Source organism: Minwuia sp., assembly GCF_048263705.1.
In the GTDB taxonomy this organism is placed as follows: Bacteria; Pseudomonadota; Alphaproteobacteria; order Minwuiales; family Minwuiaceae; genus Minwuia.
The window spans coordinates 394,012-492,231 of the sequence record NZ_JBLXDV010000002.1; the positions used below are offsets into that span (position 1 = coordinate 394,012).

Annotated in this window: 98 protein-coding genes and 2 tRNA genes (1 of these 100 only partly in view); 37 read left to right on the forward strand and 63 right to left on the reverse strand. The window is 64.7% G+C overall.

All coding sequences use genetic code 11. From position 1 onward, the window contains the following. The 3 genes from ACN0X7_RS04290 to ACN0X7_RS04300 all read left to right on the forward strand — a co-directional run. Positions 1–271, forward strand: partial view of a nuclear transport factor 2 family protein gene (locus tag ACN0X7_RS04290; RefSeq protein WP_417514465.1) — the 3' portion only. Its footprint begins 152 nt before the window's first position; 271 of the gene's 423 nt are visible here — the last part of the coding sequence; the start codon falls outside the window, past its left edge; the stop codon is at positions 269–271. 39 nt (positions 272–310) lie between these two features. After that, positions 311–1,189: a glutathione-dependent disulfide-bond oxidoreductase gene (gene yghU / locus ACN0X7_RS04295; protein ID WP_417514467.1), complete on the forward strand. Its 879-nt coding sequence runs from the start codon at positions 311–313 to the stop codon at positions 1,187–1,189. A gap of 78 nt (positions 1,190–1,267) precedes the next feature. Next, positions 1,268–2,032 (forward strand): SDR family NAD(P)-dependent oxidoreductase, encoded by a 765-nt coding sequence (locus tag ACN0X7_RS04300; RefSeq protein ID WP_417514469.1) that lies wholly within the window; start codon positions 1,268–1,270, stop codon positions 2,030–2,032. A gap of 18 nt (positions 2,033–2,050) precedes the next feature. Here the strand turns inward: ACN0X7_RS04300 and ACN0X7_RS04305 are convergent, their stop codons facing one another. The 3 genes from ACN0X7_RS04305 to ACN0X7_RS04315 all read right to left on the reverse strand — a co-directional run bounded on the left by ACN0X7_RS04305 (position 2,051) and on the right by ACN0X7_RS04315 (position 4,605). After that, positions 2,051–3,529: an inorganic phosphate transporter gene (locus tag ACN0X7_RS04305; protein ID WP_417514670.1), complete on the reverse strand. Its 1,479-nt coding sequence runs from the start codon at positions 3,527–3,529 to the stop codon at positions 2,051–2,053. An 85-nt stretch (positions 3,530–3,614) separates the two neighbouring features. Continuing rightward, complete coding sequence (locus ACN0X7_RS04310; protein WP_417514471.1) at positions 3,615–4,091, reverse strand: NUDIX hydrolase; 477 nt, start codon at positions 4,089–4,091, stop codon at positions 3,615–3,617. A gap of 79 nt (positions 4,092–4,170) precedes the next feature. Further along, a complete protein-coding gene (locus ACN0X7_RS04315; RefSeq protein ID WP_417514473.1) occupies positions 4,171–4,605 on the reverse strand; it encodes a nitroreductase family deazaflavin-dependent oxidoreductase in 435 nt (144 codons plus the stop codon). A 224-nt stretch (positions 4,606–4,829) separates the two neighbouring features. On the opposite strand from ACN0X7_RS04315, the gene ACN0X7_RS04320 reads away from it, so the two are divergent. Beyond that, positions 4,830–5,819, forward strand: a complete 990-nt coding sequence (locus ACN0X7_RS04320) for an aldo/keto reductase (RefSeq protein WP_417514475.1) — start codon at positions 4,830–4,832, stop codon at positions 5,817–5,819. Positions 5,820–5,866: 47 nt separating this feature from the next. Here the strand turns inward: ACN0X7_RS04320 and ACN0X7_RS04325 are convergent, their stop codons facing one another. Both ACN0X7_RS04325 and ACN0X7_RS04330 read right to left on the reverse strand, forming a co-directional pair. Continuing rightward, positions 5,867–6,805, reverse strand: coding sequence for a hypothetical protein (locus ACN0X7_RS04325; RefSeq protein ID WP_417514477.1), 939 nt, complete (start codon positions 6,803–6,805; stop codon positions 5,867–5,869). Between the two features lie 242 nt (positions 6,806–7,047). Next, on the reverse strand, positions 7,048–8,484 hold the full coding sequence (locus ACN0X7_RS04330; protein ID WP_417514479.1) for a PLP-dependent aminotransferase family protein: 1,437 nt from the start codon (positions 8,482–8,484) through the stop codon (positions 7,048–7,050). A gap of 68 nt (positions 8,485–8,552) precedes the next feature. Here ACN0X7_RS04330 and ACN0X7_RS04335 point away from each other — a divergent pair, with 68 nt between their 5' ends. Then, a complete protein-coding gene (locus ACN0X7_RS04335) occupies positions 8,553–9,275 on the forward strand; it encodes a pyridoxamine 5'-phosphate oxidase family protein (RefSeq protein ID WP_417514481.1) in 723 nt (240 codons plus the stop codon). Positions 9,276–10,202: 927 nt separating this feature from the next. Here ACN0X7_RS04335 and ACN0X7_RS04340 read toward each other — a convergent pair. Together ACN0X7_RS04340 and ACN0X7_RS04345 are read right to left on the reverse strand one after the other, a co-directional pair. Then, complete coding sequence (locus tag ACN0X7_RS04340; protein ID WP_417514483.1) at positions 10,203–10,832, reverse strand: glutathione S-transferase family protein; 630 nt, start codon at positions 10,830–10,832, stop codon at positions 10,203–10,205. 158 nt (positions 10,833–10,990) lie between these two features. Beyond that, entirely contained in the window at positions 10,991–12,970 is a 1,980-nt protein-coding gene (locus ACN0X7_RS04345) for a methylmalonyl-CoA mutase family protein (protein WP_417514485.1), read from the reverse strand. 223 nt (positions 12,971–13,193) lie between these two features. On the opposite strand from ACN0X7_RS04345, the gene ccrA reads away from it, so the two are divergent. Further along, positions 13,194–14,489, forward strand: a complete 1,296-nt coding sequence (ccrA, locus tag ACN0X7_RS04350) for a crotonyl-CoA carboxylase/reductase (RefSeq protein ID WP_417514487.1) — start codon at positions 13,194–13,196, stop codon at positions 14,487–14,489. 106 nt (positions 14,490–14,595) lie between these two features. Here the strand turns inward: ccrA and ACN0X7_RS04355 are convergent, their stop codons facing one another. Continuing rightward, entirely contained in the window at positions 14,596–15,084 is a 489-nt protein-coding gene (locus ACN0X7_RS04355) for a DUF2244 domain-containing protein (RefSeq protein WP_417514489.1), read from the reverse strand. 66 nt (positions 15,085–15,150) lie between these two features. Between ACN0X7_RS04355 and ACN0X7_RS04360 the strand changes: the two genes are divergently transcribed. From ACN0X7_RS04360 to ACN0X7_RS04370, 3 genes are all read left to right on the forward strand, one after another. Continuing rightward, complete coding sequence (locus ACN0X7_RS04360) at positions 15,151–15,570, forward strand: hypothetical protein (RefSeq protein ID WP_417514491.1); 420 nt, start codon at positions 15,151–15,153, stop codon at positions 15,568–15,570. Then, complete coding sequence (locus tag ACN0X7_RS04365; RefSeq protein WP_417514493.1) at positions 15,509–16,894, forward strand: FAD-binding oxidoreductase; 1,386 nt, start codon at positions 15,509–15,511, stop codon at positions 16,892–16,894. Before ACN0X7_RS04360 ends, ACN0X7_RS04365 begins: the two co-directional genes overlap by 62 nt. A 111-nt stretch (positions 16,895–17,005) precedes the next feature. Continuing rightward, on the forward strand, positions 17,006–17,584 hold the full coding sequence (locus ACN0X7_RS04370) for a UbiX family flavin prenyltransferase (RefSeq protein WP_417514495.1): 579 nt from the start codon (positions 17,006–17,008) through the stop codon (positions 17,582–17,584). Positions 17,585–17,590: 6 nt separating this feature from the next. On the opposite strand, the gene ACN0X7_RS04375 is transcribed toward ACN0X7_RS04370, so the two are convergent. Beyond that, positions 17,591–18,385, reverse strand: a complete 795-nt coding sequence (locus ACN0X7_RS04375; protein WP_417514497.1) for a M23 family metallopeptidase — start codon at positions 18,383–18,385, stop codon at positions 17,591–17,593. Beyond that, on the reverse strand, positions 18,382–19,791 hold the full coding sequence (gene xseA / locus ACN0X7_RS04380; protein ID WP_417514499.1) for an exodeoxyribonuclease VII large subunit: 1,410 nt from the start codon (positions 19,789–19,791) through the stop codon (positions 18,382–18,384). The genes ACN0X7_RS04375 and xseA overlap by 4 nt, the downstream gene beginning before the upstream one ends. 205 nt (positions 19,792–19,996) lie before the next feature. On the opposite strand from xseA, the gene ACN0X7_RS04385 reads away from it, so the two are divergent. After that, the gene (locus tag ACN0X7_RS04385; RefSeq protein WP_417514501.1) at positions 19,997–20,560 is read left to right on the forward strand and encodes a PAS domain-containing protein; all 564 of its coding nucleotides are present in this window, start codon (positions 19,997–19,999) and stop codon (positions 20,558–20,560) included. Positions 20,561–20,569: 9 nt separating this feature from the next. Here the strand turns inward: ACN0X7_RS04385 and ACN0X7_RS04390 are convergent, their stop codons facing one another. The 7 genes from ACN0X7_RS04390 to irrA form a co-directional block, all read right to left on the reverse strand. Beyond that, the gene (locus tag ACN0X7_RS04390; RefSeq protein WP_417514503.1) at positions 20,570–21,946 is read right to left on the reverse strand and encodes a TRAP transporter large permease; all 1,377 of its coding nucleotides are present in this window, start codon (positions 21,944–21,946) and stop codon (positions 20,570–20,572) included. 1 nt (position 21,947) lies between these two features. Next, complete coding sequence (locus ACN0X7_RS04395; RefSeq protein ID WP_417514505.1) at positions 21,948–22,625, reverse strand: TRAP transporter small permease; 678 nt, start codon at positions 22,623–22,625, stop codon at positions 21,948–21,950. 127 nt (positions 22,626–22,752) lie between these two features. Further along, positions 22,753–23,754 (reverse strand): DctP family TRAP transporter solute-binding subunit, encoded by a 1,002-nt coding sequence (locus tag ACN0X7_RS04400; RefSeq protein WP_417514507.1) that lies wholly within the window; start codon positions 23,752–23,754, stop codon positions 22,753–22,755. Between the two features lie 81 nt (positions 23,755–23,835). Then, positions 23,836–24,432 (reverse strand): DUF3501 family protein, encoded by a 597-nt coding sequence (locus ACN0X7_RS04405; RefSeq protein ID WP_417514509.1) that lies wholly within the window; start codon positions 24,430–24,432, stop codon positions 23,836–23,838. 53 nt (positions 24,433–24,485) lie between these two features. Further along, positions 24,486–25,838: a heterodisulfide reductase-related iron-sulfur binding cluster gene (locus ACN0X7_RS04410; RefSeq protein ID WP_417514511.1), complete on the reverse strand. Its 1,353-nt coding sequence runs from the start codon at positions 25,836–25,838 to the stop codon at positions 24,486–24,488. 92 nt (positions 25,839–25,930) lie between these two features. After that, on the reverse strand, positions 25,931–26,347 hold the full coding sequence (locus ACN0X7_RS04415; protein WP_417514513.1) for a rubrerythrin family protein: 417 nt from the start codon (positions 26,345–26,347) through the stop codon (positions 25,931–25,933). A gap of 146 nt (positions 26,348–26,493) precedes the next feature. Next, positions 26,494–26,907: an iron response transcriptional regulator IrrA gene (gene irrA / locus ACN0X7_RS04420; protein ID WP_417514515.1), complete on the reverse strand. Its 414-nt coding sequence runs from the start codon at positions 26,905–26,907 to the stop codon at positions 26,494–26,496. Between the two features lie 187 nt (positions 26,908–27,094). Here irrA and fabA point away from each other — a divergent pair, with 187 nt between their 5' ends. From fabA to ACN0X7_RS04435, 3 genes are read left to right on the forward strand one after another with little or no spacing between them, the layout of a single operon-like run. After that, the gene (gene fabA / locus ACN0X7_RS04425; protein ID WP_417514517.1) at positions 27,095–27,610 is read left to right on the forward strand and encodes a bifunctional 3-hydroxydecanoyl-ACP dehydratase/trans-2-decenoyl-ACP isomerase; all 516 of its coding nucleotides are present in this window, start codon (positions 27,095–27,097) and stop codon (positions 27,608–27,610) included. 10 nt (positions 27,611–27,620) lie between these two features. Beyond that, complete coding sequence (gene fabB, locus ACN0X7_RS04430; protein WP_417514519.1) at positions 27,621–28,841, forward strand: beta-ketoacyl-ACP synthase I; 1,221 nt, start codon at positions 27,621–27,623, stop codon at positions 28,839–28,841. A gap of 4 nt (positions 28,842–28,845) precedes the next feature. Beyond that, positions 28,846–29,649, forward strand: a complete 804-nt coding sequence (locus ACN0X7_RS04435) for an enoyl-ACP reductase FabI (protein WP_417514521.1) — start codon at positions 28,846–28,848, stop codon at positions 29,647–29,649. A gap of 3 nt (positions 29,650–29,652) precedes the next feature. Here ACN0X7_RS04435 and nth read toward each other — a convergent pair whose 3' ends face one another. The 9 genes from nth to ACN0X7_RS04480 all read right to left on the reverse strand — a co-directional run bounded on the left by nth (position 29,653) and on the right by ACN0X7_RS04480 (position 36,156). Then, the gene (gene nth, locus ACN0X7_RS04440; protein WP_417514523.1) at positions 29,653–30,291 is read right to left on the reverse strand and encodes an endonuclease III; all 639 of its coding nucleotides are present in this window, start codon (positions 30,289–30,291) and stop codon (positions 29,653–29,655) included. 24 nt (positions 30,292–30,315) lie between these two features. After that, positions 30,316–30,789 carry an SRPBCC family protein gene (locus ACN0X7_RS04445; protein ID WP_417514525.1) on the reverse strand — a complete coding sequence of 158 codons (474 nt, stop codon included), beginning with the start codon at positions 30,787–30,789 and terminating at the stop codon, positions 30,316–30,318. Further along, positions 30,782–31,111, reverse strand: coding sequence for an ArsR/SmtB family transcription factor (locus ACN0X7_RS04450; RefSeq protein WP_417514528.1), 330 nt, complete (start codon positions 31,109–31,111; stop codon positions 30,782–30,784). Before ACN0X7_RS04450 ends, ACN0X7_RS04445 begins: the two co-directional genes overlap by 8 nt. 60 nt (positions 31,112–31,171) lie before the next feature. After that, on the reverse strand, positions 31,172–31,861 hold the full coding sequence (locus ACN0X7_RS04455) for an NnrU family protein (RefSeq protein WP_417514530.1): 690 nt from the start codon (positions 31,859–31,861) through the stop codon (positions 31,172–31,174). Positions 31,862–31,868: 7 nt separating this feature from the next. Beyond that, a complete protein-coding gene (locus ACN0X7_RS04460; RefSeq protein WP_417514532.1) occupies positions 31,869–32,894 on the reverse strand; it encodes an SEL1-like repeat protein in 1,026 nt (341 codons plus the stop codon). Between the two features lie 5 nt (positions 32,895–32,899). Further along, positions 32,900–33,154 (reverse strand): hypothetical protein, encoded by a 255-nt coding sequence (locus ACN0X7_RS04465; RefSeq protein WP_417514672.1) that lies wholly within the window; start codon positions 33,152–33,154, stop codon positions 32,900–32,902. Between the two features lie 119 nt (positions 33,155–33,273). Beyond that, positions 33,274–34,059: an alpha/beta fold hydrolase gene (locus ACN0X7_RS04470; RefSeq protein ID WP_417514534.1), complete on the reverse strand. Its 786-nt coding sequence runs from the start codon at positions 34,057–34,059 to the stop codon at positions 33,274–33,276. Between the two features lie 9 nt (positions 34,060–34,068). Continuing rightward, complete coding sequence (locus ACN0X7_RS04475) at positions 34,069–35,652, reverse strand: benzoate-CoA ligase family protein (protein WP_417514536.1); 1,584 nt, start codon at positions 35,650–35,652, stop codon at positions 34,069–34,071. A 24-nt stretch (positions 35,653–35,676) separates the two neighbouring features. Further along, the gene (locus ACN0X7_RS04480) at positions 35,677–36,156 is read right to left on the reverse strand and encodes a flavodoxin domain-containing protein (RefSeq protein ID WP_417514538.1); all 480 of its coding nucleotides are present in this window, start codon (positions 36,154–36,156) and stop codon (positions 35,677–35,679) included. Positions 36,157–36,245: 89 nt separating this feature from the next. Between ACN0X7_RS04480 and ACN0X7_RS04485 the strand changes: the two genes are divergently transcribed. Continuing rightward, on the forward strand, positions 36,246–37,130 hold the full coding sequence (locus ACN0X7_RS04485) for a helix-turn-helix transcriptional regulator (protein WP_417514540.1): 885 nt from the start codon (positions 36,246–36,248) through the stop codon (positions 37,128–37,130). 310 nt (positions 37,131–37,440) lie between these two features. Next, positions 37,441–37,980 (forward strand): tetratricopeptide repeat protein, encoded by a 540-nt coding sequence (locus tag ACN0X7_RS04490; RefSeq protein ID WP_417514542.1) that lies wholly within the window; start codon positions 37,441–37,443, stop codon positions 37,978–37,980. 106 nt (positions 37,981–38,086) lie between these two features. Here the strand turns inward: ACN0X7_RS04490 and ACN0X7_RS04495 are convergent, their stop codons facing one another. Next, positions 38,087–39,649, reverse strand: a complete 1,563-nt coding sequence (locus tag ACN0X7_RS04495; RefSeq protein WP_417514544.1) for an ATP-binding protein — start codon at positions 39,647–39,649, stop codon at positions 38,087–38,089. 194 nt (positions 39,650–39,843) lie between these two features. On the opposite strand from ACN0X7_RS04495, the gene otnK reads away from it, so the two are divergent. From otnK to ACN0X7_RS04520, 5 genes are all read left to right on the forward strand, one after another. Then, positions 39,844–41,130, forward strand: a complete 1,287-nt coding sequence (otnK, locus tag ACN0X7_RS04500) for a 3-oxo-tetronate kinase (protein ID WP_417514546.1) — start codon at positions 39,844–39,846, stop codon at positions 41,128–41,130. 143 nt (positions 41,131–41,273) lie between these two features. Continuing rightward, complete coding sequence (locus ACN0X7_RS04505) at positions 41,274–41,963, forward strand: RraA family protein (RefSeq protein WP_417514548.1); 690 nt, start codon at positions 41,274–41,276, stop codon at positions 41,961–41,963. 79 nt (positions 41,964–42,042) lie between these two features. Then, positions 42,043–43,128: an Ldh family oxidoreductase gene (locus ACN0X7_RS04510; protein ID WP_417514674.1), complete on the forward strand. Its 1,086-nt coding sequence runs from the start codon at positions 42,043–42,045 to the stop codon at positions 43,126–43,128. Positions 43,129–43,175: 47 nt separating this feature from the next. After that, positions 43,176–44,501, forward strand: coding sequence for a mechanosensitive ion channel family protein (locus ACN0X7_RS04515; RefSeq protein ID WP_417514550.1), 1,326 nt, complete (start codon positions 43,176–43,178; stop codon positions 44,499–44,501). Then, on the forward strand, positions 44,498–45,703 hold the full coding sequence (locus tag ACN0X7_RS04520) for an MFS transporter (protein ID WP_417514552.1): 1,206 nt from the start codon (positions 44,498–44,500) through the stop codon (positions 45,701–45,703). Before ACN0X7_RS04515 ends, ACN0X7_RS04520 begins: the two co-directional genes overlap by 4 nt. Here the strand turns inward: ACN0X7_RS04520 and cysK are convergent. From cysK to coaBC, 4 genes are read right to left on the reverse strand one after another with little or no spacing between them, the layout of a single operon-like run. After that, positions 45,670–46,635, reverse strand: coding sequence for a cysteine synthase A (cysK, locus tag ACN0X7_RS04525; protein ID WP_417514554.1), 966 nt, complete (start codon positions 46,633–46,635; stop codon positions 45,670–45,672). The genes ACN0X7_RS04520 and cysK overlap by 34 nt on opposite strands. Before the next feature lie 30 nt (positions 46,636–46,665). After that, entirely contained in the window at positions 46,666–47,118 is a 453-nt protein-coding gene (locus ACN0X7_RS04530; RefSeq protein WP_417514556.1) for an RrF2 family transcriptional regulator, read from the reverse strand. After that, on the reverse strand, positions 47,115–47,567 hold the full coding sequence (gene dut / locus ACN0X7_RS04535; protein WP_417514558.1) for a dUTP diphosphatase: 453 nt from the start codon (positions 47,565–47,567) through the stop codon (positions 47,115–47,117). Before dut ends, ACN0X7_RS04530 begins: the two co-directional genes overlap by 4 nt. Beyond that, the gene (coaBC, locus tag ACN0X7_RS04540) at positions 47,564–48,793 is read right to left on the reverse strand and encodes a bifunctional phosphopantothenoylcysteine decarboxylase/phosphopantothenate--cysteine ligase CoaBC (RefSeq protein WP_417514560.1); all 1,230 of its coding nucleotides are present in this window, start codon (positions 48,791–48,793) and stop codon (positions 47,564–47,566) included. Before coaBC ends, dut begins: the two co-directional genes overlap by 4 nt. Before the next feature lie 261 nt (positions 48,794–49,054). Here coaBC and sdhC point away from each other — a divergent pair, with 261 nt between their 5' ends. The 9 genes from sdhC (at position 49,055) to ACN0X7_RS04585 (ending at position 57,746) form a co-directional block, all read left to right on the forward strand. Then, positions 49,055–49,447: a succinate dehydrogenase, cytochrome b556 subunit gene (sdhC, locus tag ACN0X7_RS04545; RefSeq protein ID WP_417514562.1), complete on the forward strand. Its 393-nt coding sequence runs from the start codon at positions 49,055–49,057 to the stop codon at positions 49,445–49,447. A 4-nt stretch (positions 49,448–49,451) separates the two neighbouring features. Continuing rightward, on the forward strand, positions 49,452–49,841 hold the full coding sequence (gene sdhD / locus ACN0X7_RS04550; protein ID WP_417514564.1) for a succinate dehydrogenase, hydrophobic membrane anchor protein: 390 nt from the start codon (positions 49,452–49,454) through the stop codon (positions 49,839–49,841). A 6-nt stretch (positions 49,842–49,847) separates the two neighbouring features. After that, positions 49,848–51,641 (forward strand): succinate dehydrogenase flavoprotein subunit, encoded by a 1,794-nt coding sequence (gene sdhA, locus ACN0X7_RS04555; RefSeq protein WP_417514566.1) that lies wholly within the window; start codon positions 49,848–49,850, stop codon positions 51,639–51,641. Between the two features lie 24 nt (positions 51,642–51,665). Continuing rightward, on the forward strand, positions 51,666–52,451 hold the full coding sequence (locus ACN0X7_RS04560) for a succinate dehydrogenase iron-sulfur subunit (protein WP_417514568.1): 786 nt from the start codon (positions 51,666–51,668) through the stop codon (positions 52,449–52,451). Positions 52,452–52,611: 160 nt separating this feature from the next. After that, on the forward strand, positions 52,612–53,685 hold the full coding sequence (locus tag ACN0X7_RS04565) for an NAD(P)H-dependent flavin oxidoreductase (protein ID WP_417514570.1): 1,074 nt from the start codon (positions 52,612–52,614) through the stop codon (positions 53,683–53,685). Positions 53,686–53,753: 68 nt separating this feature from the next. After that, the gene (locus tag ACN0X7_RS04570) at positions 53,754–54,605 is read left to right on the forward strand and encodes a prephenate dehydratase (protein WP_417514572.1); all 852 of its coding nucleotides are present in this window, start codon (positions 53,754–53,756) and stop codon (positions 54,603–54,605) included. A gap of 21 nt (positions 54,606–54,626) precedes the next feature. Next, entirely contained in the window at positions 54,627–55,175 is a 549-nt protein-coding gene (locus ACN0X7_RS04575) for a PAS domain-containing protein (protein ID WP_417514574.1), read from the forward strand. Positions 55,176–55,264: 89 nt separating this feature from the next. Beyond that, entirely contained in the window at positions 55,265–57,160 is a 1,896-nt protein-coding gene (locus ACN0X7_RS04580; RefSeq protein WP_417514576.1) for a propionyl-CoA synthetase, read from the forward strand. Between the two features lie 7 nt (positions 57,161–57,167). Further along, the gene (locus ACN0X7_RS04585; RefSeq protein WP_417514578.1) at positions 57,168–57,746 is read left to right on the forward strand and encodes a histidine phosphatase family protein; all 579 of its coding nucleotides are present in this window, start codon (positions 57,168–57,170) and stop codon (positions 57,744–57,746) included. 11 nt (positions 57,747–57,757) lie between these two features. On the opposite strand, the gene ACN0X7_RS04590 is transcribed toward ACN0X7_RS04585, so the two are convergent. The 14 genes from ACN0X7_RS04590 to ACN0X7_RS04655 all read right to left on the reverse strand — a co-directional run bounded on the left by ACN0X7_RS04590 (position 57,758) and on the right by ACN0X7_RS04655 (position 69,996). Then, complete coding sequence (locus tag ACN0X7_RS04590; RefSeq protein ID WP_417514580.1) at positions 57,758–58,240, reverse strand: RNA pyrophosphohydrolase; 483 nt, start codon at positions 58,238–58,240, stop codon at positions 57,758–57,760. Then, the gene (locus ACN0X7_RS04595) at positions 58,237–59,673 is read right to left on the reverse strand and encodes a divergent polysaccharide deacetylase family protein (protein ID WP_417514582.1); all 1,437 of its coding nucleotides are present in this window, start codon (positions 59,671–59,673) and stop codon (positions 58,237–58,239) included. The genes ACN0X7_RS04590 and ACN0X7_RS04595 overlap by 4 nt, the downstream gene beginning before the upstream one ends. A gap of 14 nt (positions 59,674–59,687) precedes the next feature. Further along, complete coding sequence (locus ACN0X7_RS04600; RefSeq protein ID WP_417514584.1) at positions 59,688–60,989, reverse strand: S41 family peptidase; 1,302 nt, start codon at positions 60,987–60,989, stop codon at positions 59,688–59,690. Between the two features lie 17 nt (positions 60,990–61,006). Next, positions 61,007–62,161 carry a murein hydrolase activator EnvC family protein gene (locus ACN0X7_RS04605; protein ID WP_417514586.1) on the reverse strand — a complete coding sequence of 385 codons (1,155 nt, stop codon included), beginning with the start codon at positions 62,159–62,161 and terminating at the stop codon, positions 61,007–61,009. Further along, the gene (gpmI, locus tag ACN0X7_RS04610) at positions 62,154–63,719 is read right to left on the reverse strand and encodes a 2,3-bisphosphoglycerate-independent phosphoglycerate mutase (protein ID WP_417514588.1); all 1,566 of its coding nucleotides are present in this window, start codon (positions 63,717–63,719) and stop codon (positions 62,154–62,156) included. Before gpmI ends, ACN0X7_RS04605 begins: the two co-directional genes overlap by 8 nt. Positions 63,720–63,786: 67 nt before the next feature. After that, positions 63,787–64,248, reverse strand: coding sequence for a 23S rRNA (pseudouridine(1915)-N(3))-methyltransferase RlmH (locus ACN0X7_RS04615; RefSeq protein WP_417514590.1), 462 nt, complete (start codon positions 64,246–64,248; stop codon positions 63,787–63,789). Further along, on the reverse strand, positions 64,249–64,659 hold the full coding sequence (gene rsfS / locus ACN0X7_RS04620) for a ribosome silencing factor (RefSeq protein ID WP_417514592.1): 411 nt from the start codon (positions 64,657–64,659) through the stop codon (positions 64,249–64,251). Next, positions 64,637–65,254 carry a nicotinate-nucleotide adenylyltransferase gene (locus ACN0X7_RS04625; protein WP_417514594.1) on the reverse strand — a complete coding sequence of 206 codons (618 nt, stop codon included), beginning with the start codon at positions 65,252–65,254 and terminating at the stop codon, positions 64,637–64,639. The genes rsfS and ACN0X7_RS04625 overlap by 23 nt, the downstream gene beginning before the upstream one ends. Position 65,255: 1 nt before the next feature. Next, a complete protein-coding gene (locus ACN0X7_RS04630) occupies positions 65,256–66,545 on the reverse strand; it encodes a glutamate-5-semialdehyde dehydrogenase (protein WP_417514596.1) in 1,290 nt (429 codons plus the stop codon). Beyond that, positions 66,542–67,693, reverse strand: coding sequence for a glutamate 5-kinase (gene proB / locus ACN0X7_RS04635; protein ID WP_417514598.1), 1,152 nt, complete (start codon positions 67,691–67,693; stop codon positions 66,542–66,544). The genes ACN0X7_RS04630 and proB overlap by 4 nt, the downstream gene beginning before the upstream one ends. After that, positions 67,681–68,715, reverse strand: coding sequence for a GTPase ObgE (gene obgE, locus ACN0X7_RS04640; RefSeq protein ID WP_417514600.1), 1,035 nt, complete (start codon positions 68,713–68,715; stop codon positions 67,681–67,683). The genes proB and obgE overlap by 13 nt, the downstream gene beginning before the upstream one ends. 114 nt (positions 68,716–68,829) lie before the next feature. Further along, a complete protein-coding gene (gene rpmA, locus ACN0X7_RS04645; protein WP_417514602.1) occupies positions 68,830–69,093 on the reverse strand; it encodes a 50S ribosomal protein L27 in 264 nt (87 codons plus the stop codon). A 24-nt stretch (positions 69,094–69,117) separates the two neighbouring features. After that, positions 69,118–69,426, reverse strand: coding sequence for a 50S ribosomal protein L21 (rplU, locus tag ACN0X7_RS04650; protein ID WP_417514604.1), 309 nt, complete (start codon positions 69,424–69,426; stop codon positions 69,118–69,120). 111 nt (positions 69,427–69,537) lie between these two features. Then, positions 69,538–69,996, reverse strand: coding sequence for an acyl-CoA thioesterase (locus ACN0X7_RS04655; protein WP_417514606.1), 459 nt, complete (start codon positions 69,994–69,996; stop codon positions 69,538–69,540). 60 nt (positions 69,997–70,056) lie between these two features. Here ACN0X7_RS04655 and ACN0X7_RS04660 point away from each other — a divergent pair, with 60 nt between their 5' ends. From ACN0X7_RS04660 to ACN0X7_RS04670, 3 genes are all read left to right on the forward strand, one after another. Next, entirely contained in the window at positions 70,057–71,439 is a 1,383-nt protein-coding gene (locus tag ACN0X7_RS04660) for a dicarboxylate/amino acid:cation symporter (protein ID WP_417514608.1), read from the forward strand. 82 nt (positions 71,440–71,521) lie between these two features. Next, positions 71,522–71,785: a Rho termination factor N-terminal domain-containing protein gene (locus ACN0X7_RS04665; RefSeq protein WP_417514610.1), complete on the forward strand. Its 264-nt coding sequence runs from the start codon at positions 71,522–71,524 to the stop codon at positions 71,783–71,785. A 109-nt stretch (positions 71,786–71,894) separates the two neighbouring features. After that, positions 71,895–71,984 (forward strand) — tRNA-Ser (locus ACN0X7_RS04670). Positions 71,985–72,487: 503 nt separating this feature from the next. Here ACN0X7_RS04670 and ACN0X7_RS04675 read toward each other — a convergent pair. From ACN0X7_RS04675 to ACN0X7_RS04690, 4 genes are read right to left on the reverse strand one after another with little or no spacing between them, the layout of a single operon-like run. Further along, positions 72,488–73,459: a quinone oxidoreductase family protein gene (locus ACN0X7_RS04675; RefSeq protein WP_417514612.1), complete on the reverse strand. Its 972-nt coding sequence runs from the start codon at positions 73,457–73,459 to the stop codon at positions 72,488–72,490. 32 nt (positions 73,460–73,491) lie between these two features. Then, positions 73,492–74,268 (reverse strand): SDR family oxidoreductase, encoded by a 777-nt coding sequence (locus tag ACN0X7_RS04680; protein ID WP_417514614.1) that lies wholly within the window; start codon positions 74,266–74,268, stop codon positions 73,492–73,494. Positions 74,269–74,304: 36 nt separating this feature from the next. Next, entirely contained in the window at positions 74,305–75,144 is an 840-nt protein-coding gene (locus tag ACN0X7_RS04685; RefSeq protein WP_417514616.1) for a TauD/TfdA dioxygenase family protein, read from the reverse strand. Further along, positions 75,141–76,076 (reverse strand): TauD/TfdA dioxygenase family protein, encoded by a 936-nt coding sequence (locus ACN0X7_RS04690; RefSeq protein WP_417514618.1) that lies wholly within the window; start codon positions 76,074–76,076, stop codon positions 75,141–75,143. Before ACN0X7_RS04690 ends, ACN0X7_RS04685 begins: the two co-directional genes overlap by 4 nt. A gap of 81 nt (positions 76,077–76,157) precedes the next feature. Here ACN0X7_RS04690 and ACN0X7_RS04695 point away from each other — a divergent pair, with 81 nt between their 5' ends. Continuing rightward, positions 76,158–76,973, forward strand: coding sequence for an IclR family transcriptional regulator domain-containing protein (locus ACN0X7_RS04695; protein WP_417514620.1), 816 nt, complete (start codon positions 76,158–76,160; stop codon positions 76,971–76,973). Positions 76,974–77,064: 91 nt separating this feature from the next. Here ACN0X7_RS04695 and ACN0X7_RS04700 read toward each other — a convergent pair whose 3' ends face one another. From ACN0X7_RS04700 to ACN0X7_RS04720, 5 genes are all read right to left on the reverse strand, one after another. Continuing rightward, a complete protein-coding gene (locus ACN0X7_RS04700; protein ID WP_417514622.1) occupies positions 77,065–78,711 on the reverse strand; it encodes a hydantoinase B/oxoprolinase family protein in 1,647 nt (548 codons plus the stop codon). 63 nt (positions 78,712–78,774) lie between these two features. Continuing rightward, the gene (locus tag ACN0X7_RS04705) at positions 78,775–83,118 is read right to left on the reverse strand and encodes a translocation/assembly module TamB domain-containing protein (RefSeq protein WP_417514624.1); all 4,344 of its coding nucleotides are present in this window, start codon (positions 83,116–83,118) and stop codon (positions 78,775–78,777) included. Beyond that, positions 83,118–84,893 (reverse strand): autotransporter assembly complex protein TamA, encoded by a 1,776-nt coding sequence (locus ACN0X7_RS04710; protein ID WP_417514626.1) that lies wholly within the window; start codon positions 84,891–84,893, stop codon positions 83,118–83,120. Before ACN0X7_RS04710 ends, ACN0X7_RS04705 begins: the two co-directional genes overlap by 1 nt. A 211-nt stretch (positions 84,894–85,104) precedes the next feature. Then, positions 85,105–85,572 (reverse strand): flavodoxin family protein, encoded by a 468-nt coding sequence (locus tag ACN0X7_RS04715; RefSeq protein ID WP_417514628.1) that lies wholly within the window; start codon positions 85,570–85,572, stop codon positions 85,105–85,107. Positions 85,573–85,605: 33 nt separating this feature from the next. After that, positions 85,606–86,178, reverse strand: a complete 573-nt coding sequence (locus ACN0X7_RS04720; RefSeq protein WP_417514630.1) for a PAS domain-containing protein — start codon at positions 86,176–86,178, stop codon at positions 85,606–85,608. Between the two features lie 111 nt (positions 86,179–86,289). Between ACN0X7_RS04720 and ACN0X7_RS04725 the strand changes: the two genes are divergently transcribed. The 3 genes from ACN0X7_RS04725 to ACN0X7_RS04735 are packed head-to-tail and all read left to right on the forward strand — an operon-like array spanning position 86,290 to position 89,457. Further along, positions 86,290–86,763: a MarR family winged helix-turn-helix transcriptional regulator gene (locus ACN0X7_RS04725; RefSeq protein WP_417514632.1), complete on the forward strand. Its 474-nt coding sequence runs from the start codon at positions 86,290–86,292 to the stop codon at positions 86,761–86,763. Further along, complete coding sequence (locus ACN0X7_RS04730) at positions 86,720–89,047, forward strand: ATP-binding protein (RefSeq protein WP_417514634.1); 2,328 nt, start codon at positions 86,720–86,722, stop codon at positions 89,045–89,047. Before ACN0X7_RS04725 ends, ACN0X7_RS04730 begins: the two co-directional genes overlap by 44 nt. 38 nt (positions 89,048–89,085) lie before the next feature. Then, a complete protein-coding gene (locus ACN0X7_RS04735) occupies positions 89,086–89,457 on the forward strand; it encodes a response regulator (RefSeq protein ID WP_417514636.1) in 372 nt (123 codons plus the stop codon). A 6-nt stretch (positions 89,458–89,463) separates the two neighbouring features. On the opposite strand, the gene ACN0X7_RS04740 is transcribed toward ACN0X7_RS04735, so the two are convergent. The 9 genes from ACN0X7_RS04740 to ACN0X7_RS04780 form a co-directional block, all read right to left on the reverse strand. Beyond that, the gene (locus ACN0X7_RS04740) at positions 89,464–90,207 is read right to left on the reverse strand and encodes a TerC family protein (protein ID WP_417514638.1); all 744 of its coding nucleotides are present in this window, start codon (positions 90,205–90,207) and stop codon (positions 89,464–89,466) included. Positions 90,208–90,260: 53 nt separating this feature from the next. Continuing rightward, positions 90,261–91,340 (reverse strand): M14 family metallopeptidase, encoded by a 1,080-nt coding sequence (locus tag ACN0X7_RS04745; protein WP_417514640.1) that lies wholly within the window; start codon positions 91,338–91,340, stop codon positions 90,261–90,263. Between the two features lie 147 nt (positions 91,341–91,487). Then, positions 91,488–91,563, reverse strand: a tRNA-Ala gene (locus tag ACN0X7_RS04750). 133 nt (positions 91,564–91,696) lie between these two features. Next, positions 91,697–92,206, reverse strand: coding sequence for a TIGR02300 family protein (locus ACN0X7_RS04755; protein ID WP_417514642.1), 510 nt, complete (start codon positions 92,204–92,206; stop codon positions 91,697–91,699). Positions 92,207–92,297: 91 nt separating this feature from the next. After that, positions 92,298–93,356, reverse strand: a complete 1,059-nt coding sequence (locus tag ACN0X7_RS04760; protein WP_417514644.1) for a sulfotransferase family protein — start codon at positions 93,354–93,356, stop codon at positions 92,298–92,300. Further along, positions 93,353–94,615, reverse strand: a complete 1,263-nt coding sequence (locus ACN0X7_RS04765; RefSeq protein WP_417514646.1) for a lipopolysaccharide biosynthesis protein — start codon at positions 94,613–94,615, stop codon at positions 93,353–93,355. The genes ACN0X7_RS04760 and ACN0X7_RS04765 overlap by 4 nt, the downstream gene beginning before the upstream one ends. A gap of 102 nt (positions 94,616–94,717) precedes the next feature. Then, positions 94,718–95,095, reverse strand: a complete 378-nt coding sequence (locus ACN0X7_RS04770) for a hypothetical protein (RefSeq protein WP_417514648.1) — start codon at positions 95,093–95,095, stop codon at positions 94,718–94,720. Between the two features lie 52 nt (positions 95,096–95,147). After that, the gene (locus ACN0X7_RS04775) at positions 95,148–95,942 is read right to left on the reverse strand and encodes an ABC transporter permease (protein ID WP_417514650.1); all 795 of its coding nucleotides are present in this window, start codon (positions 95,940–95,942) and stop codon (positions 95,148–95,150) included. Continuing rightward, positions 95,939–96,616, reverse strand: a complete 678-nt coding sequence (locus ACN0X7_RS04780) for an ABC transporter ATP-binding protein (protein WP_417514652.1) — start codon at positions 96,614–96,616, stop codon at positions 95,939–95,941. The genes ACN0X7_RS04775 and ACN0X7_RS04780 overlap by 4 nt, the downstream gene beginning before the upstream one ends. A gap of 205 nt (positions 96,617–96,821) precedes the next feature. On the opposite strand from ACN0X7_RS04780, the gene ACN0X7_RS04785 reads away from it, so the two are divergent. Next, complete coding sequence (locus tag ACN0X7_RS04785) at positions 96,822–98,033, forward strand: argininosuccinate synthase (protein ID WP_417514654.1); 1,212 nt, start codon at positions 96,822–96,824, stop codon at positions 98,031–98,033. Positions 98,034–98,220: the final 187 nt, after the last annotated feature.

Consider the following 98,220-nt stretch of genomic DNA (forward strand, 5'->3'; position numbering starts at 1 on the left):
TGAAGTCCGTGCAGCCTTCGCGCCGCAGTTCGAGGGCGCGTTCGGGGAGATGCGTTTCGAGGACGAGGACATGTTCATCGATGAGCGGGCGGGCAAGGTCATGGTCAGCTGGCACTGCGCCTTCGACACGAAGTCGGGGCGGACGGGATGGCGCGGGTTGGACCTGCTGCATTTCAACAGTGATGGCCAGATCGTCTCCAAACTGACCTACGCCAAGGCGAAGACGCTGAAATTGGCGGCCTCCGGTGGACAATCCGCAGGGTCCGCCTAGATCAGACGCAGTACCGACTTCTTCGACAGGGATGAAACGATGAGCCAGCAAGACGAATACACACCGCCCAAGGTCTGGAGATGGGATGCCGAAAGCGGCGGCCGCTTCGCCAACATCAACCGCCCGATCGCGGGCGCGACGCACGACAAGGAACTGCCGGTCGGCAAGCATCCGCATCAGCTCTATTCGCTGGCCACGCCCAACGGCGTGAAAGTGACGGTGATGTTCGAGGAACTGCTGGACAAGGGCCACTCGGACGCCGAATACGACGCGTGGCTGATCAAGATCGGCGACGGCGACCAGTTCGGTTCCGGCTTCGTCGAGGCCAACCCCAATTCCAAGATCCCGGCCCTGATGGACCATTCGACCGAGACGCCGACGCGGGTCTTCGAATCCGGTTCGATCCTGCTCTACCTGGCCGAGAAGTTCGGCGAATTCCTGCCGAAGGATCACGCGAAGCGCACCGAGGCGCTGAACTGGCTGTTCTGGCAGATGGGCAGCGCGCCCTATCTGGGTGGCGGCTTCGGCCACTTCTACGCCTACGCCCCGTTCAAGATGGAATATCCGATCAACCGCTTCACCATGGAAGTGAAGCGCCAGCTGGATGTGCTGGACCGCCGTCTGGCCGACAACGAGTATCTGGGCGGTGCCGACTACACCATCGCCGACATGGCGGTCTGGCCCTGGTACGGCGCGCTGGTGAAGGGTCTGGTCTATGACGCGGGCGAGTTCATCGAGGCGCACACCTACACGAACGTGCTGCGCTGGACCGATCAGATCGGTGCGCGCCCGGCCGTGAAACGGGGCCGCATGGTCAATCGCGTCATGGGCGATCCCGCAAGCCAGTTGCACGAGCGTCACGACGCCAGCGACTTCGAGACGAAGACCCAGGACAAGATCGGCGAAGCGGCGGACTGATCCGGTATTGACGGGCTCGGACACGGGCGAAGGTGGTATCGCCTTCGCCCGTGGCGCTTCAGGGGGAGGAGAAACATCATGAAACCGGTCTGTCTCGTAATGGGTGCCGGCGCCGGAATCGGCGGGACGGTTGCGAAGAAGTTCGCGCGGGAAGGATATCACGCCGTGCTCTGCCGCCGATCTGATGAGGCGGGGCTGGAAAAACTTGTTTCGCAGATCGAATCCGACGGTGGGTCCGCCTCGGGCTACCTGATGAATGCGGTCGAGCCGGACGTGATCGAGGACCGCATCGCGCAGATCGAGAAGGACATCGGTCCCATTGAGGTCGTGATCTTCAACCTGGGGGCGCAGATCGGCGACCGGGCGCTGGCCGACACCAGCCAGAAACAGTTCGAGCTTGGCTGGCGCATGGCGACACTCGCGCTGTTCCGCGTGGCGCAATGCGTCTGTCCGCTGATGGTCGAGCGCGGCGGCGGCACCATACTGGTCACCTCGGCGACCGCGGCCATGCGCGGCAACGCTGGCCAGCACAGCCACGCGGCGGCCATGGCCGGACGCCGGATGCTGTGCCAGTCGCTGAACGCCGAGTTCTCGCCGAAGGGCATCCACGTGGCGCAGATCATCGTCGATGGTGCAGTCGATGCGCCGGACACGCTGGGCAAGATGCTGGGTCCCGAGAAGTTCGCCGCCCTGCGCGACAGCAAGGGCAAGGAGAACGACGGCCTGATCCTGCCGGAAAAGGTCGCCGAGACCTACTGGCATCTGGCACAGCAGCACCGCTCGGCCTGGACCCACGAACTGGACCTGCGCGCCCATTCCGACCGGCCCTGGTGGAACCACTGATCGCGACCCCGACGCCCGTCAGGCGAACACCGCGTTCAGGATCAGGAAGATCACGCCCGACAGCACCGCCGCGGCGGGGACGGTGATCACCCAGGCGGCGATGATGGTCATGAAGTGGGAACGGCGGACCAGCTTGCGGCGGCGACGTTCCTCGACGGCGATGGTCTTCACCGGCCTGTCGGTTTTGGCCTTGCGCGCGCGCCGTTCGGTTTCCCATTCGCGGAAGAAGCCGACGCCGAACACGCCCCCGACCGCGATATGGGTCGAACTGACCGGCAGGCCCAGCCATGACGCCAGGATGACGGTGATCGCCGCCGACAGCGCCACGCAATAGGCGCGCATCGGGTTCAGCTTGGTGATCTGGTTGCCGACCATGCGGATCAGCTTCGGCCCGAACAGCACCAGCCCGAACGAGATGCCCAGCGCGCCGATGACCATCACCCACGTCGGGATCGCCACCTTGCCCGCGAACGCGCCGAATTCCTGCGCATGCACGATGGCGGCCAGCGGTCCGACCGCGTTCGCCACATCGTTGGCCCCGTGCGCAAAGGACAGCAGCCCCGCCGACAGCACCAGCGGCAGGCCGAACAGGGTCTTCAGCGACTTCTTCCGGTTCTCCATGCCTTTCGACTGGTGCCGGATCAGGGGTGCCGTCACGACATAGGCCAGCGCGCCGACGGCGACGCCGATCATCAGCGCGGTGGGGATGTCGATCTTCACGACGCGTTTCAGACCCTTGACCGACAGATAGGCGGCGAACGCCCCCGCCATGATGCCGACCAGCACGGGCACCCAGCGCCGGGCCGCGGCGATCATGTCGTCCTGATAGATGATCCTGTATTTGATGAAGGCGAGGAACAGCGCCGCGATCGCCCCGCCCAGCACGGGAGAGATCACCCAGCTCGCCGCGATGGCGCCCATGTTGGGCCAGTTCACCGCCGCCAGTCCCGCCGCCGCGATCCCCGCGCCCATGACGCCGCCGACGACCGAATGCGTGGTCGAGACCGGCGCCCCCACCAGGGTCGCCAGATTGACCCAGACGGCGGCCGAGATCAGCGCCGCCATCATGGCCCAGGTGAAGGTGCGTGCGTCGGCCACGCTGGCCGGATCGATGATGCCCTTGGAGATGGTCGAGACCACGTCGCCGCCCGCCAGCAAGGCCCCCGCGCTTTCGCAGATCGCGGCGATCACGATGGCACCGCCCATGGTCAGCGCCCGCGCGCCCACCGCTGGCCCCATGTTGTTGGCCACGTCGTTCGCGCCGATGTTCAGCGCCATGTAGGCCCCGACGGCAGCCGCCGCGACGACCAGCACACCGCCTTCGGCCTGCCCGAAGGTCACGGCTGCGATGGTTGCCGCGATGACGATGAAGGCAAGGGAAATGCCCGTGCCGATCAGCGGCCGCGAGACATATTGCGTCGCATACTCGACCTGGCTGATCCGGTTGAGATCCTTGTCGAGCGTCTTCCACTGCTTGGTTTCGGTATCTGAAGACAGGGTGCGGTCCGCCTGCGGTTTCTGGGATGCAGCAGAAGTGCCTAAAGATTGTTCAGCCGGAGTTCAATGGGCGTCGGACCCGGAACTATGCGAAGCCGCTCAGAATCCCGCGCAGGCCGGGTTCCTCGACCAGTTCCGCCGCACGCCGGGGGGCCATCCACGCCCGGCGCCGCTGATGGGCTTCCGGGAAGTCCTCGACCAGATCGGAAACCTCGACGGGGAACACCCGCACGTCGCAGGCGACCTCGGCCCCGCCGTTCAGCCGCTTGGTGTAGACGAATGTTCCGACGGGCTTTTCGCCGACGGCACCGGGCCGCACGCCGGCCTCTTCCCAGGCCTCGTGCACCGCCGCCTCGACCGCGTTCAGATTGTCGATCGGCCAGCCCTTGGGGATGATCCACCGTCCCGTGTCCCGGGAGGTGATCAGCAGAACCTCGCGCCCGCGCCCCGCAGCGCCGCGATAGCACAACGCCCCCACCTGGAAGCGGTTGGGACGGCGGACCAGGGGCCGCAGATAGTCCTCCCAGACCCCCCGGACGAGATTGTTTTGCGTTAAGTTCATGCGAGTCATGCACTTTTTATCGGCCATGCCGTGACGTAATGCAAGTATGGCGATCACGCCCACGCCCGGAAATCAGCGCTCAGACCGGCTCCGCAACGAACACCGGAATCAGGCGCGGCGCCTTCTTCTTGTAGTCGTTGTAGGGCGGGAAGGCTTCGGCGGCGGCCTCCCACAGACGGTCCCGCTCCGGTCCCTCGGGCACCTCGCGCACGATCATCGGCCAGATCTCGGTCGCGTCGCGCAGCGCGATCAGCGGATGGCTGCGCAGGTTGTAGACCCAGACCGGGTTCTTCTCGCGTCCGCCATAGGAGCCGACCAGCACATAGCCCTCGTCGACCTTCACGCGCATCAGCGGGATCTTGCGGATGCCGCCGGTCTTGCCGCCGATGTGGGTGATCAGCACGCAGGGCAACCCCGTCTCCATCAGGGTCGTCCCCTCGGTACCGCCGCTGCTCTCGTACAGCTCGACCTGCTTGCGGACCCAGTCCAGTGCGGGCGGAATATAGTCGGGCATCGGTGTGTCTCCCCTCAATGAATGCTGGGACAGAACCTAGCGCGTCGCTACCCTGACGCCAAATCGCGCCCCCGAGCCGCACGTGACTTGAGGCCCCTGCGTCAGCCTGAAATGTCACCCCCGCCCTGTGCGGGGCCCGCCCCCGGATAAACCGGGGGTGACAGACCGGAGCCCTGTCTGCTTCAGTGCGACCAGGTGAATCGCGCGATGGGGGAGGGACGATCATGGACAACCGCAGGCTGGGGGCGAACGGGCCGGAGGTGAGTGTGCTGGGCTACGGGGCAATGTCCTTCACCGATTTCTACGGCAAGGCCACCGACGAGGGTTCGAAGCGCATTCTGGACGCCTGCGTGGATTTCGGCATCACCCATGTGGACACCTCGAACGTCTATGGCATGGGCCGCTCGGAGACCGTGATCGGCGAGTGGCTGAAGGCGCGCGGCGGCGAGCCGCCCTTCCGCATCGCGACCAAGGTCGGCATCCAGCGCGATCCCGAACGCCGCTTCAACAACGATCCCGACCACCTGCGCGAACAGCTCGAAGGCAGCCTGAAGCGGCTCGGCGTCGACTGCATCGACCTCTATTACATCCACCGCCGCGACAAGGCGCACGAGATCGAGGATGTGACCGGCACCATGGCGGACTTCGTGCGGGAAGGGAAAGTGAAGGCCATCGGCTTTTCCGAGATCGCGCCCGCCTCGCTGCGCCGCGCCGCCGCCGTGCACCCTGTTGCCGCCGTGCAGTCGGAATATTCGCTGCAGACCCGCTCACCCGAGCTGGGGCTGGTGCAGGCCTGCGCCGAGCTGGGCACCGCGCTGGTCGCCTTCTCCCCCGTCGGCCGCGCCCTGCTGACCGACCGGCCGCACGATGCCGCCCAGGTGCAGCAGATCGACTTCATGAAGAACAACCCGCGCTTCACCGGGCCGAACCACAGCCTGAACCTGAAGAAGAACGCCGAGTTCCGCGCCCTGGCCGCCGACATGGGGGTTCCTGCGGCGTCGCTGGCCATCGCGTGGCTTTGCGCGCAAGGGCCCCACGTATTGCCCATCCCCGGCACCCGCTCGGTCGACCATCTGAAGGAATGCGTCACCGGCGCCGAAATGACCCTCTCAGCCGAAGCCCGCACCCGCATCGAAACCGTCCTCCCCCTCGGCTGGTGCCACGGCGACCGCTACACTGCCGCGCAGTGGGAAGGGCCGGAGCGGTGGTGTTGAGGGGGAGAGTTACGGCTTTTTTGTTCGTCTTCGCAATTCCTCCTCGATTATTCCAAAGCAAACAAAGAGGTGGTGGAGTTCTGCGGACCGGTTCGGTCGACCTTAAAAAAGTATTTTCTTAAGTTACTGCCGCTGCCGCACAGCCATTGATTTATTTTCGCTGATCGCGCGGTCAAGTCTGGCGCAAAAAGTGGCAGAAAATCACCGGAGAGTGGAGATTTTTCCGCGGAGTTTAGGCGCTCACAGAAGGTCCCTGCTGCCAAATCTGCGACGGCGACGAGATCCTCCAGCTGCTGATCTCCCGGATCCGATTTTGTCGTGCCAACACGGATATGACCTAGATCAAAGCTCAAATAGCCAGCCAAGATCGAAGAAAATAGTTTTGTCGCGCCACCGAGGCGAGTCTCGTTGGCGAACATCGAATCTTGATCACTAATCCAAATCAAATTTTGTCCCTTTGCCCCAAAGCCTGACACAAACAGCGATATCAGATTTGATACTATGACCATTTTCTGAAGTACTTTTGGTGACCAGATTCGGTACTCGGAAAAAAATCGGTTATCCAAATCGATCGGAATTTCATTGACGATGTAGTCAAAATTTTTCTGAATTCCGATTGTTATCAAAAATCCGCTGGTTTGATCCAATAACTCAAAAAATGGAGTCAACGCCAGAGATTTTTGAATATCAGATAGATTTTTATGAGACATTCTGCGACCATCGGACAAGTATCGACGACGCCATATTTGGCGGCCTGATTCCCATTCTTTCCAGTCATCGCTACCCATAACCAAAACAGAAATAGAGAAATGAGAATCCTTTTTTCCCTCCCCACTATAGTCAGAGAAAATTAATAGATATTCTGAACTTCGAATATCAGGGAAATTTTCTGGGTTTTCGTTGACCTTTCTCGACATTATCTTGGAAATTGCTTTTAAAAATGAATTAGATTCGATAACAGGATCGCTCCAACCCGATCTTATCATACTTCAAACTCCGTAGCAGATTATCCGAATGCTTAATTTCTTGACTACTGATATACTTGAATCCCGAAAGATATCAGAAATTGGAAATGTTTGATTGATAAGAGTTATAGCCTTACCTATTTTGCGCCAATTTTTTTGGGAGCCCCTCCATTACAAGCTACAGAAATTTTGATGCCGACGAGTTGGCGTAACTCGCCGTGGTGTCGGCGTGCTTGATCGCGTCGTTACCGATTTTCCAATCATCATCCACATCTCTCCCCCAACTTTTCCGCCCCCTCCCGCAAATCTTCCATCGCATGCCCTGAGAACCCCAGGATGAATCCGTCTGTCGGGTCGGGGATCAGGCGGGCTTCGGAGAGGAGGCCGGCGTGGATGGTGGCGGCGCGGCGGACGGCGTCGCCCATGCCGGGCGGGTGGCCGGGGCGCAGGCGGGCGACCAGGTGCAGGCCCTGTTCGGGGACCTGCACGTCCAGCGCACCGCCGCTGTGGGCGTTCAGCGTGTCCACCACCAGGTCGCGGGCGGCGCGGTAGCGGGCACGCATGCGGCGGACGTGGGCCGACAGGTGGCCATTGCCGATCAGGTCGGCGATGGCGCCTTCCAGCAGGCTGGGCGGAAAGCGGTCCAGCGCCTCGCGGTCGGCCAGCACGCGTTCCACCAGCACCGGCGGCAGCACGACATAGCCCAGCCGCAGCCCCGGAAACAGCACCTTGGAGAAGGTGCCGCAATAGATCACGCGCTGCGATCCGTCGATCCCGGCCAGCGCGGTCAGGGGCGCACCGCCATAGCGGTATTCGCTGTCATAATCGTCCTCGATGATCCAGGCATCGGCGGCCCGCGCCCAGTCGAGCAGTTCGATCCGCCGCTGCATCCGCATCACCACCCCCATGGGAAACTGGTGCGAGGGCGTGACATAGGCGACGCGGGCGCGGGGCGCGCGGGCCTGCCCCTCGGCCACCACCAGCCCCTCGGCATCCACCGGCACGGGCACCAGCACCGCCCCCGCCGCCGTCAGCGCGCGCTTGGCGGCGTGATAGCCGGGGTCCTCCACCCAGGCCGCATCGCCCGGCGACAGGATCGAGCGCAGGCAGAGCCGGATGCCGTGCTGGGTGCCGCTGGTGATCATGATGTTGCCCGGATCGCAGCGCACCCCGCGCGCGACGGCCAGATGCTCGGCGATGCGGGTGCGCAGTTCCAGGCTGCCGCGCGGTTCGCCATAGCCCAGATGGCCGGGGTCGATGTGGCTCAGCCGCCGCGTGATCGCCCGGCGCAACTGTCCCTGCAGCACGTCGTCCACTGTGGTCCGGCCCAGCACGAAGACGCCGCGCGGGCGCTCGATCTCGGGCACCGTGGCGGCGGCCGGACCGGCGCCCGTATCCGGCATCCGCGCCGCGACGAAGGTGCCGGAGCCAACGCGTGATTCCGCCAGCTCGTCCGCCAGCAGCATCTCGTAGGCGACCACTACCGCGTTGCGCCGGATGCCGAGCTGTTCGGCCAGCGCCCGGCTGGGCGGCAGGCGCGCGCCCGGCGTCAGCCGTCCCGACAGGATCGCCTCCCGCAGGGCCTGATGCACGCGCGACGGCTGCGGCCCGCTGGTCCCGTCCAGGGTCAGCGGCAGGTCTACGGGCGCACTTTCGGCTCCGCCCGCTGTCCGTGAATTGGTCGAAATCTTTGCGCTCAATTGGACCTCCCGGCAACCAGTTCCGACAGGCATAGTCCCCCCACAGCCTGCAGACAAGGAGCAAACCCATGGCCGACACGCACACCCCGTCCTATCCCGTCGATCAGGTGAACAAGGTCAAGCGCATGCACGAACGCGGCACCTACGACCATGAAAGCGTTCACGCGATCCTGGATTCCGCCAGCATGTGCCACGTGTCCTATGTGATCGACGGCCAGCCCTTCTGCACGCCGACCCTGTTCTGGCGCGAGGGCACGAAACTGTACTGGCACGGCAGCAGCGCCAGCCGCATGCTGCGCAACCAGAAGGAAGGCGAGCCGGTCTGCCTGACGGTGACGCATCTGGACTCCTTCATCCTGGCGCGGTCGGGCATGCACCATTCCGCCGACTACCGCTCGGTCATGGCGTTCGGGCACGCGAAGGTCATCACCGACACCGACGAGAAGCATCAGGCACTGGTGTCCATGGTCGACCGGCTTTTCCCCAACCGCACGGCGGGCCTGCGGGAGATCAACAGCCAGGAATTCAAGGCCACCACCGTGATCGGCATGGAGATCGAGAAAGCCTCGGCCAAGGTCCGCGCGGGCGGCGTCGCCGACGACGAGGAAGACTACGCCCTGCCGATCTATGCCGAGCGCCTGCCCGTGCATGTGACCATCGGCAAGGCCGAACCCTGCCCGCGCCTGATCGACGGCGTGGAACGGTCGGAAGAACTGCAGAACATCTACCCCGAAGGCCGCCGCCTGGATGAGGCCCTGACTGAGGCCTACAAGACGACCTATCCGGCGTGAGGTGAGACGCCGGCGCCTCGCAGCGTCACATTGGGCACGCCAACACGCCCTCCGCACAGCCACGGTCCGATCAAATCCAGCCGCCGCCAGGGCAGCCCCGCATCGGGGTGCGGGATAAACTTCGATCAAGCCTGTCCCCGGCCTGACCGGGGATCCCGCTGCGCGTGGTGGTTTGTTGAGAAGTCGCCACGCACTCTCCCCTGTTCCGGGACTTGATCCCGGAACCCAGTGCTGAGTCCGTCCAGGCACGGTCCGATCAAGTCCAGCCGCCGCCTGGGCAGCCCCGCATCGGGGTGCGGGGTAAACTCTGATCAAGCCTGTCCCCGGCCTGACCGGGGATCCCGCTGCGCGTGTTGGTCTGGGATGAATGCATCCACATACTCTCCCGCGTTCCGGGACTCGATCCCGGAACCCAGCGGACGGCGAAACCTGTCACCGCTCGTGCCGATGCAGACGCTGCACTGGGCAGCGGGATCAAGTCCCGCTGCGCGTGATGGTTTGTGGAGAGGTCATCATACACTCTCCCCTGTTCCGGGACTCGATCCCGGAACCCAGTACAGAGTCCGCCACAGGCACGGTCCGATCAAGTCCAGCCGCCGCCTGGGCAGCCCCGCATCGGGGTGCGGGGTAAACTCTGATCAAGCCTGTCCCCGGCCTGAGCGGGGATCCCGCTGCGCGTGGTAGTCAGTCAGGAACACATCCGCACACTCTCCCGCGTTCCGGGACTCGATCCCGGAACCCAGCGGATGGTGGAACCTGTCGCGGTTCGGGCCCATGCAAACGCTGCGCTGGGCAGCCCCGCATCGGGGTGCGGGGTAAACTTTGATCAAGCCTGTCCCCGGCCTGACCGGGGATCCCGCTGCGGGTGGTGGCTTTATTCAAGGCCCGTCACACTCTCCCCCGTTCCGAGGCTCGATCCTGAACGGCTTACAGGCTCGCGCTCGGGCGGTCCTTCATCTTCGTGTACCAGGCGTTCAGCGCGGGCTTGCTCTCGTCGATGCGCACCTTGATCATCCGGGCGAAGTCGCACAGCACGAAGCAGGTGATGTCGGCATAGGAGAACTGGTCCGCAGCCACCCAGTCGCGGCCTTGCATGCGCTCATCCATCATCTCCAGGAAGCGGCCCGCGCGGGCGAGGCCGCGTTCGGCCAGCGCCGGAATCTGCTCGTAATTGTCGGGACCGGGCAACGCGCGGCCCTTCATGTGCGGGTTGCCGTTGCGCAGCGCCTCGGCGATGGCCGCGCCGCCCTGGCTCTCGGCGATGGCCGCCCATTGCAGGATCTCCGCCTTCTCCAGCGGCGTGCGCCCCATCAGCGGCGGATTCGGATGCGCTTCCTCCAGCCAGGTCGCAATCGCAAGGTTCTCGGTCAGCGCCACGCCCTCGTCGGTGACCAGCACCGGTATGGTCGCGCGCGGATTGATCTTCAGAAATTCCGGCTTCAGTTGCTCTCCCTTGGCGATGGAGACCTCGGTCGTCGGAATGTTGATCTCCTTCTCGGCGATGAACATACGCGCACGGCGCGGGCTGGGCGCGGTGGAACAGTCGTAGAAATGCATCGGTGGTATCCTCCCCAGGATCAGTGATGTTGCAAGTGTAACGGCACGCACGGTTTCCGCACAGACCCTCGGGTCAAGCCCGAGGGATTCATATCAAGGCGGCGAAGTCCCCGGACTTGATCCGAGGACCTGTGTCGTGACGTCGATGGCAGACTTCCCTACGCCGCCTCGGCGCTCCGGTCCACGATCCTGGCGATGTCGGCCATGATGGCGGCGAGGTCGAAGTCCTTGGGCGTGTAGATCGCGGCGACGCCGGCGGCCCGCAGGGCTTCGGCGTCTTCGGGCGGGATGATGCCGCCGACGACGACGGGCACGTCGCTTAAGCCCTCGGCGCGCAGGCCGTCCAGCACGTCGCGGGCGAGCGCGGCGTGAGAACCGGAGAGGATCGACAGGCCGACCAGATGCACGGCCTCTTCCAGTGCGGCATTGACGATCTGCTTCGGCGTCAGGCGGATGCCTTCATAGACCACTTCCATACCCGCGTCGCGCGCGGCCACCGCGATCTGCTCGGCCCCGTTGGAATGACCGTCCAGGCCGGGCTTGCCGACCAGGATCTTGATACGGCGGCCGATGCGCGCCGAGACTTCCTCCACCTTGAAGCGCACGTCCGCCAGTCCGTCGGCGGCGACACCCGCCGCCCCGCCCACGCCCGTCGGGGCGCGATATTCGCCGTAGACCAGCCGCAGGGTCTCGGCCCATTCGCCGGTGGTCACGCCCGCCTTCGCAGCGGCGACCGAGGCTTCCATGATGTTGCGGTCTTCGGCGGCGGCCCTGGCGAGATCGTCCAGCGCCGCCTTCACCGCAGCGTCATCGCGGGAGTCGCGCCAGGCGTTCAGCCGCGCGATCTGTTCGGATTCGGCGGCGTCATCGACCTTCATGATGGCATCGGCGCTGTCGGCCAGCGGCGACGGCGCGCTCTCGGTGAAGCAGTTCACGCCGATGACCTTCAGGTCGCCGGACATGATCGACTGCACCCGGCGCGCGTTGCTTTCAACCAGCGCCTCCTTCATGTAGCCGCTCTCGACGGCGGCCACGGCCCCGCCCAGCTTGCCGATCAGCGCCAGTTCCTCGCGGGCACCCTTCTTCAGTGCCTCGACCTTGGCCGCGACCACCGGCGAGCCGTCGAACAGGTCGCCATATTCCAGCAGGTCGGTTTCGTGCGCCACGATCTGCTGCAGCCTGAGCGACCATTGCTGGTCCCATGGGCGCGGCAGGCCCAGCGCCTCGTTCCAGGCCGGCAGCTGCACGGCGCGGGCGCGGGCGTTCTTGGACAACACGACCGCCAGCATCTCCAGCAGGATGCGGTAGACGTTATTTTCCGGTTGGGGTTCGGTCAGGCCGAGCGAGTTGACCTGCACACCATAACGGAAGCGACGGTTCTTCGGATCCTCGACGCCATAGCGTTCCAGCAGCAGTTCGTCCCACAGATCGACGAACGCGCGCATCTTGCACATTTCCTCAATGAAGCGGATGCCGGCGTTGACGAAGAAACTGATGCGTCCCGCGACCTGACCGAACATGTCCGCCGGGGTCTCGCCGCGCGCCTTCGTGGTGTCCAGCACGGCGGTCGCGGTGGCCAGCGCGAAGGCCAGTTCCTGCTGCGGCGTCGCCCCGGCTTCCTGCAGGTGATAGCTGCAGATGTTGGTCGGGTTCCATTTCGGCATCTCGGTCACGGTGAAACCGATCACGTCCGAGATGAGCTTCAGGCTGGGCGCGGGCGGAAAGATGTAGGTGCCGCGCGACAGATATTCCTTGATGATGTCGTTCTGGACCGTGCCCATCAGTTTCGCCCGGTCGGCACCCTGCTCCTCGGCCACGGCGACATAGAGCGCCAGCAGCCACGGCGCGGTCGCGTTGATGGTCATGGAGGTGTTCATCTGCTCCAGCGGAATGCCGTCGAACAGGGTACGCATGTCGCCGATGTGACCGATCGGGACCCCCACCTTGCCGACTTCGCCGCGGGCCAGCGCATGGTCGCTGTCATAGCCGGTCTGGGTCGGCAGATCGAAGGCGACCGAAAGGCCGGTCTGGCCGCGGCTCAGGTTGGTCCGGTAGAGTTCGTTCGAAGCTGCCGCAGAGGAATGCCCGGAATAGGTCCGGATCAACCAGGGGCGATCTTTGGCAGGAACATCAGTCATTTCACATCTTCCAAAATTTAACCTTCGAACGAACGAAAATTTCGTCTTGCATGTTGCGGCGGAAATATCATACCTATCGCCGCACTGCAAAACGATCTTTTGCCGCTATGCAGCATAAAACTGATATAGACGGGACTGACGTTATGGGAAAGCCCGTGCATGTTGCGCGGCGGACACTACGACGAATACACCAAAGACCAAACACTTTGAGGAGTGAAGTTTGATGGCGGAAGTTCAGGCGGTCGAGAGCGCGCCCACCGATCTGATGGATGGCGAGAAGAAGGATCTCTACGAGGTCGGCGAGATCCCGCCGCTCGGGCATGTACCGAGACAGATGTATGCGTGGGCGATCCGCAAGGAACGCGAGGGCACACCGGACAAGGCCATGCAGGTCGAGGTCGTGGAAACCCCGGAACTGGACAGCCACGACGTGCTGGTTCTCGTGATGGCAGCGGGCGTGAACTACAACGGTGTCTGGGCCTCGCTCGGCACGCCGGTCTCGATGTTCGACGTCCACAAGCAGCCCTATCACATCGCCGGGTCGGACGCGTCGGGCGTCGTCTACGCCGTCGGCAGCCAGGTCAAGCGCTGGAAGGTCGGCGACGAGGTCGTCGTGCATTGCAACCAGGACGACGGCGACGACGAGGAATGCAACGGCGGCGATCCGATGTTCTCCAACTCCCAGCGCATCTGGGGTTACGAGACGCCGGACGGATCCTTCGCGCAGTTCGCCCGCGTGCAGGACCGCCAGCTGATGCCGCGCCCGCGCCACCTGACCTGGGAAGAGAGCGCCTGCTACACGCTGACCCTCGCCACGTCCTACCGGATGCTGTTCGGCCACCGCCCGCACATCCTGCGTCCGGGCGACAATGTTCTGATCTGGGGTGCATCGGGGGGCATCGGCTCCATGGCCGTGCAGCTCTGCGCGACGGCCGGGGCCAACGCGATCGGCATCATCTCCGACGAATCCAAGCGCGAGTTCGTCATGTCGCTGGGTGCCAAGGCGGTCATCAACCGCAATGACTTCGACTGCTGGGGTCAGATGCCGACGGTGAACACCGACGAATACGCCGCCTGGACCAAGGAAGTCCGCAAGTTCGGCAAGGCCATCTGGGACATCACCGGCAAGGGCAACGATGTCGACTTCGTGTTCGAGCATCCCGGCGAGGCGACCTTCCCGGTCAGCTGCATCGTGGTGAAGCGCGGCGGCATGGTGGTCTTCTGCGCCGGCACCACGGGCTACAACCTGACCATGGACGCCCGCTATGTCTGGATGCGCCAGAAGCGCATTCAGGGCAGCCACTTCGCCAACCTGAAGCAGGCGACGCAGGCGAACCAGCTGGTCATCGAACGCCGCATCGACCCGGTCATGTCAGAGGTGTTTTCCTGGGACGATATCCCGAAGGCGCACATGAAGATGATGGCCAACCAGCATCTGCCCGGCAACATGGCCGTTCTTGTATCGTCGAAGCTGCCCGGTCTGCGCACCATCGAGGACGCGATCGAAGCGGGGAACTAAAAGAAACCGCGCCGTGTGGGATGGATTGGTCGGCACACGGCGCGGCTCCGCATGGCAGTGCGCGGCGCTGCGCGGGATGGATCGGTCGATCCCTGGTCGGCGGGGCCTATCCCCGTCCCGGCGCGGCGGCGGCGCGCGACAGCTGCAGCGCGTCGTCCAGCGACCGGCGCAGCGTGACCAGATCCTCCGGCGTCATGAAGGCGCCGATGCGGATGCGCCGGTCATGGCTGCCGACATAGAGCTTCTCTACGCCCCGGGCGTCCGTTTCCATGTCCACACGCGACCAGTACGACGGGAAGTGCCACATCTGCTCCCGACCGCTGGTGTCGCGCCGCATGACCGTCAGGTCACCGCCGTCGATCAGCACACGTTCCCGGACGCGTCCGGTCCGGTAGTTGACGCGGAAGGCCGCCCAGACAAGCAGCACGTCCAGACCCAGGAACCCGATGACGGGCCACGCCCCGTTCAGGGCGAAGGCAAGCCCGGTGACGAAGCTGATGCCGCCGATCAGGGCCATGACGATCAGGAACCCGCGCGGCCCCAGCGACCGGTGCGGCAGCAAAACGAAATCATACTCGGGCGACTGTTCGTTCATGACGACAGAATATAACCTGCTGCGACGGGGTGCGCGCTACAATCCGCCGCGTTGCAGGAGATTGTGATGAGCCTTGAAGACCAGTTCGATCCGCTGCCCGTCATCGACGCGCATCATCATATCTGGGATCTGGCGGGCGATCTCCGGTACCCGTGGCTGAGCAGCAACAAGCACAGTTATCAGGGCGACAACACCGCGATCCGGCGCACCTATCTGCCCGCTGAATACCGCCGCGATTCAGCATTGCACAATGTGGTGGCGACCGTCTTCGTCGAGGCCGAGGCACATCGCAGCCAGCAGGTCGCCGAAACCGAATGGGTCAGTGCGCAAGCCGGGATGACACGTCAGGCCCCCGCAATTGCGGAACCGGACGCCCCGGCATATGGTGCGAGACAACAAGAGCAACCTCCTGGAGGAACGTCTGATGGGTTTGCCCGCCGAGAAGGTGAATGGCGTCGTTGCCGAGCTGGCAGAACTGCTGGGTGATCGCTGCACGACCGCGAATGCGGTTCGCGAACATCACGGCCATGACGAGAGCTACCATCATCCATCGCTGCCGGATGCGGTCTGTTTCGCGCACTCGACCGAAGAAGTCTCCGAGATCGTGAAGATCTGCGGACGTCACGAAGTCCCGATCATTCCCTACGGTGTCGGCACCTCGCTGGAAGGCCACATCATCCCCGAGAACGGCGGCGTGACCGTCGACCTGTCGCAGATGAACGAGGTGCTGGAGGTCAACGAGGAAGATCTGGACTGCATCGTCCAGCCCGGCGTCACCCGCAAGCAGCTCAATGAATACCTGCGCGCGACCGGCCTGTTCTTTCCCATAGATCCCGGTGCAGACGCCTCCATCGGCGGCATGACCGCGACACGGGCCAGCGGCACCAACGCCGTGCGCTACGGCACCATGCGCGAGAACGTGCTGGCGCTGACGGTCGTGATGGCCGACGGGCGGATCATCAAGACCAACCGCCGGGCGCGGAAATCGTCCGCAGGGTACGATCTGACACGGCTCATGGTGGGGTCAGAGGGCACGCTGGGCATCATCACAGAGGTCACGCTGCGCCTGTACGGCATCCCCGAGGCGATCAGTTCGGCCGTCGTGTCCTTCGAGGATCTGGAAGGCGCGGTGAACACCACCATCCTGACCATCCAGTCCGGGATTCCGGTCGCGCGGATCGAGCTTCTGGATGAAGTGCAGATGGCGGCCTGCAACCGCTATTCCGATCTGGACTATCCCGACAAGCCGACCCTGTTCCTGGAATTCCACGGCACCGAAGCCAGCGTGAAGGAACAGGCCGAAAGCGTTGGCGCGATCTGCGAGGAATATGGCGGTTCCGGGTTCCAGTGGACGACGAAGGCCGAGGACCGCAACAAGCTGTGGCAGGCCCGCCACGACGCCGCCTATGCCGCCAAGGCGCTGAAGACCAACGGCTCGATCTGGGCCACCGACGTCTGCGTGCCGATTTCCCGGCTGGCCGAATGCATTCTGGAGACCAAGAAGGATGTGGTCGCCAACGACCTGACCGCGCCCATCGTCGGGCATGTCGGCGACGGCAACTTCCATCTGGCCTTCGTCTTCGCCGAGGGCGACAACGAGGGCATGAAGAAGGCCGAGGAAGTCAACGACCGCATGGTGATGCGGGCGCTGGCCATGGGCGGCACCTGCACCGGGGAACACGGTGTCGGCACGGGCAAGATGAAATTCCTGCTGGCCGAGCACGGGGATGCGGTCTCCGTCATGCGCGAGATCAAGAAAGCGCTGGATCCGCAGAACATCTTCAACCCGGGCAAGATCTTTTCGGTTTGATGACCCGCGAGGGTGTCATGCCGGGCGCGTCCCGGCGTCCGGGCCAACTGTCAATCCGGCGGCGAAGCCGCTCCGGACCCCGGCACGGGGCCGGGGTGACAGCGTGAGATCATGACCAGCCCCCGCCTCATCATCGGCATGTCCGGCGCCAGCGGCGCCGCCTATGGCATCCGCCTGCTGGAAGTCCTGCGCGACACGCCCGTCGAAACGCATCTGGTGATGAGCCGGGCGGCGGCCATGACCATTGCCTACGAGACGGATCATACCGCCGAGGCTGTCCGCGCGCTGGCGGATGTGAACTACCCCATCGGTGACGTCGGCGCGGCGATCGCCAGCGGATCGTACCGGACCACAGGGATGGTGATCGCGCCCTGTTCGATCAAGACGCTATCCGAGGTCGCGACCTGCAACACGGGCAACCTGTTGAGCCGCGCCGCCGATGTGGTGCTGAAGGAACGGCGGCGTCTGGTGCTGCTGGTCCGTGAAACGCCGCTGCACACCGGCCACCTGCGCATGATGACCCAGGCATCCGAAAGCGGGGCCGTGATCATGCCGCCCGTGCCCGCGTTCTATTCGAAACCCGAGACCCTGGCCGACATGGTGGATCACACGGTCGGACGGGTGCTGGACCTGTTCGACATAGAAAACGACCTGGTCAGCCGCTGGCGCGACGATCCGACGGAAACCTGAGGGCGGTCAGGACTCCGGCATCGGCCCGACCAGCAGTTGCGGGTCCAGCCGTTCCCCGAACCAGTTGATGCGCCAGTCCAGATGCGGCCCGGTCACACGCCCCGTCGCACCGATCTCAGCGATCTTCTCGCCCTGAATCACCTTCTGGCCGACCTCGACCGTCAGCTCCGACAGGTGGATGAAGGTGCTGGTGACACCGTGCCCGTGATCCAGGATCAGCGTACCGCCCGTGAAATAGAGCCCCGTCCGCGCGAACCTGACGATCCCGTCGGCGGGTGCCACGACCGGGGTGCCGGTCGGCCCGGCCACATCAACGCCGAAATGGGGGCGGCGCGGCTTGCCGTTCAGGATGCGCTGGCTGCCGTAGACACCGGAGATCGGTCCGATGCTGGGCCAGATCCAGTCCTGGGCGAACCACGTCTCCGGCGTATCGAACGCCCGGGCCTTCGCGATATCGGCGTTCTCCGCGCGGATGCGAGCCAGCGTTTCCGGTGCGGGCGTGACCATCTTCGACGGCAGACCGTCGATTCTCTGGGTGACGTAGTCACGCCGGGCGACACTGATGACCTGGGTGTCGCCGCCGACCGTCAATGTGACCGTCTCGGCGTGATCGCGACCGAAGCCGAAGACGAAAACGCCATCGGGCGAGACCCGCACCGGCTTGCCGTCGACCGTCACTTCCAGCCCGGCTGCGTCGCGGCCGATCATCATGCCGCCCTGAATGGCATTGCCGGAAAGTTCGTAGCCGATGGCGGGCAGGGAAAAGCAGACGAGAACGGCGATCAGAATGCTGCGGATCAAAACAGGTCTCCTTGCTGTGGCTTCGGCGCGGGCGCCTTTCGGGGTCTGCGCGCAGATGAAACGCCGCCTGCGACCACCGGTTCCCGGCCATCGGCGAACTCGATCTCCAGCATGGCACCGGCCTTCACGTCGGCTGAGCGGGTGACCGGCGCGCCGTCGGCATCGCGAACCACCGCATATCCCCGTTGCAGGGTCGCCTTGTAGGAGAAGCCCTCCAGCAGGCGCGCGGTCGATTCCAGCTTTTGCCCCCGGTCAGCAATTGTCCGTTTGAGCTCGCGCTGCAGCGTGAGGGTCGCACGCTGCACGCGCTGCTGCCCGTCCCTGACCGGCTGCTGGAGCACGGACGGTCTCAGCCCGCCGGCGACCTGCGCCAGACGCTGGCGGCCACGACCCGCATTCAGCTTCAGCGCGCGCGACAGCGCATCGCCCAGGTCGTCCAGGCGCTGGCCATGCTGTTGCAGCAGGCGGCGGGGGTCGGTGAGGCCCCGCGCCAGTCCGGACAGCGTGTTGCGGCGCTCGATATGCATCCGCCGCAGCGCGATGGTGCTGCGGCGTGACAGATCGCCGACCTGCAGCGCCAGGTCGCCGCGCACGGGCACCGCCATCTCGGCAGCGGCTGTCGGCGTCGGCGCGCGCCGGTCCGAGGCGTGATCGATCAGGGTCGTATCGGTCTCATGGCCGACCGCGGAAATCAGCGGAATGTCGCTCTCGGCGGCGGCGCGGACCACCACCTCTTCATTGAAGGCCCAGAGGTCCTCGATCGAGCCGCCGCCCCGCGCCACGATCAGCAGGTCCGGACGGTTCGCCGTCATGGCGTTGAAGCCGCGGATCGCGGCGGCGACCTGTTCGGCGGCCCCTTCACCCTGAACGATCACCGGCCAGACAAGGACATGGCGCGGGAACCGGTCGGTCAGGCGGTGCAGGATATCGCGGATTACGGCCCCGGTCGGGCTGGTCACGACACCGATCCGCTGCGGCAGGAACGGGATCGGACGCTTGCGTTCCGGCGCGAACAGACCCTCGGCCATCAGCGCCTTCCGGCGCTGTTCCAGCAGCGCCATCAGCGCGCCCTCGCCCGCCGGTTCCATCCGGTCGACGACGATCTGGTACTTGGAGCGCGCGGGATAGCTGGTCACGCGGCCCGTGCAGAGCACCTCAAGACCGTCTTCGGGTCTGAAATTCAGCTTTGCCGCCTGCCCTTTCCAGACGATGCCGTCGATGACCGCCTTGTCGTCCTTGAGGCCGAAATACAGATGCCCCGACGCGGCACGCTTGAAGCCTGAAATCTCGCCGCGCAGCGTCACGTGGCCGAACACATCCTCCAGCGTGCGCTTCAGCTTCTGCGACAGCTCGCTGACGGAATACTCGGCGATATTGGAGCGCGATTCGGCAGGATTCTCTGACATGCCCTGAACCTATCGCGTTCGCCGGAGCGATTGAACCGCAATCATTCGGGGACGATGGCACCCACAAACCTTCGAAAGCGCCCGGGAAGTTGCATAACATCTTGAACCGCAACTGATAAATCGCATCGCATCCATTGTGGACGGTTGCGGACGGCGGCGGATCGGGCCTAGTTTTCAAGACTGAGTTTCGCCCGGAGGTCGTCTATTGGCACGCGCACGATCGGACCTGACATGCATCGAACATCCCGAGTTGCAGAAGCTCGCGGACTTCTGGTTTTCGGTTCGTGGCGACCGCCTGGCACCCCCGGTTTCGGAGATATCGCCCGACCGGTTCCAGTCGCTGCTGCCGGCGATCTGGATGTGCGATGTCGTCGAGGACGATCCGGACGGCCGCTTCCGCTATCGGCTGGCGGGCGATCACATCCGGACCGCACACGGCGGCGGACTGAAGGGCCGGACGCTGGAACAGATCACCGACGAGGCTGCCCGCGAACGGGTCGTCGGCTATTTCGCGATGGCGGTGGACCGACCGGCCATCATCCACATCGTCGGCCAGGTCTTTGCCGAAAGTCCCAACCCCGCCAAGGGCGAGCGGCTGATCCTGCCGTTCTTTTCGGAAACAGAGGACCGTGTCGTGCGGCTTCTGGGAGCCACGCTTCATTCCTGGGAGTATGAGCGGGAGCGGTCGACCACCGCCATCCCGACCCGGCAGGTCCGCACGTTCCTGCCGCTCGACGGGTCCGAACCCTGGTCCGAGGACTGGCTGTAGAAACTCCGGCTACTTGGTGATGATCTCCGGCCCCATCACCGCATTGGGCAGGACCGTCGAGATCCACGGGACATAGGTCACCAGGATCAGAAAGACGAACAGCACGGCCAGAAACGGCAGGGCCGCCTTCACCACGGCCATCATCGGCATGCCCGCAACACCGGAGGTCACGAACAGGTTCAGGCCGACCGGCGGCGTGATCATGCCGATCTCCATGTTCACGACCATGATGATGCCCAGATGGATCGGATCGATCCCCAGTTCGATGGCGATCGGAAACACCAGCGGGGCCACGATCACCAGCAGGCCAGACGGTTCCATGAACTGCCCGCCGATCAGCAGGATCACGTTGACGACGATCAGGAACATCACCGGCCCGAGCCCCGCCGCCAGCATGGCTTCGGTGATCTGCTGCGGGATTTGTTCGTCGGTCAGCACATGCTTCAGGATCAGCGCGTTGGCGATCACGAACAGCAGCGTGACGGTCAGCTTCCCCGCGTCGAACAGGGTCCTTCGGGTGTCGGCATGCACGAGCGCCGTGATCAGCGCCGAGGGCCTGTGAAACAGGGACCGGTTCTTCTCACCTTCCGGTGTGGCCAGCGGCCCCATGTCCCGATAGACGAAGGTCGCGATCACCCAGGCGTAGACGGCGGCGACCGCCGCAGCCTCGGTCGGCGTGAAGATACCGCCGTAGATCCCGCCCAGAATGATGACGATCAGCAGCAGGCCCCAGACCGCATCGCGTGCGGACTCGAAGATCTCGCCCCAGCCGGCCCAGTCGCCTTTCGGCAGGTTCTTCCACTTGGCAATGCCGTAGATGGCGAACATCAGCATCAGACCGGCCAGCAGCCCCGGCAGCACGCCGGCCAGGAACATGCGCCCGACCGACACCTCGACCGCGGCGGCATAGACCACCATCACGATCGAGGGCGGGATGAGAATGCCCAGCGTACCGGCGTTGCAGATCACACCGGCGGCGAACTCCTTGGAATAGCCGACCTGGCGCATGCCCGCGATCACGATGGTGCCGATGGCCACGACGGTGGCCGGAGACGATCCCGACAGCGCCGCGAACATCATGCATGCGAAGACGCCCGCGATGGCGAGCCCGCCCGGAAAATGTCCGACACAGGCGATCGAGAAGCGGATGATCCGCCGGGCCACGCCGCCCGTGGACATGAAGGAGGACGCCAGGATGAAGAACGGGATCGCCAGCAGCGTGTAGTGGCCCTCGAACGCCGAGAACAGGGTCTGCGCGATGGATGCCAGCGACGAGTCGGAATAGATCAGCAGGAAGCCGATCGACGACAGGCCGAGGGCCACCGCGATCGGAACGCCGACCAGCAGCAGGCTGATGATGGCGATGAAAAGGAGGGCGACTTCCATGTCAGACCTCCTTCAGCTTCACGGCCGCTTCCTCGACGGCCTCCTCGGCCTCGTGGGAGGCGATCAGCCTGTCGGCCCGGCCCCGCATCACCCAGATCCCGGTCTGTATGAACCGGTAGAGCAGCAGCGCCATGGAAAGCGGCAGCACCAGATAGGGGATCATGCGGGGGATCTTCTCGTAGCGTTCGCCCTGGTTGAACGCGCTCTCCATCCAGGCCAGGGGTTGCCAGCCGAACAGGTCGGGCATCGGCGTATTCTCGGTCTCGTACCAGCTCTTGTCGCGGAACTTCTCCTCGAACCCGAGCGGCAGCCAGCGGCCCTCGGTGGCGGGCAGACCGGCGAAGTTGGCCCAGTAGTCCCACGACCCCTTCAGCAGCAGGAAGGCGTAGAAGATGCAGCACAGCGCGGCAAAGAGGCCAAGCGCCTTGCGGCCGGGCGACGAAAGCAGGTTGAGAACGGCATCCACACCCAGATGGGCCTTGATCTTCACCGCGTAGGAGGCTCCCAGCAGGACCAGCCAGGCGAACATGAAGACGGTCATCTCCAGCGCCCAGAGAATGCCTGTCTCGAAGACATAACGCGCGATCACGTTGGCAAAGGTCAGAAGCGTCATCAGGCCCAGGATGACGGCGATCAGACGCTCTTCCAGGCCATCCAGAAATGTCTTGCGCTGTTCCACGACGATCCCCCTCAGACCCTCAGGAAAAAGGGCGGCGCGAGGATTGTCATCCGCCACGCCGCCCCGGCATCAGATAAGCAACATGCAGTCGCCGGACCGACAGAGCGGCCCGGGACAACCGTGCTGCCTACATCATGTTTGCCTTCTGGGCCGCGGCGATATTTTCCGCGCCGACATCATCCTTGAACTTCTCCCAGACCGGCTTCATGGCGGCCACCCAGGCCGCACGCTGTTCGGCGTTCAGCTGACGGACGGTACCGCCGGCATCGATGATGGACTGTTTGGCGGCGGCGTTGACAGCGGTCGATTCACTGTTCCGGGTCGCCGTGACCTCGGCGACGATCGACAGGAACTGGTCACGTACGTCGGCGTCCAGGCTGTCCAGCCAGTCGACGCTGGTGACCAGCAGATAGTCGATGATGCCGTGGTTGGTCTCGGTAATACCGTCCTGAACCTCGAAGAACTTCTTGCCGTAGATGTTGGACCAGGTGTTTTCCTGACCGTCCACCACGCCCTGCTGAAGCGCGCCATAGACCTCGGAAAAGGCCATTTTCTGCGGCGTGCCGCCGATGGCTTCCATCTGTGCGACCAGCACGTCCGACGGCTGGACGCGGAATTTCAGACCGTTGGCATCCGAAGGCAGCAGCAGCGGCCTGTTGGCTGACATCTGCTTCATGCCGTTGTGCCAGTAGGCCAGCCCCTGCAGACCGCGGCGCTGCATGCTGTCCAGAAGGTTCTGACCGGCTTCGCCGTTCTGGAACGCCTCGACCGCATCGATATCGCTGAACATGAACGGCAGATCGAAGATGCGGAACTGCTTGGTGAAGGCCTCGAATTTCGACAGGGACGGCGCGGCAAGCTGCACATCGCCCTGCAGCATCGCTTCCAGGACCTTGTTGTCGTCATACAGGGTCGAATTCGGGAAGACCTCCATGCAGGCCTTGCCGTTCATCTCCTTGTTAACGCGCTCGGCCAGCAGCGTGGCCGCGATGCCCTTCGGATGCTTGTCGGTGTTGGTGACGTGGCTGAACTTGATGACGATCTCGCCATCCTGGCATTCGTCGGCCTGGGCGGCACCTGCCGCAAAAACCAGAGCGAACGCAGCCGCAGCGGTTGCAAGAATACGCATAGTCAGACTCCCTAGAAAGGTTTTTTGCTTGCAACCCTTCTAAGCGAGAGTGCCGTTCAGCGCAATCTGGCTATTGCGGTCTCAGGCAAGGTCTCCGGCCAGCGATTTCTTCTGGTCCGCGGTCAGGATCGCGATGTGATTGTAGCTGGGATGCGTGATCCGAAGCTGCACTTCGGCGGTGCCGTCCTTCAGCGCCTTGATCTGCCCGTCGGAAAGTTCGAACAGGAAGAAGTGCACCGACGAGGCCTTGCCGTCGGCTGTCGTGCGGTCGAGATCGTCCTCGGCTTCGCCGGCGACCTCCTCGCCGTCGATCACCAGTTTGACCGTCTCTTCGATCCCGCCCAGAGTTGCCAGTTCGCGGGCCCGGCGCACCGGATCGGCGATCTGAAGCATCATGGTCGCGGTCAGATTGCGCCCATTCGGCACCAGCGACGCGTAGGCTTCCAGTTCGTCGGCCAACTGCGCCTCGCCCCCGCCCTCGACCCGCAGCATCTCCTGGATCTGCCACCACATGGTGAAATAGCTCTCGAAGAAGAATGACGCGAACGGACCGACATCGATTCGCCGGTCCTTCTTGTGGGTGCGCAGTTCGGCCTGCTTCTCGGCGCGCTGACCTTCGAATACCTCATTGGACACGATGTCGTCGGCGGTCAGGCTGAATTTCTGTTCGATCAGCATCACGATACTCCTGATGTTGTTGGTCGTTACGGCGTGCCGACAAGGGATCGGGCTCAGATCAGCCCGCACGCCCTGGCGAACAGTTCCACCGGATGGTGCGTCTGTTTCGGCGGGGCCTTGAAGGTCTCGGCGTTTTCCTCGTGCACCATCTCCATGCCCTGGAGAATATGCTGTCCGGCCAGCGGGCATTCGGATGCAACGTAGGCCTTGTCTTCCCTGCCGGCCGCGCGGAACGCGTTCTTCCCGACCTTCAGGGCGGTCTCGAAATTCTCTTTCTTGATGCCCCAGCTGCCGCCGTGACCCGAGCAGCGCTCGATCACCTTGATGTCGCTGTCGGGGATCAGACGCAGCATCTCGGCGGCCTTCTGGCCGATGTTCTGCGCCCGCGCGTGACAGGCCAGATGCAGGCTCACGCCACCGTCGAGCGGCTTCGGCTCGGCGGCGAGACCTTCGTTCTTCGCGATCTCGACGATATATTCGGTGATGTCGCGGGTCGCTTCGGCAAGGCGCTGAATCTCGGGATCGTCCGGCAGGATCAGCGGCCACTCGAATTTCAGCATCAGCGCACACGAGGGCACCAGCGCCACCACGTCATAGCCCTTGTCGATCCAGGGCTTCATCGCGGAAGCAACCTTCTTCGCACGACGCGCGACATCGTCGAGGTCGCCCTGCTCCAGCTGAGGCATGCCGCAGCATTCCGGATAGTCGACCGCCGTCTCGACGCCGTTGGCGGCAAGGATGGCCTGGGCCGCGCGACCGATGTCGGGATTGTTGTAGTTCACGAAACAGGTGGCATAGAAAACCGCCTTGCGGCCCGCCGCCGGCGCAGCCGTGTTCACTTCGGGTCCGTGCGCGGCGTGCGCGGCGAAGCTCTTGCCGTGATACTTCGGCAGGTCCGCATTGCGATCGATGCCCGCAATGTCTTCCAGGATCGGCCGAGTCAGCTTGTTGTCGGTCTTCGAGGCCCAGTTCGCCGCGGGCGCGACCATGCCGATCAGCTTGCCGTTGCGATCCGTCTTCGCGAGCTGGCGATCCCAGAAGCCGGTGTCGCCCGCCTTGTGCTCGGCCGCACGGTAGCGCAGCATCAGATGCGGGAAATCCAGCATGAATTCGTGCGGCGGCGTGTAGGGACACGTCGACATGAAACACATGTCGCACAGGGTGCAGGCATCCACGACCGGCTTGAATCCCTCGGACGAAACCGTATCCAGTTCGCCCGACTCGCTCTCGTCGATCAGGTCGAAAAGGCGGGGAAAGCTGTCGCACAGGTTGAAGCAGAGCCGACAGCCGTGACAGATGTCGAAGACACGCCGCAGCTCTTCGTCAATGGCGTCCGCATTGTAGAAATCCGGATTCTGCCAGTCGATCGGCAGACGTTCCGGTGCTGCAAGGCCACCCTCGCTCATGCTTCGCTCCTGAAAATCAGCAAAGAATCAAGTATCGACAGAGAGCCGGGCGGCAGCCTGAGCCGCCGCCCGGTCCCGATCGGATCGTCAGATCAGCCCAGGGAATCCAGGGCCTTCTGGAAACGGCCGGCATGGCTTTTCTCGGCCTTCGCCAGCGTTTCGAACCAGTCGGCGATCTCGTCGAAGCCTTCTTCGCGTGCGGTCTTCGCCATCCCCGGATACATGTCGGTGTATTCGTGGGTTTCGCCGGCGACGGCGGCCTTCAGATTCTGTTCGGTGGAACCGATCGGTTCACCGGTCGCCGGATCGCCGACTTCTTCCAGGAACTTCAGATGGCCGTGGGCATGACCGGTCTCGCCTTCCGCGGTCGAGCGGAACACGGCGGAAACGTCGTTGTAGCCCTCGACATCCGCCTTCTGGGCGAAATAGAGATAACGGCGGTTCGCCTGCGATTCACCGGCAAATGCTTCCTTGAGGCTTTCCTCGGTCTTGGTGCCCTTGAGCGACATGTGACTTCTCCTCCTGTCAAAGAATATCCTCGCGCACGCCGCACGTGCGCATGCATTCAGACGTAGTAAAAAGACGGCATCAAGTCAATAGTTTAGAATAATTCCAAACTATTGAGAACGACTCGCGAAAAGGGGAAGCGGGCGTGTCAGTCGTCGGTCAGGCGAATGATCACTTCGGCGCTCGATACGCGCATGCCCTCCGGTGCGGCGGGCAGGTCACCCAGGCGGATGGCGTCGCCCGGAATGTCCGTCAGCTGGCCGGTCCGGTCGTGGAAGAAGTGGTGATGCTGGCTGACGTTCGTATCGAAATACGACCGGCCCGGATCCACGACCACCTCGCGGATCAGACCTGCGCGCGTGAACTGGTGCAGGCAGTTGTACACCGTCGCAAGCGATACCGTCACACCGTGCCTGAGCGCCTCGTCATAGAGTTGCTCGGCGGTGATGTGCCGGTCGCCCTTGCCGTACAGCAGTTCGGCCAGGGCAACACGCTGACGCGTCGGGCGCAGCTTGGCGGCCCGGAGACGTTCTGACAGATCTGACGTTTCAATGCTGGACATGATGCCTATATAGCCCCGCACAGGGGCAAACAGAAGCCCCGGCGCGCCAATATTGCCGTTTTGTGCTCGGAAACCCTTGTAATATCGGGTTTTGTGCCAGCGGCGATACGTCTATAGTCGCGCGCCAGAAATGCAAATAATCACCTCCAGCCGCGCCCGGCTGGCAAGATCGGACTGGGGCAAATCCTTGAGCGAACGTCAATCGAAATTCAGCTACGAAGAACTGCTTGAGTGCGCCCACGGCAGGATGTTTGGCGAAGGCAACGCGCGCCTGCCGCTGCCGCCGATGCTGATGTTCGACCGGATCACCGAGATCAACGAGACGGGCGGCACCTACGGCAAGGGTGAGATCATCGCCGAAATGGATGTGAAGCCCGATCTCTGGTTCTTCGACTGCCATTTCGAGAACGATCCCGTCATGCCCGGCTGTCTGGGCCTCGATGCGCTCTGGCAGTCGGTCGGGTTCTTTCTGGGCTGGCTCGGGTTGCCCGGCAAGGGCCGCGCGCTGGGCGTCGGTGAAGTGAAGTTCGCCGGTGAGGTTCTCACCACGACCAAGCTGATCACCTATCACCTGTCGATCAAGCGGACGATCGCGCGGCGGCTCGTTCTGGGCATCGCCGACGGCGTGGTGAAGGGCGACGGCGAGGAGATCTACACCGCCAAGGACCTGCGTGTCGGTCTGTTCGGCGCGGCGCAGTCTTGAGGTTGATCTGATGAAACGTGTGGTGGTGACCGGACTGGGTGTTGTTTCCTCCATCGGCAACAACGCAGAAGAAGTTCTCGCGAGTCTGAAGGCGGCGAAATCGGGCATCGAATATGCCCCCGAGTACGCCGAGATCGGCATGCGGAGCCAGGTTCACGGTTCGATCAAGCTCGACCCGGCCGAGCACATCGACAAGCGCATCATGCGCTTCATGGGACCGGGCGCTGCCTACAACTACATCGCCATGCGCGAGGCCATCGAGGATTCGGGCCTGGACGAGAGCGATGTTTCAAACCCGCGCACCGGCATCATTGCCGGATCGGGCGGACCGTCGACTTCCAACCAGGTGCTGGCCGTGGACACCGCGCGCGAGAAGAGCGTGAAGCGCATCGGCCCGTTCATGGTGCCACGCTGCATGTCGTCGACCAATTCGGCCAACCTTTCGACCGCCTTCAAGATCAAGGGCATGAGCTATTCGATCTCGTCGGCCTGTTCGACCAGTGCGCACTGCATCGGCAACGCCTATGAAAGCATTCAGCTCGGCAAGCAGGACGTCATGTTCGCGGGCGGCGGGGAAGAACTGCACTGGACCCTGTCGATGCTGTTCGACGCGATGGGCGCCATGTCGACGAAGTTCAACGACACGCCTGAAAAGGCCTCGCGTGCCTACGACCGCGACCGCGACGGGTTCGTGATCTCGGGCGGCGGCGGCATGCTGGTTCTCGAAGAACTCGAACGCGCGAAAGCACGCGGCGCAAAGATCTACGGCGAGATCGTCGGTTACGGCGCGACGTCCGACGGCGTCGACATGGTCGCGCCTTCGGGAGAAGGCGCGAAGCGCTGCATGGATCTGGCGCGCGCGACCATCGGCGACACGAAGGTCGATTATGTGAACGCCCACGGCACCGCGACACCTGTCGGCGACATCATCGAACTGAACGCGATCCGCGAAGCCTTCGGCGAGCATCTGCCGAAGGTGAGTTCGACCAAGAGCCTGACGGGCCACAGCCAGGGGGCCGCCGGCGTGCAGGAGTCGATTTACTCCCTGCTGATGCTGCACCATGATTTCCTCACCCCGTCGGTGAACGTCGACAATCCGGACGAAGGGGTCGGCGATTTCCCGCTGGTTCTGGAGCGGGTGGACAATGCGGGCCTGAACTGCGTCATGTCGAACAGCTTCGGCTTCGGCGGCACCAACGCCAGCCTGATCTTCAAGAAGCTGGTGGACTGATCCGATGAACACAGAAGGCATTCTTGCAGGCCGCCGCGGTCTGATCATGGGGGTCGCCAACGACCATTCGATCGCCTGGGCCATCGCCAAGGCATGCCACGATGCGGGCGCGACGCTGGGCTTCACCTATCAGGGCGATGCAATGCTGAAGCGGGTGAAGCCGCTGGCGGATTCGCTCGGGTCCGACTTCCTGGAACCCTGCGACGTCGCCGCCGACGGCGATCAGGCGCGGGTGTTCGAGCGGGTCGGCAACGAATGGGATCGCCTCGACTTCGTGCTGCATGCCATCGCCTTCTCCGACAAGAACGAACTGAAGGGCCGCTACGTCGATACGACGGCGGCCAACTTCGAGCGGACGATGGCCATCAGCTGCTATTCCTTCACAGAGACGGCGCGCTGCGCGGCACCGCTGATGAAGGACGGCGGCAGCCTGCTGACCCTCAGCTTCTCGGGCGCCGAGCGCTGGATGCCCAGCTACAACGTCATGGGCGTCGCCAAGGCCGCGCTTGAAACCAGCGTACAGTATCTGGCCGTCGATCTGGGCAACGACAACATCCGGGTCAACGCGATCTCGGCCGGCCCGATGCGCACGGTGTCCGGCGCAGCCGTCGGCGATGCGCGCTACGTCTTCGGCTATGCCCGCGACCATGCCCCGCTGATGCGCGCGATCACGCACGAGGATGTCGGCGGTGCCGGCGTCTACTTCCTGTCGGACCTGTCATCGGGCGTGACGGGCGAGGTGCACCATGTCGATGCGGGCTTCAATGTCATCGGCATGATGAATCCGCACCAGCTCGACAAGGACTGAGGCCTATTCGGCGACGGTCTTGCCCTTGAAGCGGCAGACATCGCTGACGATGCAGGCCGGACAGTCGGGCTTGCGCGCCTTGCAGACATAACGCCCGTGCAGGATCAGCCAGTGATGCGCGTGCAGCAGGTAGGCGGGCGGAATCCGTTTCAGCAGCTTCTTCTCGACTTCCAGCGGGGTCTTGCCCTTCGCCAGACCGGTCCGGTTCGATACCCGGAACAGGTGCGTATCGACCGCGATCGTGGGCTGCCCGAAAAAGATGTTGAGCACGACGTTGGCCGTCTTGCGCCCGACCCCGGCCAGCGCCTCCAGTGACTCACGGTCGTCGGGCACCTGTCCGTCGTGGTTCTCCAGCAACTGCTCGCTGAGACGGATGACGTTCTTCGCCTTGTTCTTGTAGAGACCGATCGTCTTGATGTACGCACGCACCCGATCCTCGCCCAGCGCGAGCATCTTCTCCGGCGTGTCGGCCACCGCGAACAGCGGCCCCGTCGCCTTGTTGACCCCGACGTCGGTCGCCTGCGCCGACAGCACCACGGCGACAAGCAGCGTGTAGGCATTGGAATAGTTCAGTTCGCCAACGGGTTCGGGGTTCGCGGCCTGAAGCCGGGCGAAGAAAATCTCGCGTTCTGCCTTGTTCATGGCGCCATATGGCAGGCTGATCGCTCAGTTTTCAACCACATTGACCGCAAGCTTGCGCAGGCTGCTTTCCCAGCCTTCACCATGCGAGACCGCATTGTCGGCCTCGGGCAGACGTTCATGCGTCAGGATCAGTTCCGTACCATCGCCGTCGACCGCGAAATCGAAGCTGACGGTCGTCTCCACCCCGCTGGCGTCGGCCATCAGCCAGAGCCAGGTCATGACGATGCGGCGGCCCTCGGCGATTTCCAGAAACCGCCCCTTCAGCGGAAATTCCCGCCCGTCGTCGGCGATCATCACCAGCGCATAGGCACCGCCTTCGCGAAATTCGAACGTGTCCAGCCGCGTGCTTGTGCCCTCCGGCCCGAACCAGTCGGCCAGCCGGGCCGGGTCCGAAAACGCGCGCCAGACCTGAGAGAGCGGAGCGTCGAACCGACGGACGATGCGGCACCGCCAGGCGTCGCCTTCCGCGCTGATGTCGGGTGCGGCGGTATCAGCCATCCTGTCCGGCCTTCTCGGTCGCCAGCATGCTGTCCAGCCGGTCGAGACCGGCATTCCAGAACCGCGTCTGCTGCGCGATCCAGGCGTGAGCGCTTTCGGCACCGTCGGGATTCAGGCGGCACCGTTTGGTGCGGCCGTCGCGCCGGCGTGTCACCAGTCCCGCCTGTTCCAGCACATTGAGATGCTTGGTGATCGCCGGCATCGACATATCGAAGGGCGCGGCCAGTTCCGAGACGGTGGCCTCTCCCTGCCCCAGCCGCACGAGAATCGCGCGCCGGGTGCGATCGGAGAGCGCACCGAAGACGCGATCCAGGGTCTGCACTTGATTAACCATTCGGTTAAGATAGTAACCTGACCGCAAACTGCAAGCCGCCTCAAACGGTCAGGGCAGCGGCGGCACACCCATGATCGTGCTGTGGGCCATGAGGATCAGGACGAAAGCCGCGACACCGATGGCCAGACGCCACCATTTGAGTTCGGCAATCGACAAGCGGTTGCGTCCCTGAAGGATCGCCAGGAAGGGGATGATCGAGGTGACCGCCTCGAAGCGGTTCCACTCGCTGCCCAGACGCCTGCTGGTCTTATGGTCGATCAGCACGGTGCCGACCGCCGCCAGCAATCCGAGTCCACCGAAGAAGACTATGGCCCGCATTTCGCCCCGCACCAGCAGATGCGCGCTCGACCACAGCACGACCGATACCAGAAACGGATGCCGGGTGATTCTGAGGAACCCGGTTGCAGGGTCGCCGCCGCGCTTGACCTTGCCGCCGACCGAGGCCGGATTGGCGCCGATCAGGCCGCCAATACCCAGCACCAGCGCGACAAACATGATCAGGGCCGACACGTACTGAATCTTGCCCGCATGATACCAGACGAACCCGCCGCTCGGCGACGCGTTGAACGCCGCGATCATCCAGATCAGCGCGGCCAGCGACACGATCGAGAACAGACCAAGATAGGCGCGTTCGCCGACCGCCTGCACGACGGGGCCGCGCAGGGCGCTGGCCGGTACGATGTGAATCAGCAGAAACGCCAGCGTCGCGATGACGAGATGGCTGAATTCCCCGGTCATGCTTCAATCACTCCTGTTTCGGCGTTTGATCCTGCTCCAGATAGGTCTCGATGCGCTGTCGCGCCAGAGGATGCCCTGATCGTTCCGCCGCTTCCAGCCAGAAAATACCGGCCTCCAGATCCTTTTCCGTACCGCGTCCGGTCGCCAGGTGATTGCCCAGCATGTACTGCGCGTCGGGGTGCCCCTGTTCGGCGGCACGCGCGTACCAGGCCACGGCAACCGTTTCGCTGGCGGCACCGCCGATCCCGCGCGCACGCCAGACGCCAAGCTGGAACTGCGCCTCGGAAAGCCCGGTCTGGGCCGCCTCGGTCATCAGATCGACCGCCTTTTCCTCGCTTTTCGGAACCAGTCCGCCTTTCAGGTGCATCTGGCCCAGTGCCATCTTGGCCTGCGGCAGATCCTGCTTGGCCGCACGGTTCAGCCAGATCATGGCCTGCCCCGGATCAGGCTGACCGTAGAAGTCCGTCAGATACAGCACGGCCAGATGGTACTGACCCAGGGCGTTCCCGCTGGTCGCGGCCTTGCGGAACAGCTTCTCCGCCTTCTCCGGAGATTTCTCGCCGCCGACGCCTTCGAACATGTAGACGCCAAGCGCCGCCTGCGCGGGCGGATATCCCTGCGCTGCCGCAAGCTGGAACATCGAACGTGCGCGTTTCGCGTCCGGCGTCGCGATGCCGAAACCGTTCGCCATGATCGTGCCCAGCCGGAACTGCGCCTTCGGCACCCCCGCATCGGCCCCCATGGCCAGCGCCTGAAGGGCGATCTCGAAGTCCCGTGCGTCGCCCTGCATGTCCATCAGCAGGACGCCGAGTTCCGCCGCAGCCTCGGCAGAGCCGCCTTCCATGGCCTTTTCGAACCAGTACCGCGCCTGCGCCGGGTCATGGTCGGCGTGCGTTTCCTGCAGATAGTGATAGCCGAGTCGGAGCTGGGCGCGCGTGTCGCCGTTCTGTGCCTGGCTCCAGACCTCGGGCGGCGTTTCGGCGGCCAGCGGGGGCGGAGCCGACACCATCAGGCCGGCCAGCAGCCCGGCCACCAGCGTCAGTCGTCGGAGATTGCCGCGCGTCCAGCGCGTGTCAGACGGCAGACCAGCCAGTCCGGTTTGATGGGATTGTCGAACCATGGTTCGGCCCAGCCTTTCTCGATACAGGCGCGGACGGTGCGCGCTGATACGGCCTGTCCCTCGGCGTCGAACAGCGGCAGCTTCCCGCCGGGCTGCGTCAGGCCCCGTTTCAGGTAAGTCATCTGGGCCGCCGTCGGCACCCCCGATGATGTTTCTGCTTCCCCACCTCGCATCACGACGCGGAAGCTAGAGCTTTCGGACGCACGATTGAAGCGAAATCTGGAAACACGCCGACCTCGGGCCCGCCCCGAAACGCGACGGGATGGAACCGTTGATCGCGTCGCGTCCCCGCCTATTCGACCATCCGGGAAAACCGGCTGATCGCGGACAGCATGGCATCGGGCTGGTCGCGATGGGGCGCATGACCGCAGGCCGGAAGAACCAGCGTTTCATGCGGGCCGGAAACTCCGGCGGCGATGCCCTCCACCTGGGCCAGCGTGCCGTATTCGTCGTCGCTTCCCTGCACGATCAGGATCGGCACATCGATCCCGGGCAGAAACGTCTCGAGATTCCAGTCGGCAAAACCCGGACTAAGCCAGGCTTCCGACCATCCGCGAAAGGCGCAGTCGGTATTGGTGCCGTGATAGCGCGCCAGCGCCTCCCGCAGCTTGCCGGTATCGAATGCCGACCGTGCCTGATTGATCGCGGCGGCATTGATCGGCTCGCCGAATATGTGCGCCGCGATGGTGACCAGCCCGCGCAGTTCCGCCCGCGGACCCGAGCCCGCATAGATCAGCGCGATGGATCCGCCGTCGGAATGGCCGACCAGAACATGCGCCCCGATCCCCAGCGCCGCCAGCAGTTCCGGCAGCACGTCGCGCGCTTCGTCGTGCATGTAGGTGACCGGCCTCGGCAGGGCGCAGGGCGATGAGCCGCCATAACCGTACCGGCTGTAGGCGAGCACACGCCGTCCCAGCCTCTCGGCCAGGCGCTCGGGGAAATCGCGCCAGAGCGCCACGCATCCGAGTCCCTCATGCAGCAGCACATAGACCGGCAGCTCCGCATCGACCGCCGCCGGTCCATACCAGCGGTACTCGACGGTGCCACCCGCCAGATCAACGGACTGGATATCGCGCACCCGCCTGTCTCAGCTTCTCAGCTTGAAGCGCTGGGTCTTGCCCGTCGCCGTCTTCGGCAATTCATCCACGAACTGAATCCAGCGCGGATATTTGTACGGGGCGAGCCGCTCTTTCACGAAGGTCTTCAGTTCCGCCTCCAGATCGGCATCCCCCGAGTGGCCGTCCGCCAGCAGCACGAACGCCTCGGGCTTGATCAGTTCATCCTCGTCGGCACGGCCGACGATCGCGGCCTCGATCACCGCCGGATGCGCGGCCAGCGCCGATTCCACCTCGAACGGCGAGACCCAGATGCCCCCGACCTTCAGCATGTCATCGGACCGGCCCTGATAGACGTAGTAGCCTTCGTCATCGACCAGATACTTGTCGCCGGTGCGGGTCCAGGGTCCGTGGAACGTGTCCAGGCTCTTCTCGCGGTTGTTCCAGTAGGCAATGGCCGATGACGGACCGGACACCCACAGGTCGCCAATCTCTCCGTCCTTCACCGGCTCGCCGGATTCATCCGTCAGCTTCATTTCATAGCCGGGGACGGGTTTGCCCGTGGTGCCGTATTTCACGTCGTCGGGCCGGTTGGACAGGAAGATGTGCAGCATCTCGGTCGATCCGATGCCGTCGACGATGGGCACGCCGAACCGTTCGTTCCAGCGGTCGCCGACGTCACGGGGCAGGGCTTCCCCCGCCGATACGCAGACCCGCAGCGCCGCATCGTGGCTGACCGGCTTCACTTGCGGGTCCGCCAGCATGGCTGCGAACAGGGTCGGCACGCCGAAGAACAGGCTGGGGTCGTGGTCGGTGAAGCGTTGCATGATCGCTGCGGGCGTGGGCCGCTCCGCCATCAGAATGGCTGTCGATCCGGCATACAGCGGAAAGGTCATGCCGTTGCCCAGCCCGTAGGCGAAGAACAGCTTCGCGGCGGAGAACACCCGATCCTCACCGGTCATGCCCAGCACCTGATGCCCGACGAGGACCGCCGTGTTGACCATGTCGGAGTGGATGTGGATCGCCCCCTTGGGCCGCCCGGTCGAGCCGGAGCTGTAAAGCCAGAAACAGGGTTCGTCGGCAACGGTATCTGCCGTGGCCAGCTTGGCATCGGCCTGCGCCATCATGGCGGAAAGATGCGGGTGAGTTCCTGTATCCGCTCCCGAGACGATGACGTCGGGCCGCTGCGCCATGGCGGACATGGCTTCTTCCAGGGTGGGCAGCAGGGCATCCGACACGAACAGGGCGCGGGCGCGCGAATCCTGCAGCATGTAGCTGTAGTCGGAAGGCGTCAGCAGCGTGTTGACCGGCACGGGCACGATCCCCGCCTTGATCGCGCCGAAGAACAGGGCCGGGAAATCGATGGTATCCAGCATCACCATCATGATGCGGTCTTCGGGGCGAAGCCCCATGTCCAGCAGGGCATTGCCCGCCCGGGCGACCCGTTCGGCCAGTTCCGCGAATGTCACCTGTTCGCGATCGTCGATGAACGCGATCCGGTCTCCGCGTCCTTCGGCGATGTTGCGGTCGATGAAGTCCGAGGCGGCGTTGTAGCTGCGCGGCACGCGCACCGCCGGCGGAGTGCTGCTCCAGTCGACTTCCGAAAACTGTGTCATTCCGTTCCCCCCAACGACCGCGATTCAGGCCGCCTGCTGATCGCTTTCCAGCAGACCGAGCCAGCCCTTGACCCATTCGACGCCGGTGTCTTCCGGCATTTCGGTGCCGCTTGCGTCATGTGCATGACGTTCGCCGATCTGACGGGCACCCAGTTCCTTCAGCACTTTCTCGAAACGCTCGCCGCCATGATTGAACGTGTCCGCATAGGTAGCGTCGCCCAGCCCGAAAATGCCGAAGCGCACACCGCTCAGATCGGGCCGCTCTTCCGTCAGCGCCTCGAAGAAATCCAGCGCATTGTCCGGCACCTCGCCCTGACCGTATGTTGACGTCACGATCAGATAAACCGGATCACGGTCGTCGAAGGCGGTGGCGTCCAGATCATCCATCAGCCGGATATCGACGTCATGGTCCCCCGCCTCCTCGATGGCGGCCTGCATGTCCTCGGCAACCATTTCCGCCGTGCCGGTCATGGTCCCGACAAGGATCACAATAGAATCGGACACAGGTTACCTCCGGTTTGCTGAGACATTCCGGCTATCCAGATAGGGCATTCGCAGCTTGGACGCCAGAAAAAATGCAGTATACTGCATAAATGACCGTCACTTCGACATCCGAACCCCCCATCGAAACGGCAGCATCGTTCCTCGGGCAGGTCGGCGACCGCGTCCGCGCGGCCCGCGCGCGACACGGCATGACGCGCAAGGATCTCGCGCGGCATTCCGGCGTTTCCGAACGGCATCTCGCCCAGTTGGAATCCGGCAAGGGCAACATCTCGATCGTGCTTCTCCGGCAGGTCGCGGCGGCACTGTCGACATCTCCGGGGGACCTGCTGGACGACGCGCGGGATCTCGTACCGGAAAAACGCATGCTCTCGGTCATGCTGGATCAACTGGACGCCGCACAGGTCCGCGAGGCCCGGCAACTGATCGAGGAACGCTTCATCCGCGACACCCGCCGCCACGACAGGGTCGCCCTGATCGGATTGCGCGGGGCGGGCAAGTCCACCGTGGGACACGCCCTGGCGGCACAGACCGGTCGGCCCTTCATTGAACTGGCCGACGACATCGAACGGTTGGGCGGCCTGGAACTGAACGAGATCTTCGAGTTTGCCGGCCAGGCCGGTTTCAGGCGTCTCGAACGCGATGCGCTGCGGCACAGGTTGGACAGCGATCAGACGTTTGTGATGGCGACGGGCGGCGGCATCGTCTCCGATCCGGCAACATTTCAGCTGCTGCTGGGCGGATGCTACACGATCTGGCTGAAGGCGGATCCGGACACGCACATGTCCCGCGTGATCGCGCAGGGAGATCAGCGCCCGATGGCCGGCAACCGCCAGGCCATGCAGGATCTGAAACGCATTCTGGAAAGCCGCGCGCCGCTCTATTCGCAGGCGGATCTGACAATCGACACGTCGGATCGCACGCCGCAATCCATTGTCGAGGAGATCCGGCAGCACTGGCGGCGCGCCGGTTCGTGAGCCCGCGCGGCGCGCGCTTCTGAAATCCAGAGTTGAACGGGCCCGGCCCGAACTGTCGCAATTTGCGACAAATGGCCTATTTCGGCTTCGGATTGGAACAATTCGCGAGGAATCCTGTTACGACGACGGACGGCAGGCGGGCAAAACCTGCCGAAAACCGACCCCGGGCTATCCGCAAGAACCGCGCAGGAGGCCGAGCTGTTGCATTTGGGATACAAATCTGTGCCTCGCACACCATATCCGCAACAGTGGCCCGGTGATTGCTAATGAGGCCCCAGGAGTTTGACGATCCTGCACGGATCGTTTGTGCGTGAACCTGAAGAAACAGAAACTGGCGAAAGCCGGGGAGTATGAGACCATGATCAAGGCCGTAAGAACCACGTTGATTTCCATCGCCGCCCTGTCCGTTTTCGGTCTGGGCGTGGCGAATGCCGACATCAAGCAGGGCGACAAGCTGTATGCCGAGGGCAACTACAAGGACGCCCTGCAGCAGTATGTGGACGCCGGTGGCGAAGGTGATGTCGAAGCGACGTTCCGCGCCGCGCAGATGTTCGAGAAGGGTGAAGGCACCGGTGAGCCCCGCTACGAGAAGGCCGTGGCCTGGTATCAGGTGGCTGCACGGGCCGGCCACCTTGGCGCGCTGCATCAGCTGTCCGACATGTTTGCAGAGGGCCGCGGCGTTGACGCCGACAAGGTTCAGGCGTGGACGCTGCTGAACATCGCTGCGAACCGCGGCGATGCCGAGGCCGCCAAGAAGCGCGATGCGCTGGCCGCCGATCTGCGCCCCGGACAGCTTGCCGCCGGTGAACGCCGCACGCAGAAGCTCGCGCCGAAATACCAGGGTTCCTGAACGAACCTGACAGGCCGGGGCCTCCCGCTCCGGTCATGAACGCATGCCAGACCTCCCGGAGCGATCCGGGGGGTCTGTCTGTGTTTGCGCCACAGGGAACGCCGGGTCAAAAGTCCATCGGTCGGGCCGGCAGATCGTATCCGCGACCGTCTGCCGGTGAGGCCTCCGGTACCGCAGAGGCTTCCCCGGAATCACGCTGCGGAACGCCGACCACACAATCCTGAGGCAATATGACGGTGACGGAGACTCCGTTACCGGGCACGGTGTCGATCCGGATCGAGCCGCCATGCATGGCCGCCAGTTCACGTGCCATGGTCAGGCCGAGTCCAATCCCCTTCGCGTTCGCGAAGGCCGGATCGGCAACGCCCTCGAAGGGTTGCAGAATACGTTTCAGTTCGTGTCGTGGAATGCCGACACCGTCGTCCGAAATGATGATGCGTAGCTGATCCCGATCCATCACGGTCGAGACACGGGCGGTGCTGCCCGGTCCGGCGTGCCGTACGGCGTTGCTGACCAGATTGCCGATGATCTGTCGAAAGGCACGGCGATCGAAGGCGAGCAGCGGCCAGTCCGCCGTCTCGTCGATCCAGAGGCTGACACCGTCCTCTTCCGCCTCGGGCGCGAACAGTCCGATCGCCCGCCTGATTTCCACCAGGCTGTCGACGGTCTCGCGCTGCAGGATCTTCTTGCCGGCATCCAGTTCCGCCATGCCGATCATGTTCTCGATGATGTTCATCAGCTGCTCGGCACTGACATGAATGCTGGCGCTGTACTCGCGATACTTGCGGTTGTTGATCGGCCCGAAGATCTCCGCATTCATCATCTCGGAAAAGCCGACGATGGCGTTCATCGGTGTTCTGAGTTCATGGCTGACATTCGCCATGATCCGCGATTTCGTTTCAGCAGCATGTTCGGCGACGGCACGCGCGCGGGACAGCTGACGATTGCGCTGATCGGCAAGGTCAAGGGTACGACGGAGCCGCTGCATCAGGGCGAGCAGGAGCAGCGCGACCGCCACCAGACCGATGACCAGAAGCGCTGCCGGAATCAGGATTCCGTTTTCCCGATTGATCAGGTCGCTGAACGAGGGCAGCAGGGGCGGCAGGCCGATGGAGATCACCTGAACACCGCGGATATCGCCAACCTTCCAGTCGGTCCGCGGTGAATCGGGATGCGCGTTGTGGCACGAGACGCACCCCTTCCCCATCGAGACGGGTTGCGCGAGGCTGAGCACCGAGCGACCCGACCCCTGATCTTCTCGCATCTGAACGAACCGGTCGGCGCGCTTGTCCACCAGAATGTCCAGCGCCTCGATCTCGAAGCTGTTGCGCGGACCGCCGTCATCGCGGGTCCTGAAGGGATAATTGCTGTAGAATCTGAAGCTGCCCGGCTTGATGGTGTCATTCATCCAGACACCCAGCTCGATGGTCATGGTCGCCGGCGGCGGGATCGCGCCCTCGATCTGATGGTAGTTGGCCGATATCGGCGTTTCACTCTTCCTGGCACCGCCGACGACGACCGCCGTGTAATAGTCGCGCACGACCGTCAGCATGGCGGAATAGGACCGCGCACTTTCCAGCGTCGTTCGATATCTGAGATCGTCCAGCACCAGGAACGCCAGCACGGCGGACATCGCCAGGCCGCACGCCAGGAACAGGCCCGCCGTCACCGCGGGCCTCCGCGTGATCCTGTTCGCCAAACGGGCAAACCGGTTCGGCGTCCTGCTGTTTTCCACTGTGGCCTCGACGTCCCTCATGCGCGCGTATCATCAGCCTGACTCGTTAAATTTGCGTATGCCCCTTCACATGATCCGGTTTCGCGGCGAAGCTTGCTCCAGGCGACGGAACCGGCAGGGAGAAACGTGTGACCGGGACACTGAAACGACCGCTGCTGGGGGCCATCGCCGACGACATGACCGGCGCCACGGACCTGGCCCTGATGCTGGCCAAAGGCGGGATGAAGGTGGTGCAGGTCATCGGACCGGACGCGGTATCGCGCGCGCCGCACGACACCGATGCCATCGTGGTCGCCATGAAATCCCGCACCAACCCGCCCGAGGAAGCCGTCGCCATGTCCCTCCAGGCCGCCGCGGCGCTGAAGGAAAGAGGCAGCCGGCAGATCCTGTTCAAATACTGCTCGACCTTCGATTCGACCGATCAGGGCAACATCGGGCCGGTCGCGGATGCGTTGCTCGATCACCTGGACACGCCCGTCGCCGTCGCCTGTCCGGCCTTCCCCGCAGCAGGCCGCACGATCTATCACGGCCACCTGTTCGTGAACGGCCGGTTACTGTCAGAATCGGGCATGCAGCATCATCCCCTGACCCCGATGACGGATCCTGATCTCGTGCGTGTGCTTTCCCGGCAGAGCCGCAACGCGGTCGGCCTGATCCCGCTGGAGGTCGTCGCGCGGGGGACGGACGCCATACGGGAAGGCCTCGCAACCCTCGCCGCGCAGGGAAAGCGGCTGGTCATTGTCGATGCGGTCTCGGATGCGGACCTGCGCACGATCGGTCACGCACTGAACGATGCGCGACTGATCACGGGCGGATCCGGGATTGCGCTCGGCCTGCCCGACAACTTCCGCGATGCCTCGGGCGGTGGTGCCGATTCGCCCGCGCCGCCGCCGGCCGTATCCGGGCCCGCGGCCATCTTGTCCGGCAGCTGTTCGCAGGCCACCAACCAGCAGGTCGATCGCGCCCGCAAGGCGGGCCTTCCGGCTTTCCGGGTCCGGCCCGAGGACATCTCCTCGGCGGACGAGACCGTTGCCCGACTGATGGACTGGGTCGCCGGTCAGCCGCCGGAGACACCGATCCTGATCCACGCCACCGATACGCCGGAAAATGTGCAGGCGTCGCAGGTGGCGCTGGGGCGCGATGCCGCCGGCGCACTGGTCGAGCAGGTCATGGGAAAGGCCGCCGTCGCGCTGGTCGGGCGGGGTTTCAGGCGGCTGATCGTGGCCGGCGGCGAGACCTCCGGTGCCGTCATCGCGGCGCTGTCGGTGCGGGCCCTGCGCATCGGGCCGGAGATCGCGCCCGGTGTGCCATGGACCACCACCATCGGCGATCCGGAACTGGCGCTGGCGCTCAAGTCAGGCAATTTCGGCGGGCCTGATTTCTTTGCCGACGCGCTGGCGATGCTGGACGAATAGGCCGCTTTCGATGTCGGCAACGCAACCGGTGCAGACACTTGCTGGAATGCCGGCGCAACGGGCCGATGCGATTGAAGGATTTCATCCGCAGAGGTTCCGCACTAGGCTGACCGCGACCATCACCATCTGCCGGATTCCCTGCCATGATCGATGACCCGCCGCTGATCAAGCTGAAGCGAACGACCCAACGACCGACGAAGGCTCAACTGACCGCCCTGCGCGGCACGCCGACCGGCTTCGTCGTGGACGCGATGGACGGACGCGGCGCGCTGGCGCACACGATCAAGCCGGTGATCCCGGATCAGTCTGACTTCTGTGGCGTGGCGGTCACCTGCCATGCCGGTCCGGCCGACAATCTGGCTGTGCTTGCGGCACTGCCGAAGCTGCATCCCGACGATGTGCTGGTCTGTGGCACGGACGCGTTCATGGAAACCGCCGTGGTCGGCGATCTGGTGCTGCAGATGGCGAAGAACCGGGGTGCGGTCGCGCTGGTGACGGATGGCTGCGTGCGCGACACACCCGGCATCCGGGACGTCGGACTGCCGTGCTTTGCCGCAGGTGTGACACCGAATTCCCCTGCCAAGAACGGGCCGGGGACCGTCAACATGACGGTCAGCCTGGGCAGCGTGCCCATCGCCGCAGGTGATATTCTGGTCGGAGATGTCGATGGCGTCGTGGTCGTACCTTTCGCGATGATCGACCAGGTGATCGCACGGCTGGAGGACGTCCGGGCCAAGGAGGCCGAGATGCTGTCGGCGGTGAACGGCGGCATGGGCGTGCCGGGCCACATTGACGACCTTTACGACAGCGGTCGTGTCGAAGAGATCGACTGACCGCCACACCGGCCATTTGGGAGAACATCCGTTGAGCAGGGTAAGAGAAGACGGCGACAGGGTTTTCGTGCCCGTGGACATGATGATTTCACTCGGCACCGCGATTTTCGAAGCGGCCGGCTCCGCGCCGGAGGAGGCGAAGACCATCATCACCCGTCTGGCCGGGGCCAATCTGCGCGGCCATGACAGTCACGGCGTGATCCGCATCCCGCGTTATGTCCAATGGGCGGCGGACGGCATTCAGGTGCCGAACCAGAAACTGAAGGTCCTGTCCGATCAGCCGGGACTGGCCATCGTCGACGGTCAGTACGGGTTCGGGCAGACCATCGGGGAACAGGCGGTCGATATCGGCATCGCCAAGGCCCGGCAGCAGGGCGTGGCCATGGTGGCGCTGCGCAATTCCGGTCACATCGGGCGGATCGGCGACTGGGCCGAGCGCGCGGCGGATGCGGGCCTTGTATCGGTGCATATGGTCAATGTGCGCGGCTCGCTGCTGGTCGCCCCTTTCGGCGGCATCAGCCGGCGCAGCAGCACCAATCCGTTCTGCATTGGCGCGCCGGTGGCGGGACAGCCGCACCTGGTGCTGGATTTCGCGACCTCGCTGGTGGCAGAGGGCAAGGCGCTGGTCGCACTGAAGGGCGGCAAGCCGCTGCCCGGCGGCGCGATCGTCGACGGCGACGGTACCATCACGTCTGACCCCCGGCCCCTGTACGGTCCAAGTGGCGACAGCATCTATCCCGATCCTTCCCAGGGCCCTGGTGCCCTGCGCTCCTTCGGCGATCACAAGGGGTTCGGCATGAACTTCATGATGGAGATCATGGCCGGTGCCCTGACCGGCTCCGGCACCGCAGGCAAGCTGGACGAGCCGGAGCGGCGGCGGTTCTGCAACGGCATGTTGTCGATCTACATCGATCTGCAGGCCTTGGACGGTACGCCGCGTGAGATGAGCGACAGCTTCGCCAGCGAGGTGCTCGACTATGTCGCCTTCGTGAAATCCGCGACACCGACCGAACCGGGGGGCGAAGTCCTGATACCGGGCGAGCCTGAGCGGCGCCTGATGGCCGAGCGGACGCAAAGCGGATTGCCGCTGGCCAGGCAGGCGTGGGAAGATATCCTGACCACGGCGAAGGCCAAGGGCGTCGAGCCGCAATCCCATGTGCATTGACCACAACCCGACAAGGCCGTGACGTGGAAGAAAATCAGGAAACAGAAGTGGACCTCGATATCGATCAGACGCTTGAGTGGCTGAACGAAAAGGCCGACCTCGCGGGAGATGCGCTGTCGAGCGCCGGGCTCTACTATGAGGCCCTGATCATCGTCGCCGGTGTGCTGGTGGCCTGGGGCCTTTCGAGCCTGATCCGGAACCGCCTGCCTGTGTTCGCCAAGGAACCGCCGGCGTCGGAACGGTTCGACGTGCGGGGCGCGCTGTACCGTGCCGGCACGCTTGTTTTTCCGATCATGTGCGTGCTGGTGTTCGGTGCCGCCACCATCCTGTCCGACCGGCTGCTGGGCGAGAACTGGCTGGTCCGGATCGCGCAGGGCGTGTCGGTCGTCCAGTTGATCTACCGCTTCGGCACGCACCTGCTGCACAGCGAGACCGCCCGCTCCCTGCTGACGTGGATCGGCCTGCCGATCGCGCTGCTTTACGTGTTCGGCTGGCTGGACGACGTGACCACACAACTGGATTCGGTGGGTTTCGAATTCGGCAACATCCAGTTCTCGGCCTACACCATCGCCCGGACCATCGTGTTCGGCGCCGTGCTGTTCTGGCTGGGCCGTGTGTCGAACACGACGGGACAGCGGGTCATCCGCAAGCAGCAGAAGCTGGACACCTCGACCAAGGAAGTCATCGCGAAGCTGTTCCAGATCGCCCTGTTCGTGCTGATCTTCGTGCTGCTGCTTCAGGTCATGGGCATCGACGTCACGACGCTGGTGGTCTTCGGCGGCGCGATCGGTGTCGGCCTCGGCTTCGGGCTGCAGCAGATCGCCGCGAACTTCATCTCCGGCATCATCATCCTGCTCGACCGGTCGATCACGATCGACGATTACATCGAACTGGAGGACGGGCGGGCCGGCACCCTGCGCGAACTGAACATGCGCTTCGCCATCCTGCAGACCTTCGACGGCAAGGACATCATGGTGCCGAACGAGCAGTTCATCACCACCGCCTTCACCAACTGGACCCACCACAACAAGAAGCAGCGCTACGCGATCAACTTCGATGTCGCCTACGAGACCGATCTGGAGGCCATGTTCCCGATCATCCGCGACATCGTGGCCAGTCACCCGCGCGTGCTGTCGGGTGACGATCTGCCCCTGTCGGAACGGCCGGATGCTGAGATCCAGGCATTCGCCGACAGCGGCATCACCATCCTGGTGGAATTCTGGATGGAAGGCATCGACGACGGCGACAACCGCGTCGGCGCGGACCTGCTGATGATGATCTGGACGGCGCTGAAGGAGAACGGCATCACCATTCCCTTCCCGCAGCGCGAGGTTCGCGTTCTGGGCGACCAGGGCTTTCCAGAGAAGAAATGACCATCCGCCGCGCCATCATCTTCCTGGCGCTGGGCGAGACCATTGTCTGGGCGGGCATGTACTACCTTTTCCCGGCGCTGCTGCTGCGGTGGGAAGCCGCCGAGGGCTGGTCCAAGACGACCCTGACCGCCGCCTTTGCCGGTGCGGTCATCGTTTCGGGGCTTGTCGCGCCTTTCATGGGACGGCTGATTGATCGCGGCATCGGCCCACAGGTGATGACCGGCGCGGCCCTGTTCGGTGCCGTGCTGCTCGCGCTGCTGCCGCTGGCAGGATCGATCTGGACCTTCGCCCTGATCTGGCTGTTCATCGGTGTGGCGATGGGCGCGACCCTCTACGAACCCTGCTTTGCGATGATCACACGCACCCGCGGACTTCAGGCGCGGCGGGCGATCACGCTGGTCACCCTGGTCGCGGGTCTGGCGGGCACACTTTCGTTTCCGCTGAACCACCTGGTGGCCGAAGCGATGGGCTGGCGCGCCGCCACGCTCACCTTCGCCGGGCTGATCGCGTTCGTCGGCGCGCCGCTGCTGTGGTTCGGCGCGTCGCACCTTGAGCGCGGCTTCACCGCCACCCGTACGGTACAGCCCGAAGACGCCGCGCAGGACCGGGGCGCCCTGCACGCCGCCCTGCGCTCGCCCGTCTTCTGGGGGCTGGCGACAGGCTTTGCGCTGCTGGGCGTCAACCACGGGGTCATCATCGGCCACCTGCTGCCGATTTTGAACGACAGGGGTGTCGCCGCGGAAACCGCGGTACTCGCCGCATCAATGATCGGCCCGATGCAGGTCGCCGGACGGCTGGCCATGATGGCCGCCGAGCGGCACGTCAGCAGCCACACGATCACGATCGCCTGCTTCGTCGCGGTCGCCGCCGCCGCCGCAAGCCTGTACGCAGCCGCGTTCGCGCCGACCCTGATCGTGGCCTTCGTCATCCTGCAGGGGGCCGGATATGGCGTGGTCAGCATCATGCGCCCGGTTGCCCTGCGCGAAATGATGGGCGAGCGCAGCTTCGGCGCGATCAGCGGCGCGATGGCCGTCCCCTACCTGATCTCGGCCGCCCTCGCGCCCTTCATGGGATCGCTGCTGTGGACCGTCGGCGGATACGACCTCGTGCTCTACTGCGTCCTCGGGCTCTGTCTGATCGGCTTCCTGGCGTACAGGATGGCCGTCGTCTACAGCCCCTCGAACAACGCCGTCGACAGGTAGCGCTCGGCGAAGCTCGGCAGGATCACCACGATGGTCTTGCCCACCATGCTCGGCCTTTCAGCCACCTCGATGGCGGCGGCGACGGCGGCACCGGACGAGATCCCGACCGGGATTCCTTCCATGCGGGCCAGCTTGCGCGCCATCTCGAAGGCGGTTTCATTGCCGATGGTAAGCACCTCGTCCACAACCGAGCGGTCCAGATTGTCCGGCACGAAACCGGCACCGATGCCCTGGATCTTGTGCGGCCCCGGATCACCGCCCGACAGGATCGGGCTGTCCTCGGGCTCGACGGCAACCATGTGCACATCGGGCTTGCGCTCCTTCAGAACCCGCCCGATGCCGGTGATCGTGCCGCCCGTGCCGACGCCGGAGATCACGACATCGACCTTGCCGTCGGTGTCCGCCCAGATTTCCTCGGCGGTCGTCTTCACATGGATCTCGGGGTTGGCCGGGTTCGAGAACTGTTGCGGCATCACCGCGTCGGGCGTGTCTTCCAGCAGTTCCTTCGCCCGCGCGATCGCGCCCGGCATGCCCTTGGCCGGCGGAGTCAGTTCCAGCTCGGCACCCAGCAGGCGCAGCATCTTGCGCCGCTCCATCGACATGCTTTCCGGCATCACCAGGGTCAGCGGATACCCTTTCGCCGCCGCCACGAAGGCCAGCGCGATGCCCGTGTTGCCCGACGTCGGCTCGATGATCTTCCCGCCGGGCTTCAGGGTCCCGTCGGCTTCCATGGCCTCGATCATGGCGACGCCGATACGATCCTTCACGGACGCCAGCGGATTGAAGAACTCCAGCTTCGCCAGTATCTCCGCGCCGTCGGCCACGCCCTCGGCGACCCGGTTCAGCCGCACCAGCGGCGTCGATCCGATCGTATCGGCGATGGTGTCGTAGATTCTGCCGCGTGGCGGTGTGAAACGCTCGTTGTTCGACATGGTATCCTCCCTCGGAAGCAGGATGTCCTGCTAGATTGTAAAGTCGCGCGCCCTCGCGGCGGCCTTGGCCACGCCGGCCGTCTCGGCACGGCGACACAGATCCTCCAGCGTGATCTGGGTCAGCCGTTCCATGATCTCAAGCTGTATCTCGTGCCACAGCGGCCTGACCACATGCAGGCCCAGGTCCGATCCGCCCTCGTCCACCTCGTCGTCTATGGCAATGACGGAGACGATATCGGCGACACTGATGCGGCGGCGCTCGCGCGCCAGGGTGTAGCCGCCACGCGGCCCCCGCACGCCTTTCAGGATTCCCGCCCGCACCAGTTGCTGCATCGCCTGTTCCAGATAGCGCGGCGGGATGTTCTGCCGGGCCGTGATGTCCTTGGACTGCACCGGGTCGGGCCGCGCGTTGTAGGCCACGTCCAGCACCGCATCCAGCGCGTACATGGTCTTCTTCGGCAACCGCAGGACGTCATCGTTCATGCTCGACCTCCCGTCGATCCGAAGCCGCCGCCCGCCCGGACGGTCTCATCCAGATGATCCGTCTCGATCCAGTCCAGGCGTGAGACCGGGGCGAGCACGAGCTGGGCCACGCGATCGCCACGCCGGATATCGAAGGGGGTGTCGGACAGATTGATCAGCACCACCCTAACCTCGCCCCGATAGTCGCTGTCGATGGTGCCCGGACTGTTCAGCACGGTCACGCCGTGCTTCAGCGCCAGCCCGGAGCGCGGACGTACCTGGGCCTCGTAGCCGTCCGGCAGCGCAATCGACAGTCCGGTCGGCACCAGCGCCCGCGCGTTCGGCACGAGCGACAGGGGCCGTTCAACCGCAGCCCGCAGGTCCATGCCCGCCGCGCCCGCGCTCTCATAGGCGGGCAGCGGCAGGTCCGCGCCATGCGGCAGGCGCCGGACTGTCACGCTGATGCTCATTCGCCGCCATGCCCGAAATACCAGGCGACGCGCTCGGCCAGCCGCTCGGCGACCTCGGTTTTCGCCATCGGCGGCCAGCTCTCGGGTTCGGCGGCGGAAATCAGGGTCACGGCATTGCGGTCGCCCCCGAAGGTGCCGGTGGCGGGACTGACGTCATTGGCGACGATCCAGTCGCAACTCTTCTTCGCGCGCTTGGCCGTCGCATACTCGACGACGTTCTGTGTCTCCGCCGCAAAGCCGATCACCAGTCGGGGGCGCTGTTGCGCGTGCCCCGACAGGCCGGCCAGGATGTCCGGGTTCTCGGCCAGTTTCAGGTCGGGCAGCGCCTGTCCGGCCTGCTTCTTCAGCTTCTGGCCGGCGGCATCGACGCGCCAGTCGGCGACCGCCGCAGCGCAGATCGCGATGTCCGCAGGCAACGCCGATTCGCAGGCATCGCGCATCTGCAGCGCGGTTTCGACCCGGACGACATCCACGCCGACGGGATCCGCGAGCGCTGTCGGGCCGCTGACCAGCGTCACGCGCGCGCCGAGACTTCTGAGCGCCGCCGCGATGGCATGCCCCTGCTTTCCCGACGACCGGTTGGCGATGTAGCGCACGGGATCGATCGGTTCGTGGGTCGGTCCGCTGGTCACCAGCGCGTGCAGGCCCTTCAGGGGGCCCTGGCCGAAGTGCCGTTCCAGCGCGGCCACGATCTCCATCGGCTCTGCCATGCGGCCCGGTCCGAACTCGCCGCAGGCCATGCTGCCCTCGTTCGGCCCGACGACCGAAACGCCGTCGGCCTGGAGTTGCGCCAGATTCCGCTGCGTCGCCGGATGCAGCCACATGCGCACGTTCATGGCGGGCGCGATCATCACCGGCTTGTCCGTCGCCATCAGCACCGTGGTCGCCAGTTCGTCGGCCATGCCGGACACCATCCGGGCCATCAGATTCGCCGTCGCGGGCGCGACCACCACAATGTCCGCCTGCCGCGAAAGCTGGATATGTCCCATCTCGGCTTCGTCCGTCAGGTCGAAGAGTTCGGTGAAGACCTTCTCTTCCGACAGGGCCGAGAGCGCCAGCGGGGTGACGAATTCAGCGGCGGCGCGGGTCATCACCGGGCACACGCTGGCACCCCGCTCCCGCAGCCGGCGGATCAGGTCAGGCACCTTCACGGCAGCGATCCCGCCGCCGACCACCAGCAGGACGCGCTTTCCGGCCAGAGCCGCTGAGACAGTTTCGTCGCCCATGATGAATTACCTTAAAATACGCCGTGCCCGTGTGGTTAGCCTAGTATTCACATGTTCCGGCAGCAATCGCGAAATATCAGTCGAATCCGGGTCTTCGGCGATGTGATGATGCGCAAAGCCGGTGTCGCACGCGTTGACAGCGATCCACGCAGGTTTACAATCCGCCGCGTGATCGCAACGTCCATTTTGTCGGGAATGGCCGGTCACTGATGGGGGATCACGTCCGCGCGCGCCGATAGCCGGACCATACAGGGGGACGTCATGGCGAACAATAATCGCCCACTGTCACCGCATATCCAAGTTTACGACATGATGCAGATCACGGCATTGATGTCGATCTTGCACCGCATAACCGGGGTCGTCCTTGCGGGCGGCCTGCTTCTGGTTCTCTGGTGGCTGGTCGCGCTGGCCAGCGGACCGGAATATTACAACACGGTCATGGGCTACGCGGGAAGCTGGATCGGACGTCTTGTGATGCTCGGCTTCACCTGGGCCCTGTTCTATCATCTGTGCAACGGGCTGCGGCATCTGTACTGGGATGCCGGCTGGGGCTTCGAGATCCCGTCCGTCTACCGTACCGGCTACATGGTACTGATCGGCTCGGTCGTTCTGACCGTAGGAGCCTGGGTCATCGCCTATTCGGTAGGAGCGTGAGGCCATGAAATTTTCGCAACTCAATACGCCGCTGAAGAACGTGCGCGGCCTTGGTTCCGCCAAGGACGGCACCGAGCACTGGTGGATGCAGCGTGTCACCGCGATCGCCCTGGTGCCCCTGGTCTTCGCCTTCGCGGTGCTGATCATCCGGCTGACCGGCGCAGACTACAACACCGCCGCCGGGATCGTGGGCAACCCCATCGTGACGGGCGTGCTGGTGCTGCTGATCGTCACCGTGTTCTGGCACCTGAAGCTGGGCATGCAGGTGGTGATCGAAGATTATGTGCACGGATCGGCTTCCAAGCTGTTCCTGATGTTTGCCAACACGTTTGGCTGCTGGATTGGCGGACTGATCTGTGTCCTCGCCGTCCTCAAAATCGCCTTTGGAGGGTAACCCTCAATGACCGAAGCTTATCCCTATACTGAGCACAAGTTCGATGTGGTCGTGGTCGGCGCCGGCGGCGCGGGCCTGCGCGCCGCCATGGGCTGTGCCGAGGCCGGGCTGAACACCGCCTGCGTGACCAAGGTCTTTCCGACGCGGTCGCACACCGTTGCCGCACAGGGCGGCATCTCCGCCTCGCTGGGCAACATGGGCCCGGACAACTGGCGCTGGCACATGTACGACACCGTCAAGGGGTCGGACTGGCTGGGCGACCAGGATGCCATCGAATATCTGGTCCGCGACGCGGTCGACGCCGTGCTGGAACTGGAGCACTTCGGTGTGCCCTTCAGCCGGACCGAGGAAGGCAAGATCTATCAGCGCGCCTTCGGCGGCATGACCACCAACTTCGGCGAAGGCGCGGCCGCCCAGCGGACCTGTGCCGCGGCCGACCGGACCGGTCACGCCATGCTGCACACGCTGTACGGCCAGTCGCTGAAGAACGACACGCACTTCTTCATCGAATATTTTGCCATCGACCTGATCATGGACGATGACGGGGCCTGCCAGGGCGTGCTCTGCTGGGATCTGTCGGACGGCTCGCTGCACCTGTTCCGGGCGCAGATGACGATCCTCGCGACCGGCGGCTATGGCCGTGCCTACTTCTCGGCCACGTCGGCCCATACCTGCACCGGCGACGGTGGCGGCATGGTGCTGCGTGCCGGCCTGCCGCTGCAGGACCTGGAGTTCGTGCAGTTCCATCCGACCGGCATCTACGGCGCGGGCTGCCTGATCACCGAGGGCGTGCGTGGCGAGGGCGGCTATCTGGTCAATTCCGAGGGCGAGCGTTTCATGGAACGCTACGCACCCTCGGCCAAGGATCTGGCCAGCCGCGACGTCGTCAGCCGGTCCATGACCATGGAAATCCGCGAGGGTCGCGGTGTCGGCAAGAACGGCGATCACATCTACCTGCACCTGGACCATCTGGACCCGGCGATCATCGCCGAGCGCCTGCCGGGCATCTCCGAAAGCGCGCACATCTTCGCCGGTGTGGACGTGAACAAGGAACCGATCCCGGTGCTGCCGACCGTGCATTACAACATGGGCGGCATCCAGACGAACTTCCGGGGCGAGGTGCTGACGCTGAAGAACGGCGATCCGGACGCGGTGGTCCCGGGCCTGATGGCCGCGGGCGAGGCCGCCTGCGTGTCGGTGCACGGTGCCAACCGGCTGGGTTCCAACTCGCTGATCGACCTGGTGGTGTTCGGGCGCTCGTGCTCCAAGCACTGCGGCGACATCCTGGAAGCGGGTGCCACCCTGCGCGAGACCAATCAGGCGTCGCTCGAAAAGGCCCTGGACCGCTTCGACAAGATCCGGCACGCCAACGGCGATACCTCGACCGCCGAGATCCGCGACAAGATGCAGTCGGTCATGCAGAACAACTGCGCGGTGTTCCGCACCTCGGAGGTTCTGTCGGAAGGCAAGGAACTGATCGATCAGGTCTACGCCTCGATGCCCAGCCAGAAGGTCACGGACCGTTCGATGGTCTGGAACTCGGATCTGGTGGAAAGCCTGGAACTGGACAATCTGATCCGCCAGGCGGTCGTGACCATGCATTCGGCAGAGAACCGCAAGGAAAGCCGCGGCGCGCACGCGCACGAGGACTTCCCCGATCGCAACGATGACGAGTGGATGAAGCACACGCTGGCGTGGATCGACGAGGCGGGCAAGGTCGATATCGACTACCGCCCGGTCCACACCTACACGCTGTCGAACGACATCGAGTACATCGAGCCCAAGGCTCGCGTGTACTGATTGGCTGAATGAGAGGACAAACCAATGGTTGAATTCAATCTGCCGGCCAATTCGCGGATCAAGAACAACGGCAAGAGCTGGCCGAAGGCCGGTGACGGCAGCAACGTCAGGAAGTTCAAGATCTATCGTTACGATCCCGACTCGGGCGAAAACCCGCGTGTGGATACCTACGAGGTCGACATGGACAGCTGCGGTCCGATGATCCTGGACGCGCTGATCAAGATCAAGAACGAGGTCGATCCGACGCTGACCTTCCGCCGGTCCTGCCGCGAAGGCATCTGCGGATCGTGTGCGATGAACATCGACGGCACCAACACCCTCGCCTGCACCAAGGGCGTGGCCGAGGTGAAGGGCGATGTGAAGGTCTACCCGCTGCCCCACCTGGAGGTGATCAAGGATCTGGTCGGCGACCTGACCCACTTCTACGCGCAGTACGCGTCGATCGAACCGTGGATGCAGACCAAGACGCCCGCGCCGCCGGATCGGGAACGCCTGCAGGACCGCGAGGACCGCACCAAGATCGACGGGCTGTACGAATGTATCCTGTGTGCCTGCTGCTCGACGTCGTGCCCCAGCTACTGGTGGAACGGCGACCGCTATCTTGGACCGGCCATCCTGCTGCAGGCCTATCGCTGGGTGATCGACAGCCGCGACGAGGGCACGGGCGACCGCCTCGACAAGCTGGAAGATCCGTTCAAGCTCTATCGCTGCCACACCATCATGAACTGCGCGCGCACCTGTCCCAAGGGCCTGAATCCGGGCCGTGCGATCGCCGAACTCAAGAAGATGATGATCGAGCGCAAACTCTGACGAAACAGACCGCCCACTTGAAAATGGACAAGGCAGCCGGGTGGGCGGCACCGCGCATCAGAGCGAGGCACCGAAACCCGCATGATCGCCTCGCGCGATGACAAAGTACGAGGGCCGCGCCATATTTCTGGTGCGGCCTTTTCTTATCCGGAGCGTGCTCATGTTCACCGATACCCGCATCACCGACCTGTTCGGAATCGACCTGCCCCTGATCCAGGCCCCGATGGCGGGTGCCCAGGGATCGGCCATGGCCATCGCGGCGTCGGAAGCGGGCGGCCTGGGTTCCCTGCCCTGCGCCATGCTGGATACCGACAAGATGCGCGCCGAGATGGGCGTGATCCGCCAGCAGACATCCAGGCCGGTGAACATGAACTTCTTCTGCCACACGCCGCCGGAACCCGATCCGGCGGCACAGCAGAAATGGCGCGCGCGGCTGCGTGACTACTACATCGAACACGGTCTCGACCCGGATGCCGAGACGCCCGCCGTGAACCGTGCGCCCTTCGATGCGGCTGCCTGTGAGATCGTCGAGGACGTGAAACCGGAGGTCGTCAGCTTTCATTTCGGCCTGCCCGATGCCGCACTGCTGGCACGCGTGAAGGCCACGGGTGCGAAGGTGATCAGTTCGGCCACCACGGCAGCCGAGGCGCGCTGGCTGGCCGAACGCGGCATCGACGCCGTCATCGCGCAGGGTGCGGAGGCCGGCGGTCATCGCGGCATCTTCCTGGGCACCGACATCACCCGGCAGCCCGGCACGATGGCACTGGTGCCCCAGGTCGTCGATGCGGTCGACGTGCCCGTGATCGCCGCGGGCGGCATCACGGACGCGCGGGGGATCGCAGCCGCCTTCCTGCTGGGCGCGTCCGCCGTGCAGGTCGGCACCGCCTTCCTGTTCACGCCGGAAGCGACAATCAGCGATCTGCATCGCGCGGCGCTGGCCGAGGCCAGCGACGACGGCACGGCGCTGACCAACCTGTTCTCCGGACGCCCGGCAAGGGGGCTGATCAATCGGGTGATGGCAGAAGTCGGCCCGATGTCGTCGGACGCCGCCCCGTTCCCGACAGCCGGCGGCGCGCTTGCCCCGCTGAAGCAGGCTGCCGAGGCGCAGGGCAAGGCGGATTTCTCGTCGCTCTGGTCGGGTCAGGCGGCGGCGCTGGGACGCCGGATGGACACCGGCACACTGGTGACGACGCTGATGCGGGAAGCACGCGAAAGACTGTCTTCGGCAGGTTGACGCTTGAAATGGTCCGGGTTTTCTGACCAATTCCCGCCTGTCTGAAATCAACCGGAAACTCGAAGACCATGACCCCGCAGCTTTCACCGAAGACCGTCGCCTTCCAGGGCGTCCCCGGCGCCTATTCGAACCTGGCCTGCCGGGAAGTCTTTCCGGACGCGGATGCCATGGCCTGCCTGACGTTCCAGGCCGCGTTCGAGGCCGTCCGGTCCGGCAAGGCCGACGTCGGCATGATTCCGATCGAGAACACGCTGGGCGGCCGCGTCGCCGGCATTCATTCGCTGCTGCCCGATTCCGGCCTGTTCATCGTGGGCGAGCACTTCCAGAAGGTCGAGCACATGCTGCTGGCCCCGAAGGGTGCCACGCTGGAAGGGCTCAAGCGGATCTACAGTCACGAGCAGGCTTTGGCCCAGTGCAAGGTGCTGATCGAGAACCTCGGGCTGGAAGCCATTGCGCACGCCGACACGGCAGGTGCGGCGCAGGAAATCGCCGAACGTGGCGATGTGGAGGAGGCCGCCGTCGCCTCCAGCCTCGCCGCCGAGACCTACGATCTTGAAATCCTGCGCAGCCGGATCGAGGACAAGATCGGCAACACGACACGGTTCGTGATCATGGCACGGCAGCGCATGGACCCGCCGCCCAGCGAGAAATCCATCATGAGCCTGATGTTCAACGTCCGCAGCGTTCCCGGATCGCTTTACAAGGCACTGGGCGGATTTGCGACGAACGGGGTCAACGTCGTGAAGCTGGAGAGCTACATCACCGACATGAGCTTCACGAAGGCACAGTTCTACGCCGAGATCGAAGGCCATCCGGGCACGCTGGCGGTTGACCGCGCGCTGGACGAGGTCCGGTTCTTCTCGACCAACGTGAAGGAACTCGGCGTCTATCCGGCGCATCCGTTCCGCAGCGCGAACTGAACAGGGCGGAGGCGGCGCGGCGTGGAAGACGTCTTCGAGAGCGATGGGGCGAGGAAGCTGTTCAGCTACTGGAAGGGGTTGAGCAACGGCGGGTCATTGCCCCTTCGGAAAGATTTCGATCCTGTCGATATCCCGGAGTTCCTGCGTTTCATCACCATGATCAAGCCCGAAGCCGACGGTGACTTCACGGTCGCCCTGTTCGGGACCGGACTGCTGCAGTCCATCGGGCACGAGATCACCGGCAAGAGCGTCTTCGACGAATCCATCGGGTTCGATCACAACGTCATCCGTTTCGTGCTCAACGACATCGTCGCGAACGGGACATGTTTCATCACGCTCAGGGACTGTGACCTGTCGGATGGCAGCACATGGCGCGTGCATGGCCTGACCCTGCCGCTGGCCGACGAAAGCGGAAAGATCGTCCGCATCGCGACGGCCTTCATTCCGGTCACAACCGACGGGCGCATCCTGCCGAACTACGACCGCAACGACGAAGTCGATACACGGATCCTGAAGGTACACCGCTACGAGATCGCGACCGACACGCTGACGCTGGTGCCCTACCCCTGAGCTGTTCCGCGTATTCAGCGCTTAAGGCCGGAAGCGCAATGTGATACCCAGTCAGCAACAGACGAAACTGAAGACGTGGGGCGGGAAACATGGGTGCTTACGACAGGGTCTACGACGGCTGGAAGAGTGATCCGGAAGGATTCTGGGCCGAGGCGGCGAAGGCCATCGACTGGTACAAACCCTACGATCGGGTCTTCGACGGCAGCAACGATCCGTTCGTGAAGTGGTTTCCGGGCGGCGAGCTGAACACCTGCTACAACTGCCTCGACCGGCACGTGGAGAACGGGCGCGGCGATCAGACCGCCATCGTCTATGACAGCCCCATGACCGGCCAGGTGAAGAAGTTCACCTATGCCGAACTGACCGATCTGGTCGCGCATTTCGCCGGCGCGCTGAAGGCGCAGGGCGTGAACAAGGGCGACCGGGTCATCATCTACATGCCGATGATCCCCGAGACGGCGATCGCCATGCTGGCCTGCGCGCGGATCGGTGCGCCGCATTCGGTGGTCTTCGGCGGCTTCGCACCGAACGAGCTCGCCACGCGGATCGACGATGCCAAACCGAAACTGATCGTCACGGCGACCTGCGGGCTGGAGCCGGGCCGCGTCATCGAATACATGCCGCTGATTCACAAGGCCATCGATCTGTCGGATCACAAGCCTTCCGGCGTCATCGTCCATCCGCGCCCCGAGGTCCCCGACTGGGAACGCCGCGACAGTGACGTGCTCTGGTCCGATGCGCTGGCCGGGGCCGAACCTGCCGCTTGCGTGCCGGTGAAGTCCACCGACCCGCTCTACGTCCTCTATACCTCTGGCACCACCGGGCAGCCGAAGGGCGTCGTCCGCGACAATGGCGGTCACGCCGTGGCGCTGAGCTGGACCATGAAGAACCTCTACGACATCGATCCGGGGCAGACCTTCTGGGCGGCGTCGGATGTCGGCTGGGTCGTCGGACACAGTTACATCGTCTACGCGCCGCTGCTGCACGGGGCCACGTCAATCCTGTTCGAAGGCAAGCCCGTGGGCACGCCGGATCCCGGCACCTTCTGGCGGGTGATCGCGGACCATGACGTCGAGGTCCTGTTCACTGCGCCAACCGCATTCCGCGCGATCAAGCAGCAGGATCCGGAAGGCACGTTCATCACCAAGTACGACCTGTCGAAGTTCCGCATCCTGTTCCTGGCGGGCGAACGTGCCGATCCCACCACCATCCAGTGGGCGGAGGAGCAACTGAAGGTGCCGGTGATCGACCACTGGTGGCAGACCGAGACCGGCTGGCCCATGGCGATCAACCCGATGGGCATCGAGCCCATGCCGGTCAAGTACGGCAGCCCGACCCGCCCCGTCCCCGGCTATGACATCCGCATTCTGGACGAGGGCAACCAGGAGGTCCCGCGCGGCCAGATGGGGGCGATTTCGGTGAAGCTGCCCCTGCCGCCGGGTTCGCTGCCGACGCTGTGGAACGCCGACCAGCGCTTCATCGATGCCTACCTGACCGACTATCCCGGCTACTACAAGACCGGCGACGCGGGTTACATGGACGAGGATGGCTATCTCTACATCATGTCGCGCACCGACGACGTCATCAACGTCGCGGGCCATCGTCTGTCGACCGGCGCGATGGAAGAGGTCCTGTCGCAGCATCCCGATGTCGCCGAATGCGCGGTCTTCGGTATCGCCGACGATCTGAAGGGCCAGTTGCCGCTGGGTCTGATCGTGCTGAAGGCCGGTGTCAGCCGCGATGTGAAGGAGATCGAGAGCGAGTGCGTCCAGATGGTGCGCCAGCAGATCGGCGCGGTGGCCGCCTTCCGGCTGGTCACGGCGGTCAAGCGCCTGCCGAAGACAAGGTCCGGCAAGGTCTTGCGCGGCACCATGCAGAAGATCGCGGACGGCGAGGATTTCAAGGCCCCCGCCACCATCGACGACCCGGCAATTCTGGACGAGATCACGGAATCGCTGCGCGCACTGGGTTATCCGAAGGGCTGATCCCGGTATGGTATCGGCCCTTCGCAGGACAGCAGGTGTTCTCGCGGCATGTCTGCTGGCACTGACGCTGACCCAGAACGTCCGGGCAGACGCATCGGGCTGGCAGGCGGCGAAAGCCGATGATGCGGTTCTGATCATGCGGCACGCGCTGGCGCCGGGCACCGGCGACCCCGCCGCGTTCCGGATCGGCGATTGCAGCACGCAGCGGAACCTCAGTCAGGCCGGGCGCGACCAGGCACGCGCCATCGGTGCGGCGTTTCGGGATCGCGGAATCACCTTCGACCGGGTGCTGACCAGCGCATGGTGCCGCTGTGAGGAGACGGCGCAGCTTCTGGAGGCGGGACCGGTGGAGGTGCTGCCCGCACTGAATTCCTTCTTTGGTGCGCGTGAGCGGGAGGCGGCCCAGACCCGGGCCCTACAGGGTTTCATCGCCGGCCTGGAGCCGGGAGAACGGGTCCTGATGGTGACCCATCAGGTCAACATCAGCGCGCTGACCGGTGAGTTCACCCGGTCCGGCGAGGTGCTGGTGCTTCGACCGGAAGACAGCGGGATCGCAGTGTCGGGACGCATTCTGATCGCTCCCTGAGACCGGCTCCGTCAGTTCAACCGCCTGTCGTCCGGGAAGTAGGGCGCAAACTCGGCAACGACCCGGGTGTAGGAGTCCCGTTTGAACGCAATGGCCATGTCGACCACTTGCGACAGCGGTGACCAGCGCCAGGCATCGAATTCGGGGTGTGCCGTCTGGATATCGATGTCACTGTCCTGACCGGTGAAGCGGAGCAGAAACCATTTCTGCGTCTGCCCGCGATAGCGCCCCTTCCAGACCTTCCCGACCAGATCCGGCGGCAGGTCGTAGTTGATCCATACTGTCGATTCCGCCACGATCTCGGCCTTCGATGTGCCGACCTCTTCCTCAAGCTCGCGCAATGCCGCCTCGGACGGGGTCTCGCCCTCGTCGATACCGCCCTGAGGCATCTGCCATGCCTCGACGCGCTGGTCGATACGGCGTCCGACGAACACCTGCCAGTCGGCGTTCACCAGCATGATGCCCGCGCAGGGCCGATAGGGCAGATCGTTCATTCCGCCGTCCCCCCGACCTGCACGACAGCGGTCACAGGAGCCAGTTCGAAGCCGCGCTTCCGCATCTCCGGGATCCACACCCGCAGCCGCTCGATCGTCACCGGATAGGCTGAAGCGAACCCGACAGCACTGCCGCGCGACAGCGCAAGCTGTTCAAGCTGGGCCAGCCGCCGGTCGATCGGTTCACGCGCGGCCTGCTGATCAATGAAGCGGTCATTCGTGACCGCAGGCAGTCCCAGTTCGAGCGCCAGCTTGCCCGCAATGGAAACCGGCGTGACGCGCGGATCCACATAGGCCAGGCCGCGTGCACCGATGGCCTCCAGCACGGGCCGCATGTCCTTGTCGGACACGGTGATGCGCGATCCCATGAAGCTGGTCAGCCCGACATAGCCCGTCGCCCGGGACAGAACCCAGCTCAACCGGTCCAGATTGACCGCGGGCGTGTTCGTGGTCATCAACGCCTTGTCGCCGGGGTCATTCAGTTCGACATTGCGCGGCTCCATGGGCACCTGAAGCAGCACCTCATGCCCGGCTGCGCGCGCGGCGGGCACCCATTCGCGAAGACGTTTGGAATAGGGCGTGAAAGCCAGTGTGATCTCGCCCGGCAGATCCTGGATCGCCGACAGGGTGGGCGCTTCGGCCAGCCCCAGTTCCGTGATGACGATGGCGATCAGGCGCGAATCCGCATCCCGCGTGAAAGGCCGGCCATAGACCCGCCAGGGTTCCCGGCCATCCGCACCGCGCACCGGCAGGGGGCCATACGGCCCCTGCGCCGTCAGTTCGGGCAAGGGTGCAGGCGAGAGCGGCTGGCGGTCCTGGCTGTCGGTGAGGACCGGTGCCGGCTTCGGCGCCGCCGGCACGACAGGCGGGGCGGTTTCCCGGGGTTCGTCCGCGGTTCGCGCGGGTTCCGGCGGTTCGTCGTGCGCCGGTTCCGGGGCACCGTGTTCTGTCGATGTCTCGCCATCATGCGAAGGTGTGGCGGCGGTATCCTGATCATCCGCAGGACCCGGATCCCCGTGTGCGGGCTCGGTGGGTGCAGGGCCAGTGCGACCTGGTTCCTGTGCCGGCGCCTCGGGCTTCGACGGCACCGGGCTGGCCGGAACGGGATCGGCGGGCTTTTCCGCCTGCTTCGCGTGATCGCCGTGATCCGGTTCCGCGCGGGTTTCCGCCTCCGAGGCCTTGTCAGCGCCATCGGTCTTCGATTCAGCATGACCCGCCGCAGCATCCGGTTCCGCGAGGGGTGCAGGCACCGTCTCCGCCGGATCGGCCGGAACCGGTTCGGTCGTCTGCTGCGTTTGCGCAGACGGCGCGCCGTCATCCGACTGATCCGTCCACAACAGCCAGCCGGCAACACCGCCGTACAGCAGCAGCAGCAGCGGCGCGACGATCAGCAGCGCCGTCTGGGCCGCCGGTGTCCTGCCGCGCGCTGCCATGCCGTTCTCCGGTCCTAGTTCTGGGTCGCCCGCGACAGCGAGATGGCCTTCACGGCGTCCAGCGCACGCTGCAACTGATAGTCCTTCGACGGGGCGTTCGCGCCCTCTTCCTCGGCCCCGTCAGCCTGCCCGGCACCGAGGTCTTCATCGTCGGTATCATTGTCCAGGCGGTTCCGCAGATCGGCTTCGGAACGCAGGTTCGGTGTGTCCAGAAGCTCCAGCTTCGCCTGCGGCACCTCGATATCGGGTTCGATACCGGTGGCCTGGATGGAGGTGCCGGACGGCGTGTAGTACCGCGCCGTCGTCAGCTTCAGCCGGTTGCCGCCCTGCAGCTGGATGATCGACTGGACCGACCCCTTGCCGAAGGTGCGCGTGCCCATCAGGATCGCGCGCTTGTGGTCCTTCAGGGCACCGGCGACGATCTCCGACGCGCTGGCCGATCCGCCATTGATCAGCACGACGACGGGCAGGCCCTCGGCGATGTCGCCGTCCTTTGCCGTATAGCGCTCGATATCCACGTTGCCGCGCGCGCGCGTCGAGACGATCTCGCCGCGATTCAGGAACGCGTCGGACACGCTGATCGCCTGGTCCAGCAGACCGCCGGGGTTGTTGCGCATGTCCAGCACGACCCCCTGAATGTCTTCCCCGATCTCCGCGCGCAGATCGTCCATCGCCCTGCGCAGACCGGACGTCGTCTGCTCGTTGAAGCTGGTGATGCGGATATAGGCGACCTTGTCCTCGGCGCGCGACCGGACGGACTGAACCTTGATGACCGCACGGGTGATGGTCACGTCGAACGGTTCGGCCTCGCCTTCCCGGATCACGGTGAGCACGATGTCGGTTCCGACCAGTCCGCGCATCTTCTTCACCGCTTCGGTCAGGTTCAGTCCCAGCACCGGTTCGGAATCGATATGGCTGATCAGGTCGCCCGGCTGCATGCCCGCCTCGGCGGCGGGCGTGTCATCGATAGGCGTCACCACCTTCACGAAGCCGCTTTCCATGGTGACCTCGATGCCCAGGCCGCCGAACTCGCCCCGGATGTCGACTTCCATCTGCTTCACGCGTTCAGGACTGAGGAAATTGGAGTGCGGATCGAGCGACTGCAGCATGCCATTGATGCCGGCCTCGATCAGTTCCTTGTCGTCGACTTCCTCGACATAGTTAGACCGTATCTTCGCCAGGGCATCACCGAACAGTTCCAGCAGCCGGTAGACCTCACGGTCGTCCTGCGCCCGCGCGGGCGCACAGGCCGCGATGCTGCCAACCCCGATGAAAACGGCCGTCATCGTCACGGCGAGAAAGCTTTTTCTGATCATTATCCGCTCGTCGTCCCTTACTTTTTCGCCAGCCATGGACCGGGGTTGATCGGTGATCCGTCCCGGCGCAGTTCCAGATAGAGTTCCGGCCGGCCCGCACTGTTCCCGTTCGACATCAACCCGACAGGTTCACCCGCCAGCAGCCATTGTCCCACTACCACGTCGATGCCAGAAAGTCCGGCAACAAGCAAATGATAGCCTTCGCCAAAATCGAGGATCAGCAGTTCGCCATAGGACCGGAACGGTCCGGCGAACCGGACGATCGCATCGTGCGGCGCAGTAACCAGCGCACCCGGGCGCGTGCTGAGCACCATACCGCTGCCATCGTTAACGCCGCGTTGTTCGCCAAATCGTGACCGGATGCGCCCCTCGGCGGGCAGGGCAAGTCTGCCGCGCATGCTGGCAAACCGCACCGGGGTCGCCGCCGCCGCCGGGGCCGCGACCGGCTCGATCTCGTCCAGTTTCCGCATCAGCGCGGTCAGGGTCTCGACCTGCTTCGCCAGGTCGACCGCCCGCGCACCGGCCTTGCGCGCCCTGCTCTCGACCTGGCCGGCCAGTTGCTTCTTGCGATCCATCAGGACGGCCAGTTCTGCGCGCCGTTCACGCTGTGCTGTCAGGCCCGCGACCGTTTCGGCACGCAGGTCCGCGAGGCGCATCTGGCTGCCGGACAGTTCTGACATCTCGGCACGCAGCGCAGTCGCACGTTTTTCAAGGCCGGGCTTGAGGCCCGCGAGCGCGCTGGCGGCCAGACGCGCATCGGCCGCATCGCCGGGCCGCGCGATGATCGCCAGCGGCGGCACACGGGAAATCCCCGCCAGCGCCGAAAAGACCTGGGCCATCTCGTCGCGGCGCGCGGACAGGGAATGCTGCAGTTCCGCGATCCGCACTTCCAGGGCGGCGGCGCGGCGGTCAAGATCGTCCAGCGCGGCCTCGCCCGCGCGGACGGCGGCCGCCCGTTCTTTCATGTCCCGCGACAGTTCGGTGATCTCGGCACGCAGGGCCTCGGCATCCGACCGAAGTTTCCGTGCCTCCGCTTCAACCCTGGCCTTCTCGCTGCGGACGCTGTCGATGTCCTTCGCGGGCGTCTCGTCCGCCTGCGCGATCGCCAGGCCGAACGTGAAGATCAGCAGCAGGGCACCGCACAGGCCATGGACTGTTGTCCGGTCAGGCAATCGCGCGCGCCGCCTCGCCTTTCCGGGGTGCTTCCGACAGCAGCACCCGCCCGGTCATCGCCGCCGGCTGCGGCAACCCCATCAGCGCCAGCACCGTCGGCGCGATATCGGCCAGCCGTCCCGGTACGAGGGAGATATCGCCGACGTCGCCCACCAGGGTCAGCGGGACCGGATTCGTTGTGTGCGCGGTGTGGGGCTGACCCGTTTCCGGGTCCAGCATCTGTTCCAGATTGCCGTGATCGGCGGTCACCAGCATCGCACCGCCTGCGGCCTCGACGGCTGCCGCCAGCCGTCCCAGACAGGTGTCGATGGTCTCGACCGCACGGATCGCCGCCTCCAGCACGCCGGTGTGCCCCACCATGTCGGGATTGGCGAAATTGACCACGATCAGGTCCGTCTGCCCGGCCTTGATCGTCTCCACCAGCCGGTCCGTGACCTCGCCTGCAGACATCTCCGGCTGCAGGTCGTAGGTCGCGACATCGGGCGACGGGATCAGGATGCGCTCCTCGCCCTCGAACTGCGTCTCCTGCCCGCCGTTCAGGAAGAAGGTCACATGCGCGTATTTCTCGGTCTCGGCGATCCGCAACTGCCGAAGTCCGGCTGCCGCCACGACATCGCCCAGCGTGTCGGCCAGTTTCTCCGCCGGAAACAGGGCGCCGAGAAAGTCATTCAGCGCGTCGGAGTATTCGACCATGCCTAGCGCCTGTGCGAAGCGCGGCACGCGCGTGCGGTCGAATCCGTCAAAATGCGGATCCAGCAGCGCCGTCAGAATCTCACGCGCCCGGTCCGCCCGGAAGTTGGCCATCAGCAGACCGTCGCCGTCGCGCATCCCGTCATAGCCGGCGATCCGGCGCGGCCTGACGAACTCGTCAGTTTCGTCCGAAGCGTAGGCGTCCGCAAGCGCCGCCTGCGCGTCCTCGAAGTCCGCGACATCCGCATCCACCATCGCGTCATAGGCCAGTTGGACCCGGTCCCAGCGCTTGTCGCGATCCATCGCCCAGTATCTGCCCATGATGGTCGCCACGCGCGCGCCTTCGGGCAGGTCATGTTCGAAGGCCGACAGAAACTCCGCAGCCGATTCGGGGGGTGTGTCGCGGCCGTCCAGCATGGCGTGGATCAGAACCTCTACATTCCGCTCGGTCAGTGCCCTGGCCAGCGCCACCATGTGGTCCTGATGCGCGTGCACACCGCCCGGCGAGAGCAGTCCCATCAGATGCACGCGCCCCGTGGCGTCGGCCAGCGCGTCCAGGCCCGGCAACCTCGCCAGTTCACCGCTTTTGATGGCGTCATCGATGCGGGGCAGATCCTGCATGACGACGCGGCCCGCGCCGATGTTCATGTGTCCGACCTCGGAATTGCCCATCTGTCCGTCCGGCAGCCCCACCGCCAGCCCCGACGTTTCGATCAGCGTCTGGGGACAGGTCTGCGACAGGCGGGTCCAGTTGGGTGCCGTCGCCAGCCGGATGGCGTTGGATTCACGGGATTCACGGTGGCCCCAGCCGTCCAGAATGCACAGGACGACGGGTTTCAGCTTCTTGATTTCAGGCGTATCGGTCATGGCGGAACATATAGACCACCGGGATCGGGATTTTGAGTGTCTTCTGCGTGACGCCCGACCGTTTCATTCAGTCACGGTGGTAGGGGTGTCCGCTGAGGATGGCCGACGCCCTGTAAAGCTGCTCGGCCAGCATGGCCCGGACCAGCAGGTGCGGCCATGTCAGCCGCCCGAAACTGAGTTTCAGGCGGGCAAGTGCGCGGGTCTCGTCGTCCAGGCCGTCCGCGCCGCCGATCAGGAAGACGACATGGCGGTCGCCGGCATCGGCAAAGGCCTGCAGGCGGCCGGCCAGGTCACGGCTGTCGATATGTCTGCCGGTTTCGTCGAGCGCCACAACCACATCGGCACCGGCTGCGCGTTCGCGCAGCAGCACGTTCTCGCGCAGCTTGCGTTCCGCGTCGGAGCCCCCGCGCCGGTCTTCGAGTTCGACCAGTTCGCAGGGCCAGTTCAGACGTTTGACGTAGGTGTCGAACAGATCCCGCTCCGGCCCGCGACCGAAGCGCCCGATGCTGCAGATCGTGACGCGCAGCACCTATTCGGCGGCGATGTCGGCAGACGGTTCGGGACCGGAAAGTTCCGCGGCCCACATCTTTTCGAGATTGTAGAAATCCCGCACTTCGGGGCGAAACAGATGCACGATCACATCCCCCGCGTCGACCAGCACCCAGTCGCAGGATGTCGCGCCCTCGACCTTGGGTGGCGGGAATCCGGCGGTCTTGATCTTCTCGACCAGATGGCCTGCGATGGCGGAAACATGACGCGAAGAGCGCCCGCTGGCGATCAGCATGTGATCGGCGATGTCGGTCTTGCCTGCCAGATCGATTTGCACGATCTGCTCGGCCTTGTCATCGTCCAGCGATGCCGACACCACGTTGAGGAGTTCCTCGACGATATGGTCGGCCTTGTCCTGACTGACTATTTCAGTCCTCCATTGTCGGCGCATCAGAAACCGGCCAGGGCGTCGCGCCAAGCGACCTGATCGTGGTGGCAGAGAGTGGATGACGCTTCATCCGGAAGTACCCCCATGCGGGGGGTGCCGCCTCGGCCAGCGCCCTGCCATCGGCCTGCTGCCAGAAAAACCGGCGGAAACGACTCGCCGCACGTTGCCCCAGCACCGTCAGAGAATACGGCTCCCGGTCGAAGACGGCAACGGGTACGGTCCCCATCAGTTGCTCCCAGTGCTTCCAGCGCGGCAACTGGTCCAGATTGTCAGCCCCCATCAACCACACGAACCGGTGGTGAGGAAAGCGTTGTGTCAGCCGTGTCAACGTATCGGCCGTATAGGTTGTTCCCAGGCGGGTCTCGATATCGCTCACCCGGATCCGGGGATGCCGGGCCACCTTTTCGGCATGGGCGCGGCGATCGTCGAGGGATGCCATGCCCGACGCCGGTTTCAGCGGATTCTGCGGCGATACCAGCCACCAGACCTGATCCAGCCCCAGCATCCGCAGGGCGTTCAGTGACAAATGCCGATGCCCGTCATGTGCCGGATTGAAGGACCCGCCCAGAAGTCCGATGCGCAGGCCGCGTCGCAGCATCTCAGGGTCGCGTCTGTCCCGTGCCGCGCACGACATACTTGAAGCTGCACAACTGTTCGACGCCGACAGGGCCGCGCGCGTGCATCTTGCCCGTGGCGATGCCGATCTCGGCCCCCATGCCGAACTCGCCGCCATCCGCGAACTGCGTCGACGCGTTGTGGACGACGATCGCCGAGTTCACCCGGTTCAGGAATGAGGCGGCCGCCGCGTCGTCATCGGTGACGATGGCATCCGTATGCTCGGAGCCGTGGGCGCGGATGTGCGCGATGGCGGCGTCCAGACCTTCCACCATCCCGGCGCTGATGACCGGGGCCAGATACTCCGTGTCCCAGTCCTCTTCGGTGGCGGTTTTCACCCTGGCGTCAAGGACACGGACCTGTTCGTCACCCCGCACCTCGCATCCTGACTCCAGCAGCGCCGTGATGATCGAGGCGGCATGGACGGGCGGCAGGCCGCGGTCGATCAGCAGGGTCTCCGCCGCGCCGCAGATCGATGTCCTGCGCATCTTGGCGTTGACCACGATCTCGCGCGCCATCTCGGGATCTGCCGCAGCATGGACGTAGACATGGCAGCGGCCTTCCAGATGCGCGAACACCGGCATGCGGGCCTCGGCCTGCACGCGTGCGACCAGCGACTTGCCACCGCGCGGAACGATGACATCGATGTATTCGGGTGCGGCCAGCATCTCGCCCACCGCCGCACGGTCGGTCGTCGGGACAAGCTGGATCGCGGCTTCTGGCAGGCCGGCGGCCTTCAGTCCCCCGGTCATTGCGGCATGCAGGGCCACGTTCGAATGAAAGGCCTCCCGCCCGCCGCGCAGGATCACGGCGTTACCGGCTTTCAGGCACAGACCCCCGGCGTCCGCCGTCACGTTCGGGCGGCTTTCGTAGATCACGCCGACCACGCCCAGCGGTGTACGGATGCGCGCGATCTTCAGGCCATTGGGCCTGTCCCATTCGGTCAGGACAGCGCCGACGGGATCGTCAAGCGCAGCAATATCTTCCAGGCCTTTCGCGATGCCTTCCAGCCGCTCCCGGTCCAGTCTCGCCCGGTCGATCAGCGGTGCCGCCAGCCCGGCGTCGGTCGCGATCTCGATGTCGCGTGCGTTTGCGGCAAGAATTTCATCGGCCTGCGCCCGAACCGCAGCGGCACCGGCCCGCAGCGCGGCGTTCTTCTGATCCGCGCCCGTGGTGGCAAGAACGGCGGCGGCCGATCGGGCTGCCTTGCCCATACCGGCAATAAGTTCCGCCAGATCACCGCCCTGCCGGAACTCGGCTTCGACCACGCTCATGTCGGCTGCTCCTCTTCCATCCGCTCCAGCACCATGTCGTCGCGATGGATCATCTCATCGCGGCCACGGTAGCCCAGCAGAGCCTCGATTTCATCGCTCTTGTGTCCGGCAATGCGGCGCGCGTTGACCGACGAATAGGCGGACAGGCCGCGCGCCAGTACCTTGCCCGATCCATCGCGCACCCAGACCGCATCGCCCCGGTCGAAGTCCCCTTCGATACCGCGCACCCCGGCAGGCAACAGGCTGCGCCCACGCCGCAGCGCACGCACCGCCCCCTCGTCTATCGTCAGGCTGCCGTTGGGTTTCAACGCACTGGCGATCCATTGCTTGCGGGCCGTACGCGGCGTCGCCTGTGCCCTGAACCAGGTGCAGCGCGCACCATCGGCGATACGGCCGAGCGGGTTCAGCACCCGGCCATCGGCAATGACCATGTTGCAGCCCGCGCCGACCGCGATCTGCGCCGCCTGCAGCTTGGTCGTCATGCCGCCCACACCCATGCCGCTGCGGCTGACGCCCGCCATGGCCATGATCCGGTCATCCAGGTGCCCGATCTCGGGCATGAACTCGGCGTCGGGTTCGGACGTCGGGTCCGCGGTGTACAGGCCGTCGACATCGGACAGCAGCACCAGGCAGTCGGCGGAAATCATCTGGGCCACACGTGCCGCCAGCCGGTCGTTGTCGCCATAGCGGATCTCGGCAGTCGCCACGGTGTCGTTCTCGTTGATCACCGGCACGGCACCCAGATGAAACAGCGTATCCAGCGTGGTGCGGGCGTTCAGGTACTGCCGCCGGTTCTCGGTGGCATCCAGCGTCACCAGAATCTGGCCGCAGATCAGGCCGTGGGCTGCCAGCGCCTCCTGCCATGCATGCGCCAGCGCAATCTGCCCGACGGCGGCCGAAGCCTGCTTGTCCTCAAGCCGCTGCCGACTGAGGATCCCGAGCCGGCGTCGGCCCAGCGCGATGGCGCCGGAGGACACGATGGCCACATCCTGCCCGCGACCGCGGGCCTGCGCGACATCCGCGGCCAGCGCGGTCAGCCAGTCCCGGCGCAGCGCCCCCGTGTCGTGATCGACCAGCAGGGCCGACCCGATCTTGATGACGATACGTTTGGCTGACGTCAGACGATGTGTGCCTGTCAGGGACGCCACGGCTCCGCCTCCGTCCCTTCGGACTCGGCCTCCACCACTGGCCGGATTTCCTTCGCGGTCGCGCGCAGCAGTTCGCGGACGCCATCGCCCGTCACCCCCGACAGCACCATCACACGACGGCCCGACTCATTGGCCAGCGCGAGACGTTTCCCGTCCAGTTCGCCCGCGTCGATCGCATCGGACTTGTTCAACACCACGATCTCGGGCTTCTCGACCAGTTCACCGCCGTAGGCATCCAGTTCATCGCGCACCGTGCGATAGGCTTCGGACGGGTCTTCCGCCGTACCGTCCACCAGATGGATCAGCACGCGGCAGCGTTCGACATGGCCGAGAAACCGTGTTCCCAGACCGATGCCGTCGCTCGCGCCCTCGATCAGGCCCGGAATGTCGGCGATCACGAAGCGATTGTCATCGACATCGACGATGCCCAGGTTCGGGTGCAGCGTGGTGAAGGGATAGGCGGCGATCTTGGGGTTGGCGCGGCTGACGGCGGACAGAAACGTCGATTTCCCGGCATTCGGCAGACCCACAAGCCCGGCATCGGCGATCAGCTTCAGCCGCAGGGTCACCCGCAGTTCCTCGTTCGGCCATCCCGGATCCGCGCGGCGCGGCGCACGATTGGTCGACGATTTGAAGTGAGCGTTGCCCTTGCCGCCCTCGCCGCCTTTCAGCAGCACGACCCGCTGACCCGGCTCGGTCAGGTCGGCGATCAGTTCCTCGCCTTCCTCGTCCAGGATCTGGGTTCCCACCGGTACCTTGAAGACTGCATCCTGACCGTTGGCACCCGTGCGGTTGCTGCCCTCGCCGGGCCGGCCGTTGCCCGCGCGGATATGCTGGCGAAAACGATAGTCGATCAGCGTGTTCAGTCCCTCGACGGCCTCGGCGATGACGTCGCCGCCCTTGCCGCCGTCACCGCCGTTGGGTCCGCCGAACTCGATATATTTCTCGCGCCGGAACGACAGGCAGCCCGGACCGCCCTTGCCGCTTTGCAGATAGACGCGCGTCTGGTCGAGGAACTTCATCGGCGAGGCTCCCCGGACTGTCTCAAAGATTTCTGATACCGGCTTTTATCGTCTGGTGCCGGGCCAGTGAAGGCGGGCACCATTGCGGCCCGCCCCGTCATCGCTGGGCGCGCCCTACTCGGCTGCCTGCGGCTGCACGATGTTGATCGTGTTCTTGCGGCCACCCTTGGAGAACAGCACCTGGCCTTCGACCATCGCGAAGATCGTGTGGTCCTTGCCCATGCCCACACCCGTTCCAGGATGCCACTTGGTGCCGCGCTGGCGCAGGATGATGTTGCCGGGAATGACCTGCTCGCCACCGAACTTCTTCACGCCAAGACGACGTCCTGCGGAATCGCGACCGTTGCGGGAGGAACCGCCTGCCTTTTTATGAGCCATTTCTTAAGTCTCCGCTTTTCCGGTTCAGCCGGTGATGCTGGTTACGCGTACAACCGTCAGGTTCTGACGGTGACCCTGCGTACGGCGATAGCCCTGCCGACGCTTCTTCTTGAAGACGATGATCTTCTCGCCGCGGGTCTGGTCCATGACCTCGGCCTCGACCTTGGCACCATCGACCAGCGGGGTGCCGACCTTCAGGTCCGCGCCATCGCCCAGGGCCAGAACATCGAAGGCAACCGAATCGCCGGGTTCACCTGCCAGGGTTTCCACCTGCAACACGTCGCCCTCGGCAACGCGATACTGTTTTCCACCGGTCTTGATCACTGCGTGCATCGTTCTTCTACGTCCGATTTTCGAGTAGCCCCGGCCCAGATCGCGGAGAACTGGCGCGGGCACAAATCCATACAGCCGCCAGGCACGAGGCCCGTCGGGAGAAAGCGGCTTTTAGCCCTCACCCCCGGACGTGTCAACACCCGGCGGACCGCTCAATTCGGCCAGCAGCGCGGCTTTTTCCCCCGCCGGCGGGGGTGTCGACCTTCCCCCCTCGGCGTGGACCAGCACCGTCCGGCCGCGCGCGACGCATTCAGACCCGTGAAAGATGCCGGAAATCACCGAATAACTGGTGTTTCCGACCGCCACGACGCGCGTGCCGACATCCAGTTCCGCCGGGAAGTTCAGTTCCTTCAGATAGTCGATCTCGACCCGGGCCACGACCCACGGATTGGCGATCGAGGCATCCGCCGACATCTGCGTGATCAGGGTCACCCGCCCGACCTCGATGAACTGGGCGAACACCGTGTTGTTGATATGCCCGTTCGCATCGGTGTCGCAGAACCGCGTCACGGCCTTCACCCAGCGCCAGTAGCTGGCGCGGTCGGTGGGGTCGGGGTTGATCTGGGTCATGGCAGGCCTTCGCGAACTGGGGTTGATCTGGACGGGGCCAATATGAAGGGATGCGCATCAATGACAAGTTCCACCGGGGTTCCCGGTCCAGAGGACGTGCCCTCACGCTCTCTGCCGCCGCTGCGCCGCCATCTGTTCTCGCTGATCAGGCAGCGCCTGTGGCTGCAGGTCCTGATCGCCATGTTCCTGGGGGTCGGGTTCGGCACCCTGATCGGCCCCACGGCAGACCTCATTCCCGGCGAGATCTCGGTCCTGATCGGCAACTGGGTCGCCCTGCCGGGCCGGCTGTTCCTGCTGGCGATCCAGTTCGTCGTCGTGCCGCTGGTCGTTGCCTCGGTGATTCGGGGCATCGCCGCCGGCGGCACCGGATCCAGCCTGGGCCGGATCGGCGGACGCGCCATCGGCTTCTTCCTGATCACCACGCTGCTGGGTGTCGCCATCGGCGTGGCCGTCGCCCTGCTGATCCAGCCCGGAGCCTTCGTGGATCAGGGCACGGTCGGCGAGGCGCTGATGGGAGCCGGCGCGGCGACCGGCGGCGCACCGCCCGCCCCGCCCCGTATCGACCAGATACCAGACATGATCGTCGGCCTGTTCCCGACGGATCCCCTCAGCACCTTCGTCAGCGGCAACATGCTGCAGATCGTCATCGCCGCCGCCATCCTGGGCATCGCGCTGGTGATGACGCCCCTCGAACAGCGTACACCGCTGCTGGAGCTGCTGGCATCGGTTCAGGCGGTCTGCATGGTCATCGTCGGATGGGTGCTCAGGTTCGCGCCGCTGGCCGTGTTCGGCCTGCTGGCCAACATCACCTCGCGCATCGGGCTGTCGGCGCTGGTCGGCACGGGCATGTATGTGGTCACGGTCGTGCTCGGCCTCTTGCTGCTTCTCGCGGCCTATCTGCTCGCCGTGTGGCTGCGGACCCGGCGCGGGCCGGTCGGCTTCCTGCGCGACATCCGCGAGGTGATGCTGCTGGCGTTCTCGACCTCCAGTTCGGCGGCCGTCATGCCGGTGACGCTGACGACCGTCGAGAACAAGCTGAATGTCCGCAGCGAGATCGCGCGGTTCGTGGTGCCGCTCGGCACCACCATCAACATGGCCGGCACGGCCCTGTATCAGGGTGTGGCAACCATCTTTCTGGCCCAGATCTTCGGCGTTGACCTGGGCATCGGCGGAATCGTGCTGGTGGTGGTCATGGCGACCGGCGCGGCCATCGGGTCACCCGGCACGCCTGGTGTCGGCATCGTCATTCTGGCCACCATCCTGACCAGCGTCGGGATCCCGTCCGCCGGGGTCGCCATCATCCTGGGCGTGGACCGGCTGCTGGACATGTGCCGCACGGTTGTGAACGTGACCGGTGACATCGTGGCCTGCCTGATCGTCGATCGCATGACCGCGCCCGAGGAGGCCGGCACAATCACGGAAACCGTGACCCCGCCGGCGTGAAACGCGCGGGTTTGTCCGCTTGAACCGCAGCCGTTCGGGCGCATCTCGGAGTCACGTCAGCCAGCAATGAAAGGAGGCAGACATGGCCCGCGATCATGGCCCCAGCATCAAGGACGACGAGACCTATCAGGCGCTGCGCGACGAGGGTGCCAGCAAGGAGAAGGCGGCGCGCATCGCCAATGCACAGGCCGACGACAGCCGGGCACCCTCCGCCAGGGGCGGCAGTCGTCCGCCCTACGAGGAATGGACGAAGGACGAGCTCTACGACCGCGCCCGGGAAATCGGCATCGAGGGCCGGTCGGACATGAACAAGGACGAACTCATCGACGCCCTGCGCCATCACTGACGGTCCGCGCCTGCCCCGCAGACCAAAACCATTGCGGGGCTCAGCACCATGGGCTAGTAATCCCGCCGCTGGCCCGGCCAGTGACCACGATGTCGATGACATGCGCTGCGGAGAGGTGCCGGAGTGGTCGAACGGGGCGGTCTCGAAAACCGTTGTACTGGCAACAGTACCGAGGGTTCGAATCCCTCCCTCTCCGCCAGCATCGTTTCGCGAAGCGATAACGATGAGAACATGTTCTGAGGCGTACCCAACGCGGCAGGGGTTTGCATAGCAAACGCCCGAGAGCGTTCAGGGTTCGAACTATCTCCCTCCCGCTCCGCCACGATTTTTTGTCTCACGCTCAGTTCGCTTCGCTCACTCGCTCCGACGGGGCGGCGAACGATCGCCGGGCCGCAGTCGCGGCCTGGTGGCGCTGAGTTCGAACTATCTCTCTCCCGCTCCGCCAGAGCCTTTTCGCACAGCGAAACGGCTGAAATCTGCTCCGACTTCGGTGTTGCGGCGGTCGTTTCGCAGAAACGACGAGAGCAGCCGGGTTCGAACCACCCCCGTCTTCGCCATTAAACTATTGCGTGCAAAAGTCAATTTTCGCGTCGCCAGCGGGTCGCGGTTTGGGTCCAACCCTCACGGCTGGTCCATTTGCGGACATCCTGCAAACGGATGCGCATTCGTCGCGGATTGAAACAGCCTGAGACGGCCCAGAACTCAAGGCACCAGAACGGTCGATCCAACAGTCTTGCGGCCCTCCAGGGCGCGGTGCGCCTCGGCGGCGTCGGCGAGGGGGAAGGTCTGGCCGGGTTCGCTGACGATCTTGCCGGCCAGCACCAGATCGAACAGTTCTGACGCCATCTCCAGCATCTTCTCTCTCGGCGTCGCGTAATGGACCATCGCCGGGCGGGTGACCCAGATCGAGCCCTTGGCGGCCAGCAGGGCCGTGTCGATCACCACCGGGCCAGACGAGGTGCCGTTGCTGATCAGTGCGCCGCGCGGCTGCAGGCAGTCGAGTGAGTCCATCAGCGTGTCCTTGCCGACGGAGTCGTAGACCACCGGCACACCCTTGCCGTCTGTGATCTCCTTCACCCGCTCCGGGATGCTTTCGCGCGCGGTGACGATGACGTGCGCGCAACCGTTGGCGCGGGCGGCCTCGGCCTTCTGGTCGGTGCTGACGGTGCCGATCATGGTCACGGCCAGCGCCTTCGCCCACTGGCAGGCGATCAGGCCGACGCCACCGGCGGCCGCGTGGTAGAGGATCGTCTCGCCGCCCTGCAGCGGGTAGACCTGACGGAACAGGTACTGCGCCGTCATGCCCTTCATCATCAGGGTCGCCGCCGTACTGTCCGAGACGCCGTCGGGCAGCGGGATCAGCACGTTCGCGGGCATGATCCGGACATCGGAGTAGGCGCCCTGCGGCCCCAGCAGGTAACCCACGCGGTCACCGGGGCTGACTTCGGTGACATTCTCACCGACGGCCTCGACCACGCCCACGGCGTCCGACCCCAGGCCGTTGGGCAGCTTCAGCGGATATCGCCCGGTCCGGAAATAGATGTCGATGAAGTTCACGGCCACATGGCTGTGGCGCACCCGCACCTTGCCGGGGCCGGGCTCGCCCACCTCGACTTCCTCCAGCCGGAGCACTTCCGGGCCGCCGGTCTCGGAAAAACGGATCGCCTTTACCATATCGGTAGTTCCTTGCTTTCGGATGTGCGGCTTCAGAAGCCCCAGGACACGCCGCCATCGACGGTAAGCGCCGATCCGACCACATAGTCGCCCGCGCGGCTGGCGAGATAGACGGCGGCGGCGGCCATATCCAGCGGCTGCCCGACACGCTGGGCCGGGATGTGCGATGTCCACCCGTCCGGATTGTCGCGTGCGGCCTGGTTCATGTCTGTCGGGAAGGCGCCCGGATTGATGGTGGAGACCACGATGTGATCCTGGATCAGGCGCATCGCCATGCGCTTGGCGAGATGGGACACGCCGGCCTTGCTGGCGTGATAGGAGTAGCTCTCGTTCAGCGGATTGACGAAGAAGCCATCGACCGACGACACCATGATGACCTTCGAGAGATTGTCGGGTCGAGCATTCACCTTCAGCGCCTCGTAGAGCGCCTGGGTCAGGAAGAACGGTGTCTTGACGTTCAGGTCCATCACCTTGTCCCAGCCATTCTCCGGAAACTCGGCGAAGGGTGCCCCCCAGGCCGCGCCCGCATTGTGCACCAGAATGTCGAGGCTGCTTTCCTTCGCCAGATAGGCCTCGGCCAGTTGCCGCGAACCGTCCGCACCGGAAGCGTTCACCGCCAGCGCATGGCATTCGCCGAAGCCTGACAGTTCCCCTGCCGCCGCCTCGGCCTGCTCCGGCTTGCGGCCGGAGACATAGACCTTCGCGCCCTGTTCCAGAAAGCCCTGCGCGATCATGCGCCCGATGCCGCGCGTGCCGCCGGTGACCAGCGCCGTCCGGCCGGCCAGTGAGAATGCGTCCTTCATGATCATTGTGCAGTTCCCCAATTTCCTGTGATTCGATGTCGTTCAGGCGCGATAATAAGGCCGGTCGCCGCAGACCGTGACCCGCTGCCCGTAGCGGCGTTCCCCCTGGTAGTCGAACAGGGCCCGGTGCTGGGTCGCGCGGTTGTCCCAGAAGGCGATGGAGTTGGGCCGCCAGCGGAAACGGCACTGGAACTCCGGCGTCTCGATGTGGCGGTAGAGCATCTCCAGCACCGCATCGCTGTCCGGGCCGGGCAACTGCCGGATGCGGGTGGTGAAGCCCCGGTTGACATACAGCGCCTTGCGGCCGGTCACCGGGTGGGTGCGCACCACCGGATGCTCGCTGCTGGGCAGGGTCATGTTGGCGCGGTCGTTCTGCTTCAGGCGGTACCCGTGGGCCTTGGCGCTGTCGTGGAAGGCGGTCATGCCTTCGATCATCTGACGGACCGGCTCGGAAAGCTGCTCATAGGCCTCGTACATGCTGGCGAACATGGTGTCGCCGCCGCCATCGGGCGGCACCACCGACATGTGCAGGATCGAGCCCATCGGCGGCTCGGCGTCGCTGGAGACGTCCGTGTGCCAGACCTCGCCCGCCACATGCTTCGAGTTCTCGTCCGCCGCGACCACCAGGATTTCCGGGTGATCGGGCAGGTCCTGGGGCGCGTTGGGGTGAACGTGCAGTTCGCCGAAACGCCGCCCGAAGGCCTTGTGCTGCTCGATCGTCAGTTCCTGATCGCGGAAGAAGATCACCAGATGCGCCATCAGCGCGGCGTGCACCTCCTCGAACTGCTGCTCGCTGATCTCCCGCGACAGGTCGATGCCGGAAATCTCCGCGCCGATCACCGGCGTCAGTTTCGTCACTTCGATGGTCTGGTACCGGCTCATGTCAACGGTCCTCCCTTCAGGGTGGCGCGCAGCATCTTCCGCGGCGCGTCGCCGTAGTCGCTGACGGCGTAGTGCTGGGTCAGCAGATTGTCCCAGAGCGCCACCGTGCCCGGCCGCCATTTCAGCCGGACCTGAAGCTCGGGATGCTGGGGTTGCGCCTTCAGGTAATCGAGCAGGGCACCCGACGAAGCGAAGTCCTGCCCGAACCGGACGCTCTCGAAATCGAAGTAGTTGGCGAAGTGGGTCGTGAAGGGCTGGTTCACGAACAGGCACTTCTCACCCGTCTCCGGATGGGTCACGACGACCGGATGCTCGACCGCGGGCAGGCGGTCCGCAAACTCGTGTCGTTTCTCCCGCGGCATCTGCGCGCCGAAATACTGTTCCAGGCTGTGCTTGGCGTAGAGACCGTCGATCCGCTCCTTCACCGCGTCGGGCAGCCGTTCCCAGGCCATCGCCATGTTCGCCCACAGCGTGTCACCGCCGGTCGGGGGACACAGCTCGCAGGCCAGCACCGCGCCGCGCGCCGGGGTGGCGGTGTAGGTCGTGTCGTTGTGCCAGATGTTCTCGCGGCTGACCTGCTCCACCGCGTTCGGCGTGTCGCTGGTACCCCGGTAGATGGGGAACAGCAGCGGCGCGTCGGGGTGCATCGGGCCCGTGGGGTGTGGCTCCAGCGTGCCGAACAGCTCGGCGAAGGCCTGCAGGTCGGGGGCCGAGATCGACTGCTGGCGGAAGAACAGCACCTTCCGGTCCAGCCACAGCGCGCGCAGCTCAGCCGCCAGATCGGGGTTGCGGCCAGCTTCCGCCAGATCGAGTCCGGTGATCTCGGCACCGATGGCCGGCGTGCAGGTCTCGACCGTGTAGGTGGCCTTCCGGGACAGGCGGGTCCGCGGAGGCGTGCCCGCTGTCGGTTTCTGATGCAGATCGGTTTTCATGCCGCGCACCCTGACCGCGCCCGTCCAGGGTGTAACCGAAAATCGTCGCGAATTTCACTGAATGGAATTAAGCTGCATCGCATGACCAGCCGCTACGGCAATATCGTGAAGGACGGACGCCCGGATACGCCGCCGCGCGAAGTGCTGCTGCGGGGCCTCACGATTCTGGAGAGCCTGAACCACAGGGCCGTCAGCACGGTCGAACAGCTTTCGGCGTCGACTGGCCTGCCGAAGCCCACCGTGGTGCGGATGCTGAACACACTCGTCTCGGCCGGATATGTGCAGCGCCTGCCATATCGCCGTGGCTATGTGCTGGACGAAAGCGTCCTGACATTGTCCTCGGGCTATCGCAGCCACGACCTGATCGTGCAGATCGCCAGGCCGCTGATGTCAGCCTTCACGGCGCGCAGCCGCTGGCCACTCAGCCTGGCGACGCTGGAGCGGACCACGATGCGGGTCCGAGCCGGCACGCTGCAGGAAAGCCCCTATGCCACCGAGACCGACATGAGCCGCCTGACCCGGCGACTTCCCATGTTGTCCTCGGCACTGGGTCTCGCCTATCTCGCCTTCTGTCCGGAGGATGAACGCCAGACCCTCGTCACTCAGCTGTCCTCGATGAGGAACCGCTCAGAGGATCACATGGCCGCCATCCGGTCGCTGCCCGCGACCGTCGCCCGGATTCGCACGGCGGGCTACGCCGCCAGTCCGCCGGAAACCGACAACGCCGCCATCGGGCTCGCCGTGCCGGTGATGCAGGAAGACAAGGTGCTTGCCTGCCTGTCGCTGCGCTACTTCGCCCGCGCCATGACCGAGGCGGAAGCCGCCCGCCGCCACCTCGAAGCCCTGCGCACAACCGCTGAGGCCATCGCGGACTCGACAAGACCGGAACGTCGATGAAAATGTCGACCAACCCCTTCCGCGCCGCATGGTCGCGATCACAACTTCCCGGATACCGCCCGGGCAAACGACGCCACGAGGGCGTGACGCGTCAGGCGGCGCTGCGGGCAAGATCCTTCCGGCGGAGCGCGTCGGTGCGGTCGGCCTTGTCGCCATAGCCTGCACCGCCGCCGGTCTGTACCACCAGCCGGTCCCCTTTCAGCAGATCCATGTGCACCTTCGACGTCAGTTCGATCCGCTGATCGCCCCGCAGGACGAAAGCCGCCGCCTTGCCGCCGGGCTCGCCGCCGAACAGGCCCTCGGGCGCGATGGTGAAACGGTCGCCGTAGGCGGCGAAGGTGACGCCGTCGGCGACGATCTCGTAGATGCGCTGGAAGCCCAGACCGCCACGATGCGCGCCATCGCCGCCGGAGCCTTCGACCAGGCTGTAGTCCATGACCCGGAAGAACGGATAGGACATGTCCTGCGCCTCGACAGGGATGTTGCCGCAGTTCGACAGCGGGCTGTCCACCGCGTCGCAGCCGTCGCTGTGCGGGCCGGCGCCATAGCCGCCGCCGAAGATTTCCAGATAGATGTTGTAGCCGGTCGGCCCGATGTGACTGAGGCAACAGGCGTAGGTCGTGTCGAAGCCGCTGGCGATCACCCGGTCCGGCACCGCCTGGGCCAGCGCCTTCATCACCGCATTGAACACGCGGTAGCTGGGCAGCAGGCGCGCGCGCACCGGTGCCGGATAGCGCGGATTCAGGATCGAGCCTTCCGGCGCATCGATGCTGACCGCCCGCGCGCAGCCCGAATTGAACGGCAGGTCCGCCGCGGTCAGCGCCGACTTGATCACGGACAGGGTCGCCCCCACGGTCGCTGCGAACGGGTTGTTCATGTTGGTCTTCACCTGATCGCAGGTGCCGTCGAAGGTGACCGTCAGGTCCGATCCGCTTACCGTGACCTGCGCGGCGATCTTCAGCGGACCGTTGCCCTGCCCGTCATCGTCCAGCCAGTCCTCGCCGCAGTAGGTGCCGTCGGGCACCGCCGATAATGCCGCGCGCATACGGCGCTCGGCATAGTTCAGCATCTCCTCCATCGCCGCCTCGACCCGCGCCGCGCCGTGCCGGGTACAGAGATCGCGCACCCGCTCGATCCCGATCTGGTTGGCGGCGAACTGGGCCTCGAAATCGCCGATGGTGTGATCGGGCATGCGGATGTTGGCGCGGACGAAACGCTGGAACGGTCCGTCGTTGCGCCAGTCGCGTTCGAGGTTCCATTTGGTCGGCGGGAAGACGATGCCTTCCTGATGCACGTCCGTGGCGTCGGGGTTCAGACCGGGCGCGCCGCCGCCCAGATCGATGTGATGCGCGACCGTGGCCGCGAAGCCGAGCAGACGGCCCTCGATGAAGATCGGACTGAAAAGGAAGACGTCGGGCAGATGCTGCCCGCCCTGATAGGGATCGTTGGTGATGTAGAAATCGCCTTCCACCAGCGTCTCGGGCGGATAGGCCTCGGCGCATGGGCCGAACGTGTGGGCGATGGACCCCAGCTGCAGCGGGATCAGTTCGGACTGTGCGACCACATTGCCCTTCGCGTCCAGAATGGCCGACGAACAGTCCTCGGCCTCCCGCACGATGGTGGAGTGGGCCGACCGGATCAGCTTCACGCCCATCTCGTGCGCGGCGGCGATCAGGGCCTGGGTGACGATCGCCTGATCGACGGCATTCAGGTTCGGGGCGGCGGCGGTATCGGGCATGGTGTCATCCTCCGGTGGACGCCGTCATTGTGGCGCGCACGGCGGCGGTCACGCAAGCGGTCGTCAGTACTTCTTTTCCCAGGTGATGCCGGTCGAGGTGCCCCCGTCCTGGCCGACCTCGGTATCGACCTTCACGTTCGGCAGCAGGTCGATCTCGACCACGACCGATCCGGCATCGGAATCGACCGATTTCTTGGCACCGACGTAGACCCCGTCGCGGACGTAGCGCCCGACCGAAACCGCCCCGGCGGAATCCGCGGTATCGCCTTCCTCGAAGCGGAGCACATCCAGTCCGATGGCATCGCGGATCTTGTCAGTGGTCCCGGGCTTGCCGTTGGTCAGGGTGCGGATGCCCTGAGCCAGATTGACGGCCTCCAGCGGCGACAGCGACTGTTTCGACTTGTCGAACATCAGGCGCGGCAGGACTTCCTCCTGCGGCAGTTCCGGTTCCGAGGTGAAGGCGATGTCGGGCTGCTGCGGGTTACCCGAGACGATGATCCGGCCGGTCAGATCCGCCGTTTCGCGCACCAGTTCGATCCGGAACTCCGGCTGCAGATCCTCGGTCAGCTTCAGCGATCCCTCATCCAGCCGGAAGTTCCGGCCCAGCAGGGAAAGACTGCCGCGTATGGCATTGAAATTGGTGCGGATGACCGGGTCTTCCGCATCCCCCTTCACCGAGACCGTCCCGCGCCATTCGGATTCCAGGCCGCGGCCACGCAGGAAGAAACGGCCCGGTGACGTCACCTCGATGTCCAGGTTGACGCGCACGGGCGAGGCGGCCTTTTCCTTCTTCTCTTCCTCGGGCTTCTTGTCGCGTTCCAGTTCGATGGCGACGACGCTGGGCGGCAGGTCGGGCGATGCGAGATAGATCTCGACCTCTTCCAGCGTCTCCCGCACCATCACGTTGACCACTTCGCCGTCCCAGGTGACATGTGTGCTGCCGCTCATGATCGCGCGGGCCTCGTCACGGCGGAACGCGAGCAGGCGGTTGACGTCGATCCGGATGTCGGCGGACGTGTCGTCCCCCAGCAGAACCATGTCGCCGCGACCGTTCACCGAGCCGCCCGCAGGGTCGTTGGCGCTCAACGAGAACCGGCCCGTGCCGGTATCGTCGAACGTCACGTCGGCATTGATCTGCCGCAACTGGGTGCCGCTGAGCAGGTTCTCGTAACGCGCGTTGGTGATCTTCACCTGCCCCTTCAGGCGCGGCCTGGCCCAGGTGCCGTCGACCGAAACATCGATCCGAGCCGGTCCGGCGGCCAGATGATCCGAACTCGGCAGCAGCGCGAGGATCCGGCGCAGGTCGCCGGACCAGCGCACCTCACCCGACACGTCGCCGTTGGTCGGCACTTCCGGCAGTGCGGAACCGCGCGGAAACGGCAGGTCGCCTGCCAGTTTCGCGACAAGCGGCTGTTCGAACGGTCCCGAGACCTGCGCATCGATCAGTGCCTGTCCCGCACGCCAGGCACCCGTGACCTGAATGTTGAACGGCGTATCGGACGGCAGTTCGGGCACCCGCAGACCGGACACGGTGATGTCGAGCCCGCCCTTGTCGCCGCTGGCGGCGGTGTCCATCCGGATGGCGGCGTTGGCCTGCCCTTCGATACCTGCCACGCCCCCGATCGCGGCCAGCGGGCCAAGCGGCAGGTCGGTGATCTTCAGGTCGGCATCGACCCGCGTCGGGCCGTAGGTCGCGTCGCCGGTGATGCGCCCGCCGAAGCTGGACGTCAGGTCCAGACCAGAGACCCTGATGGTGTCGCCCGGCATGGTCAGCACGAAGGGCGACTGAGACGAAATCGTCCCCTGTTCGGCCTCAAGCTCCAGCGACCGGAAGGCGATGGACAGCGCTTCGGGATTGTTCAGGTCGACGGCGAGCCGGGTTCGGAGAACCGCTTTCTGAGGCTCGGTGGCCGTCACTTCGATGGCCGCTTCCGGCGCGTTGATGTCACCGGACAGCGCGATCTCGGCCCGCTCGATGCCGGCACCTTCCGCACTGATGCCCGTCAGCCTGATGTCCCCGCCCAGACCCGGCGCCTTCGCAAGCAGATCGGTCAGCAGAAGATTCGCATCGACGCTCCGGATGTTCGCGCTGTCTGCACGGATGTCACTGCCCGACAGGTTGACGCGCGCAGTCATCGACGACCCCCGCGGCACCACATCGACGGTGCCCCGCAGCGTGCCCGAGAGCGGCACACCGGCAAGCTCGCTGAAGTCCGAGAGCTGTGCGGCGGCGATGGCCAGATTGCTGCTCACCGCCGTGCTGGCCAGGTTCACCGCCGCCTTGCCTTTGACCGACGCCGAGCGGTAGCGCATGTCGGTGTCCGACACGATGATCCGGTTCGCGGCCAGATCGGCACGCACGCGGGTCGCCAGCCGGAAGGGTGCCCCCATGACCCCGGCCTGTGCATTCAGTCGGACGGTCGGCGACCCTGTCAGATCGGATGCCGTGTAGTCGATACGCGGTGAACTGATGCCGATGTCGCCGACCTTCAGACTGGCCGCCGTCAACTGCCCTTCGGTAACCAGCTGATCCACCGTACCGGTCAGGGTACCGTCCAGCTTCACATCACGCAGCCCGGCGAGCGCGGGTGGCACCAGGGACTCCGGCAACCGGGTCATCAGGATCGAATAGGTGCCATCGACCGTCTCATCCTTCATGCTGGCGGTCACATCGCCGTCCAGGCCGCCCGCGGCGTGGATGTTCAGGTCGGCGCGCATGGCCTCGCCTTCCAGACCGGCCTTGCCGGCGACCGTCAGCGTCTCCCCGACCAGCGAACGCAACGAGTCTTCCTGCCACGCCAGATTTTCAAGCTGCAGGTGCACGATCGCTTCGCCGCCGGCTTCCGAGAAATCCGTCATCTCGATACCCAGGGCACCCTGGCCACTGTTCAGCAGGCCGGCGAGCTGCGGCACGTTGGCCAGTTCCGGCACCTGGACACGAATCCGGCCGTCGGCCTGCATGGTCGTCAGATCGACCGCGACACTGCCGCCGCCCTGGGCAATGGCGCTTTCGATGCGCAGATCGTCAAGTTCAACCCGCTTTTCGTCGGCAGCAAACCGGGTCTGGACGACTGCCTGTCTGCCCAGCATGGCGTCCAGTTGGGCGTCGGCGGTGCTTGCCTGCCGGATCGTCGTCCTGAGGGTGCCGGTCGCGCTCTCCAGATCGGTCACCGCCTCGATCGCCAGGTCGACCTGCGCTGCCGCGAACTCGGCGAACGCCGGCTGCGCGGCGACCACGTTCAGCCTGGCCGATATCTCGTCCATCGGTCCCTGGATATCCGTCGACAGGGTTACCGTGTCGAACGACGCGCCGGACAGGTAGGCGTCGAGCCCATCGTGATGATGCAGCACGGCGTTGCCCTGTGCCAGCACCGTCCGACCATCCAGATCGACCTCGCCCGTGAAGCCGGCGGACAGGTACTCGGCCTGCACATCCAGACGTTCCACGCGCAGATACTCGGTGGTCGGCAGGCGCAGTTGGGCGACGAGTTCCAGACTTCGCCCAATGGCCTGCGCGGGTTCCGCCGCCACGCCGCCGCGCAGGTTCGTCAGCGTGTTGATCTTCACCAGCGTACCGTTCTCGCCGCCGAGCGACAGCGCGATGTCGCCAACCAGGTCGGCCACGCCGTCGATATTCAGGTCCAGCTCCAGCACGGCATCATCCAGTGGCCCGCCGCCCTTCAGACTCAGGGTCGCGCGATTGCCCGCAGGCACGCCAAGCGGTTCGGCGAGCGCTTCGACAACCGGCACGTTCGCCGAAATGTCGACCCGCAACCGGTTCGCCCGCGCATCCGCATCCAGCCTGGCACGTATGTGGCTGTCATCCAGATCCAGCGGAACCACATTCAGGTTCAGCGTCTGGTTCGCGTCATCGACCGACATCTCGCCATCGATGCTGAAGCGGGTCCGCTGGGGCATCAGACCTTCGGCGAGGATCAGTTCATCCACCCGCAAGGCGCTCAACCGGATGTCCACCGGCAGCGCGGGAAACTGGATCCGGTCAGGCAGGACGAAAGGTTCGCTGTCGACCTCGACAGGACCTTCAGAAACCGGCGCACGCAGGACCTCTATCTGTTTCACGGATACGGCGTCGATCCGTGCCAGACCTTCAAGCAGCGCCGTCGGCGCGATGTCCAGCGCGATGTCCTCGGCACGCAGCCACACCCCCTGCGTGTCGGCGAGCGTCAGGGAGTCCAGCCGCAGCACGCCGTCCGCATCGCGTTCGAAACCACCGGTCTCGATATCCATGTCCGGGGAACTGACGGTTTCGACCACCTCGCCCAGCGCCGCGGTCCAGACATCACCGCCCGCGATATAGACGAACCAGAACGCCGCGCCCGCGACGATCAGCACCGGCAGCATCAGGAGGGCCAGCCCCCAGAGTATGATTTTCCTGGCGCGGCGCATCAGAACGACTGTCCCAGGCTGATGTAGAATTCAAAGATGTTGTCGCCGTTCCGGCGATCCAGCGGGAAGGCCAGATCGAAGCGGATCGGCCCGACGGGGCTGTAGTAGCGGAAGCCGCCGCCGACGCCGACGTTCAGTTTCTCGGCAAAGCTGGGGAAGGGTTCCTCCTCGACCAGTCCGGTGTCCGCGAACGCGACCACGCCGAAGGATTCGCCCAGCCGCAGACGGAACTCAATGCTGTTCTCGTTCAGGAACCGGCCACCGGTCAGGTCATTGGCATTGTTGGTCGGTGAGATCGACTGGAACTCATAACCGCGCACCGACGCACCGCCACCCGCGAACAGGCGTTGGTTGACCGGTATGTCGTCCAGATTGCGCGACGGGATCGACGTGACCTGCGTGCGCATGGCCAGCACCAGGCGATTCTCGCCGATCAGCGGAAAATAGACCGATCCGCCGCCGCCGATCACGCCGAACTGGATGAACTCACCGTTGTTGAGACCGACGTACGGACCGGCGTTCAATACGAAACGGTATCCGCGCGTCGCATCCAGCGGATCATTCGTGCGGTCGCGCTTCACGTACAGCGGCAGCCCGAGCAGGTAGGCGGTATCATCGGAGAAATCGGTCTCGACCAGCGAGGCGCTGGCTTCGATCGAACCGCCGATGGTCCAGCCCGCACCGCGTTTCTGATCCAGCCCCTTGCGGACGGTGGCGGATTCTTCCTCGAAGGCGTCATCGTCCAGCCGCCGGAGTGTCAGGCTTTCGCTGGATGTCCAGCGCGCGGACGGCGAACGCGGCCGTGTGATGCCGAATGTCAGCTTTTGTTCGTCCAGCGACGCATCGGCTTCGGCGCGAAAATCCTCGGCCTCGCCGAACAGGTTCCGGTGCCGCCAGAACAGCCGCACCCCCGGTCCCTGGTCCGTGTCGTAGCGCAGGCTGCCGCCGACCGAGCGCTGCTTGCCGTTCTCGACCTTCAGGGCGAGATCACGCTTCGAGCCGTCCGGCTCGCTGCCCGCCGTTTCCGCGGGTCTGATGGAAACCGTATCGAAGAGGCCGGTGCTCTTCAGCGAGGACTGGAATTCATCCACCTTCTTCTGATTGTACGTCTCCCCCTCCTTCCAGGGAATCAGACCTCGGATGTAGTCGGGTTCGAGGCTGCTCTCGGGATCGATGTCCAGATTGCCGAACGTCACGAACGGGCCGGAATTGAAGGTCGACGTCACATCCAGCGTCGCATCGTCCTTCTGCGCGACGGCCTTCCGATCGACAAAATCCGCATCGGGAAACCCGTTGCGCTGCAGATAGACGACCACGGCGGCCTCCGCCTCGACGATGGCCTCACCTCTGGCCGGTGTGCCGGCTTCCAGTTTGGACGCAGCGACCAGCGCCGCCTGCTCGGGCTTGTTCTCACCCTCTTCGACCAGATCGATGCGCACCTCGCCGATGCGATAGAGCGGCCCGGTCTCGACATCGAAGATGACGCGCTGCCTGTCGGCCCCATCGGGCACGACGCGGGCTTCGACGGTGGCATCGTAATAGGCCTCCGCCGTCAGCACGCGCAGAATGAGCTCGATATCCTGCTCGGCGCGCCGTTCCAGACCCGCCACGCTGGGCGCGCCGCGGTCCTGCAGCGTGAACACATTCGCCACGGCCCGGGCGATCTCCCGGATGTCGGGATCCTCGTCCAGTCCCTCGATGGTGGCGCTGTACTGAACCGGCTGCTCACCGTCCAGCGCGCTGTCGGGCCCGGTGACAGCCTCGTCCTCGAACACCGAGCACGCGCACAGCAGCGCCAGCAGTCCGGCAACGATTGCCGACCGAAGCAGCCCGTGGGTGGTGCTATCAAGGCGCGCGCTGATTCAAATTTCCTTCAAGAACTTCATGCAGATGGTTTGCCGCTGTACCAGACTTTGGCACGCGGGGCCGCCGATGCAAGCCATGTGACGGCACGTCACGGGTTGGTCACGGCGAGATGACCCTGTGTCAGAAAACGCCCGCTTCCAGGCCGGCCGCCATCAGTGTGCCCAGTTCGCGGCAGCTGTCGACAAAGGCATCGTCCCAATCTCCCCTGCAGACCAGGTGTTCCTGAACCGGCTGCCAGCGCAGTCCCGTGACGATCGTGTCGACCGCGCGGCAGGTTCCCGTGCCGTCGTGGCCTGCACGGACGTACAGCGCAAACGGAAGGCCCTGCTTCTCTTCCAGCACGGGATAATACGTGCGATCGAAGAAATCCTTCAGCGCGCCGCTCATGTAGCCGAGGTTCTCGGTCGTGCCCAGAATGATTCCGTCTGCCCTGCGCACCTGGTCGGGAGCGGCCTCGAAGGGTGTCAGCGCCTCGACGGCGACGCCGGAAATATCGGCGTGCGATGCTCCTTCGACCACGGCATCGCGCAGACGGCGCGTGTTGTCCGAAGGGATATGGGCGACGATGAGCAGCTGCTTTTCAGACATTCCAGATCGATATCGCGAAACGCCCGCCCGAATCTAGCCGGAAATCGCCAGCATCTCCACTTCCATGGGGAGTTCCGGCTGTCCGGGTATGATGGAGCGGAAACGTGCCGCACCAAGGATCATGTTCACCGCGCCGGTCTTGTCGAACAGGGGCAGCGCCGCAGCCGCAAACAGCGGTTCGGAATAGAGGTGCGGCTGGCCGGATGCCATCACCAGCACAGGCGCGGTCTCCGCGACCACCCGGCACACCAGCGGCCTGACCACCGCGCGGCCCCACGCATCGTTGGTCGCGCCGACTTCCCGTGCCGTGGGGTCTTCACGGAAGTGACTGGCCAGCCGGGTTCCCACCAGCCGGTATCGCATCGGCGCGGACGGGCAGATGTCGATCATGAACAGATGGGGCAGCGCAAAGATGAGGTCCTGGGGGCCGAAATCGCCGCGGCCCAACAGGCACTTGTGCGACCGGACGCCGGTCCAGAACTCGACCAGCCGGGACAGCATCTCCACCGTCTCGCCCGCCACGTTCCGGTCGATCAGAAGGGCGCACGCATCGGACAGAGATGTTGCCGGCGCATGTGTCACGCTTGGCATGATCGACCCGTTCATTCCGATGTTCCTTCATCTCAGTAATTAATTGCTAGTAGCAATATATTCATCGAAACATCACCGCAAGCCTTATTATTGCTATTAGCAATCATAAGGTGATAAAATGCACACATGACGCCTCAGAAATCCCGGCCGGACCGGCAGGCCATCGCCCTTGCGACCCTGATCGAGCAGACCGCGCGCAGCATCTACGACCAGCGCGGCCCCGCGCATCTTCATCCTGTCCAGTGGTCGGCCATGCGTTTCTTCGCCCGGGCAAACCGCCGTGCGCGGTCGGTCGCGGGGCTGGCGCGGTACCTCGGCGTGACGCTGGCCCCGGCGTCGCGTACTGTCAGCGCGCTGAAGAAACATGGTATGCTCACCACCGAGAAGGATCCCGACGATGCCCGGATCTCGGTGATCACCCTGACCGAGGCGGGCCGCCGGACGTTGCAGGACGATCCGATTCAGCGGCTGGCGCATGCGCTGGATCGCCTGACGGATACGCAGTTCGACACCATGGGCCAGAGCCTCGCCCAGATCGTTGCCTGGATGGCACAGGATGAAGATGAAAGCGAAACAGGCGACGATCCCGGGGACGGATGACAGCCGCGTGCTCGATACAGCGAATCGGGAAAGGCTCTTCAGCCTGTTTCAGCGCGCGGGACGCCTCGGGTCATGGCGGATCGATACCGACACGCTGCGCTGGCAGCCGATGCGCAGGATGGATCCCGACAGCCTGTCGGACAGCGCGGATGACGGATTCGACTTCGCGGCGATGGCGGAGGTCTTCGGACCGCACCAGGCCACGCACATCCGGGAAGGCCTCGAACGGCTGATCGCGACGGGCGCGCCGTTCCGCTGTCAGGCCGATGTCGTGGCTTCTGACAACAGCACGGCAAGATTCGAGATCGAGGCCGAGGCAGAACGCGGTCCGGATGGAACGGTCGCCAGCATTTTCGCGATCACCCGCGACATCACCGACGGGGCGCGCGTCACATCGCAGCCGGACGAACACACACGCCTGCTGGAGCAGGCACAGCGGATCGGCCGGATCGGGCACTGGTGGCTTGAACTTCCCGGCCACACGTTGACCTGGTCGGATGTCCTGTTCGACATCACCGGCGTACCGCGCGGCACCCTTGAATGGCAGAAGAACTTTCTGGATCTGATCGTGGCGGACCAGCGCGACAAGATCGCCGATGTCTGCGAGAGGGCGATCCGAAACAGGGAAGGCTTTCAGTTTCAGGCCGATATCGAACGGCAGGACAGACGGGCGATGGTGGTTCAGGTCATCGCCCGCCCCCGGTTCGATGATCACGGCAGCCTGACCGGATATTTCGGCACGACACAGGATGTGACCCGCCAGGCCTTCACCGAGCGCGAAAGGAAATCCAGCGATCTGCGGCTTCAGGCCGTGTTCGACGCCCTGGACAAGGCCGGGGTCGGGATCGGCGTGCAGCATGCCGACGGACGCATCCGCTCGGCCCGGCCGGCCCTGTTGAAGATCGCCGGGCTGGGTTCGGAAGACCGGGTGCTGGGCAAGCAATGGTCCGAGCTTCAGGGCGCGGATGGAACCGATATTCGGACGCACTTCGGCCCGGTCCTGCGGGAGATCCAGAAGGGCGACCGCGAGAGCGTCAACTTCGAGAACGTGAGGTGGGTGCGACCCGATGGCAGCGAGGCCATCGTCCTCATCCGTCTTGCACCGTTGCCGTCCGGCGAGCGGGCGATGATCGTCCTGGACCAGACGTCTGAATCCCGCGCGCGAAGCGAGATCGAGGCGCGTGAGTACCGGACCCGCGCGATACTGGACGCCATCGATTCCGCGGGCATCGGATACTGCATCGAAGACATGGAAGGACGTATCTACGATGTCTCGCCGGTGCTGCGGCAGATGCTGGAACTCACCGCCGGAGAGGAACTACTGAGCCGCAGATTGCGCGACCTGATCGCCATGCCCGACCACATCGCCCAGCAGGTGGACCGGGAAACCCGATCTGGCGCACACGGGCGGGAACAGCCGCTGGTCCTGCCCGAGTTCAGCCTGTCCCTGCCAAGCGGCCGCACGCTGCGCGTGCATGCCCGTTCGACCCCCCTGCCCGGCGTGGGCCGGCTGATCCTGGCCATCGACCAGACCGATCGCTGGCAGATGGAACAGCAGCAGATCGAGATCGACCGCCACCTGCAGGAAGTCCAGAAGATGGAAGCCATCGGCCAGCTTGCCGGCGGCGTCGCCCACGAAATCAACAACATGCTGCATCCGATCCGCACGTTCGCGCGTGCCGCATCCACCATGGACGATGCCGAACGTCGCGCGCATTACCTGTCGCGGATCATGGACTGCGCCGACAAGGCCTCGAAGATCGTGCGGGAGACACTCAGTTTCGCACGCGGCGATCAGGGCGGTGTAAAAGTGCTGTCCCTCAACGACCTGCTTTCCGGAGTGGTTTCCTTTTCCCGCGACCTGCAGATGTCGGGCATTGAACTGGAAGTCGACCTGCCGCCCGGGCACCTGCGGGCCAGCGTGAACGAGACCGAATTCACGCAGGTCCTGCTGAACCTGTTGCACAACGCCGCCGATGCGATGGCCGGGGAAGGCATCATCCGGCTGGCGCTGGCGTCGCGGACCGTTTCGGTGCAACAGGTCGTCGGGCTTCCGGCGGGGACCTATGCATGCATATCGGTGATCGACAACGGTCCCGGCATGCCGCCCGATATCGAGGACCGCGCCTTCGAACCCTTCTTCACGACCAAGGAACCCGGGAAAGGCACGGGACTGGGACTTTCCGTCGTGTATGGTATCATCAAGCGGTGGGGTGGCGTGATCGACCTGCACTCCACCCCCGGCAAGGGTGTTACGGCAGAAATCCTGCTGCCGCTTGCGTAGCTTCGGTTCCGTTCACTGATATCTGGGAGACGGTGCGTATGGCACGCATTCTGATTGCTGAAGACGTTCCGGAAATGCGCGAGGCGATGGAACTGGTGCTCACCGCCGAGGGGCACGCGGTCACGCTGGCCGAGGATGGTGCCGTTGCGTCGGCGCGGCTGTCGGAGGGCACTTTCGACATCGCGGTGCTGGACATCTGGATGCCCAGGAAGGGCGGCCTTGCGCTGATGAAGGAGATCACCGAACAGCATCCTGAACTGCGGATCATCATCGTGTCGGGCGGCGGTCCGGACGCCTCGCTGGAGAACGTGACGGCAGTCGCCGACCTCTACGGCGCGCTGCGGGTGCTCTACAAGCCCTTCGACGACGAGGAACTGCTGGACGCGGTCCGCGAGGCCGTCAACGCCTGATCGGCGTCAGCCGCCGCGGATCGTCGTGTTGCGCTGCCGCCGCTTCTTCGCCGAACTCTTCGCCCACAGGTTCAGCGCCTCGACCAGGATCGAGAAGGCGATGGCGAAATACAGGAACCCGCGCGGAATGTGGAAATGCATGCCATCCGCGATCAGCGTGATGCCGACCAGCAGAAGGAAGCTGAGCGCGAGCATCTTGGCCGTTGGATGCGCCTCGATGAAACGCGCCACCGGTTCCGCCGCGAACAGCATCACGGCCATGGCGATGCACACCGCCGTGATCATGACCGGCAACAGATCGGTCATGCCGACCGCGGTGATGACCGAATCCAGCGAGAACACGGCATCCAGAATGACGATCTGGACGATCGCCATGCCGAAACTGGCAGTGCCCGCCGATGCGGCTTCCGTTTCGCCCTCGACCTGATGATGGATCTCGTAGGTGCCCTTCGCCAGCAGGAACAGTCCGCCGCCCAGCATGATGATGTCACGCCAGCTGACGACATGGCCCCAGACCTCGAAGACCGGCGCGGTCAGACCGACGATCCAGACGATCATCATCAGCAGGACGATCCGCATGGCCAGCGCCAGTCCCAGCCCGATACGCCGCGCCAGGGGCTGCTGTTCGGGCTTCAGCTTGGCGGTGACGATCGACAGGAAGACCAGATTGTCGATGCCCAGCACGATTTCCAGCGCCGTCAGGGTCGCCAGGGACGCCCAGGCGGCCGGATCGGAAAGAAGCTCAATCATGCCGACATTCCCACTCTACTGTTCTTGCTTTGCGATGAGCATGGCCGATTGGATCAGCCCGTCAACCCCCGCAGCGCACGGCGCTGGGTATCCAGTGCCCGATCCCAGATCATCTGCTTCCAGTCGTCGGCGTCCTGATAGAAGGCGTCGCGCACCTTCCGCTTGATCTCGCGCCCGAGCCGGCTGTCGCGGTCGCCGTGAAACCGCAGCCAGTTGTCGGCCGTCAGCGCGCCGATCACCTTGTCTTCCGGCTGTGTGCCGTATTCCAGCGCGATCACGGTCGATTCCACATCGGGCAGGTTCGAATCGATCCAGTCCAGCATCTGCCCCGTCAGCTTGGCCGAGGTCGATGTGCCCAGATAGGGCGATGACGCGTCATTGTCGTACCATGCCATGGCACGATCGAAGCCCGGCGTATCGGGCAGGTGATCGACGATCCGCTCACCGAACCCGCGCGGGCCGAGCCCCGTGTGGTAGTCGATCACGGCAAGCCGGGTGAGGCCGCTGCAATAGTCGCGCGTGATCTGTTCCACCGTCCGGCGTGACCAGGTGGGTGCCCGGCCGCCGAAGAAGATGCCCTGCGGATCCTGATACTGCCCCGACGTCGCCGCTTCCCGGAAGGTCCAGAAACCGTGTTCCTCGACGAACGCCTCTACCTGTTCCGCCATCCGTTCCAGCGTTCCGTCATCCCATTCGGAGGGACACAGGATCGGCTGCACCAGATGATAGTTCTCGTTCTGCGGCGGGCTGGCATGATCGACGAAGTTCCGGTTGAGGTCGACATTCTCTTCCGTGGTCCGCGACAGCGCCGCAAAGCCGTAGGGGTTGATGGCGTGCACGTGCACCTGCTGGACATTGTCGGGGACTTCCCGCCAGAAACCCTCGGCCAGCCACGCGACCTGGACACCCGAGCCACAGAACCCTTCGGCCCCATGGGTGCCCGAAAATGTCAGCAGCATGTTGGGGGCATCCGGATCGCCCAGCCGGGCCACATCGGTCGTCAGCGCAAGACCGTCAGGCTTGCTTGCCGGATTGTAGAACCGCTGCAGCGCGGCCCCTGCACCCGCCGCAGCTTCGAGGAACTTCTCGCGTGCCTCGGTGTACGTCGCCGAAAAACTGGTTGCGATCTTCACTGGTGATGCTCCTGTCCGGGTGATGAGTCCGCTGCGGCGCGACTATACCCGATCGATGCCCGAAGGGATGACGGTCATGGGGGATGCGGCACGGAAGCACAATACCAGCCGGCTCGGCCTGCCCGGTCCTGCCGGAGGCGGCGGAGATGGTGGAGCCAGGCGGAATCGAACCGCCGACCTCTTGAATGCCATTCAAGCGCTCTCCCAACTGAGCTATGGCCCCGTGCGCCAGACCGACCGGCGAACGGTCTCTGGCGGCATGTCTCCGGAACGATGGGACGCCCCGTCTTCTGCGGAGGCGGTTTCTAGGCAAACCCCCGTCCGAATGCAAGCCCGCAAATGCGGATCATGCAAACTTAGTCGTCGTCGTCCTCATCGTCGTCGTCATCATCATCGTCGTCGTCTTCGTCGTCATCGACGACGGCCTTCTTCTTTTTCTTCTTCTTCGGCGTGTCGTCGTCCAGATCTTCCTCCTCATCCAGTTTCACCGGATCAAGGATTTCCGCATCGCCGTCCGACAGGTCCATCGGCTCGTCTTCGCTGTCATTGTCGACCTTCGGCGAGCCGATCTCGTCGGCATCATCATCGTCGTCGTCATCGTCGGGCAGAAGGGCATCATCATCGTCGTCATCGTCGAGAAGCACATCTTCCTCGTCGTCCTCCTCGTCCTCGACGGGGACCTTCTTCTTCTCCGGTGCCGGTTTCTTCACCTTGTCCTCCGGCACGGCCCGGCGCTGCTTGAAGACAACCACGGGCTGGTTCTCCTCGCCGCACTTCGGACAGATCAGATCTGTCTTGCCCATGTCGTAGAACTTGGTCCCGCAACTCGTGCAGGTGTGCTTGGTGCCCCATTCGGGTTTGGCCATGGCCGTCAGGCTCCGCAATTTTGGTGTTTCTGTGCGCTTGGCGCGAACCGGGGTGAATAACGAAGGCAGGGGGGCGATGTCAAAGCCTGAATCAGGCTTTCCAGCGATAGAAGACGACCCGCATGCGCCACAGCAGCTTGCCCGACCGGGCATAGGCGATCACATTTCGTGCACGGCGTCCCAGCGTGTGCGCCGCCAGACGTCCCCGTTCCGCCGCAAGTTTCAGACGCCCGGCACGCCGTGCCGCACCCTCGTCAGGCGCATATCCCTTGGCGTCAAGCATGCTGCCCGCGCCCTGCTGCGTCAGGGCGATCTCCGCGTCCGTCAGTTCCTCACGCCAGGCCTCGACCCGGTCGGCGCGCGGTTGCCGGACCAGGTTCTGGTGCAGATGGCGCTGATCCTCTGGAATCTTCGCCAGATAGGCTTCGCCGTCCATCTCGGCAGCTCTTGCAATCTCCGGCAGGTCGTCGCGCTGGATGAAGGCGCGTATGCTGTCCATCGTCGCGTCGTGGTCGGTGATCAAATCCTCGTAGCGCACTTCCATCAGGTCCTCGCCGGCCACCTTGTCGACCCGCTGCGCGTTCGCCGCCCAGCGCCGCGCGGCGTCGAACGGATCGTCGTTCATGGCCCGCGCGGTGTAGCTGCCGATCGACTGTTTCTGGCTGCCGAAAACGCCGCGCGGATCGCGGATGATGTGCAGGTATCTGGCCGAGGGGATCTCCTTGCGCAACCGCGCGATGTGGTGGGTCAGCCGCGTGCCCTTCACCAGGTAATAGGGCACGTCGGCCCCGTCGAAATGCAGGTCCAGAACCTTGCGCAGGATGACTTCGAAGGATGCCGGGCGGCTCAGGACCGCCAGCCCGAACCGCAGGGTCTTGCGGTCCAGGTTCCACGCCCGGAACTTGTCATCGTCCATGAAGGTATCGGTCACGCGATCGACATCCTCTTCCGAGCGGATCTCGGGGCCGGTTTCCAGCAGGTCCGCGAACGCCTCGGTCTCGATGGTCACCGCAATCTCGTCATGCAGGTCCAGACGGCTGGCGAGGAACGTCGAGCCCGAGCGGTTCTCGTACATCAGGAACACGATCTGACGCTCGGCCAGCGGCAGCGGGTACGTGTCGGTCTTCTTGTTGCTGAACGGATCGGTCATTTGCGACGCAGGATAGACCGCAAACTGCCCAGCGTCAGCGTCTTCGGGTCGGGGAGCGACAATGCGCCTGTCAGCCGCCAGGCCAGCAGCGTGTGCAACGCCATGCGCACCGTGATCGTCAGTGCCGTCACCACCGCCACGCCGACCGCGCCGTAATCCTCCACCACCAGAATGTTCGCGACGACATTCACCACCAGCGCGCCGACGGTCAGTGCCGACATCAGGTTCTGGTGCCCCGTCATCTGCAGCATCATGCCGGGGCTGCCGACCACGGCGCTGACGGTCTGACCGGCGGCGAGGATGATCAGGATCAGGGCCGCGTCGCCGTAGGGCGCACCGAACAGCAGATCCAGAAGAGGTTCCGCGAACAGCAGGATGACGATGAAGACCGGCACGGAGACCACCGTCGACCATGTTGCCGCGATCCGCGCGAGGCGTTCGAAATCCTTCACCTTCCCCTCGGCGTAGAGCGCGGCCAGCAACTGCGGCAAAGCCATGTTGATCACGCTCAGGCCGAAGATCACCAGATTAGTCACCCGCATCGCGGCACCGTACAGCGCAACCTCGGTCGCCTCGCGATAGGCGCTCAGGATCCAGACGTCGGTCGCCTTCAGCACCAGCGCGCCGGACGAATGCAGCAGCATCGGCGCGGACAGCAGCGCCAGATGCTTCGCACCGAAATCCTCGGCATCCGGCGGGCCGCCACTGTGGCTGCGCACGAACCGCATGCAGATCAGCATCGCCAGCAGCGCCATGGCCGCGGAAGCCGCCGCATAGATCTCGACGACCGCCCAGACGCCGACCTGCGTGCCCAGCAGCAGCACGATCAGAGTCGCGGCGAAGACCAGCCCTTCGCGCGGCGCGCTCAACAGCAGGGCGCCTGCGCGGACCCGGCCGACACCGCGCAGGAAGGCGGCGCAGATTTCCTCGGCGGAGCGCGTGAAGATGATCAGCACGATCAGCCCGGCCATCAGCCAGCCCAGTTCGCGCCGGAACAGCGTGCCCTCCATCGATGGCCACAGGCCGGCGAACACAAGCACCATGACCACCGCGACGATGGCGAAGATCAGCACCGTGGCCTTCAGGATGGCGCGCGCCCGGTCCCATGACGCGGTGCCGCCCGCGATGCCCGCCAGCTTGGTGATGCCGGTCTGCATGCCGAAACTCTGGATCATCGCGCCGACGGCCACGATCTGGGCGAACACCGTGTAGAACCCGAAGTCGGCGGGGCTGAGCAGGCGGGTCAGAACCATCGCCACGGCGATGTTCAGCAGGCCGAGCGAGGCGCGGTTGACCAGCCCGAAGATTGCGCCCGCGCGAAACCGCCTGCCATGTCGAGCGTTGCCGGAAATCTCAGCAGGTCACGGTTCGATCCAGCGTTTGACCGCATCGGCGGAATCGCTTGGATTGGTGTTGAAGGCGATGGCGGCGTCCGGGGCGTGGCTGTGCACCAGATTGACCAGTTTCTCGAACAGCAGGAAATGATCATCGTCCCGGCGGACGCCCGCGCCGATGATCACGCAGTCAAAGGTCTCCTGCGCCAGCTTGTCCCGAACGACACTTTCAGCGGTCTCGCCCCGATCGACCAGGCAGACCTCCGCACTGAAACCGGACGACTCCAGCGATGCACGCTCGGATTCAAGCGCGCGCGTCAGCTTCTCCGGGCTCAGGTCCGGCCACTTGTCGAAGTCGACCGAGTCAGGGTGCAGGCCGATCAGGATGACTTTCTTTCGCGACATGGAATGCTCCTCGCACAGCGTATCGAAGTGTGCTGGCCGGGCGGCGTCGCTGTCAATCGCGCTTCAGGCGGTCCAGACGTATCCGGTGCCGGTTGTCGGTCAGGCGCAGGGCGGCACCGAAGATCGCGATGACCAGTCCGATGCCGGTCGCCCCGGTGATCAGGAACATGACCAGCAACTGATAGCGCACCGCCTGCGCGGGATCGGCACCCGCCAGGATCTGCCCCGTCATCATGCCCGGCAGGGAGACCACGCCGGTTGCCGCCATCGCGTTGATGATCGGGATCAGACCGGCATTTGCGGCTCGGCGCATGGTGGGTGCCAGCGCTTCCCAGCGGGTGGCGCCGGTCAGCAGATGCGCCTCGACGGCAGCGCGGCGGCTGATCAGGTCGGTCGACAGGGCGTTCAGCCCGACGGCGATGCCGGTCATGGCATTGCCCAGCATCATCCCGAACATCGGAATGGCGTAGCGCGGATCGTACCAGGGTTCGGGCTGGATGGTGACGTTCAGCGCGAACATCATCACCAGCGCCGCACCAAACAGCATGGTGCCGGTGCCCAGACCGTAACCCCAGATGCCCTTCAGCGGCGCTTCCTGCCGGGCCATCACCTCATAGCCCGCGACACCGACCATCACGCAGGCGACCAGCGCGGTCAGTCCGGCGGACTTGCTGGTCAGGATCACGTCCAGCACCAGCCCGATCAGGCTCAACTGGATCACCATCCGCACGGCGGCGATGGTCATCTGGCGCACGAACCCCAGGTTCAGCGCCAGCGACAGCGCCGCATTCAGGATCAGGAAGATGGCCGCCAGCGCGACTTCCCAGTTTTCCGGATCGATGGTCATGCGCCTATGTCCGGGGCATCGACAATCCGGCCGTCGGCGATATGCACGATCTCCAGCCCCAGGCGCTCAACCTGACGCCTGTCGTGGCTGGCGATCAGCATCACCGTGCCCGTCTTCAGCCGGTCCAGGATGGCGGTCTCGACATCGTCGCGATTGTCCTCGTCCAGCGCCGACGTCGGCTCGTCCAGCAGCAGGACCTCCGGTTCCCGGGCGAAGGCCACGGCCAGCGCAAGCCTTTGCCGCTCGCCGGTCGACAGCGCCGAAACCGGCTTCTCCAGCACCTTCTCCGTCAGGCCGAGATCTGTCGCGATCCGGCGTGCGGCGGCATCGGCATGATCGCCCGCGGTCGGCAGCCACCAGGCCGGCTCGGCGGGGACATAGGCGACGCGGCGACGCCATTCGGCAGGGGCGATGACCGCCCGCGCGGTGCCGTTGACGACGACCTCGCCTTCGTTGGGATCAAGATCGGCCAGCGCCCGGAACAGGCTGGTCTTGCCGCTGCCAGATGGCCCGACGATGGCGCGGCCCTGCCCGCGGCCCAGGCTGAGGGACATCTCGCAGATCACGGCGGAACTCAGGTTCCGGACCAGCAACCCCTCGTCATCATCGCCCGCGTTCACATCATTCATGCGCCGACGATAGGCCCGGCGTCGCAGGTCAGCAATCGTGGCCATGCGCTTCTCGCGTCAAAGTGCGTGCGTGGCCTGCCTTGACGAGGCCGCCGTGCGGCTATAGGCGAAAGCCACACGCAGGTGTCATCCCCGTTCGAGTATCGCGAGACACGGGGATCGGGCTGATCCAGCCATTTTCTGATACCGATCCCCGCGCTCCGCTTCGCTGCGGCGGGGATGACCATTCGCTGATGAAGGAGCGATCGAAATGGCGAAAAACAAGATCAACAAGGTGGTGCTGGCCTTCTCCGGCGGGCTGGACACGTCGGTCATCCTGAAGTGGCTGCAGACGACCTATGACTGCGAGGTCATTACCTTCACCGCCGATCTGGGTCAGGGCGAGGAACTGGAACCGGCCCGCGCCAAGGCCGAACTGCTGGGCATCAAGCACATCTACATCGAGGACCTGCGCGAGGAATTCGTCCGCGACTATGTCTTCCCGATGTTCCGCGCCAACGCGATCTATGAAGGCACCTATCTGCTGGGCACCTCCATCGCGCGGCCGCTGATCGCCAAGCGCCAGATCGAGATCGCCCGCGAACTGGGTGCCGACGCGGTGGCCCACGGCGCGACCGGCAAGGGCAACGACCAGGTCCGCTTCGAACTCGGCTATTACGCGCTGCAGCCGGACATCCATGTCATCAGCCCGTGGCGCGAGTGGGACCTGACCAGCCGCACCAGGCTGATCGAATTCGCCGAGCAGCACCAGATCCCGATCCCCCGCGACAAGCGCGGCGAGGCCCCGTTCAGCCAGGACGCCAACCTGCTGCACATCTCGTCGGAAGGGAACATCCTGGAAGACCCGTGGCAGGAAGCCGATCTGGACAACATCCTGACCCGGATCGTGAAGCCCGAGGACGCCCCGGACCGGCCGACCGAGATCACCATCACCTTCGAGAAGGGCGATCCCGTCGCCATCGACGGCAAGCGTCTCGGTGCGGCAGACATGCTGACGGAACTGAACCGCCTCGGCGGCGAGAACGGCGTCGGCATTCTGGACATCGTCGAGAACCGCTTCATCGGCATGAAGTCGCGCGGCGTCTACGAGACCCCGGGCGGCACCGTGCTGTTCCACGCGCGCCGGGCGATGGAATCCATCACCCTCGAACGCGGCGCGATGCACCAGAAGGACGAGTTGATGCCGCGCTACGCGGAGTTGCTCTACAACGGCTTTTGGTTCGCACCGGAGCGGGAGATGCTGCAGGCCGCCATCGACCACGCCTCGCAGCGCGTGAACGGCGAGGTCCGGCTGAAGCTCTACAAGGGCAACGTCATCATCACCGGCCGCCGCTCGCCCAACAGCCTCTACGACGAGGCCATCGTGACCTTCGAAGACGACGCCGGCGCCTACGACCAGCGCGACGCCGAAGGTTTCATCAAGCTGAACGCCCTGCGGTTGCGGTTGCTGGGACGCCAGTAAGGCCAGAGCCAACGTCTCGAACATTGCCGGAACAGATTGCCGGTGGCATGATCGGGTGCATGGCGGAAGACGGCGAGATACCGGTTCATCATCGTGTGGCCGAGGCGGGCTTCGGTGCGGCGGTGGAGCGACACGGCTTCCGGCGGGCGGGCAAGGCGCACTGGCGGCTGGATGGCCCGGAGACCGT

Bases quoted from the DNA above. Each gene is read 5' to 3' on its own strand.
- ACN0X7_RS04780 (WP_417514652.1), bottom strand. From the start codon at position 96,616: ATGGCCACGATTGCTGACCTGCGACGCCGGGCCTATCGTCGGCGCATG.
- coaBC (WP_417514560.1), bottom strand. From the start codon at position 48,793: ATGGGCGACGAAACTGTCTCAGCGGCTCTGGCCGGAAAGCGCGTCCTG.
- sdhD (WP_417514564.1), top strand. From the start codon at position 49,452: ATGAAATTTTCGCAACTCAATACGCCGCTGAAGAACGTGCGCGGCCTT.
- ACN0X7_RS04455 (WP_417514530.1), bottom strand. From the start codon at position 31,861: ATGACCGGGGAATTCAGCCATCTCGTCATCGCGACGCTGGCGTTTCTG.
- ACN0X7_RS04725 (WP_417514632.1), top strand. From the start codon at position 86,290: ATGACGCCTCAGAAATCCCGGCCGGACCGGCAGGCCATCGCCCTTGCG.
- xseA (WP_417514499.1), bottom strand. From the start codon at position 19,791: ATGTCAGAGAATCCTGCCGAATCGCGCTCCAATATCGCCGAGTATTCC.
- ACN0X7_RS04690 (WP_417514618.1), bottom strand. From the start codon at position 76,076: ATGAAAACCGATCTGCATCAGAAACCGACAGCGGGCACGCCTCCGCGG.
- gpmI (WP_417514588.1), bottom strand. From the start codon at position 63,719: ATGACCGATACGCCTGAAATCAAGAAGCTGAAACCCGTCGTCCTGTGC.
- ACN0X7_RS04520 (WP_417514552.1), top strand. From the start codon at position 44,498: ATGACCATCCGCCGCGCCATCATCTTCCTGGCGCTGGGCGAGACCATT.
- ACN0X7_RS04565 (WP_417514570.1), top strand. From the start codon at position 52,612: ATGTTCACCGATACCCGCATCACCGACCTGTTCGGAATCGACCTGCCC.
- ACN0X7_RS04570 (WP_417514572.1), top strand. From the start codon at position 53,754: ATGACCCCGCAGCTTTCACCGAAGACCGTCGCCTTCCAGGGCGTCCCC.
- ACN0X7_RS04665 (WP_417514610.1), top strand. From the start codon at position 71,522: ATGGCCCGCGATCATGGCCCCAGCATCAAGGACGACGAGACCTATCAG.
- ACN0X7_RS04345 (WP_417514485.1), bottom strand. From the start codon at position 12,970: ATGACTGATGTTCCTGCCAAAGATCGCCCCTGGTTGATCCGGACCTAT.
- ACN0X7_RS04390 (WP_417514503.1), bottom strand. From the start codon at position 21,946: ATGGAAGTCGCCCTCCTTTTCATCGCCATCATCAGCCTGCTGCTGGTC.
- ACN0X7_RS04530 (WP_417514556.1), bottom strand. From the start codon at position 47,118: ATGAACGATGACGTCCTGCGGTTGCCGAAGAAGACCATGTACGCGCTG.
- ACN0X7_RS04760 (WP_417514644.1), bottom strand. From the start codon at position 93,356: ATGACCGATCCGTTCAGCAACAAGAAGACCGACACGTACCCGCTGCCG.
- ACN0X7_RS04300 (WP_417514469.1), top strand. From the start codon at position 1,268: ATGAAACCGGTCTGTCTCGTAATGGGTGCCGGCGCCGGAATCGGCGGG.
- ACN0X7_RS04580 (WP_417514576.1), top strand. From the start codon at position 55,265: ATGGGTGCTTACGACAGGGTCTACGACGGCTGGAAGAGTGATCCGGAA.
- ACN0X7_RS04465 (WP_417514672.1), bottom strand. From the start codon at position 33,154: ATGCGAGGTGGGGAAGCAGAAACATCATCGGGGGTGCCGACGGCGGCC.
- ACN0X7_RS04590 (WP_417514580.1), bottom strand. From the start codon at position 58,240: ATGAACGATCTGCCCTATCGGCCCTGCGCGGGCATCATGCTGGTGAAC.
- rsfS (WP_417514592.1), bottom strand. From the start codon at position 64,659: ATGCGCCGACAATGGAGGACTGAAATAGTCAGTCAGGACAAGGCCGAC.
- rplU (WP_417514604.1), bottom strand. From the start codon at position 69,426: ATGCACGCAGTGATCAAGACCGGTGGAAAACAGTATCGCGTTGCCGAG.
- ACN0X7_RS04730 (WP_417514634.1), top strand. From the start codon at position 86,720: ATGAAGATGAAAGCGAAACAGGCGACGATCCCGGGGACGGATGACAGC.
- ACN0X7_RS04715 (WP_417514628.1), bottom strand. From the start codon at position 85,572: ATGTCTGAAAAGCAGCTGCTCATCGTCGCCCATATCCCTTCGGACAAC.
- obgE (WP_417514600.1), bottom strand. From the start codon at position 68,715: ATGAAGTTCCTCGACCAGACGCGCGTCTATCTGCAAAGCGGCAAGGGC.
- cysK (WP_417514554.1), bottom strand. From the start codon at position 46,635: ATGTCGAACAACGAGCGTTTCACACCGCCACGCGGCAGAATCTACGAC.
- ACN0X7_RS04595 (WP_417514582.1), bottom strand. From the start codon at position 59,673: ATGGCAGCGCGCGGCAGGACACCGGCGGCCCAGACGGCGCTGCTGATC.
- sdhA (WP_417514566.1), top strand. From the start codon at position 49,848: ATGACCGAAGCTTATCCCTATACTGAGCACAAGTTCGATGTGGTCGTG.
- ACN0X7_RS04400 (WP_417514507.1), bottom strand. From the start codon at position 23,754: ATGCGTATTCTTGCAACCGCTGCGGCTGCGTTCGCTCTGGTTTTTGCG.
- ACN0X7_RS04405 (WP_417514509.1), bottom strand. From the start codon at position 24,432: ATGCTGATCGAACAGAAATTCAGCCTGACCGCCGACGACATCGTGTCC.
- sdhC (WP_417514562.1), top strand. From the start codon at position 49,055: ATGGCGAACAATAATCGCCCACTGTCACCGCATATCCAAGTTTACGAC.
- ACN0X7_RS04685 (WP_417514616.1), bottom strand. From the start codon at position 75,144: ATGAGCCGGTACCAGACCATCGAAGTGACGAAACTGACGCCGGTGATC.
- ACN0X7_RS04695 (WP_417514620.1), top strand. From the start codon at position 76,158: ATGACCAGCCGCTACGGCAATATCGTGAAGGACGGACGCCCGGATACG.
- ACN0X7_RS04630 (WP_417514596.1), bottom strand. From the start codon at position 66,545: ATGAGCGTGGTCGAAGCCGAGTTCCGGCAGGGCGGTGATCTGGCGGAA.
- ACN0X7_RS04660 (WP_417514608.1), top strand. From the start codon at position 70,057: ATGACAAGTTCCACCGGGGTTCCCGGTCCAGAGGACGTGCCCTCACGC.
- ACN0X7_RS04360 (WP_417514491.1), top strand. From the start codon at position 15,151: ATGAGCCTTGAAGACCAGTTCGATCCGCTGCCCGTCATCGACGCGCAT.
- ACN0X7_RS04435 (WP_417514521.1), top strand. From the start codon at position 28,846: ATGAACACAGAAGGCATTCTTGCAGGCCGCCGCGGTCTGATCATGGGG.
- ACN0X7_RS04585 (WP_417514578.1), top strand. From the start codon at position 57,168: ATGGTATCGGCCCTTCGCAGGACAGCAGGTGTTCTCGCGGCATGTCTG.
- ACN0X7_RS04600 (WP_417514584.1), bottom strand. From the start codon at position 60,989: ATGATCAGAAAAAGCTTTCTCGCCGTGACGATGACGGCCGTTTTCATC.
- fabB (WP_417514519.1), top strand. From the start codon at position 27,621: ATGAAACGTGTGGTGGTGACCGGACTGGGTGTTGTTTCCTCCATCGGC.
- ACN0X7_RS04720 (WP_417514630.1), bottom strand. From the start codon at position 86,178: ATGAACGGGTCGATCATGCCAAGCGTGACACATGCGCCGGCAACATCT.
- ACN0X7_RS04625 (WP_417514594.1), bottom strand. From the start codon at position 65,254: ATGCTGCGACGCGGCCTGCGCATCGGACTTCTGGGCGGGTCCTTCAAT.
- dut (WP_417514558.1), bottom strand. From the start codon at position 47,567: ATGAGCATCAGCGTGACAGTCCGGCGCCTGCCGCATGGCGCGGACCTG.
- ACN0X7_RS04485 (WP_417514540.1), top strand. From the start codon at position 36,246: ATGACCGTCACTTCGACATCCGAACCCCCCATCGAAACGGCAGCATCG.
- ACN0X7_RS04410 (WP_417514511.1), bottom strand. From the start codon at position 25,838: ATGAGCGAGGGTGGCCTTGCAGCACCGGAACGTCTGCCGATCGACTGG.
- ACN0X7_RS04310 (WP_417514471.1), bottom strand. From the start codon at position 4,091: ATGAACTTAACGCAAAACAATCTCGTCCGGGGGGTCTGGGAGGACTAT.
- yghU (WP_417514467.1), top strand. From the start codon at position 311: ATGAGCCAGCAAGACGAATACACACCGCCCAAGGTCTGGAGATGGGAT.
- ACN0X7_RS04770 (WP_417514648.1), bottom strand. From the start codon at position 95,095: ATGTCGCGAAAGAAAGTCATCCTGATCGGCCTGCACCCTGACTCGGTC.
- ACN0X7_RS04445 (WP_417514525.1), bottom strand. From the start codon at position 30,789: ATGGCTGATACCGCCGCACCCGACATCAGCGCGGAAGGCGACGCCTGG.
- ACN0X7_RS04505 (WP_417514548.1), top strand. From the start codon at position 41,274: ATGATCGATGACCCGCCGCTGATCAAGCTGAAGCGAACGACCCAACGA.
- ACN0X7_RS04700 (WP_417514622.1), bottom strand. From the start codon at position 78,711: ATGCCCGATACCGCCGCCGCCCCGAACCTGAATGCCGTCGATCAGGCG.
- ACN0X7_RS04355 (WP_417514489.1), bottom strand. From the start codon at position 15,084: ATGAACGAACAGTCGCCCGAGTATGATTTCGTTTTGCTGCCGCACCGG.
- ACN0X7_RS04475 (WP_417514536.1), bottom strand. From the start codon at position 35,652: ATGACACAGTTTTCGGAAGTCGACTGGAGCAGCACTCCGCCGGCGGTG.
- ACN0X7_RS04740 (WP_417514638.1), bottom strand. From the start codon at position 90,207: ATGATTGAGCTTCTTTCCGATCCGGCCGCCTGGGCGTCCCTGGCGACC.
- ACN0X7_RS04785 (WP_417514654.1), top strand. From the start codon at position 96,822: ATGGCGAAAAACAAGATCAACAAGGTGGTGCTGGCCTTCTCCGGCGGG.
- ccrA (WP_417514487.1), top strand. From the start codon at position 13,194: ATGGCGGAAGTTCAGGCGGTCGAGAGCGCGCCCACCGATCTGATGGAT.
- ACN0X7_RS04320 (WP_417514475.1), top strand. From the start codon at position 4,830: ATGGACAACCGCAGGCTGGGGGCGAACGGGCCGGAGGTGAGTGTGCTG.
- irrA (WP_417514515.1), bottom strand. From the start codon at position 26,907: ATGTCCAGCATTGAAACGTCAGATCTGTCAGAACGTCTCCGGGCCGCC.
- ACN0X7_RS04510 (WP_417514674.1), top strand. From the start codon at position 42,043: ATGATGATTTCACTCGGCACCGCGATTTTCGAAGCGGCCGGCTCCGCG.
- ACN0X7_RS04705 (WP_417514624.1), bottom strand. From the start codon at position 83,118: ATGCGCCGCGCCAGGAAAATCATACTCTGGGGGCTGGCCCTCCTGATG.
- ACN0X7_RS04735 (WP_417514636.1), top strand. From the start codon at position 89,086: ATGGCACGCATTCTGATTGCTGAAGACGTTCCGGAAATGCGCGAGGCG.
- ACN0X7_RS04675 (WP_417514612.1), bottom strand. From the start codon at position 73,459: ATGGTAAAGGCGATCCGTTTTTCCGAGACCGGCGGCCCGGAAGTGCTC.
- ACN0X7_RS04370 (WP_417514495.1), top strand. From the start codon at position 17,006: ATGACCAGCCCCCGCCTCATCATCGGCATGTCCGGCGCCAGCGGCGCC.
- ACN0X7_RS04335 (WP_417514481.1), top strand. From the start codon at position 8,553: ATGGCCGACACGCACACCCCGTCCTATCCCGTCGATCAGGTGAACAAG.
- ACN0X7_RS04415 (WP_417514513.1), bottom strand. From the start codon at position 26,347: ATGTCGCTCAAGGGCACCAAGACCGAGGAAAGCCTCAAGGAAGCATTT.
- ACN0X7_RS04365 (WP_417514493.1), top strand. From the start codon at position 15,509: ATGGGTTTGCCCGCCGAGAAGGTGAATGGCGTCGTTGCCGAGCTGGCA.
- ACN0X7_RS04680 (WP_417514614.1), bottom strand. From the start codon at position 74,268: ATGATCATGAAGGACGCATTCTCACTGGCCGGCCGGACGGCGCTGGTC.
- rpmA (WP_417514602.1), bottom strand. From the start codon at position 69,093: ATGGCTCATAAAAAGGCAGGCGGTTCCTCCCGCAACGGTCGCGATTCC.
- nth (WP_417514523.1), bottom strand. From the start codon at position 30,291: ATGAACAAGGCAGAACGCGAGATTTTCTTCGCCCGGCTTCAGGCCGCG.
- ACN0X7_RS04655 (WP_417514606.1), bottom strand. From the start codon at position 69,996: ATGACCCAGATCAACCCCGACCCCACCGACCGCGCCAGCTACTGGCGC.
- ACN0X7_RS04315 (WP_417514473.1), bottom strand. From the start codon at position 4,605: ATGCCCGACTATATTCCGCCCGCACTGGACTGGGTCCGCAAGCAGGTC.
- ACN0X7_RS04340 (WP_417514483.1), bottom strand. From the start codon at position 10,832: ATGCATTTCTACGACTGTTCCACCGCGCCCAGCCCGCGCCGTGCGCGT.
- ACN0X7_RS04755 (WP_417514642.1), bottom strand. From the start codon at position 92,206: ATGGCCAAACCCGAATGGGGCACCAAGCACACCTGCACGAGTTGCGGG.
- ACN0X7_RS04775 (WP_417514650.1), bottom strand. From the start codon at position 95,942: ATGACCATCGATCCGGAAAACTGGGAAGTCGCGCTGGCGGCCATCTTC.
- ACN0X7_RS04560 (WP_417514568.1), top strand. From the start codon at position 51,666: ATGGTTGAATTCAATCTGCCGGCCAATTCGCGGATCAAGAACAACGGC.
- ACN0X7_RS04325 (WP_417514477.1), bottom strand. From the start codon at position 6,805: ATGATAAGATCGGGTTGGAGCGATCCTGTTATCGAATCTAATTCATTT.